The sequence below is a fragment of the Brevundimonas sp. FG8 genome (genome assembly GCF_057808845.1).
Map to the genome: position 1 here is coordinate 110,129 of NZ_JBMDIU010000003.1, position 114,205 is coordinate 224,333.

General features: G+C 67.3%; 103 protein-coding genes (2 of these 103 cut by a window edge). 33 read left to right on the forward strand and 70 right to left on the reverse strand.

Annotation, left to right across the window (positions count from 1 at the left end):
* Positions 1–385: the 3' end of an NAD(P)-dependent oxidoreductase gene (locus tag ACODRV_RS06830; protein ID WP_488907824.1), read on the forward strand. It extends 485 nt beyond the left edge of the window; the window shows 385 of its 870 coding nt (coding positions 486–870); its start codon lies beyond the left edge, outside the window; the stop codon is at positions 383–385.
* A 236-nt stretch (positions 386–621) separates the two neighbouring features.
* Entirely contained in the window at positions 622–804 is a 183-nt protein-coding gene (locus ACODRV_RS06835) for a DUF3606 domain-containing protein (RefSeq protein WP_141626607.1), read from the forward strand.
* Between the two features lie 19 nt (positions 805–823).
* On the opposite strand, the gene lpdA is transcribed toward ACODRV_RS06835, so the two are convergent.
* The 15 genes from lpdA to lipA all read right to left on the reverse strand — a co-directional run bounded on the left by lpdA (position 824) and on the right by lipA (position 13,303).
* On the reverse strand, positions 824–2,230 hold the full coding sequence (gene lpdA / locus ACODRV_RS06840) for a dihydrolipoyl dehydrogenase (RefSeq protein WP_488907825.1): 1,407 nt from the start codon (positions 2,228–2,230) through the stop codon (positions 824–826).
* A 2-nt stretch (positions 2,231–2,232) separates the two neighbouring features.
* Complete coding sequence (locus ACODRV_RS06845) at positions 2,233–2,712, reverse strand: glutathione peroxidase (RefSeq protein ID WP_488907826.1); 480 nt, start codon at positions 2,710–2,712, stop codon at positions 2,233–2,235.
* 14 nt (positions 2,713–2,726) lie between these two features.
* Positions 2,727–4,001, reverse strand: coding sequence for a pyruvate dehydrogenase complex dihydrolipoamide acetyltransferase (locus ACODRV_RS06850; RefSeq protein ID WP_141626604.1), 1,275 nt, complete (start codon positions 3,999–4,001; stop codon positions 2,727–2,729).
* Complete coding sequence (locus ACODRV_RS06855; protein ID WP_141626603.1) at positions 3,998–4,315, reverse strand: DUF5076 domain-containing protein; 318 nt, start codon at positions 4,313–4,315, stop codon at positions 3,998–4,000. The genes ACODRV_RS06850 and ACODRV_RS06855 overlap by 4 nt, the downstream gene beginning before the upstream one ends.
* On the reverse strand, positions 4,312–5,703 hold the full coding sequence (locus tag ACODRV_RS06860; protein ID WP_141626602.1) for a pyruvate dehydrogenase complex E1 component subunit beta: 1,392 nt from the start codon (positions 5,701–5,703) through the stop codon (positions 4,312–4,314). The genes ACODRV_RS06855 and ACODRV_RS06860 overlap by 4 nt, the downstream gene beginning before the upstream one ends.
* Positions 5,704–5,706: 3 nt before the next feature.
* Positions 5,707–6,726 carry a pyruvate dehydrogenase (acetyl-transferring) E1 component subunit alpha gene (pdhA, locus tag ACODRV_RS06865; RefSeq protein WP_141626601.1) on the reverse strand — a complete coding sequence of 340 codons (1,020 nt, stop codon included), beginning with the start codon at positions 6,724–6,726 and terminating at the stop codon, positions 5,707–5,709.
* A 114-nt stretch (positions 6,727–6,840) separates the two neighbouring features.
* Complete coding sequence (locus ACODRV_RS06870) at positions 6,841–7,158, reverse strand: FtsB family cell division protein (protein ID WP_141628281.1); 318 nt, start codon at positions 7,156–7,158, stop codon at positions 6,841–6,843.
* Positions 7,159–7,283: 125 nt separating this feature from the next.
* Positions 7,284–8,561 (reverse strand): phosphopyruvate hydratase, encoded by a 1,278-nt coding sequence (gene eno / locus ACODRV_RS06875; RefSeq protein WP_488907827.1) that lies wholly within the window; start codon positions 8,559–8,561, stop codon positions 7,284–7,286.
* A 91-nt stretch (positions 8,562–8,652) separates the two neighbouring features.
* On the reverse strand, positions 8,653–9,267 hold the full coding sequence (locus tag ACODRV_RS06880; protein ID WP_488907828.1) for a hypothetical protein: 615 nt from the start codon (positions 9,265–9,267) through the stop codon (positions 8,653–8,655).
* A 108-nt stretch (positions 9,268–9,375) separates the two neighbouring features.
* Positions 9,376–9,558 carry a 50S ribosomal protein L32 gene (rpmF, locus tag ACODRV_RS06885; protein WP_141626598.1) on the reverse strand — a complete coding sequence of 61 codons (183 nt, stop codon included), beginning with the start codon at positions 9,556–9,558 and terminating at the stop codon, positions 9,376–9,378.
* Positions 9,559–9,682: 124 nt separating this feature from the next.
* Positions 9,683–10,201 (reverse strand): GNAT family N-acetyltransferase, encoded by a 519-nt coding sequence (locus ACODRV_RS06890; RefSeq protein WP_141626597.1) that lies wholly within the window; start codon positions 10,199–10,201, stop codon positions 9,683–9,685.
* Between the two features lie 41 nt (positions 10,202–10,242).
* Positions 10,243–10,776, reverse strand: a complete 534-nt coding sequence (locus tag ACODRV_RS06895) for a GNAT family N-acetyltransferase (protein WP_488907829.1) — start codon at positions 10,774–10,776, stop codon at positions 10,243–10,245.
* The gene (locus tag ACODRV_RS06900; RefSeq protein ID WP_488907830.1) at positions 10,769–11,881 is read right to left on the reverse strand and encodes an NAD(P)/FAD-dependent oxidoreductase; all 1,113 of its coding nucleotides are present in this window, start codon (positions 11,879–11,881) and stop codon (positions 10,769–10,771) included. The genes ACODRV_RS06895 and ACODRV_RS06900 overlap by 8 nt, the downstream gene beginning before the upstream one ends.
* Entirely contained in the window at positions 11,878–12,333 is a 456-nt protein-coding gene (locus ACODRV_RS06905; protein WP_488907831.1) for a type II toxin-antitoxin system RatA family toxin, read from the reverse strand. The genes ACODRV_RS06900 and ACODRV_RS06905 overlap by 4 nt, the downstream gene beginning before the upstream one ends.
* Before the next feature lie 7 nt (positions 12,334–12,340).
* Positions 12,341–13,303: a lipoyl synthase gene (gene lipA, locus ACODRV_RS06910; RefSeq protein ID WP_488907832.1), complete on the reverse strand. Its 963-nt coding sequence runs from the start codon at positions 13,301–13,303 to the stop codon at positions 12,341–12,343.
* Positions 13,304–13,479: 176 nt separating this feature from the next.
* On the opposite strand from lipA, the gene ACODRV_RS06915 reads away from it, so the two are divergent.
* Positions 13,480–15,033, forward strand: coding sequence for an AMP-binding protein (locus ACODRV_RS06915; protein WP_488907833.1), 1,554 nt, complete (start codon positions 13,480–13,482; stop codon positions 15,031–15,033).
* Positions 15,034–15,111: 78 nt separating this feature from the next.
* On the forward strand, positions 15,112–15,507 hold the full coding sequence (locus ACODRV_RS06920; protein ID WP_488907834.1) for a DoxX family protein: 396 nt from the start codon (positions 15,112–15,114) through the stop codon (positions 15,505–15,507).
* On the opposite strand, the gene ygiD is transcribed toward ACODRV_RS06920, so the two are convergent.
* From ygiD to ACODRV_RS06940, 4 genes are all read right to left on the reverse strand, one after another.
* On the reverse strand, positions 15,508–16,263 hold the full coding sequence (gene ygiD, locus ACODRV_RS06925; protein WP_141626591.1) for a 4,5-DOPA-extradiol-dioxygenase: 756 nt from the start codon (positions 16,261–16,263) through the stop codon (positions 15,508–15,510).
* A 4-nt stretch (positions 16,264–16,267) separates the two neighbouring features.
* Entirely contained in the window at positions 16,268–16,870 is a 603-nt protein-coding gene (gene wrbA, locus ACODRV_RS06930; RefSeq protein WP_488907835.1) for an NAD(P)H:quinone oxidoreductase, read from the reverse strand.
* 84 nt (positions 16,871–16,954) lie between these two features.
* Positions 16,955–17,410 (reverse strand): hypothetical protein, encoded by a 456-nt coding sequence (locus ACODRV_RS06935; protein ID WP_488907836.1) that lies wholly within the window; start codon positions 17,408–17,410, stop codon positions 16,955–16,957.
* Positions 17,410–18,309, reverse strand: coding sequence for a D-alanyl-D-alanine carboxypeptidase family protein (locus ACODRV_RS06940; RefSeq protein WP_240811773.1), 900 nt, complete (start codon positions 18,307–18,309; stop codon positions 17,410–17,412). Before ACODRV_RS06940 ends, ACODRV_RS06935 begins: the two co-directional genes overlap by 1 nt.
* A 122-nt stretch (positions 18,310–18,431) precedes the next feature.
* On the opposite strand from ACODRV_RS06940, the gene ACODRV_RS06945 reads away from it, so the two are divergent.
* The 3 genes from ACODRV_RS06945 to ACODRV_RS06955 are packed head-to-tail and all read left to right on the forward strand — an operon-like array spanning position 18,432 to position 21,150.
* Complete coding sequence (locus ACODRV_RS06945) at positions 18,432–19,802, forward strand: MFS transporter (protein ID WP_141626588.1); 1,371 nt, start codon at positions 18,432–18,434, stop codon at positions 19,800–19,802.
* 14 nt (positions 19,803–19,816) lie between these two features.
* Positions 19,817–20,605 (forward strand): nucleoside triphosphate pyrophosphohydrolase, encoded by a 789-nt coding sequence (gene mazG, locus ACODRV_RS06950; RefSeq protein ID WP_488907837.1) that lies wholly within the window; start codon positions 19,817–19,819, stop codon positions 20,603–20,605.
* Positions 20,602–21,150 carry a DUF1643 domain-containing protein gene (locus tag ACODRV_RS06955; RefSeq protein WP_141626586.1) on the forward strand — a complete coding sequence of 183 codons (549 nt, stop codon included), beginning with the start codon at positions 20,602–20,604 and terminating at the stop codon, positions 21,148–21,150. Before mazG ends, ACODRV_RS06955 begins: the two co-directional genes overlap by 4 nt.
* Here the strand turns inward: ACODRV_RS06955 and ACODRV_RS06960 are convergent.
* The 7 genes from ACODRV_RS06960 to dusB all read right to left on the reverse strand — a co-directional run bounded on the left by ACODRV_RS06960 (position 21,147) and on the right by dusB (position 30,483).
* Positions 21,147–22,784 (reverse strand): Na+/H+ antiporter, encoded by a 1,638-nt coding sequence (locus ACODRV_RS06960; RefSeq protein ID WP_141626585.1) that lies wholly within the window; start codon positions 22,782–22,784, stop codon positions 21,147–21,149. The genes ACODRV_RS06955 and ACODRV_RS06960 overlap by 4 nt on opposite strands.
* Positions 22,785–22,952: 168 nt before the next feature.
* The gene (gene hflX / locus ACODRV_RS06965) at positions 22,953–24,254 is read right to left on the reverse strand and encodes a GTPase HflX (protein WP_141626584.1); all 1,302 of its coding nucleotides are present in this window, start codon (positions 24,252–24,254) and stop codon (positions 22,953–22,955) included.
* Positions 24,255–24,393: 139 nt separating this feature from the next.
* Positions 24,394–24,639 (reverse strand): RNA chaperone Hfq, encoded by a 246-nt coding sequence (gene hfq / locus ACODRV_RS06970; RefSeq protein ID WP_131249128.1) that lies wholly within the window; start codon positions 24,637–24,639, stop codon positions 24,394–24,396.
* Positions 24,640–24,865: 226 nt separating this feature from the next.
* Positions 24,866–25,729, reverse strand: a complete 864-nt coding sequence (locus ACODRV_RS06975; protein ID WP_488907838.1) for a D-amino-acid transaminase — start codon at positions 25,727–25,729, stop codon at positions 24,866–24,868.
* The gene (gene ntrX, locus ACODRV_RS06980; protein WP_141626582.1) at positions 25,726–27,141 is read right to left on the reverse strand and encodes a nitrogen assimilation response regulator NtrX; all 1,416 of its coding nucleotides are present in this window, start codon (positions 27,139–27,141) and stop codon (positions 25,726–25,728) included. Before ntrX ends, ACODRV_RS06975 begins: the two co-directional genes overlap by 4 nt.
* A gap of 10 nt (positions 27,142–27,151) precedes the next feature.
* Positions 27,152–29,434, reverse strand: a complete 2,283-nt coding sequence (locus ACODRV_RS06985) for a sensor histidine kinase NtrY-like (RefSeq protein WP_488907839.1) — start codon at positions 29,432–29,434, stop codon at positions 27,152–27,154.
* The gene (dusB, locus tag ACODRV_RS06990; protein ID WP_488908067.1) at positions 29,431–30,483 is read right to left on the reverse strand and encodes a tRNA dihydrouridine synthase DusB; all 1,053 of its coding nucleotides are present in this window, start codon (positions 30,481–30,483) and stop codon (positions 29,431–29,433) included. The genes ACODRV_RS06985 and dusB overlap by 4 nt, the downstream gene beginning before the upstream one ends.
* A 64-nt stretch (positions 30,484–30,547) precedes the next feature.
* Between dusB and ACODRV_RS06995 the strand changes: the two genes are divergently transcribed.
* Complete coding sequence (locus ACODRV_RS06995) at positions 30,548–31,705, forward strand: bifunctional 2-C-methyl-D-erythritol 4-phosphate cytidylyltransferase/2-C-methyl-D-erythritol 2,4-cyclodiphosphate synthase (RefSeq protein ID WP_488907840.1); 1,158 nt, start codon at positions 30,548–30,550, stop codon at positions 31,703–31,705.
* On the opposite strand, the gene ACODRV_RS07000 is transcribed toward ACODRV_RS06995, so the two are convergent.
* A complete protein-coding gene (locus ACODRV_RS07000; protein ID WP_488907841.1) occupies positions 31,702–33,996 on the reverse strand; it encodes a spermidine synthase in 2,295 nt (764 codons plus the stop codon). The two genes, ACODRV_RS06995 and ACODRV_RS07000, sit on opposite strands and share 4 nt — an antisense overlap.
* Positions 33,997–34,076: 80 nt before the next feature.
* Between ACODRV_RS07000 and ACODRV_RS07005 the strand changes: the two genes are divergently transcribed.
* Positions 34,077–34,568, forward strand: coding sequence for a CinA family protein (locus ACODRV_RS07005; RefSeq protein WP_488907842.1), 492 nt, complete (start codon positions 34,077–34,079; stop codon positions 34,566–34,568).
* A complete protein-coding gene (locus ACODRV_RS07010) occupies positions 34,565–34,798 on the forward strand; it encodes a sulfurtransferase TusA family protein (RefSeq protein ID WP_488907843.1) in 234 nt (77 codons plus the stop codon). The genes ACODRV_RS07005 and ACODRV_RS07010 overlap by 4 nt, the downstream gene beginning before the upstream one ends.
* Here ACODRV_RS07010 and ACODRV_RS07015 read toward each other — a convergent pair.
* Positions 34,761–35,675, reverse strand: coding sequence for a YihY/virulence factor BrkB family protein (locus tag ACODRV_RS07015; protein WP_370451057.1), 915 nt, complete (start codon positions 35,673–35,675; stop codon positions 34,761–34,763). The two genes, ACODRV_RS07010 and ACODRV_RS07015, sit on opposite strands and share 38 nt — an antisense overlap.
* 221 nt (positions 35,676–35,896) lie before the next feature.
* On the opposite strand from ACODRV_RS07015, the gene ACODRV_RS07020 reads away from it, so the two are divergent.
* On the forward strand, positions 35,897–37,216 hold the full coding sequence (locus ACODRV_RS07020; protein ID WP_488908068.1) for a diguanylate cyclase domain-containing protein: 1,320 nt from the start codon (positions 35,897–35,899) through the stop codon (positions 37,214–37,216).
* A gap of 110 nt (positions 37,217–37,326) precedes the next feature.
* Here ACODRV_RS07020 and ACODRV_RS07025 read toward each other — a convergent pair whose 3' ends face one another.
* The 4 genes from ACODRV_RS07025 to ACODRV_RS07040 all read right to left on the reverse strand — a co-directional run bounded on the left by ACODRV_RS07025 (position 37,327) and on the right by ACODRV_RS07040 (position 42,940).
* Positions 37,327–37,782, reverse strand: a complete 456-nt coding sequence (locus tag ACODRV_RS07025) for a hypothetical protein (RefSeq protein WP_488907844.1) — start codon at positions 37,780–37,782, stop codon at positions 37,327–37,329.
* 584 nt (positions 37,783–38,366) lie between these two features.
* On the reverse strand, positions 38,367–41,822 hold the full coding sequence (gene mfd, locus ACODRV_RS07030; RefSeq protein WP_488907845.1) for a transcription-repair coupling factor: 3,456 nt from the start codon (positions 41,820–41,822) through the stop codon (positions 38,367–38,369).
* An 8-nt stretch (positions 41,823–41,830) separates the two neighbouring features.
* Positions 41,831–42,148, reverse strand: coding sequence for an FAD assembly factor SdhE (locus ACODRV_RS07035; protein WP_488907846.1), 318 nt, complete (start codon positions 42,146–42,148; stop codon positions 41,831–41,833).
* A gap of 99 nt (positions 42,149–42,247) precedes the next feature.
* Positions 42,248–42,940: a hypothetical protein gene (locus ACODRV_RS07040; protein ID WP_488907847.1), complete on the reverse strand. Its 693-nt coding sequence runs from the start codon at positions 42,938–42,940 to the stop codon at positions 42,248–42,250.
* Between the two features lie 97 nt (positions 42,941–43,037).
* On the opposite strand from ACODRV_RS07040, the gene recG reads away from it, so the two are divergent.
* Positions 43,038–45,125, forward strand: coding sequence for an ATP-dependent DNA helicase RecG (gene recG / locus ACODRV_RS07045; RefSeq protein ID WP_488907848.1), 2,088 nt, complete (start codon positions 43,038–43,040; stop codon positions 45,123–45,125).
* Positions 45,126–45,128: 3 nt separating this feature from the next.
* Here recG and ACODRV_RS07050 read toward each other — a convergent pair whose 3' ends face one another.
* The 9 genes from ACODRV_RS07050 to ACODRV_RS07090 all read right to left on the reverse strand — a co-directional run bounded on the left by ACODRV_RS07050 (position 45,129) and on the right by ACODRV_RS07090 (position 52,765).
* On the reverse strand, positions 45,129–45,368 hold the full coding sequence (locus tag ACODRV_RS07050; protein ID WP_240811770.1) for a DUF2798 domain-containing protein: 240 nt from the start codon (positions 45,366–45,368) through the stop codon (positions 45,129–45,131).
* Positions 45,369–45,382: 14 nt separating this feature from the next.
* Entirely contained in the window at positions 45,383–46,828 is a 1,446-nt protein-coding gene (locus ACODRV_RS07055) for an alginate export family protein (protein WP_488907849.1), read from the reverse strand.
* Between the two features lie 57 nt (positions 46,829–46,885).
* Entirely contained in the window at positions 46,886–47,515 is a 630-nt protein-coding gene (maiA, locus tag ACODRV_RS07060; RefSeq protein WP_488907850.1) for a maleylacetoacetate isomerase, read from the reverse strand.
* A gap of 5 nt (positions 47,516–47,520) precedes the next feature.
* A complete protein-coding gene (locus tag ACODRV_RS07065) occupies positions 47,521–48,861 on the reverse strand; it encodes an MFS transporter (protein WP_488907851.1) in 1,341 nt (446 codons plus the stop codon).
* A gap of 78 nt (positions 48,862–48,939) precedes the next feature.
* The gene (locus tag ACODRV_RS07070; RefSeq protein ID WP_488907852.1) at positions 48,940–49,638 is read right to left on the reverse strand and encodes a fumarylacetoacetate hydrolase family protein; all 699 of its coding nucleotides are present in this window, start codon (positions 49,636–49,638) and stop codon (positions 48,940–48,942) included.
* Complete coding sequence (gtdA, locus tag ACODRV_RS07075; RefSeq protein ID WP_488907853.1) at positions 49,635–50,696, reverse strand: gentisate 1,2-dioxygenase; 1,062 nt, start codon at positions 50,694–50,696, stop codon at positions 49,635–49,637. The genes ACODRV_RS07070 and gtdA overlap by 4 nt, the downstream gene beginning before the upstream one ends.
* A 1-nt stretch (position 50,697) precedes the next feature.
* Entirely contained in the window at positions 50,698–51,021 is a 324-nt protein-coding gene (locus ACODRV_RS07080; protein WP_488907854.1) for a non-heme iron oxygenase ferredoxin subunit, read from the reverse strand.
* Positions 51,018–51,527, reverse strand: coding sequence for an aromatic-ring-hydroxylating dioxygenase subunit beta (locus ACODRV_RS07085; RefSeq protein ID WP_141626565.1), 510 nt, complete (start codon positions 51,525–51,527; stop codon positions 51,018–51,020). The genes ACODRV_RS07080 and ACODRV_RS07085 overlap by 4 nt, the downstream gene beginning before the upstream one ends.
* Positions 51,524–52,765, reverse strand: a complete 1,242-nt coding sequence (locus ACODRV_RS07090; RefSeq protein WP_168196809.1) for an aromatic ring-hydroxylating dioxygenase subunit alpha — start codon at positions 52,763–52,765, stop codon at positions 51,524–51,526. Before ACODRV_RS07090 ends, ACODRV_RS07085 begins: the two co-directional genes overlap by 4 nt.
* A 128-nt stretch (positions 52,766–52,893) precedes the next feature.
* Between ACODRV_RS07090 and ACODRV_RS07095 the strand changes: the two genes are divergently transcribed.
* Entirely contained in the window at positions 52,894–54,084 is a 1,191-nt protein-coding gene (locus tag ACODRV_RS07095; RefSeq protein WP_488907855.1) for an NAD(P)/FAD-dependent oxidoreductase, read from the forward strand.
* Here ACODRV_RS07095 and ACODRV_RS07100 read toward each other — a convergent pair.
* Positions 54,081–54,857 (reverse strand): IclR family transcriptional regulator, encoded by a 777-nt coding sequence (locus ACODRV_RS07100; RefSeq protein WP_141626563.1) that lies wholly within the window; start codon positions 54,855–54,857, stop codon positions 54,081–54,083. The two genes, ACODRV_RS07095 and ACODRV_RS07100, sit on opposite strands and share 4 nt — an antisense overlap.
* 192 nt (positions 54,858–55,049) lie before the next feature.
* Between ACODRV_RS07100 and ACODRV_RS07105 the strand changes: the two genes are divergently transcribed.
* The 3 genes from ACODRV_RS07105 to ACODRV_RS07115 all read left to right on the forward strand — a co-directional run bounded on the left by ACODRV_RS07105 (position 55,050) and on the right by ACODRV_RS07115 (position 58,811).
* Positions 55,050–55,724, forward strand: a complete 675-nt coding sequence (locus tag ACODRV_RS07105; protein WP_141626562.1) for a DUF305 domain-containing protein — start codon at positions 55,050–55,052, stop codon at positions 55,722–55,724.
* A 25-nt stretch (positions 55,725–55,749) separates the two neighbouring features.
* The gene (locus ACODRV_RS07110) at positions 55,750–57,597 is read left to right on the forward strand and encodes an LVIVD repeat-containing protein (protein ID WP_141626561.1); all 1,848 of its coding nucleotides are present in this window, start codon (positions 55,750–55,752) and stop codon (positions 57,595–57,597) included.
* Between the two features lie 110 nt (positions 57,598–57,707).
* Positions 57,708–58,811, forward strand: coding sequence for a DUF2855 family protein (locus ACODRV_RS07115; RefSeq protein WP_488907856.1), 1,104 nt, complete (start codon positions 57,708–57,710; stop codon positions 58,809–58,811).
* A 3-nt stretch (positions 58,812–58,814) separates the two neighbouring features.
* Here ACODRV_RS07115 and ACODRV_RS07120 read toward each other — a convergent pair whose 3' ends face one another.
* Genes ACODRV_RS07120 through ACODRV_RS07130 form a run of 3 tightly spaced genes read right to left on the reverse strand, consistent with a single transcriptional unit; the run spans position 58,815 to position 60,808 of the window.
* Positions 58,815–59,618, reverse strand: coding sequence for a DUF1295 domain-containing protein (locus ACODRV_RS07120; protein WP_488907857.1), 804 nt, complete (start codon positions 59,616–59,618; stop codon positions 58,815–58,817).
* On the reverse strand, positions 59,619–60,257 hold the full coding sequence (gene chrR, locus ACODRV_RS07125; protein WP_488907858.1) for a cadmium/peroxide/UV radiation responsive anti-sigma factor ChrR: 639 nt from the start codon (positions 60,255–60,257) through the stop codon (positions 59,619–59,621).
* Complete coding sequence (locus ACODRV_RS07130) at positions 60,254–60,808, reverse strand: sigma-70 family RNA polymerase sigma factor (protein WP_488907859.1); 555 nt, start codon at positions 60,806–60,808, stop codon at positions 60,254–60,256. Before ACODRV_RS07130 ends, chrR begins: the two co-directional genes overlap by 4 nt.
* A 161-nt stretch (positions 60,809–60,969) precedes the next feature.
* Here ACODRV_RS07130 and ACODRV_RS07135 point away from each other — a divergent pair, with 161 nt between their 5' ends.
* Positions 60,970–62,307, forward strand: coding sequence for an NAD(P)/FAD-dependent oxidoreductase (locus ACODRV_RS07135; protein WP_141626556.1), 1,338 nt, complete (start codon positions 60,970–60,972; stop codon positions 62,305–62,307).
* Positions 62,304–63,077: a DUF1365 domain-containing protein gene (locus ACODRV_RS07140; RefSeq protein WP_488907860.1), complete on the forward strand. Its 774-nt coding sequence runs from the start codon at positions 62,304–62,306 to the stop codon at positions 63,075–63,077. The genes ACODRV_RS07135 and ACODRV_RS07140 overlap by 4 nt, the downstream gene beginning before the upstream one ends.
* Here the strand turns inward: ACODRV_RS07140 and ACODRV_RS07145 are convergent.
* The 13 genes from ACODRV_RS07145 to ACODRV_RS07205 all read right to left on the reverse strand — a co-directional run bounded on the left by ACODRV_RS07145 (position 63,042) and on the right by ACODRV_RS07205 (position 77,581).
* Positions 63,042–63,539 (reverse strand): type II secretion system protein M, encoded by a 498-nt coding sequence (locus ACODRV_RS07145; protein ID WP_488907861.1) that lies wholly within the window; start codon positions 63,537–63,539, stop codon positions 63,042–63,044. The two genes, ACODRV_RS07140 and ACODRV_RS07145, sit on opposite strands and share 36 nt — an antisense overlap.
* Positions 63,536–64,639 carry a type II secretion system protein GspL gene (gene gspL, locus ACODRV_RS07150; RefSeq protein ID WP_488907862.1) on the reverse strand — a complete coding sequence of 368 codons (1,104 nt, stop codon included), beginning with the start codon at positions 64,637–64,639 and terminating at the stop codon, positions 63,536–63,538. Before gspL ends, ACODRV_RS07145 begins: the two co-directional genes overlap by 4 nt.
* Complete coding sequence (gene gspK, locus ACODRV_RS07155) at positions 64,636–65,619, reverse strand: type II secretion system minor pseudopilin GspK (RefSeq protein WP_141626552.1); 984 nt, start codon at positions 65,617–65,619, stop codon at positions 64,636–64,638. The genes gspL and gspK overlap by 4 nt, the downstream gene beginning before the upstream one ends.
* Positions 65,616–66,203 carry a type II secretion system minor pseudopilin GspJ gene (gene gspJ, locus ACODRV_RS07160; RefSeq protein WP_141626551.1) on the reverse strand — a complete coding sequence of 196 codons (588 nt, stop codon included), beginning with the start codon at positions 66,201–66,203 and terminating at the stop codon, positions 65,616–65,618. Before gspJ ends, gspK begins: the two co-directional genes overlap by 4 nt.
* A complete protein-coding gene (gene gspI / locus ACODRV_RS07165) occupies positions 66,200–66,556 on the reverse strand; it encodes a type II secretion system minor pseudopilin GspI (protein ID WP_488907863.1) in 357 nt (118 codons plus the stop codon). The genes gspJ and gspI overlap by 4 nt, the downstream gene beginning before the upstream one ends.
* Entirely contained in the window at positions 66,549–67,010 is a 462-nt protein-coding gene (locus ACODRV_RS07170; RefSeq protein ID WP_141626549.1) for a GspH/FimT family pseudopilin, read from the reverse strand. Before ACODRV_RS07170 ends, gspI begins: the two co-directional genes overlap by 8 nt.
* Positions 66,982–67,485 (reverse strand): type II secretion system major pseudopilin GspG, encoded by a 504-nt coding sequence (gene gspG, locus ACODRV_RS07175; protein WP_168196808.1) that lies wholly within the window; start codon positions 67,483–67,485, stop codon positions 66,982–66,984. Before gspG ends, ACODRV_RS07170 begins: the two co-directional genes overlap by 29 nt.
* 2 nt (positions 67,486–67,487) lie before the next feature.
* Positions 67,488–68,702 carry a type II secretion system inner membrane protein GspF gene (gspF, locus tag ACODRV_RS07180; protein WP_488907864.1) on the reverse strand — a complete coding sequence of 405 codons (1,215 nt, stop codon included), beginning with the start codon at positions 68,700–68,702 and terminating at the stop codon, positions 67,488–67,490.
* Complete coding sequence (gspE, locus tag ACODRV_RS07185; RefSeq protein WP_488907865.1) at positions 68,702–70,213, reverse strand: type II secretion system ATPase GspE; 1,512 nt, start codon at positions 70,211–70,213, stop codon at positions 68,702–68,704. Before gspE ends, gspF begins: the two co-directional genes overlap by 1 nt.
* Before the next feature lie 4 nt (positions 70,214–70,217).
* Positions 70,218–72,242, reverse strand: coding sequence for a type II secretion system secretin GspD (gspD, locus tag ACODRV_RS07190; RefSeq protein WP_141628273.1), 2,025 nt, complete (start codon positions 72,240–72,242; stop codon positions 70,218–70,220).
* 44 nt (positions 72,243–72,286) lie between these two features.
* The gene (locus ACODRV_RS07195) at positions 72,287–73,153 is read right to left on the reverse strand and encodes a type II secretion system protein N (protein ID WP_488907866.1); all 867 of its coding nucleotides are present in this window, start codon (positions 73,151–73,153) and stop codon (positions 72,287–72,289) included.
* Between the two features lie 193 nt (positions 73,154–73,346).
* The gene (locus ACODRV_RS07200) at positions 73,347–76,061 is read right to left on the reverse strand and encodes a TonB-dependent receptor domain-containing protein (protein ID WP_488907867.1); all 2,715 of its coding nucleotides are present in this window, start codon (positions 76,059–76,061) and stop codon (positions 73,347–73,349) included.
* Complete coding sequence (locus ACODRV_RS07205) at positions 76,061–77,581, reverse strand: hypothetical protein (protein ID WP_141626544.1); 1,521 nt, start codon at positions 77,579–77,581, stop codon at positions 76,061–76,063. Before ACODRV_RS07205 ends, ACODRV_RS07200 begins: the two co-directional genes overlap by 1 nt.
* Before the next feature lie 294 nt (positions 77,582–77,875).
* Between ACODRV_RS07205 and ACODRV_RS07210 the strand changes: the two genes are divergently transcribed.
* From ACODRV_RS07210 to ACODRV_RS07230, 5 genes are read left to right on the forward strand one after another with little or no spacing between them, the layout of a single operon-like run.
* The gene (locus ACODRV_RS07210) at positions 77,876–78,526 is read left to right on the forward strand and encodes a prepilin peptidase (protein ID WP_240811767.1); all 651 of its coding nucleotides are present in this window, start codon (positions 77,876–77,878) and stop codon (positions 78,524–78,526) included.
* A 17-nt stretch (positions 78,527–78,543) separates the two neighbouring features.
* Positions 78,544–82,176 carry a hydantoinase B/oxoprolinase family protein gene (locus ACODRV_RS07215; RefSeq protein ID WP_488907868.1) on the forward strand — a complete coding sequence of 1,211 codons (3,633 nt, stop codon included), beginning with the start codon at positions 78,544–78,546 and terminating at the stop codon, positions 82,174–82,176.
* 59 nt (positions 82,177–82,235) lie between these two features.
* The gene (locus ACODRV_RS07220) at positions 82,236–82,964 is read left to right on the forward strand and encodes a DUF969 domain-containing protein (RefSeq protein ID WP_488907869.1); all 729 of its coding nucleotides are present in this window, start codon (positions 82,236–82,238) and stop codon (positions 82,962–82,964) included.
* On the forward strand, positions 82,961–83,926 hold the full coding sequence (locus ACODRV_RS07225; protein ID WP_488907870.1) for a DUF979 domain-containing protein: 966 nt from the start codon (positions 82,961–82,963) through the stop codon (positions 83,924–83,926). The genes ACODRV_RS07220 and ACODRV_RS07225 overlap by 4 nt, the downstream gene beginning before the upstream one ends.
* A 9-nt stretch (positions 83,927–83,935) precedes the next feature.
* Entirely contained in the window at positions 83,936–84,958 is a 1,023-nt protein-coding gene (locus ACODRV_RS07230) for a DUF2891 domain-containing protein (RefSeq protein WP_488907871.1), read from the forward strand.
* Here the strand turns inward: ACODRV_RS07230 and ACODRV_RS07235 are convergent.
* The 4 genes from ACODRV_RS07235 to tpiA all read right to left on the reverse strand — a co-directional run bounded on the left by ACODRV_RS07235 (position 84,955) and on the right by tpiA (position 96,012).
* Positions 84,955–92,532: a cadherin-like domain-containing protein gene (locus tag ACODRV_RS07235; RefSeq protein WP_488907872.1), complete on the reverse strand. Its 7,578-nt coding sequence runs from the start codon at positions 92,530–92,532 to the stop codon at positions 84,955–84,957. The genes ACODRV_RS07230 and ACODRV_RS07235 overlap by 4 nt on opposite strands.
* A 481-nt stretch (positions 92,533–93,013) precedes the next feature.
* The gene (gene pyrG, locus ACODRV_RS07240) at positions 93,014–94,666 is read right to left on the reverse strand and encodes a CTP synthase (protein ID WP_141626540.1); all 1,653 of its coding nucleotides are present in this window, start codon (positions 94,664–94,666) and stop codon (positions 93,014–93,016) included.
* Between the two features lie 89 nt (positions 94,667–94,755).
* Positions 94,756–95,175, reverse strand: coding sequence for a preprotein translocase subunit SecG (secG, locus tag ACODRV_RS07245; RefSeq protein WP_141626539.1), 420 nt, complete (start codon positions 95,173–95,175; stop codon positions 94,756–94,758).
* Positions 95,176–95,262: 87 nt separating this feature from the next.
* Positions 95,263–96,012, reverse strand: a complete 750-nt coding sequence (gene tpiA, locus ACODRV_RS07250) for a triose-phosphate isomerase (protein WP_488907873.1) — start codon at positions 96,010–96,012, stop codon at positions 95,263–95,265.
* Between the two features lie 137 nt (positions 96,013–96,149).
* Here tpiA and ACODRV_RS07255 point away from each other — a divergent pair, with 137 nt between their 5' ends.
* Complete coding sequence (locus ACODRV_RS07255; RefSeq protein ID WP_488907874.1) at positions 96,150–98,078, forward strand: peptidylprolyl isomerase; 1,929 nt, start codon at positions 96,150–96,152, stop codon at positions 98,076–98,078.
* Entirely contained in the window at positions 98,075–99,595 is a 1,521-nt protein-coding gene (trpE, locus tag ACODRV_RS07260) for an anthranilate synthase component I (protein WP_488907875.1), read from the forward strand. The genes ACODRV_RS07255 and trpE overlap by 4 nt, the downstream gene beginning before the upstream one ends.
* On the opposite strand, the gene ACODRV_RS07265 is transcribed toward trpE, so the two are convergent.
* Positions 99,571–99,765 (reverse strand): peptidoglycan-binding protein, encoded by a 195-nt coding sequence (locus tag ACODRV_RS07265; protein WP_141626535.1) that lies wholly within the window; start codon positions 99,763–99,765, stop codon positions 99,571–99,573. The genes trpE and ACODRV_RS07265 overlap by 25 nt on opposite strands.
* 108 nt (positions 99,766–99,873) lie before the next feature.
* Between ACODRV_RS07265 and ACODRV_RS07270 the strand changes: the two genes are divergently transcribed.
* The 5 genes from ACODRV_RS07270 (at position 99,874) to lexA (ending at position 103,507) form a co-directional block, all read left to right on the forward strand.
* On the forward strand, positions 99,874–100,464 hold the full coding sequence (locus ACODRV_RS07270; protein WP_141626534.1) for an anthranilate synthase component II: 591 nt from the start codon (positions 99,874–99,876) through the stop codon (positions 100,462–100,464).
* Position 100,465: 1 nt separating this feature from the next.
* Positions 100,466–101,500 (forward strand): anthranilate phosphoribosyltransferase, encoded by a 1,035-nt coding sequence (gene trpD / locus ACODRV_RS07275; protein ID WP_488907876.1) that lies wholly within the window; start codon positions 100,466–100,468, stop codon positions 101,498–101,500.
* On the forward strand, positions 101,497–102,288 hold the full coding sequence (trpC, locus tag ACODRV_RS07280) for an indole-3-glycerol phosphate synthase TrpC (RefSeq protein ID WP_488907877.1): 792 nt from the start codon (positions 101,497–101,499) through the stop codon (positions 102,286–102,288). The genes trpD and trpC overlap by 4 nt, the downstream gene beginning before the upstream one ends.
* Positions 102,289–102,323: 35 nt before the next feature.
* The gene (locus ACODRV_RS07285; protein WP_488907878.1) at positions 102,324–102,689 is read left to right on the forward strand and encodes a hypothetical protein; all 366 of its coding nucleotides are present in this window, start codon (positions 102,324–102,326) and stop codon (positions 102,687–102,689) included.
* Positions 102,690–102,814: 125 nt separating this feature from the next.
* Positions 102,815–103,507: a transcriptional repressor LexA gene (lexA, locus tag ACODRV_RS07290; RefSeq protein WP_141626530.1), complete on the forward strand. Its 693-nt coding sequence runs from the start codon at positions 102,815–102,817 to the stop codon at positions 103,505–103,507.
* Here lexA and ACODRV_RS07295 read toward each other — a convergent pair.
* The gene (locus ACODRV_RS07295; protein ID WP_488907879.1) at positions 103,501–105,627 is read right to left on the reverse strand and encodes a ComEC/Rec2 family competence protein; all 2,127 of its coding nucleotides are present in this window, start codon (positions 105,625–105,627) and stop codon (positions 103,501–103,503) included. The two genes, lexA and ACODRV_RS07295, sit on opposite strands and share 7 nt — an antisense overlap.
* A gap of 154 nt (positions 105,628–105,781) precedes the next feature.
* Between ACODRV_RS07295 and gltX the strand changes: the two genes are divergently transcribed.
* From gltX to lepB, 3 genes are all read left to right on the forward strand, one after another.
* Positions 105,782–107,188, forward strand: a complete 1,407-nt coding sequence (gene gltX / locus ACODRV_RS07300) for a glutamate--tRNA ligase (RefSeq protein WP_141626529.1) — start codon at positions 105,782–105,784, stop codon at positions 107,186–107,188.
* A 64-nt stretch (positions 107,189–107,252) separates the two neighbouring features.
* Positions 107,253–108,554, forward strand: a complete 1,302-nt coding sequence (gene gltA / locus ACODRV_RS07305) for a citrate synthase (RefSeq protein ID WP_141626528.1) — start codon at positions 107,253–107,255, stop codon at positions 108,552–108,554.
* A gap of 132 nt (positions 108,555–108,686) precedes the next feature.
* Positions 108,687–109,442 carry a signal peptidase I gene (gene lepB / locus ACODRV_RS07310; RefSeq protein ID WP_488907880.1) on the forward strand — a complete coding sequence of 252 codons (756 nt, stop codon included), beginning with the start codon at positions 108,687–108,689 and terminating at the stop codon, positions 109,440–109,442.
* Positions 109,443–109,450: 8 nt separating this feature from the next.
* Here lepB and ACODRV_RS07315 read toward each other — a convergent pair whose 3' ends face one another.
* The 6 genes from ACODRV_RS07315 to fabZ form a co-directional block, all read right to left on the reverse strand.
* Complete coding sequence (locus tag ACODRV_RS07315; protein WP_488907881.1) at positions 109,451–109,795, reverse strand: EF-hand domain-containing protein; 345 nt, start codon at positions 109,793–109,795, stop codon at positions 109,451–109,453.
* 70 nt (positions 109,796–109,865) lie between these two features.
* On the reverse strand, positions 109,866–110,858 hold the full coding sequence (locus ACODRV_RS07320) for an FUSC family protein (protein WP_488907882.1): 993 nt from the start codon (positions 110,856–110,858) through the stop codon (positions 109,866–109,868).
* Positions 110,859–110,965: 107 nt separating this feature from the next.
* Complete coding sequence (lpxB, locus tag ACODRV_RS07325) at positions 110,966–112,135, reverse strand: lipid-A-disaccharide synthase (RefSeq protein ID WP_488907883.1); 1,170 nt, start codon at positions 112,133–112,135, stop codon at positions 110,966–110,968.
* Positions 112,132–112,965, reverse strand: a complete 834-nt coding sequence (gene lpxI, locus ACODRV_RS07330; protein WP_488907884.1) for a UDP-2,3-diacylglucosamine diphosphatase — start codon at positions 112,963–112,965, stop codon at positions 112,132–112,134. The genes lpxB and lpxI overlap by 4 nt, the downstream gene beginning before the upstream one ends.
* Positions 112,962–113,747: an acyl-ACP--UDP-N-acetylglucosamine O-acyltransferase gene (gene lpxA / locus ACODRV_RS07335; RefSeq protein ID WP_488907885.1), complete on the reverse strand. Its 786-nt coding sequence runs from the start codon at positions 113,745–113,747 to the stop codon at positions 112,962–112,964. Before lpxA ends, lpxI begins: the two co-directional genes overlap by 4 nt.
* Positions 113,747–114,205: the 3' portion of a 3-hydroxyacyl-ACP dehydratase FabZ gene (gene fabZ / locus ACODRV_RS07340; protein WP_141626521.1), read on the reverse strand. The gene runs 6 nt beyond the window's last position; only the last 459 of its 465 coding nucleotides appear in the window; the start codon falls outside the window, past its right edge — the gene reads right to left on this strand; its stop codon occupies positions 113,747–113,749. The genes lpxA and fabZ overlap by 1 nt, the downstream gene beginning before the upstream one ends.

The following is a 114,205-nucleotide window of genomic DNA, read 5'->3' on the forward strand; positions in this document are numbered from 1 at the left end:
CGCCGGCCAGTTAACCAAGATGGCCAACCAGATCTGTATCGCCGGTGTCGTTCAGGGGCTGGCCGAGGCCGTGCATTTCGCCCAGTCGGCTGATCTGGACACCGACGCCGTGCTGGACGCCATCTCCAAGGGTGCGGCCCAGTCGTGGCAGATGGAAAACCGCTGGAAGACCATGGCCAGGGGCGAGTTCGATTTCGGCTTCGCCGTCGACTGGATGCGCAAGGATCTGGGCCTGGTGCTGGACGAAGCCCGCGCCAACGGCAGCCATCTGGCCCTGACGGCGCTGGTCGATCAGTTCTATTCCGAGGTCCAGGCCATGGGCGGCGCCCGCTGGGACACCTCAAGCCTCGCAGCGCGTCTGCAGGATCGCAAGCCGAAGGGCTGAACGCATCCTCTCTGCTCGAGAGAGAAAATCGCGACAAATCACTGAAAAGTCGTCTCAGTCTGCGTCACGACACAAAAGCAGACGCATATTATTTCGCATAATATATCTTAGGCGATAAACGGACTGCAGTTTGAGACAGCCCTGTTTCTCCGGCCGACGTCCTCCCCGGGTCGCGTGAGAAACTTCACTGAGGCTCAGCATCAGCGTAAGCCTGTCCGTCCAACAGAGGTGCGAACATGGCGGGTCTGAAAGACAAGCGCGGCTTCATCGACAAGGACCGGATCGACCTGTCCGAGCGACAGTCCGTCGAATACTGGATGAAGCGCTGGGGCGTCACTCGTGACCAGATCACCACGGCCCACCGCAAGGTCGGCCGGATGACCAGGGACATCGCGGCGGAGCTGGGGAAGAAGCGCTGACGCCCTGCCCCGTCTCGCCTCACATGTGCAGCATGCGGCCGTAGGCGTCGAGCTGGGCCTCGTGCATGGCTTCCGACATGGTCGGGTGCGGATAGACGATGCCGTGCATGTCCTCTTCCGTCGCCTCCATGGTGATGGCGGTGACGTAGCCCTGGATCATCTCGGTGACTTCGTGACCGATCATGTGGGCGCCGATCAGGGCACCGGTCTTCGCATCGAAGATGGTCTTCACGAAGCCCTCGGTCTCGCCGGCGGCCACGGCCTTGCCGTTCACCTTGAACGGGAAGCGGCCGACCTTGACCTCCCGCTTCTCGGCGCGGGCAGCCTGCTCGGTCACGCCGACAGAGGCGACCTGCGGCTGGGTGTAGGTGCAGCCCGCGATCGGCGAGACGACGTTCGGAGTCTTGAAACCGGCGATGTATTCGGCGGCGTGGATGCCCTCGTGCGAGGCCTTGTGCGCCAGCCAGGGCGCGCCGGCGCAGTCGCCGATGGCGAAAACGCCCTTCACATTGGTCTGGCAGTGGCTGTCGATCTTGATGTGGCCGCGGTCCAGTTCGACGCCCAGGGCCTCCAGACCGATGCCGTCCGTATTGGCGGTGATGCCCACAGCCGAGATGCAGACCTCGGCTTCAAGCGCCTCGGCCTTGCCGCCGATCTCGACATCGACCTTCACACCCGAGGCGGCTTTGGAAACCTTGGTCACCTTGGCGCCGACGCGGAATTTGATACCGCGCTTCTCCAGCGCCCGTTGGGCGGCCTTGGAGATCTCCTCGTCCTCGACCGGCATGATGCGGTCAACCGCTTCCACAACCGTAACTTCCGAGCCCAAGGCACGGTAGAAGCTGGCGAATTCCAGACCAATGGCGCCCGAGCCGATGACCACGAAGGTCTTGGGCAGTTTCTTCGGCGCCAGGGCGTCGCGATAGGTCCAGATCTTGTCGCCGTCAGCTTCCAGACCGATCTGCGGCAAGGCGCGGGCGCGGGCGCCGACGGCCAGCATGACGTTCTTCGCCTCGACGGTGCGCGAACCGCCGGCCTTCAGGGCCACGACGACCTTCGGCGTTCCGGCGGCCTTCTCCAGCTTGGCCGTGCCCTCGATCACCTCGACCTTGTGCTTCTTCATCAGGAAGGCGACGCCCTTGTTCATCGTCGCCGCGACACCGCGCGAGCGCTGGATGATGGCGTCGAAGTCGAACGACGCACCGGTCGCCGACAGGCCGTATTCCTTCAGGTGCGACAGGCTCTCGTACTTCTCACCGGACTTCAGCAGGGCCTTGGTCGGGATACAGCCCCAGTTCAGGCAGATGCCGCCCAGCGACTCGCGCTCGACGATGGCGACCTTCTGGCCCAGTTGCGAGGCGCGGATGGCGGCGACGTAGCCGCCCGGGCCCGAACCGATGATGACGAGATCGAATTCAGCAGCCATGGTCAGATCAACTTCTCAATGTCGGCCTTGATGGCCCGGGGTTCGACCTGGGGCGCGTAGCGGGCGACCACCCTGCCCTCCCGGTCGGTCAGGAATTTGGTGAAGTTCCACTTCACATTACGCGAGCCCAGCAGGCCCTTCTTCTGGCTGGTCAACCAGTCGAAGAGCGGGTGCCGGTTCGGACCGTTGACCTCGATCTTGTCGAACATCGGAAAATCGACGCCGTAGGTCGTGGAACAGAAGCTGGCGATTTCATCCGCCCTCCCCGGCTCCTGCGCCCCGAACTGGTTGCAGGGAAACCCCAGCACCGCGAAGGGCCGGCCGGCCAGTTCGCGGGACAAGGCCTCGAGCCCGGCGTATTGCGGGGTGTAGCCGCAGCGCGAGGCGACGTTGACGATCAGCAGGGCCTTCCCCGCGAACCGGGACAACGGAACCTCGGTCCCGTCGATCCCGGTGGCGGTGAAGTCATAGACCGAGGTCATGCCCTGCCCTCGCTCTACGCCAGCATCGTTACGGGATCTTCGATCAACGGCTTGAACGCCTGCAGGAAGCGGGCGCCCGTCGCGCCGTCGACGACGCGGTGATCGCAGGTCATCGTCACCGTCATGACAGTAGCGACGGCCAGTTGGCCGTTCTTGACGACCGGACGTTGCTCGCCCGCGCCGACGCTCATGATCGCGCCTTGCGGCTCGTTGATGATCGACGAGAACTGCTTGATGCCGAACATGCCCAGATTGGACACCGAGAAGGTGCCGCCCTGGAACTCTTCCGGCTTCAGCTTGCGGTCGCGGGCGCGCTTGGCCAGGTCCTTGGACTCGGTGGCGATCTGCGACAGCGACTTCAGCTCGGCCTTGCGGATGATCGGGGTGATCAGGCCGCCGTCGATCGCCACAGCCATCGCCACATCGGCGTTGTGGTGCATGGCGATGCCTTCCGGCGTGTAGCTGGCGTTGGCTTCCGGCACCGCCTTCAGGGCCATGGCGGCGGCCTTGATGACGAAGTCGTTGACCGAGACCTTCACGCCGTCCTTCTCGAGCAGCGCATTGATCTTCGCGCGGGCCGCCAGCAGGGCGTCCAGCTCGACATCGATGAACAGCGGGAAGTGCGGCACCTGCTGGATCGATTCGACCATGCGCCGGGCGATGGCCTTCTTCATGCCGTCCAGCGGGATCAGGTCATAGCTGCCGTCCGGAATGCCCATCTGGGCCAGCGACTGGACGGGACGCGAAGCGATGCCCGAAGCGGCAGTCGTCGCCGGAGCGGACTTGGCGCCGCCCTTGCCTGCAGACTCGACGTCACGCTTGACGATACGGCCATGCGGGCCGGTGCCCTTGACCGACGACAGGTCCAAACCCGCCTGGGCCGCCAGACGGCGAGCCAGCGGCGAGGCGAACAGACGTCCGCCGTCAGCAGCCTTGGCGGCCGGAGCCGGAGCCGCGGCGGCCTTCGGAGCCTCGGCCTTGGCGGCTTCAGCCTTCGGCGTCTCAGCAGCCTTCGGTGCGTCAGCCTTGGGCGCAGGCGCGGCAGCGCCGCCCTCGTCCTTCAGGCGGGCGATCGGCGTGTTGACCTTCACGCCCTCGGTCCCTTCGGCCACGAGGATGTCGGTGATCTCGCCCTCGTCCACGGCCTCGACTTCCATCGTGGCCTTGTCGGTTTCGATCTCGGCGATGACATCACCGGCCTTGACCACATCCCCGGCCTTCACGTGCCACTTGGAGAGAACGCCCTCCTCCATGGTCGGAGACAGGGCGGGCATCAGGATGTCGGTCATTGCACACCTCGCGACGGCGCAACCGACTCGGTGACGGTCTGTACGTTGTTGGCCTTGATGGTGTCGCTCAGCCCCTGAAGGATGCGGTTGTACGCCTCCTTCTCATTGTGGCCGTGACGCACGGCATAGCCGTGGGCCATGTGCCGGGCTGCGATGGCCAGCAGTTGGCCGAACTGGGCCGGATCGTTGAAGGCGGGCTTCACCGACATGACCGGCTCCCCCTTGGACCACCACATGCGGATGATCTCGACGGCTTCCGCGTCCTCGGCAACGCTGTCCGGGGTGCTCAGCGCGAATTCGTTGGGTTCGCTCATGCCATCACCTGCTTCACGGCCTTGATGATCTTGTCCACGCCCGGCAGCGAGAGGGCTTCCAGATTGGCGGCATAGGGCAGCGGCACGTCTTCCTGGTGCACGCGCAGCGGCGGCGCGTCGAGGTAGTCGAACGCATGCTCGATCACCCGGGCCACGACCTCGGCGCCGACGCCCATCGGACCCCAGCCCTCTTCGGCCGAGACCAGACGGTTGGTCTTCTTGACGCTGTTGACGATGGTCTCGTGGTCCAGCGGACGCAGGGTGCGCAGGTCGACGACCTCGACCGAGATACCTTCGCCCGCCAGTTGCTCGGCGGCCTGAAGGGCGAAACCGACCATGCGGCTGTGCGCCGTGATGGTGACGTCCGTGCCCTCGCGGCGGACCTTGGCCTTGCCGATGGGCAGGACATAGTCCTCGACTTCCGGCACGTCGAACTCAAGGCCGTACATCATCTCGTGCTCGAGGAAGACGACCGGGTTCGGGTCGCGGATGGCCGCCTTCAGCAGCCCCTTGGCGTCAGCGGCGTCGTACGGCGCGATGACCTTCAGGCCCGGGACCTGCGCGTACCAGGCCGAATAGTCCTGACTGTGCTGGGCCGCCACGCGCGACGCGGCGCCGTTCGGGCCGCGGAAGACGATCGGCGCCTTGATCTGACCGCCCGACATATACAGCGTCTTGGCGGCCGAGTTGATGATGTGGTCGATCGCCTGCATCGCGAAGTTGAACGTCATGAACTCGACGATCGGCTTCAGCCCCGCCATGGCGGCGCCGACGCCGAGGCCGGCGAAGCCGTGCTCGGTGATCGGGGTATCGACGACGCGCTGGTCACCGAACTCCTGCAACAGCTCGCGGCTGACCTTGTAGGCGCCCTGGTACTGGGCGACTTCCTCGCCGATCAGGAAGACCTTGTCGTCCCGGCGCATTTCCTCGGCCATCGCGTCGCGCAGGGCGTCGCGGATGGTGGTCTTGACCACCTTGGCGTCGGCCGGGATTTCCGGATCCTTCAGCTCGACCGTCGGAACGGCAGTGACGGGGGCGGCCTTCTTCTCCGGCTCGCCGGAGGCGTCGGAGGCCGTATCCCGTTTATCCGTCGTCGCACTTTCCGTAGCCGAATTCGCAGTCGAATCCGTCTTCGAAATCGTCGGCGCGTCCTCGCCCGCCAGACGGGCGATCGGGGTGTTGACCTTCACGTTCTCGGAGCCTTCGGCGACGAGGATTTCGAGCACTTCGCCCTCGTCCACCGCCTCGACTTCCATCGTGGCCTTGTCGGTTTCGATCTCGGCGATCACCTGACCTGCGGAAACGACGTCTCCGGCCTTGATGTGCCATTTGGTCAGCGTGCCCTCTTCCATCGTGGGGGACAGCGCCGGCATCAGAATGTCGGTCACGGATCAGGCCTCCACGTAGACGTCAGTATAGAGCTCGGACGGATCGGGCTCCGGGCTCTCTTGGGCGAATTGAACAGCTTCGGCGACGATCGCCTTGATCTCGTTGTCGATGGCCTTCAGCTCATCTTCGGTCGCCTTGGCCTGCTCGAGCAGCATCTTGACGTGATCGATCGGGTCGCGGGTCTTCTTGACCTCATCAACCTCTTCCTTGGTGCGGTACTTGGCCGGGTCCGACATCGAGTGCCCCCGGTAGCGATAGGTCTTCACCTCAAGGATGAACGGGCCGCCGCCCTCGCGGGCACGCTTTACCGCGCGGGCCACCGCGTCGCGGACCGCGAGCACATCCATGCCGTCAACCTGCTCACCCGGGATGCCGAAGCTGGCCCCGCGGTTATACAGCTCGGTCGTGGACGAGGAGCGCTCGATGCTCGTGCCCATGGCGTACTGGTTGTTCTCGATGATGTAGATGGCCGGCAGCTTCCACAGCTGGGCCATGTTGAAGCTCTCGTACACCTGACCCTGGTTCGAGGCGCCATCGCCGAAATAGACAAAGGCCACAGAGTCGTCGCCGCGGTACTTGCCGGCAAAGGCCAGGCCCGTGCCGAGCGCCACCTGGGCGCCGACGATGCCGTGGCCGCCATAGAAGCCGGTCGGCACGTCGAACATGTGCATCGAGCCGCCCTTGCCCTTGGACGAGCCGCCGATACGGCCGGTCAGTTCGGCCATGACTTCCTTCGGGTCCATGCCGGCGGCCAGCATGTGGCCGTGGTCACGGTATCCGGTGATGATCTTGTCGTGGCCCGGCTTGACGCTCTCCTGAACGCCCACCGCCACCGCCTCCTGGCCGATGTACAGGTGGCAGAAGCCGCCGATCAGACCCATGCCGTAGAGTTGCCCCGCACGCTCCTCGAAACGGCGGATCAGGACCATCTCGCGGTAGAACCGCAGGAGGTCCTCTTTCGAGGCCGTCGGGGTGTTGGGAAGTTTCCTTGATTCAGCCTTCGCGGCGGGGGCTTTCGCCATCCGTGATCTCCCGGTGGGACCCCGCTAGGCAGGGACGCTTGTCGTTACGGAAAGGGGCTTTAGCAGCCTTCGATCCAGAAACGCAAAGCGACCCTGTGAAGCTGTAACCAAAGTTCACGAGTTATGCGGCTTGACGTTCCGGGCAGCCGGAGCCGTCACGCGGATCACGTAGTCGCGAGGGTCGGCAAAGCCCAGAACCGCCCGGGCGCGCTCTTCGAGCAGGTCACGCGAAAGACTGCCGTTCCGCAGATAGCGAACGCGCACTTCCAGATCCTGCTTTTGCTCAAGAATATCGGCCAGTTGGGCCTCACGGCGCACCAGCAGATCATCGCGCTCGCCGCCACTCAGCAAACCCCGCTCGCCCGTCAGGGCCTGAACGCCCAGATAGGCGATCAGCAAAAGCAGGACACATGAGGGGACGTAGGGCTTCATCCGTTCAGGCACTCGACCGCTCCTTCTGAGCGCAAACTCGCAGTCAACGAGTTATGACCGAAAAGCCCTAACGAACCGTAGCTTGGCCGTAAAATCTACGGCCGTCGCCACGCCATCCGCGACCTCTATTTCAGCAACATGCCGCCACCGAAATAGTCGGCCTGATCGCCCAGCATCTCCTCGATTCGCAGAAGCTGGTTGTACTTGGCCGTCCGGTCCGAGCGCGCCAGCGAGCCGGTCTTGATCTGACCGCAGTTGGTGGCGACCGCCAGGTCGGCGATAGTCGAATCCTCCGTCTCGCCCGAGCGGTGGCTCATGACGGCGGTGTAGCCGGCGCGATGAGCCATATCGACCGCATCCAGTGTCTCCGAAAGCGTGCCGACCTGATTGACCTTGATCAGGATCGAGTTGGCGAGACCCTCGCCGATACCGGCGGCCAGACGGGCCGGATTGGTCACGAACAGGTCGTCGCCGACGATCTGCACGCGGTCGCCCAGACGATCGGTCAAAATCTTCCAGCCGTCGAAATCATCCTCGGCGCAACCATCCTCGATCGAAACGATGGGGAAGCGCTCGCACAGGTCAGCCAGGTAACCAACCATGCCGTCGGCATCGAAGGTCTTCCCCTCGCCCGCCATGACATACTTGCCGTCCTTGAAGAACTCGGTCGCCGCGACGTCGAGGCCGAGATGGAAGTCCTCGCCGGCCAGATAGCCCGCCGATTGACCGGCCTTGGTGATGAATTCCAGCGCGGCTTCGGCCGACAGCAGGTTCGGCGCGAAACCACCCTCATCGCCGACGTTGGTGTTATGCCCCGCATCCTTCAGGGCCTTCTTCAGCGCGTGGAAGATTTCGGCGCCCATGCGCAGGGCTTCCGAGAAGTCCTCAGCGCCGGTCGGCAGGATCATGAATTCCTGGATGTCGATCGGGTTGTCGGCGTGCGCGCCGCCGTTGATGATGTTCATCATCGGGGTCGGCAGAACGCGGGCCGAGACGCCGCCCAGATAGCGGTAAAGCGGCAGGTTCGAGGAAATGGCGCTGGCCTTGGCGCAGGCCAGCGAGACGCCCAGAATGGCGTTGGCGCCGAGGCGCGCCTTGTTCTGCGTGCCGTCCAGACCGATCAGGGTCTCGTCGATGCGGCGCTGGTCTTCCGCATCCATGCCTGACAGGGCGTCGAAGATTTCGCCGTTCACGGCGTCTACGGCCTTTTGGACACCCTTGCCGCCCCAGAAGTCCTTGTCGCCGTCACGCAGTTCCACGGCCTCGTGGGCGCCGGTCGATGCGCCGGACGGCACCGCGGCACGGCCGAAGCTGCCATCCTCCAGCACCACATCCACTTCCACCGTCGGATTGCCCCGGCTGTCGAGGATCTGGCGGGCGACGATTTCAGCGATGTCGGTCATGGCGGGCTCTGCTTGCAGGAGGTCTGTCTCTCTCCGCGTTTAGCCCGCCCGAGGGCGACGGGGCAAGGAAAGAGCCCTGCCCCGCTCCCGGTCAGGCACAGCCCTCAACGTACTGGATGGACGGACCACCGGCGGCGATCGAGGCGACCTTGCCGTCCTTGCCGATCTCGAACACCATACCGCGCGCCGCAGGGTCCTCGACATAGGTGTTCAGCAGGCGGCCATTTCCGGGCCAGGTCGTCAGATAGCCGGCCGGCGCTTCGACGTATTTGTGAGGACTGAAGGCGGCGGCGCTGCCGTAGTTCGCCTTCAGCCGCTCCGCGTCGTCACCGATGCCGTAGCCTTCCTGCGTTTTCACGGGCGAACCGCGAACCAGCCAGATGCTCGTCAGCATGCCGCGCTCCAGCATGACCTGCAGCCCTTCCGGCGCCCGGGCGGGATGGAAGATGTCGCAAGCGTCCGGATCTGCGCCACCAACGGCATTCGGGTTGGCGTCCGGCCCAAGAGCCGCTTCGACCTCGGCGCGGGTCATGCCGATCCGCAGCGGACCGAAGCCATTCGCGGTGAGCACATCAGCGCCGACGGGCGGGGTCGGCGTCTGCGGCGCGGGAGCCGGAGCGGGTTCAGGCGCGGCGGCGGGCTCCTGCGGCGCATTACAGGCGGCGACAGTCAGAGCAGCGGCGGTCAGCAGAAGTCGGCGGATCATGAAGGCCTCCAGAGGTTTCCTGGAGCCATAAACGCACGAAAACGGCGCGCGATGACCTCGCGCGCCGTTAAAATCTTTCGTCCGACCGAAGCCGGCGACGTCAGAAGACTAGTCTTCCTTCGGCGTCAGAACCTGGCGGCCGCGGTAGGTGCCGGTCTTCAGGTCAATGTGGTGCGGGCGCTTCAGCTCGCCGGTGTCCTTGTCCTCGACGTAGGAGTTGGTCCCCAGGGCGTCGTGGGCGCGGCGCATGTTGCGACGCGAGGGCGATACTTTGCGCTTCGGAACGGCCATGTCCGTCTCAATCTTCTGGTCGGGCGCCGATGAGGGCGCGAAAACAATAGCGGCGGCCCCATGTCCCTGAAAAAGGGGGAGCCGCCTTGCGAGCGCGGGCTTATGCATGAACCCGCTGGCGATTTCAAGTCTCGGAACGACGAGCCCAGTCCGTTCGCGAAAGCGACAGATAAACACTATCCTTCCACACCCCGCCCACATTCACCGTCGCGGCCTCGAAGCCTGTCCGCCGGAAGCCCAGCTTTTCCAGCAAACGCAGGGACGGCGCATTCTCCGGGTCGACGTCCGCAACGGCCTCATCGAATTCCGTCAACGCGAACATGCGATCAAGCACCGCCGTGATCGCTTCGGTCGCCAATCCCTGTCCCCAGTGATCCGGATGCAGAATGTAGCCGATTTCCGGCGGGCGCCAGAACCCTGCCTTGCCGATCACCACGCCATCTCGCTCGATCAGCAGGTCCAGACCCGAATCATTTCCCGCGATCATGCTATCCAGCCAGACGGCGGTCGTTTCAGGCGACTCGTGGGGTGGCGTGGACCACCACCGGGTCGCCTCCGGCTGCGACAACACCGCGTGAACCGCCGCAAGATCTTCGGAACGGGCCGGGCGGAGCCTCAGTCGGGGCGTGACGATATCCATCATCCGCGAATTCAGGCTCGCCCTTCGTGCTGTCAATCCCGTCGTCAGACGCTGAGGTGTCGTTCCATCACGATAAAGCTCAGGTCATCCCGCTTCGGCAGGCCAAACCGTGTGTCTCCATAGGGGAAAGGCAAGGTCTCACCGGTCGCCGTGTAGCCCAGCCTCTGGTACCAGGCGATCAGGGCGACCCTTTGCGGGATGACCGAGATGCGGACACGTTGCGCGGCGAACCTCTCGGCCATGGTGTGCTCAGCGGTCGCGATCAGGCGTCGCCCCAGCCCGGCGTTCTGAAGCTTCGGCCTGACCGAAAGCATGCCGAAATAGCCGACCCCTGCCTCGCGTCGCGCAATCAGGATACAGCCCACAAGGGTATCGCCGTCCCATGCCGTCAGCAGACCTTGGTCCGGATCGGAGAGAATGGAGGCCAGGTCCTCGGCGTCGGTGCGTTGGCCGTCCAGCAGGTCCGCCTCGGTCGTCCAGCCCGCGCGCGAAGCCTCACCGCGATAGGCGCTCTCGATCAGGGCATGGAGGGCGGGAATATCCGAAGCGACCGCATCCCGGATCATCAGTTCAGTCACGCGCCACCCTGTCCGCCACGGCCTCGCCGATCGCCAGCGAACTGGTCAGGCCCGGGCTCTCGATGCCGAACAGAGCCACCAGACCGTCGATGCCATGGTCCTCACGGTCGCGCAGCTGGAAGTCCGGCTGCGGCTCGCCCCTGCCATGCAGCTTGGGCCGGATGCCGGCGTAGTCGGGGGTCAGCCCGCCCTCCGGCAGACCGGGCCAGAACCGCCGGATGTAGTGTTCGAACTCCGACGCCTTGGACGGATCGACCGAATAGTCCTCGGTCTCGACATAGACGAGGTCCGGTCCAAACACCGCCTGTCCGCCCAGATCCTTGCGGTAGTGGGTGCCCAGCGCGCCGGGAACGGGCGGCGGATAGACCAGTCGTTCAAACGGCGCCTTGCCGGTCAGGCGGAAATAGACTCCCTTGCCGAAATGCCCCTTGGGGATGCGGTCCGCCGGATAGCCTTCGATGCGGGCCGCCACAGCCTGTGCGCCCAGACCCGGCGCGGTCACAAGCAGGCCTGTGGTCAGGGCCGCCCCGCCCTCCCCGCCCGCGACGATCCGGAAGCCGCCGCCCGGCAGAGGCTCGGCACGCTCGAACGGAGTGGACAACACCACCGATCCACCGGCGTCCTCGATCTCGCCTTGCAAGGCCAGCATATAGTCATGACTGGCGAACAGGCCGCTCTCCGGCGACAGGATGGCCGCATGGGCGTTCAGTCCCGGCTCCATGGCCCGCGCCTGCGCCCCGGTCAGGTGCTCCAGTCCCTCGACGCCATTGGCGGTGGCCTGCTGGAAGATGGTCTCGATCCGCTCGACCTCGGCCTCTTCGGTCGCCACGACCAGCTTGCCGCATTTGCGATAGTCGACCTTGTGGCTGTCCAGAAAGGCGTAAAGCGCTCGCCGCCCCTCGACACAGAACCGCGCCTTGAGCGAGCCCGTAGGATAATAGAGCCCGCCGTGGATGACCTCGCTGTTGCGCGAAGAGACGCCCTGACCGATGTGCGGTTCCTTCTCGAGCACAAGAACCGACAGCCCCCGCTTCGCCAGCGCGCGGCCGCACGCCAGACCGACCGCGCCGGCCCCCACTACCGTCGCGTCGAAGTCAAAGCTCATGCCTGCTGCCCGTACCTGCGCGCCGCCTCGGCCTCAAAGCTGCTCATCAGGGCCGAGACCGCGCGGTCGAAGTTCGCCTGCAGCATGCCGTTGAGGAGCGGATTGGCAAAGGCGAAGTCGATCATGAACTCGACCCGCGTCCCCTTTTCGTCAGGGAAGAACTGCCAGCGGTTCCTCAGGTGCCGGAACGGCCCCCGCAACAGGCCGACCTCAACCATAGGTGCATTGCGGTCGTGCCGAACCCAGGTCGAGAAACGCTCGGTCAGGAAGGAGAAACCGACGGAGGCCTCCGCATCCACCACGGTCACGCCGGGTCGCTCCTCACGCGGGTTCCACACCCGCATGCCGGTCACCCACTTCACGAAGGCCGGATAGGCCTTCACATCCGCCACCAGCTCCGCGAGCTGATCCGGCTGATAAGGCAGGATTTTCGTAACGCGGTGAACGGCCAAGCGGGGCTCAGCGCCCAGTCTGAGCCAGACGCGCCGCCTTCAGCCGGGCGAAGTCGTCGCCCGCATGGTGGGAGCTGCGGGTCAGCGGGCTGGCGGACACCATCAGGAAGCCCTTGGCGCGTGCGATCGCCTCATAGGCCTTGAACTCTTCCGGAGTGACAAACCGTTCGATGGCCGCATGCTTGCGGGTCGGCTGCAGGTACTGGCCAATGGTGATGAAGTCGACGCCGGCGGACCGCATATCGTCCATCACCTGCATGACCTCTTCCTTGGTCTCGCCCAAGCCGACCATAATGCCGGACTTGGTGAACTGGTTGGGGTCGCGCTCCTTGACCATCTGCAGCAGACGCAGCGAGTGGAAGTAGCGGGCGCCCGGCCTGATCTTCAGATACAGGCGCGGAACGGTCTCGAGGTTGTGATTGAAGACGTCAGGCTTGGCGTCGATCATCACCGCCGCCGCCCCGTCCTTGCGCAGGAAGTCGGGCGTCAGAATCTCGATGGTGGTGTTCGGAGCCTGAATGCGGATCTGGCGCACCACTTCAGCGAAGTGGGCCGCGCCACCGTCGGACACGTCGTCCCGATCCACCGAAGTGATGACGACGTGGTTCAGGCCCATCTGCGACACGGCAAGACCGACCTTGCCCGGCTCTTCCGGGTCCAACGGCTGTGGCAGCCCGGTCTTCACATTGCAGAAGGCGCAGGCGCGGGTGCAGGTGTCGCCCATGATCATGAGCGTGGCGTGCTTCTGGCTCCAGCACTCGCCGATGTTAGGGCAGGCGGCCTCTTCGCAAACCGTCACCAGCCCCTTGGAGCGAACAATATCCTTGGTCGCATTGTACTGGCCCGACCCGGGCGCTTTCACCCGAAGCCAATCCGGCTTTTTCAGAACAGCCGTTTCCGGGCGGTTCTGCTTTTCCGGGTGACGCAGTTCGGACGGCGTCTTCTTCAACGTGTCGATCAGGGTGACCAAGGCGGGCTCGGGCTCCGGAGGCGTGAAGGCGGTATGTCGTATTTCCGCGCGGCGAAGGCAAGGCGCGAGGGAACCTCACGCAAGGTAACGCATCTTTTCATTGGAAGCGCCCCGCACTAGTTTCCCCGGTTCAAAAGCACGGGCGCGGGCACAACGCGTCGACGGAGGACTGAGTTTTGCGCGTACCGCTTGAAGCCACGATCGGCGAAGAAGGCATTTTCGACGCCCTGATCGCCGCGCGCGAGACCTTTGGCGACAAGGAAATCCTGGAGGACCAGGACCGCAAGCCCCTCACCTACACCGGCCTGATCCGCGCCGCCTTCGTGCTCGGCCGCAAGATCGCGGCGATGACAGCGCCGGAAGAGCGTGTCGGCATCCTGTTGCCGTCGAGCATGGGCGTGGTGGTCACCTTCTACGGCCTGCACGCGCACGGCCGGGTGCCGGTGATGATCAACTTCACGGCGGGTGAGCGGAACATCAAGGCGGCGCTGGCCGCCGCAGGCGTAAAGAAGGTCCTGACGGCCCGCCGTTTCATCCAGCAGGCCAAGCTGGAAGAGCTGATCGCCGACATCGAGACTGCCGCCCAGATCGTCTGGCTGGACGACGTGCGCGCCACCATCGGCCTGCAGGACAAGCTGTACGGCCTCGCGGCTGGAATGATGCCCAGGCGCTTCCGCGTGAAGACCGATCCGTCGGGTCCGGGCGTGGTGCTGTTCACCTCCGGCAGCTTCGGCGCGCCGAAAGGCGTGGTGCTGAGCCAGTCCAATCTGGTCGCCAACTGCCGTCAGGTGGCCCAGCACATCAACCTGAAGCCGGAGTGGGTGATGTTCAACCCGCTGCCGACCTTCCACTGCTTCGGCCTGACCGGCGGCGTCCTGTTGCCCCTGCTGCAGGGGATGAAGGCCTTCCAGTATCCCTCCCCGCTGCACGCCAAGCAGATCGTCGAATTGATCCCGCAGGTGAAGGCCTCGATCCTGTTCGCGACGGACACCTTCCTGAACCAGTACGCCCGCGTGGCGGGACCCGACGACTTCGACAGCCTGCAGTTCGTCGTCGCCGGGGCCGAACGGGTGCGCGATGAAACCCACCACCTGTTCAACACCCGCTTCCACGGTCTGAAACTGCTGGAAGGCTATGGCGCAACCGAAGCGGCGCCGGTGGTGGCCGTGAATCATCCGGACCGCAACCGTCCCGGCTCGGTCGGCCAGATCCTGCCCGGCATGGAATGGCGGCTGGACGAGGTCCCGGGCATCGCCGAAGGCGGTCGTCTCTACCTGCGCGGTCCGAACGTGATGGAAGGCTATCTGTCGCCTGAAGACCCGCGCAAGATCGAGCCGCTGGAGAACGGCTGGCACGACACGGGCGACATCGTCGCCATTGATGACGAAGGCTACATCGAGATCCTCGGCCGGGTGAAGCGCTTCGCCAAGATCGGTGGCGAGATGGTCTCCCTGACCGCCGTCGAGGGGCTGGCCAGCGCGGTCTGGCCCGACGCCCGTCACGCCGTCGTCTCGATCCCCGATAGCCGCAAGGGCGAGAAGCTGGTGTTGGTCACCGACCGCAAGGACGCCGATGTCGCCAGCATGACCGAATGGGCGCGCGAGCACGGCGCGCCTGAGCTGGCCGTGCCGAAGAAGATCCTGCGCGTCGATGACGTGCCGGTGCTGGGAACAGGCAAGACTGACTATGTCGCCATTCAGCAGATGGCCGAACTCGACAAGGCCGCCTGACCCCGGCCACGCAGAACATTGTGCGACGGGCCGACTCCGGCCCACAGTGCCCACCTCTGACAAGAGAGGGAGGGTTTCATGTTCAACAAACTGTCTGCGTACCAACCGCAGTTGCTCAGCGTTCTGCGTATCGCGGCGGGGCTGATGTTCCTCTGCCACGGCACCGCCAAGGTGCTGGGCTTCCCGGCCGTGCCGGACGTACCCGCGCCGGGCCTCAGCCTCGCCGGCCTCTCGGGCCCATTGGAACTGGCCTTCGGCGCCCTGCTGGTGCTGGGCCTGTTCACCCGTCCCGTCGCCTTCCTGGCGTCCGGTTTCTGCGCCGTCGGCTATTGGCTTGTCCACGCCAAGAGCGGCGCGTTCCCGATCCTGAACGGTGGCGAGACCATCGCCCTGTATTGCTTCGTCTGGCTGTTCTTCGCCGCGGCGGGCGCCGGCCCGTGGTCGGTCGACGCCGCCATGCAGAAGAAGGGCTGATCAGCCGATACGCACGCCCGTCATCGAGATTGATCCACCCTCGATGACGTCGTTGAAGAAGCTCACATCGTCGCCCGGCGCGCGCTGGGCGGCGATGTAGAGCAGCGGGAGATAGTGCTCATCCGTCGGCACGCTCAGCTGGGCGTCCTCGGCCAGATTGACCCAGTCGATCAGGGCGTCGTCATCTCCGCGCATGAAGGCGGCCTTCACCGCCTCATTGAAGTGACCGGCCCACCCGTAGGGCTCGCCGCCAGCACGCTTCCAGGTCCGCAGGTTGTGCACGAAATCACCGGACCCGGCGATGATGACACCCTCGTCCCGCAACGGCGCCAGCCGCTTGGCGAGATCATAGTGTTCCCGCGGGGTCAGCCGACGGTTCAGCGAAAGCTGCACGACCGGTACATCGGCCTCGGGCCACACGTGGGCCAGAACGGACCATGTACCGTGATCCAGCCCCCATTGATCGGTCTGGACGGCCCCGGTCAGCTCCGACACCCGCGCGGCGAGGTCCGGCGATCCCGGCGCCGGATACTGCATCGCATGCAGTTCAGCAGGGAAGCCGCCGAAATCATGGATGGTTTCCGGTTTGGCCTGCGCCGTCACGCCCAGCCCGCCGGTTTCCCAGTGAGCCGAGATCATGACCACGCCCTTCGGCTTGCCCACAGCCTCGCCCAGAGCACGCCAGGCGTCCGCATAGGGACCGCCCAGAGCATTCATCGGAGAGCCGTGCCCGAAGAAGATCGCCGGCTGGCGCATTGTCTTACCCGTGCAGCTTCTTCGCCAGTTCGGCGATGTGCTTGCCCTGGAACCGGGCGCCGCCCAGTTCAATCTCGCTCGGCTGACGCGAACCGTCGCCGGCGGTGATCGTGGTGGCGCCGTAGGGAGCCCCGCCCTCGACCGAGTCCAGCGTCATCATGGCCTGATAGGAATAGGGCAGACCCACCACCGGCATGCCATGGTGCATGAAGAAGTTGTGCAGGCCCTGGAAGGTCGTTTCCTGACCGCCGTGCTGGGTGGCGCTGGCGGTGAACGCGCCGCCCACCTTCCCGATCAGCGCGCCGGTGAACCAGAGCCCGCCGGCCTGATCCAGAAAGGCCCGCATCTGCGACGCGGCCGAACCGAAACGGGTGCCGGCGCCGATGATGATTGCGTCATAGTCCTTCAGGTCGTCGATCCTGGCGATCGGAGCCTTCTGGTCGAGCTTGTAGTGCGAGGCCTTGGCCAGTTCTTCCGGCACGGTTTCCGGCACGCGCTTGATATCGACAGTCACGCCTTCGACCGAGCCCGCGCCTTCGGCGACGGCTTCAGCCATGGTTTCGATATGGCCATAGGTCGAATGATAGAGAACCAGAACGCGGGCCATCGGCCATCTCCTGAAAGACATAAGCAACAGTTGCAGTGCTTATTTCGAATGATGCGGGCGCCCGCGCAAGAGGCTGAAGCAAATTCAGTGGTGATGAATGGGACAAACCCGGTCGTAGAAGGCCTTGTCCGCGGGCGCGCCCAACCCATGCGACAGACGGAACCGGTGCTCGATCACCATGGCCTGCTGTTCGATGTTGAGATGGTCCCAGTCACAGTCGTCGGCAAGGGGATAGGCATAGCTGGCGGCGCTGTCGCCCGCCCGCAGCTTGCCGGTCAGCAGGTTCACGCCTCGCTGGGCCTGCCAAACATGAGCGAGCTCATGGATGAAGGTCGACTGAAGCTTCAGCGGCGCTGTCGACAGATCGGCCACCAAGGTCGCCTTGGGCCAGACGATCCAGTCCCGCCCGAACCAGCGACCCGGCACGAAGGCGCGATCAAAAGGCCAGGGCGACGGCAGGAAGCGGATCGGCGGATAGTCCAGCGTCTCCCCGAACGCCTCGCGGGCCAGTTCGATCTCGCCGGGCGTCAACGGGCGCATCAGGTCGGTGGAGGCGGCCCGACATAGCCGCCGGTCGGACTGACCCACTCCCAGTGCCAGGGCTCGTAAACATAGGGTACGAAGCCGAAACGCCCGGCGTTCTTCACCAGCCACCGGTAGGTCTCGGTCCGCGTCATATGCAGGCGGCTGACCGCCGAGGTGTTGTCGACGCCCAGCCCCTCGATCTGGCCGACGTAGAGGTCTACCGCAGTACCGGTGCGATGCGGGGAACAGGCGGCGCGACGCAGGCCGTCGCAATTGCCCTGCTGGGCGCAGCGGGCGGCGTCGGCCTCGGGGTCGCGGAAGCCGGAGAATATCTGCAGCAACTCGGGATTGGCGGCCACCTCGGGCACTTCCGCGCGAGCGGCGGCGACCAACTCGCGATAGGCCTCCAGCACATCACGACGCAGCAGGCGGGTCAGTCGGTCGGCGTGTTCCTCAGACTCAACGAGGTAGCCCAGCTGGTACAGCGGTGGCGGATCCGGACACGGCTGCTGATTGACCCGTGCCATGATGAAAGGCCGCCGTTCCTGCCAGACACCCCGGAAGACCTGGAACGTCGCCACGTCGAACCAGCCGGTGGCGGGCAGGCCGTGACTGTACTGGAACTCGGCCAGCACGCGGGCGAAGCGCGGCGAGGTCGGCGCGCAGTCGGTGGCGAGCTCCTTCTGGATCAGCGGCAGATAGGTCTCCCATCCGAACTCCCGCGCGCTGAACGGGGCCCATTCCATTCGCTGGAAGGATATGCCGTTGGCGAAGGCCGGCGCGGCCCAGTCAACCGCATCCACGTCACAGGCTTCGCCGCCACGGGTCTGCGCGGACGCGGCTTCAGCCATGCCGAGCCCCGTCGCGAGCGCGACGCAGGCCATCAGCTTCGACAGGAATACGCCCCGGATCATGAGGCGATGGTGGCCCGGAGACTGTGTTCGCCGCAAGGCCTGTCGGAGCGCTCGCGCGCGGGCGGCAAAGGCGGCATGGTGGGCGAGACGGTCGACTCGGGACCGTTGCTCCGGACCCGTCCATGACCGTCGCCGCCCAAACCACCACGCCGCAGCGGCGCTCCAATGCCGTGCTGGCCGCCTTCTCGACCGTCTGCCTGCCGCTGGCGGCGTTCGGCGTGGCCCTGCCCGTCACCCTGCCGGAGTTCTATGCGACCTTCGTCAAGCTGGAGCTGGGCGTGGTCGCGACGATGTTCATGGCCGTGCGCCTGATCGACATCACCTTCGACCCCTTCATCGGCTGGGCGATGGACCGGACGAAGACCCGGTTCGGCCGCTATCGTCCGTGGATGGTCGCCTCGACGCCGATCCTGATGCTGGCCGCCCTGATGATGTTCGTGATGGTCCAGCCGGGCGCGGGTGCGGGCTATCTCTTCGGCTGGCTGTTGGTGCTGTACCTCGGCTTCTCGATCGCCACCCTCGGACAGCTCGGCTGGGCCTCGGTGCTGGCGCCGGAGTACGACCAGCGCAGCCGGGTCTACGGCTGGTGGCAGGTGTTCAACATCATCGGGGTGATCGCCATCCTGATTCTGCCCACGGTGGTGATCCAGCTCAGGATCGGCGATTACGCCGACGGCGTGCGGATCATGGGCTGGGCGATCCTGATCTTCCTGCCGGTCACCATGGGGCTGGCGCTTCTGGTGGTGCCCGAGCCGGTCAATACGGGAGCCGCGCCGCATGGAGGACCGGGCGCCTACCTGAGCCTGTTCAAACGCAAGGCGGTCCGCAAGCTGCTGTTCGCCGACGTCCTGCTTGGTGTCGCACCGGGCATCACCGGCTCGCTGCTGTTCTTCTTCTTCGGCCAGATCAAGGGCTACGGGCACACCGAGGCCTCGCTGTTCATGCTGCTGTACTTCGTCGCCGGACTGGTCGGCGCGCCGTTCTGGGCATGGCTGGCGACGCGGGTCGGCAAGGACAAGGCGCTGGCCATCGCCAGCCTGGCCTTCGCGGCCCTCTATATCGGCGCGACGCTTGTGCCCGGCGGCAATTTCGCTCTGACGGCGGTCGTGATGTTCCTCGCGGGCCTGCCCTATGCGGCGGGGCTGTTCCTGCTGCGCGCCATGATGGCGGACGTGGGCGACGAGGTGCGGCTGGAGACCGGCGTGGACCGAACCGGCCTGATGTTCTCGATCCTGTCCGCCACCACCAAGATCGGCCATGTGGTCGCCCTCATCCCCTACCTGATCCTGCAATGGGTGGGCTTCAAGGCCATCCCGCCGACGGGGGGCAATAGCGAGTTCTCGCTGATCGCCCTGCAGGTGCTCTTCATCCTGCTGCCCGGGCTGCTGCTGGCGGCGGCGGCGCTGGTGCTGAAGAACTATCCCCTCACCCCCGCCCGCCATGACGAGATCCGCAAGGCGCTCGAGGCCCGTGACGCCAACCCGACGACCTGAGCAAGCCTGAACTGATGACCACCCCTATCGACCGCCTGAACGCCATCATGGCCCGCCTGCGCGCCCCCGTGGGCGGCTGCCCGTGGGACCTCGAGCAGACCTTCGAGACCATCGCCCCCTACACGCTCGAGGAGGCCTATGAGGTCGCCGACGCCATCGAGCGCAAGGACTGGACCGAGTTGAAGTCCGAGCTGGGCGACCTGCTGTTCCAGGTGGTTTTTCACGCCCGCATGGCCGAAGAGCAGGGGCTGTTCGTCTTCGACGACGTGGCCAACGCCATCGCCGACAAGCTGGAGCGCCGCCATCCGCATGTCTTCGGCGATGAGGCGGCCAAGGCGGACGGCGTGGCCCAGAAGGCCCGCTGGGAGGACATCAAGGCCGCCGAGCGAAAGGCCAAGGCCCAGCACGGGGTGCTGGACGACGTACCCGTCGGCCTGCCCGCCCTCGCCCGCGCCGCCAAGCTGACCCGGCGCGCCGCCCGCGTCGGCTTCGACTGGCCCTCGACCGATGAGGTCTTCGACAAGCTCCATGAGGAAGTCGCCGAACTGCGGGCCGAGATCGCCGCGGGCGATCTGGACAAGGCGAAGGGCGAGATCGGCGACCTGCTGTTCGTTGTCGCCAACCTGGCCCGCAAGCTGGGGGTCGAGCCCGAGGACGCCTTGCGGGGGTCGAACGCCAAGTTCGTGCGCCGCTTTGGCTTCATCGAGGCGGAGCTGGCCAAGGCGGGCAAAACGCCTGAGCAATCGGACCTCGCCGAGATGGACGGCCTGTGGGACGCGGCCAAGGTCGCGGAGCGGGCATGACCGCGGACAAGCACGACCCGGGCGGCAAGGTCCGGCTGGCCCTGATGCCCGGCGTCAACGGCGACGCGATCTTCAGCGCCGACGGGCGGTATCGCCAGCTGATGCGACGCTGGCTGGGGCCGGTGTTCCCGGATCGCTACATCCTGTTCATCGGCATGAACCCCTCGACGGCGGACGCCACGGTCAACGATCCGACCTGTGCGCGCGAATGGACGTTCGCCCAGCGCGAGGGCTTCGACGCCATGGTCAAGGCCAACGTCGGCGACTACCGGGCGACCGACCCCAAGATGCTGCTGGCCCCGGGGGTCGAGGCCTCCTCGCCCGACAACCTGCCCGCCATCCGCAAGGCGGCGGCGGGGGCCGGGCTGGTGGTCCTGTGCCACGGCAAGCTGAACAAGGCGCTGGCCCCGGCGGGCAAGGCCCTGATCGAGGCCCTGCGCGAGGACGGCATTCCCCTATGGTGCCTCGGGACCAATGGCGACGGCAGCCCTAAGCACCCGCTCTACCTGCGGGCTGATACGCCCCTGAGGCCCTTCGAAGCTTAGCTATATCTTAGCTCCTGCAGGTCGATCTCGCGGATCAGTTTCCTGGCCGTGACCTCGTCGATCTCGCGGCTGCGGGCGAGTCGGCGGAGTTCTTCCCGTTCGGCGTTCAGGCCGACGATGCGCAGGCGCCGCTCCACCTCGTCGCCGAGGCGGGCCAGTTCGACGTCGTCGTCGTCGGTGCGGGTCCGGCTCTCGATGCGGTGACGGTAGAACTCCATCAGACGGCTGGCGACATCGCTGTAGAGATCGGGATTGGACTTGCCTTCGGCCATGTCGTGGGAGGCGTCTTCAATGGCGATCAGGGCCGCCTGCGCAGCGGTGACCCGGCCATGGTCCTCCTCGCGCTGGTGTGAAGGCTCGGGCGGCAGTTCGACGCCCTTCAGCAGCTTCGGCAGGGCGATGGTCGCGACGACCAGCGAGACGATGATGACCGAGGCGGCCAGGAAGATCGCCAGGGTGCGGGCCGGCATGGGCGTGCCGTCGTCCAGCGCGAAGGGGACGGTCAGGATACCGGCCAGCGTGATCGCCCCGCGCACACCGGCCAGCGACATGACGGCGGTCAGGCGCAGGCCGACCTTGGGCGGCGGCCCCGACCGGCGTCTGCGGAACAGGGTCAGGCGCAGGGAGGTCCACACCCAGATGAAGCGGAGCGCCGCCAGCGCCGCGAAGGTGGCGGCGACATAGACCGCCAGCCACCAGACCTCGGGGCGGCTGGTCCCGGCCACGATCTCGGCCGAGCGGGACAGGATCGACGGCATCTGTTCGCCGAGGATGACGAAGATCATGCCGTTGGCGACGAACTGGACCGTATCCCAGACCACGGCGCGGCGGATGCGGGTCATGGCCAGCGACTGGCCCCGCGCCCCGCCCCGCTCGGTGAAGCTCATGGTCACGCCCGCCGCGACGGCGGCGAGGATGCCGGAGGCGTGGAGTTCCTCGGCCACCAGATAGGCTGCGAAGGGGATCAGCAGGCTGATGAGGATCTGGGCGCCGACGTCTTCACCCCAGCGACGGCTGATCCAGCCCTTGACGGTGCTGATGACCAGGGTGACGCCGACGCCTGCCGCGACCCCGGCCAGGGCCAGCCACATGAAGCTGCCGATCGCCTGCGTCAGGACGAAGGTCCCGGTCGAGGCGGCGACGATGGCCAGCCGCATGGCGGTCAGGCCGGTGGCGTCGTTAAGCAGGGACTCGCCTTCGAGGATGTGCATCAGCCGCTTGGGGATCGGCGCGCGGGCGGCGATGGCCTGCACCGCGATGGGATCGGTCGGCGACAGGATGGCGGCCAGGGCGAAAGCCACCGCCAACGGCATCTCGGGGATCATCCACCAGAGCAGGAAGCCCAGACCGACAACGGTGAAGATCACCAGCCCCAGCGCCAGTTCGAGAATGACGGCCCGGTCGCGGACCAGCGCCTCCTTGGGGATGCGCCAGCCGTCGAGGAACAGCAGTGGCGGCAGGAAGAGCAGGAAGAAAATGTCCGGCTCGAGGTCCACCGTCTGGCCGGTGACCAGAACGATGCCGGCCCCCAGCCCGATCTGGACCAGCGGCAGGGCGATGCGGGTGATGCGGGCGATAGACCCCGACACCACCACGGCCAGAAGCAGCAGAAGTGTGGTTTCGATCAGATGCACCGCACCGCCTCAAGCACGCGCGAAAAAACCGGGTGTGAAGAGTGTAATTCGTGCAGGCTTGTCCCTGTTATTTCAAAGACTTGCGATTGCACTGTTCGTTCTGCTTCCCTGCCGGAATCATTCTGTGTCGCAGTATGGCACGGCGATGCGGCAAAAACGGACGTATCGTCAGCTGAACTGCCGCTCGTACCGTCCCAGCGCCGCCGGGTGCAGGCGGACGGTGACGTGGGTGCGCCCCTCGTCGTCCGTTTCGCGGCCCGTGACCCGGCCGTTGGCATAGAGCCAGGCCAGCGCCTCGCCCTGATGCGGTTCGAGGGTGAAGTCGCTTTCGGGATCGTCGTCGATCAGACCGGCGATCGTCTCGCGCAGGAGATCGATCCCCTCCCCGGTCCAGGCCGAGACCGCCACGGCCTTGCCCTGCCCCCGCAGGCGTTCGGCGTGGCCGAGGGTGGCCTCGCGGGCGTCTTCATCCAGCAGGTCGATCTTGTTCCAGACCTCGAGAATCTTGCGGGTCTTGCCTTCGATGGCCGGGATCTGGTCCAGCACCGTCTCGACGTCCCCGGCCTGCGCCTCGGTGTCGGGGCTGGCGATGTCGCGGACGTGCAGGATCAGGTCGGCCTCGCCCACCTCTTCCAGCGTGGCGCGGAAGCTCTCGACCAGTTCGTGCGGCAGGTCGGAGATGAAGCCGACCGTATCGGCCACGATCGCCGGGCGACCCTGCGGCAGACGGATGGTGCGCTGGGTCGTGTCCAGCGTCGCGAACAGCAGGTCCTTGGCGAAGACCTCCGAGCCCGTCAGCCGGTTAAACAGGGTCGACTTGCCCGCGTTGGTGTAGCCGACCAGAGCGACGGTCGGGAACGGGACCTTCTGGCGGGCCTTGCGGTGCAGGCCGCGCGTGCGGCGCACCTCCTCCAGCTCGGCCTTCAGGCGGACGATGCGGTCGGCGATCAGGCGGCGGTCGATTTCGATCTGGGTTTCACCCGGACCGCCGGTCGAGCCGGTGCCGCCCCGTTGGCGTTCAAGGTGGGTCCAGGTGCGGACCAGACGCGAGCGCTCATAGTCGAGCCGCGCCAGTTCCACCTGCAGACGGCCTTCCTTGGTGCGGGCGCGACGACCGAAGATTTCGAGGATCAGGCCGGTGCGGTCGATGACCTTGCACTCCCACGCCTTCTCCAGATTGCGTTGCTGGACGGGGGTCAGCTGGTCGTCGACGACGACAGCCTCCGCCTCGGCGGCGCGCACGAGGGCGGCCAGTTCCTCGACCTTGCCCGAGCCGAACAGGGTGGCGGGCGTGGTCTTGCGCACGCGCACGATTTCCTCGGCGCGCACGTCGAGGTCCAGCGCGGCGGCCAGACCCACGGCTTCCTGCAAACGCTCCTCCGCCAGCCGGGGGCTGTCGGAACGTCCGTCAGGATGGATGACGACCGCACGGATGAGCGGCACGGAATGGTCGATGAGTTTGGTGGTCAGATCGGGTCTCGGAGTGGTGAGTGGTGAGTGACGAGTGGCGAGTTCAGGCCTGCTCTCACACTATGTAGTGACGAGCGTCATAAGGCGCATCCCTTCGGAAACGCGCTCGCCACTCGTCACTCGCCACTAAAAGCCGAAATCAGTCCTCGTCGGCGTCCGGCTCGTACAGCTGGACCGGGGCCGAGGGCATGATGGTCGAGATGGCGTGCTTGTAGACCAGCTGGGACTGGCCATCGCGGCGCAGCAGCACACAGAAGTTGTCGAACCAGGTGACGATGCCCTGCAGCTTGACCCCGTTGACCAGGAAGATGGTCAGCGGCGTCTTGGTCTTGCGAACCGAGTTGAGGAAGGTGTCCTGAAGGTTTTGACGCTTGTCTTGCGACATGGCGGGTAGTTCCCGTTCTTGATTGTTCTCCGGCCGGAGGAGCGGCGCGGGACCGGTCGGCGCCGGTTCGCCCACCTTAACGGCCCGGACGAGGGTCGCAACCGTGAATGCCCCATCGTCGCCTATTGATTGTTCGCAGAGCGGGCCACAGTCATCCCGAACAGCGCCGGACCGGACAAGCCGATGGAGCGCGGACCTCCCGGTCCGCGCTTCAGAAGCGTCGCGGCTACACCGCGTCGCGCGTGCCGCGTTCGATGTAGAGTTGACGCAAACGCGTCGCGACCGGGCCTGGCTTGCCGTCGCCGATCTTCACGCCGTCGATGGAGATCGCGGGCATGACGAAGGCGCCGGCGGCGGTGAAGAAGGCTTCCTTCGCACGCTGGGCTTCCTCGACGGTGAAGGCGCGCTCCTCCAGCTCGATGCCCTCTTCCTTGAGGATGTCGAGCAGGGTCGTGCGGGTGCAGCCGCGCAGGATGTTGGCCTGGGTGTCGCGGGTCCGCAGCTTGCCGTGTTCGTCAATGATCCAGGCGTTGGTCGAGGAGCCCTCGGTCACCAGCCCCATGTCGTCGACCATCCACGCCTCATAGGCGCCGCGGTCCTTCGCGTGCTGCTTGGCGAGGACGTTGGCCAGCAGGCCGACCGTCTTGATGTCGCAACGGCCCCAGCGGATGTCCGGCGTCGTGACCACGGCCACGCCATTGGCGGCGGTGGCGTCGGTCTTCATCGGATTGATCGACCTGGAGGTGATGACCACGCTGGGCGGGGTGCCCTCGGGCGGGAACGGGTGGTCGCGGCGCGACGTGCCGCGCGTGACCTGCAGATAGACGATGCCGTTACGGACCCGGTTGCGCCGGATGGTCTCCTTGAGCACGGCGGTCAGGGCTTCGCGCGACATGGGAATGTCGATACGCAGTTCGCCGAGGCTGCGATGAAGACGGGTCATGTGTCCGTCGAAATCGGCCATGCGGCCATCGAAGACCGACCAGACCTCATAGACCCCGTCGGCGAACTGGAAGCCCCGGTCCTCGATGTGGACGCTGGCCTGTCCGTGGGGGACGTACTGGCCGTTGACGTAGGCGACGCGGCTCATTCCTCGACGGGTCCTTCTTCCTCTTCCTCGCCACCACGCGACGGCGAGACCCCCAGCGACTTCAGTTTGCGGTGGAGCGCCGAACGCTCCATGCCGATGAAGGCGGCGGTGCGCGAGATGTTTCCACCGAACCGCATGATCTGGGCGGCCAGATATTCGCGCTCGAACACCTCGCGCGCCTCGCGCAGCGGCAGGGCGATGATGCGTTCGGCGCCGAGAGCGGTGTTCGACCCGGCGTGGGTCGCCTCCTGCGGCAGGGCGTCGGCGCCGATTGGATCGTTCACGTCTCCGGTGGCGAGGATCAGCAGCCGCTCGACGTTGTTGCGCAGCTGGCGGACGTTGCCGGGCCAGGGATGGACCTGCAGCACGGCGATGGCGTCATCGCCCAAACGGCGACGCGGCAGGCCCTGCGACGACGACAGGCTTTCGATGAAGTAGTCGACCAGTTCCTGGATGTCCTCACGGCGCTCGGACAGGGCCGGGACGCGGATCGGCACGACATTCAGGCGATGGAACAGGTCCTCGCGGAAGCGGCCCTCGGCGATCTCCTGCTTGAGGTCGCGCGAGGTGGAAGTGATGACGCGGACATCGACCTGCACGTCCTGCTCGCCGCCGACGCGACGGAAGCGCTGTTCGACCAGCACACGCAGGATGCGGCTCTGGCTTTCGCGCGGCATGTCGCCGACGTCGTCCAGATACAGGGTGCCGCCGTGGGCGCGCTCGAACACGCCGATCTTGCGCGGGCGACCATCGACGCCCTCTTCACCGAACAGTTCGACGTCGAGGCGTTCGGGGGTCATGCCGGCGGCGGCGATGGCGACGAACTCGCCGCGCGCGCGGGCGCTGGCGTCATGGATCTGGCGGGCCACAAGCTCCTTGCCCGAGCCGGGCGGGCCCGAGATCAGGACGCGGCTGTTGGCCGGGGCGACCTTGGCGATGGTGCTGCGCAGGGTCTGGGCGGCGGCGGACTTGCCGATCAGGCCCGTCGGCACCGCCACCTGGGCGCGCAGGCGGCGGTTCTCGCGCATCAGGGCCGAGGCCTCGAGCGCGCGCTGAACCACGACCACCAGCCTATCCGACTTGAACGGCTTTTCGATGAAGTCATAGGCGCCGCGCTGAAGCGCGCTGACGGCGGTTTCGATATTGCCGTGGCCCGAGATCATGACCACCGGCAGGTCGGGGTCGAGTTCCTTGATGACGTCCAGCAGCTCCAGCCCGTCGAGGCCCCCGCCCTGCATCCAGATATCGAGCAGGGCCAGCGAAGGACGGCGCGCGCGGATGGCGGCCATGGCCTCGTCCGAATTGGAGGCGACGCGGACGGCGTGCCCCTCATCCTCGAGCAGGCCCGAGACAAGCTCACGGATGTCCGCCTCGTCGTCGACGACCAGAATGTCAGCTCCGGTGGAACGCATATCGCCTCGCTTATTCGGCCACCGGGATCACGCCGCCGGACGCTTTCGCGTCCTTCGGCCCCGGAGCCTTCACTGGGGATTTCAGGGGAAAGATCAGACACACACGGGCGCCGGACAGCGTCTCGGCATCGGCCAGCTTCAGCTCGCCGCCGTGCTCCTCGCAGATGCGCTTGACGATGGCCAGGCCGAGGCCCGTACCCTTCTCGCGCGTGGTCACATAGGGTTCGGTAAGGCGGTCCCGGTCCCTGGCCGGCAGACCCGGACCGTCATCCTCGATGACGAAGGTGACAATGGCGTCCTCGACCGACAGGCGGGCCGAGATGCCGACGCCTTCATCGCTCTTCGGGTTGGCCTCGCGCCGGGCCGCCACGGCCTCGCCCGCGTTCTTGAGAATGTTGGTCAGGGCCTGACCGACCATCTGGCGGTCGGCGTGGATGGTGACCCTGGGCAGGGGCTCGACCAGATCAATATCGATGTCCGGCGCGGCCACCCGCTGGGCGAAGACCGCCTCGCGCAGCAGCTCCGCCGGGTTGGCGGCGGTGAAGCGGGGGGCGGGCATGCGGGCGAAGGACGAGAACTCGTCCACCATCCGGCCGATGTCGCCGACCTGACGGATGATGGTCTCGGTGCAGCGGTCGAAGACCTCAACATCCTCCTCGACCATCTTGCGATAACGGCGGCGCAGACGCTCGGCCGAAAGCTGGATGGGGGTGAGAGGGTTCTTGATCTCGTGGGCGATGCGGCGGGCCACGTCGCGCCAGGCGGCGTTGCGCTGGGCGGTGACCAGACGGGTGATGTCGTCGAAGGTCAGGACCATCTCACCGCCGACGCCGCCCTCGATCCGGACGCGCAGGCGGCGGGTCTCCCCGTCGGTGCTGACGTCGATCTCTTCCTCGATATGGGCCTCGGCGCGGCGGGCCAGTTCGCTCAGCTCGGGCGAGACTTCGCCCAGAAGACGCCCGATGACGCCCTCTCCGGAAATGCCGAGAAGGTCGACGGCGCTGTCGTTGATGGCCGAGACGCGCCGCTGGCGATCCACGCCTATGACGCCGGCCGAGACGCCGGACAGCACGGTCTCGATGAAGCGGGAGCGGCCGGTGGCCTCCTCGCTGGCGGCGCGCAGGGCGGCCTGCTGGGCCTCAAGGTCGCCGGTCATGCGGTTGAAGGCGTCGGACAGGGTGCGGATCTCGCCCGGGCCGTCTCCCGCATCAACCCGCGCGGCCAGATCGCCGCCCGCGACACGATCCGCCGCCACGACGAGACGCCCGATCGGCGCCGAAATGGAGTTGGCCGCCGACATACCCAGCCAGACGGCGCCGACCAGCACCAGAAGCGCGGTCTCCAGATAGCTGAGGGTGAACACGGCCTGGATGCGGGCGCGGCTGTCCTGCGCCTCCTTGTAGGCGACGATGGACTCGCGAGCCGAGGCCACCTGACCGATCAGACCGGGCTGCAGGGGACGGACCAGATAGAGGTAGGCGTCGCCATAGGCCGGGAAGGCGCGCAGGCCGCGAATGGCGTCCGGCCCCTCGGTCAGTTGCTGGACCGAAGGCGCTTCCTGACCCTGGGCCTCTTCCAGCGCGTCCCGGGAGGGGGCGACATAGGGCGGGGCGTTTGGCCCTTCCCCGCTGGCCAGCACCTCGCCGTTCTCATCGAGGATGTAGACGGCGGGGTAGCCGAACAGCTGGCCGACCTGACTGAGGGCGTCGGAGAACTGGATGCGATTGCCGAACAGGGGGCGGATGCCCTCCAGCTGTTCGGAGATCACGGAGATGTCGGCGTCGATCTCCTGCGAGACGTCGCTGGTATAGGCCAGGCCGATGGCCGCGCCATTGTCGACCGCCGCCTGCACATTGTCGCTGAACCACTGGTCCACGCCCCGATTGACCAGCACGCCGAACACCAGGGCGATCAGGATGGCGGGAACCAGGGCCACGGACGAGAACAGAACCACGAAGCGCAGGTGCAGACGCGCGCCGGCATCACCACGTCTGCGCCGGACCAGACTGAAGGCGCGTCGACCGACCACCGCCGCCAGACCGCCGATCAGGACCAGATTGGCGATCAGGATCAGCAACATCAGCTGGCTGACAGAGGCGCGCGCGCCCTCCCCGCCCACGTCCGGCGCGACGGCGACCAGCCAGATCGCGCCGATGTTGGTGATCAGGGCCAGGGCGAAGGCGATGAGGAAGACGTTGCGACGGCGTGTTTCCGACCAGCCTGCGAACCAGCGCGCCGGACCGCGCGGGGCGGTCGGTTCGGGTTCGACGTCGGCGGCGGGTGTGTCCGTCATGCCGCGTCAGAGTTGACCAGCTGTGGCTCGATATCAACAGCAGAGTTGCAGGAATGCGTCACGACTGACCACAGCTCCGTGAGCGCGGCCTCCACCTCCTCCGGACTGTCCAGCCGACAGAGGCGGCTCTTGGCGGCCCGACGGTCCAGCGGATCGGCCGGCCAGGGCGCCTGTTCGACGTACCAGCCGAGATGTTTGCGAAACATCTTCAGCCCCAGCGGCAGGCCGTAGAAGGCGACCGACCCACGCAGGTGTTCGATCACGATGGCCAGCCGTTCCTCACGATCCGGCTCCTGCAGCACGGTCCCGTCGGCCAGCGCCCGCTCCAGATGGGCCGCCAGCCACGGGCGGCCGTAGACGCCGCGCCCGAGCATCAGGGCGTCAGCGCCTGACTGGCGCAAAGCCTCGCGGGCGTCGTCCGCGGTCAGGATGTCGCCGTTCACGACGACGGGGATTGAAACAGCGGCCTTCACCTCCGCCACGGCGGTCCAGTCGGCCTTGCCCGTATAGAACTGCTGGCGCGTGCGGCCATGGACGGTGACGGCCTTCACGCCAATTTCCTCGGCGCGACGGGCGATCAGGGGCGCATTGCGGCTGGCGTCGTCCCAGCCGAGACGCATCTTCACCGTCACAGGCCGGGACGTGGCGTTCACCGCGGCCTCGATCAGACGACAGGCTAGATCGGGCGTCCGCATCAGAGCCGAGCCGCAGGCGGCGCCGGTCACTTCCTTGGCGGGACAGCCGAAGTTCAGATCAACGATGTCGGCGCCGGCCTTTTCGGCCATGCGCGCGCCTTCGCCCATCGCTTCCGGATCGCGACCGACGAGCTGGATCACCGTCAGCGGCAGGCCTTCGCCGACGGCGGCGCGGCGCACGACGTCCGGACGGGCACGGGCCAGTTCGGCGGCGGCGACCATCTCGGTCGCGACATAGGCCGCGCCCAGCCGCGAGGCGAGCAGACGGAACGGGAGATCGGTGATCCCGGTCATGGGCGCGGTCAGCACCCGTCCGGGCACCCACACGTCACCAATCTGAAGGCCTGCGCTCATCGGCTCCTTGAGGCGGTTCGAACCGCTCTCGTCAAGCATGACGGCGGCGATTAGAAGGCCGGACATGACCTCTTCCCTCCCCTCCGTCGCCGCCGTCGTCGTCGCAGCAGGCTCCGGAACCCGCTCGGGCGGCGCCAAGCAATGGCGTCTGCTGGGCGGCAAGCCGGTGATCCGCTGGTCTGTCGAAGCCCTGCTGAAGGCGGGCGCACAGGACGTCGTCGTGGTGATTTCCACCGGCGCGGAAGCCGAAGCGGCAGCCGCATTGAGCGGCCTGACCGGCTGGCGGACCGTCACCGGAGGGGCCGCGCGCGCCGACTCGGTGAAGGCCGGGCTGGCCGCGCTGGGCGGCCCCGAGGATCGCCCCGTGCTGGTGCACGATGCGGCGCGCCCCTTCCTGTCTCCCGCCGTGATCGCGCGTTGTATCGAGGCCCTTAAAGAGGCGGACGGCGTCCTGCCCGCCCTGCCGGTCGCCGACAGCCTGCGCCGCGCCGTGGACGGGATCGTCGCCGGTTCGGTGGAGCGCGAGGCCCTGTGGCGGGCCCAGACCCCACAGACCTTCCGCCTGAAGACCCTGACCGACGCCTGGGCCGCATGGCCTTCGGACGAAGCCGCCACCGATGAGGCGACCGTTGTGGAACGCGCGGGCGGGCGTGTGAAGATCGTCGAGGGCGACGCCCGCCTGATGAAGCTGACCTATCCCGAGGATTTCGCCATGGCCGAGGCCCTGATCCCCCGCACCGTCCGCATCGGTCAGGGCTATGACGTGCATCGCTGGGGCCCGGGCCAGTCGGTGTGGCTGTGCGGACTGGAAATCCCGCACGACCAGACCCTGATCGGCCACTCCGACGCCGACGCCGGACTGCACGCCCTGACCGACGCCATTCTGGGCGCGATCGGCGAAGGCGACATCGGCGATCACTTCCCGCCCAACGACGACACCTGGAAGGGCGCGCCGTCGGACCTGTTTCTGAAACACGCGGTCGGTCTGGTCACCGCGCGCGGCGGTCGCATCTCGAATGTGGACGTGACCCTGATCTGCGAGCGGCCCAAGGTGAAGCCGCACCGTCAGGCGATGCGCGAACGGCTGGCCGCAATCCTCGACATCCCGCTGGACGCCGTCAGCGTGAAGGCCACGACCTCCGAAGGACTGGGGTTCACCGGTCGAGGCGAAGGTCTGGCGGCCCAGGCCGTGGCGACGGTGGAGCTGCCGGCCGCGCTCTAGTACGGGCGCTCCGGCGGCGGGAAGCGGCTGCGCCAGATCGCCCCGAGCAGGTTCACATAGTCGTCAGTCCAGGCGCGAACAGAGGTCTCGGCGGGCTGCTTCCAGCGCGCGTCCCGTCGGAAGTCAGCCAGCCCCGCTTCGGTCGGCGAGATGATCAGGGCCTCGGTCGAGGCCTCGGCCATCGTCGGCATGTCCCCGCTTTCGATGTAGAGCTGGTGCAGGGCCGGAACGCCGAGATCCTGCGCCGCCGCGACAGTCGGCAGGGTGATCTCAAGGTTCCGGTTCGACAGGTGCAGCAGCACCACCCCGTTCGGCTTGAGCAGTCGCAGATACCCGCGGATCGCCTCGACCGTCAGCAGGTGGGTCGGGACGGCGTCCGACGAGAAGGCGTCGATGATCAGCAGATCATAGCTGCTCGCCGGTTGGTGATTGAGCGTCAGGCGTGCGTCGCCCAGCACGGTCTTCACCGGCCCCTCCGCGCAGGCCGAGATGTAGCTGAACCAGCGTGGATCGCGCGACAGCCGGTCCACCATCGGATCGATCTCGAAGAAGGTCAGGGTGTCCTGCGGACGTTTGTAGGTCGCCATGGCGCCGGAGCCCTGACCGACGACGCCGATGTTCATCGGCCCGCGCCCGCGCAACATCAGCGCGGACTGACCGATGGGGGTGTTGACGTTGTAGTACAGGGTCGGGGCGCAGACATTCTGGCCCTGTTGAGCCTGCGCGCCATGCAGGGTCGTGCCGTGCATCAACACATGGACGTCGCCGCCCATGCCCTGATCGGGCACATTCGCCACCCGCATCACGCCGAAGAAGCTGCGCTCCGAATAACTCCAGTCATAGCCGCGGGTGATCCACTGGGACGACAGGGCGATCATCACCAGGATGGCGGTGAAGACGACCGCCCGATCCCGCGCCAGAAAGGCGCAGACCACCGCCGGCACAAGGATCACCATCGTCAGTTGCGACATGTTGAGCGGGAAGGTGTCGTAGAAGAACCCGCGCGCCGCATCGTTTGAGTTCAGCCAGACAGAGAGCAGCACCGGGATCAGCGCCACGACGGCGGCGCCGACCATGGCGCCGACATACTGGCCGTCGATCCGCCCCCGTCCCCACGGCCGCAGAAGGCCGACCAGCACCAGCACCAGCGGGTACTCCCACACCATGTCGAAGATCACCGGCGCCACAAGAGCCGTGAACGCGCCCCCGACCACGCCGCCGAACGACATCAGCAGATAGAACTCGGTCAGCCGGTCCGGCGCGGGTCGACGCGCAGCCAGCAGCTGGTGACACATCAGGGTCGCGAAGAAGAAGGCGACCAGATTTATCGCGAAAGCCAGCCCCCAGTCCCCCGACCGGAAGGCGACCAGCAGCACGCCGACCGCTCCTGCACCCGCCTGGATGACCAGGGTGATCGGCAGCGGTATCCACGGCCTGTTCTGGAAGGCGATGACGAAGGTCAGCAGGTAGAGCGCCAACGGGATCACCCACAGGAAGGGCGCCGAGGCGACGTCGGTGGACAGGTGGGTGGTCACCCCCAGCATAAGGCTGGACGGCGCGGCGGCGAGCAGGACCAGCAGGCCCTTTTCCTTCCAGGGGATCGGGGCGCTCTTTTCCAGAGGCGCGGGCTCGGCGGCGCGATCCAGACGGCGACTCCAGACCACCAGCGCCAGCGCCGCCACCAGCAGGACGAAGACGCCGTAGCCGCCGGTCCAGCTCCAGCGCTGGCCGGACAGGGTCGAGAGCGGCTCGATCAGGATGGGATAGGACAGCAGGGCCAGAAAGCTGCCGAGGTTCGAGGCGGCGTAAAGGACGTAGGGGTTCTTGCCGTCCGCATGACCGGCCCGGACGCGGGCGTACCAGGCCTGAAGCAGGGGGGCGGTGGCGGACAGGATGGCGAACGGCGCCCCGACCGAAAACGTCAGGGTCGCCAGCAGCCAGCCGATCGGCGCGGACGGGTTCGGGTCTCCCAACCAGCCGTTGATGTGCAGGGGGAGGAACAGGGCCGCGGCCAGCAAAAGGGTCAGATGGATCGCCACCTGGAGCCTGATCGAGCCGATCCGCTGCAGGCCGTGAGCATAGCCATATCCGGCGAGCAGCGCGGTCTGGAAGAAGACCATCGAAGTGTTCCACACCGACGGCGATCCGCCGAGCATGGGCAGAACCAGCTTGGTCACCATCGGCTGGACCACGAAGACCAGCGAGGCCGAAACGAAGATGGCCACGGCGAACAGGATCGGGGTCAACCGGTCGGCCGGCCGCGTCACCGTGTCCATGCTGGTCTCGCTCATGCCCGCGCCGTCCCGTATGCTGGCGCCCGAACAGCGCACGGTCAGACTAGACCGACTCGTCGCCCCATCGGAAAGCCCGGATGTTCCCGACAGATATCAGAGCCCTCGCTCAACAGATCATTACGGAGGCCTCGGCGCGCGGACTGATGGCGGCCACGGCGGAAAGCTGCACCGGCGGGCTGGTGGCCGGCGCCCTGACCGAGATCGCCGGATCGTCCGCGGTGGTGGACCGGGGCTTCGTCACCTACAGCAACGCCGCCAAGACCGCGCTGGTGGGTGTTCCGGCCGATCTGATCGCCGCGCACGGCGCGGTGTCGGAACCCGTGGCGCGAGCGATGGCGGAAGGCGCGGTCGCCCGCTCCGACGCGACCGTTTCGGTGGCCATAACGGGCATCGCCGGACCGGGCGGCGGGTCGCCTGAAAAGCCGGTGGGACTGGTTCACTTCGCCGCAGCCGGACCGGCGGGCGTGGTCCATGCCGAGCATCGCTTCGGCGACATCGGACGCGAGGCCGTTCGGCTCGAGAGCGTGCGCGTGGCGCTGAACCTGCTGCTGGACCGAATCCGCGCATGACGGTGATCGACGCACGGGGGCACCGCTGCCCGACCCCCAGCCTGAAACTCCAGAAGGCGTATAACGCCGCCGCGCCCGGCCAGCGCCTGACCCTGCTGGCGACCGATCCGATGGCGCGGATCGACGTACCCTTCCTGATGCGGGATCTGGGCGGCGAGGTGGTGTCGATCGAGGAGGCCGACGGCGTCCTGGCTATCGTGGTCGCGACGCCCGACGCTCCGACAGGCTGACCACCGTCTTTTCACCGGTATCCGCGCTTGCGTCCGGCGCGGGCGCGTCCATCTCGCGAGCGGCAATCTCCATCTCGGTGGTGAAGGCGCCGCCGTAGAAGATGGCGTTGACGTTCCACGACAGCCAGATCAGCAGTACGACGACGGCGCCGACCGAGCCGTAGGTGGCGCCCAGCGGAGCGATCTGCTCGACGTAGATGGCGCACAGCCAGGACGAGACCGTGGACATCACCGTGGCCACCAGACCCCCGACGATGGACGGCGCCCAGGCGACCGGCGCGGTGTGGGACATGGCGTAGCGGTAGAGCATGGTCAGCCCGATCGCGAGACCGATGGCGGGCCACAAACCGTCCAGTGAAAAGCCGTTGGCGGAAGCGACGGAGCCAGGGCCGGTATGCTCCATCAGCCGTGAGGTGACGACGGCGCCCGACACCACGGTGAACAGGGCGAAGGCGAACAGGGCGACGAAGAAGGCCAGCAGATTGAACTTGAAGAAGCCGTGGGGCTCGGTCTCGTCATGGATCAGGTTCAGTCCCGCCAGCAGGGCCTTGAAGCCCCGGTGGGCGGCATACCCGCCGATCACGAGGGCGAAGAAGCTCTGGGCCGACACGGTGCGGGCCGAGGCGTTGGCCAGCCGCTCGATCTCCTGCTGAAAGATGGCGCGGGCGGCATGCGGCATGACATCGGCCAGCGCCGCGGCCTGCTCACTGACCTGACCGATCGACAGAACGACCTTGTAGAAGCCGATCAGGATGGCGATGGCGGGGAAGACGGCCAGCAGGGCGAAGAAGGAGACGCCGCCCGTATAGAGCATGACGTCGCGACCCCAGCTGCGGGTGAAAGCCCTGACCGCAAGACGGCCCCAGAGCCTGGGCATGGCCCAGCGCACCGCCGCATCAATGTCCGTGTTCGCCTGCAAACCTGTACTCGCGCCACCCAAGGCGAGACGTTTACCGCAATTCGGCCCCATTGGAACCAGCCTCGCCACCGCTGCGGAAAAACCGTTGATTGGCCCGTTGCTTCCGGACAGGGGTCATCGCTATGGTCCCCCTTCATGAGGGCGCCGCCGGGGCGGGGGCGATCCGGAGATTCCGTCCTTTGGTCCTTGATCCGCGTATTCTGGTCGTCGCGCCCGATGACGACCTGATCGGCCCCCTGTGTCAGGGTCTGGATGCGCTCGGCTGGCGCACGGTGACGGCGCGGTCGCTGGCCGGAGCGGTGCAGGTTCTGATCGACTGGCCGCTGGAGGCGGTGGTCCTCGACGCCCGGCTCGAAAACGCCGACGACGGGGTGCGCGCCATGCGCCAGACCGTCTCCCCTCGCCGCCTGCCGGTTCTGGCCATCGGCGAGATGACCCCGGCCTGGGAGCCGGGACTGGCCGACATCGCCATGACCCAGACCCCGCACGCGGCGCAGGCCGCGCTGCGGCTGGAGCATATGGTCCGCACGGCCATCGCGGAAGAGGAAGTGACCCTGCGGGAGGCCACCTTCACCGCGCGGGGCGAGCCGCTGGCCACGCCGGAGGTCGAGACCGCGCCGCTGCGGGTGCTGGCGGCGGGCAAGCCGGACCGGCATTTCCTGGCCCTGTCCAACGCCCTGACCGCGCTGGATTGCGAGGTCGTGGCCGCGCCGACGCCCTATACCGCCTTCGACTATCTGCATGAACGCCCGTTCGACGCCGCCGTCCTGTGGGGCGCCGAGGATCACGCACCGGCCCTGTCCATCGCCTCGGGCATGAAGCGGAACACCCGGCTCTATCACGTGCCGGCGATCCTCTATCTGCGCGGCGCGGGCGAGATCAATCTGGCCGAACTGTACAATCGCGGCTTCGCGGACGTGGCTGCCGCCGACACGCCGGAAGAGGAAACGGCCCAGCGGATCGTGGCGCTGGCGCGGGCGCACCGTCGCCATGTGGCCATCCGCAGGGCGCTGGAGAGCGCACGCGGATCGGGCCTGACCGATCCCTCGACCGGCCTGTTCACGCCCGAGCTTTTCGCCAGCCATCTGGCCCGCGTGGCCGAGGGCGCGCGCCTGCGCCGTCGGCCGCTCTCAGTGGCCGTGCTGCGGGTGTCGGAAACGGAGGCGGTGGCCGCCGCGCGCGAGGGAGGCTGGCTGGATCGCGCCCTGCCCCAGATCGGCGCGATGGTCTCGCGCCTGATCCGCACCGAGGACACCGCGGCCCGCCTGTCCGCCGACGTCTTCGCCCTGGCCCTGCCCGCCACCAAGGGCCCGGCCGCCCGGATCGCCGCCGACCGCATCGCCGCCGTCATCAGCTGCACCGCCTTCGACGCCGGCCCCGACCGCGCGCCCTTCGTGGTCGAGTTCGAGGTCGGCGTGGCGGAGGTCATGCCGGGCGAATCCCCGGCCGTGGTTCTGGAACGCGCCTCGGCGGACGTGGGCGCGTCGGAGAAGCGCTGATAGCGCTTCTGGCGAGCCTGCTGGCGGTGCTGATGCAGGAAGAGCCGAAGCTGAGAACCGCGAAAATAGCTATGGCTGTGACGGATAATTCTACAGTCGTCGCCGCTCACTCAACGACCCGCCGCAGCGTTTAGAATACCGCGCTCCAAGTTCCCCAGACTTACACACTCCGCGACGCCAACGTTGCCGCCTATGCTGGCTCTGGTCTGACGGAATCGGGCATTGACCGTCGCATTGACCCCAGACGGTGTCTCGCGGACGAACACGTTCAGATCGACCGCTCCGCCGACCGGAGCCATGAAGGTTGCTCCTCCGCAGTCGGCGAACTCGCGAAGATCATTCACGCTGGAGAACATCCGCTCGGCATAGATGATGCCGCTGTCCTTCTCGATGGTCTTGATCGCGATGTTGCTGGTGGCGAAGTGTTCAACGAGGTTGCTCCAGACCTCATCTTTGGAGAGCGGGATCGCCCGACTGGTTTCAATCGGAATCAGCGCTGGCGCCGTGGCGCAGCTGGCCAGGCCAAGGCAAACGACGGCGACTGCCGTTCCGAGCTTGATCGTCATGGATGTATCGGCTCCCCGGTTGCGAGCGCACCACGCTGCTCTTGCGCAAGCCTGCGAATATCGACGTTGGAGGGGCATGAAAACTCCACCTCCCACGACCCCAACGTCAGTTCCTTGACGTTACCAACGGTGCACCCGAGCGGCCGAACAAACGTCTCGGCGACTATCCGGTTGATCTCAGCGCCATCCCGACTCGCTGATTGAGAAATTCGGCGCTGAATGAGGAAGGTGTCGTCCTTCGGGTGGATGTATAGCGAGAATGCAGCCGGTCCCAGACGCACCTGTGCGTCGGAGAGGTCGCCTCCATAAGTGAAAAGCCTAGCAGAGCATCCCGTCGCCATGAGCCCGGCTAACGATACTACGAGAAACCTCTTCATTCGCCCCCGCCTTGTGCTCGCAGAGCAAGCCGGACCACGCCCCCCCGCGACCGCCACAAGCTCAGCGTGCACATGCTACTAACTAAGGATGCTGTTTCGCAATATCACATCGCCGCAACCGACGCCGCGCCCGGCTCCTTCCGGATACGGTTCAGCAGGTCTAGATGAGCCAGCAGCGACTGATGGCTGACCAAGCGTCTGCGACCGTCACGCCGCTCCCGCCACCCGCGCCAGATCGGCGGTGATGCGTTCGGCGACCTTCAGGCGGTCCTCCGGCGTATCCCAGTCGCCCTTCACGACGATCTTCTGATCGGGGCGGATCTTCCAGAAGGCGTGGTTCTTCTGGATCAGGCCGACAAGCCCCATCGGGTTCGGGAAGGTATTGTCGCGCAGGGTCAGCACCGCGCCCTTGGGTCCGACGTCAATGCGTTCGACGTGAGCCGTCTTGCAGTTGGCCTTGATGCCGACGATGCGCAGAAGCTGTTTCGCTTCATCGGGCAGAGGACCGAAGCGGTCGATCAGTTCGGCAGCCAGAGCCTCGCGACTTTCGGTGTTCTCGGCGTCCGACAGGCGGCGGTACAGGCTCAGACGAACGTTCAGGTCCGGGACATAATCCTCTGGAATCAAAACAGCTGCGCCGACATTGATGGCCGGGGACCAGCCGCGATCAACCACCCCGCCCTCGCCCGCCTGGCGCAGCTCGGCCACCGCGTCCTCGAGCATCTGCTGATACAGTTCGACGCCCACCTCGCGGATGTGGCCGGACTGTTCGTCGCCCAGCAGATTGCCGCCGCCGCGCTGGTCCAAGTCGTGGCTGGCCAGCTGGAAGCCGGCGCCGAGGTTGTCCAGCGACTGAAGCACCTGCAGACGGCGCTCGGACGACAGCGACAGGGGTTTGGTCGCGTCCGTGGTCAGATAGGCGAAGGCGCGCGCCTTGGCCCGACCGATGCGGCCTCTGATCTGGTGCAGTTGCGCCAGACCGAACATGTCCGCCCTATGCACAATCAGGGTGTTAGCCGTCGGAACATCAAGTCCGGACTCAACAATGGTCGTGGACAGCAACAGGTCGTAGCTGCCGTCGTAGAAGGCGCTCATCACGTCTTCCAGCTGGGTCGGCGTCATCTGGCCGTGACCGACCACGAACTTGATCTCGGGCACCTGCTCGCGCAGGAATTTCTCGATGTCCGGCAGGTCGTTGAGGCGCGGCACCACGTAATAGGCCTGCCCGCCGCGATACTTCTCGCGCAGCAGGGCTTCGCGAACCAGCACCGGGTCCCACGGGGTGACGTAGGTGCGGACGGCCAGACGATCCACGGGCGGCGTGGCGATGATCGACATCTCGCGGATGCCCGACAGGGCCATCTGGAGCGTGCGCGGGATCGGGGTCGCGGTCAGGGTCAGCAGGTGCACGTCGGCGCGAAGCGACTTGAGCTTCTCCTTGTGCTTGACCCCGAAGTGCTGCTCCTCGTCGACGATGACGAGGCCCAGGTCCTTGAAGCCGACCTGCTCGCTCAGCACCGCATGGGTGCCGACGACGATCTCGAACGAGCCGTCCTTCAAACCCGCGCGCGTCTCGGCCGCGTCCTTGGCCGTGACCATGCGCGACAGGTGGCGGACCTTGATCGGCCAGCCCGCGAACCGCTCTGAGAAGGTCTTGAAGTGCTGGCGCGCCAGCAGGGTCGTGGGGCAGACCACGGCCACCTGCTGCCCGCTCATGGCCACGACAAAGGCGGCGCGCAGGGCCACCTCGGTCTTGCCGAAGCCGACATCGCCGCAGATCAGGCGATCCATCGGCGTGCCCTTGCCCAGATCCTCCAGCACGTCGCCGATGGCGTTGAGCTGGTCGTCCGTCTCCTCATACGGGAAGCGGGCGCAGAACTCATCGAACAGCCCCTGCGGCGGGGTGATGGCGTCCGAGGTGCGCAGCGAGCGCTTGGCGGCCAACGCGATCAGGCCCTCGGCCATGTCGCGCAGACGCTGTTTGGCCTTGGCCTTGCGCGCCTGCCAGCCCGCGCCGCCCAGCCGATCCAGTTGCGCCCCGTCAGTATCGGAGCCGTAGCGGGTCAGCAGGTCGATGTTCTCGACCGGCAGGTAGAGCTTGCTCTCGCCCGCGTACATCAGCTCCAGACAGTCGTGCGGGGCATCCTGGATTTCGAGCGTCTTCAGCCCGTCATAACGGCCGATGCCGTGATCCAGGTGGACGACCAGATCGCCTGCGGTCAGGGCGGACGCCTCGGCGAGGAAGTTCGACGCCCGGCGCTTCTTGCGCGGTCGCGCCAGACGGTCGCCGAGGATGTCGGTCTCGGAGATGACCGCCAGAGCCTCGGTCTCGAAGCCATGCTCGACCGGCAGAACGCCGCGCAGGAACAGGCCGTCGGGCGCCTTCTGAACATCGGCCCAGTCGCGCACGGCGACCACATGCTCCAGCCCGTGATCGGACAGCATGGCCGCCAGACGTTCGGAAGAACCCTCGGTCCATGAGGCGAACAGGACGCGCTTGCCCGCCGCCTTCAGGCTCTGGGCGTGTCTGGCCACAGCCTCGAACAGATTGACGCTGTCCTGCGACCGCTCGGCGGTGAAGGCGCGGCCCAGACGACCGCCCGCATCCTCGCCACCAACCTGGTCGTTGGCCGCGAAGGGCGACAGCCGACGCACGGCGCGGCCCGCAAGCGCCGAGTTCCAGTCCGCTTCCGGCAGATAGAGTCGTTCGGGCGGCAGGGCGCGGTTGGCGGCCCCGGCCTTGGTCCGGGAGGCATCGCGACGGGCTTCGTAAGCGTCGGCGGTCAGGGTCCAGCGCTCGGCGCGCGCGGCCTCCGCCTGATTGTCGAGGAAGACCGGCGCCTGATCCGGCAGATAGTCGAACAGGGTCTCCAGCCGGTCGTAGAGCAGCGGCAGCCAGTGCTCCATGCCCTGACGGCGCGCGCCCTCGCTGACGGCGGCGTACAGCGGATCATCGCCGCCGGCGCCGAACAGGTTCAGATAGCCGGTCCGGAAACGGGAAATACCCTCGGGCGTCAGCAGCGCCTCGGACACCGGGGCCAGCGAAATGGAGCGCATCTGGCCGGTGGAGCGCTGGGTCGCGGGATCGAAGGTGCGGATCGTCTCCAGCTCGGACCCGAACATGTCCAGACGCACCGGCTCCTCGAAGCCCGGCGGGAAGACGTCGATGACGCCGCCGCGCACGGCGAACTCGCCCCGCTCCGACACGGTCGAGGCCCGCACATAGCCGTTCGCCCCGAAATAGCGTTCCAGCGCCGTCGTATCGAGGTCAAGGCCGACCGTGGTTTCGAAGCCGGCGGCCGTGGTCACCTCACGCGGGGGCGTGCGCTGGGTGGCGGCGGCGACCGTCGTGACGACCAGCAGAGGGTGACTGTCATCCACGGCGCGCCCGGCCAGTCTGGTCAGGGCCGCCATCCGCTCGGCCGACACCGAGGCGGTGGGGCTCAGGCGGTCATAGGGCAGACAATCCCAGGCCGGAAACTCAAGAACTTCAATATCGTTCGCGAAGAACCGGAACGCCTGGGCGAACTCACCCATGCGGGCGTAGTCGCGGGCGACAAAGACGCCAATGCCGCCGACAGCGCGCAGGCGGTCCGCCACAGTCAGGGCGTCGAGACCTTCCGGGGCGCCGCCCAGTTCCAGATCGCCGCGCGTCGGGGTCATCACATCCATCAACCGGCGCCCTTCGCGACTTCAGCGGCGACATGCGCGGCCATGAAGGCGCGGATCTTCGTTATCAGGCTGCCGTCGTATTTCTCGGGGGTCGGCGCGGTCTGGATGATCCAGGCGTAAAGGGCGTGATCGTCGTCCTCCAGCAGCAGGTCTTCGAACAGATCCAGCTCCTCGGGCGTCAGTGTCGGCGCGACCTGATCAGCGAACGGCCCGAGCACCAGATCGGCTTCGCGGAAGCCACGACGCCATGCGCGGAAGGCGATCCGGCCCAGCCGTTGTTCACGGGTTTCAGTCGGACGCGCGTTCGTATCGGCCACAAGAATCCTTGCCCGGTCAGCTGGGTGAAAACAGTCGGGGTGCAGATAGCGTTCCTGCCCCCCGACCGCCAGCGGATCAGCTCAGATTGCTGCCAAAAGTCAGGCGGGCCAGATGGCCTTGAGCTTGTCAGTCAGGGCGATGCGTTCCGCCAGTCCATTGCTTCCGCCGTTGATCAGCTTCGTCACGGCCTTCACGTCATCCTTCGAGGCCGGGACATTGATCTTGCGGCTTTTCCAGAACTCGATCGCCGCCCGCATCGACCCTGCCGGCGTCAGCAGGAGGTCGGGATTAAGCTCGTAGGCCGCGCCGAGCGCCGCGTAATTGGCCCGCCCCGTCAGCTGGATCATTCCACGACCGCGATATTTGTAGCCGTCGCCGGGCTCCACATTGCCCAGGTTCTTCTTGCCCCATTCACCGCCGTAGACCGTGTTGCCGATGGCCTCCTTGTCGGCCCGCTGCGTGCCCGTTCGGCCGATCTTCCGGGCCTGCGCCGCGGTGATCCGCCCGGGGAAGGTCTTCACCAGCCCCTCGACCGAATAGTTCAGGTTCTCCTCGCGCGGTCGAAACCCGCTTTCATGCGAAATCTGGGCGAAGAAGTGGATGAAGTGCAGGCGGTCCACCAGCACGCCTCGGGCATCGAGCGCGATCAGACCGCCCGTTCCGTCAGGCGCGACGCCGCCGGAGACATACTCCGCCAGCCCCTGAAAAGTCCGCGCCCCAAGCTTGCCGTCCACGATGCCGACATCGTAGCCCCTGTCCGTGAGATTCTGCTGTAGCTTCGCTATCGACATGGATGCCCCCATTCCTGCTGAACGCCCTCAATCTCAACTCTGAATAACATCGTCCGCAACTCTTGCGCGTCACAAAGAATGACCTCCGACTGAATTCATGCGGCCGCCGATCCTCTTTCCCCTGTTCGCCGACGTCTCGACCCTGAAGGGTGTCGGACCGAAGGCGCTGCCGCTGGTGCAGAAGCTGGCGGGGCCGCTGGTGCGGGACGTGCTGTTCCTGTCGCCGTCTGGCGTGGTCGTGCGTCGCCCGATGACGGCCGTGAACGCGGTCGAGGGACAGGTCGGTATTTTCGAGGTGATGATCGACCGGCTGATCCTGCCCGGAAAGCCCGGCGTGCCGATCAAGGTGCGGGCTTCGGACCAGACCGGGTTTGTGCACCTCATCTGGTTCGGTGGTTCGGGCCAGCACATCGATCGCCTGCTGCCGCGCGGCGAGACGCGGCTTGTCTCGGGCAAGGTCGAGCGGTTCAACAATGAAGTTCAGATCGTCCACCCGGATGTGTTCAAGCCGACTGAAGCCGATGAGATCGCGGCGGTGGAGCCTGTCTATCCGGCGACCCAGGGCCTGACCTCGCGCACCATTCGCAAGCTGGCGCAGCAGGCGCTGGCTCTCGCGCCGGAGCTCCCGGAGTGGCAGGACCCGGCTTGGCTGGCGAAGCAGCAGTGGGCCAGCTGGCGCGAGGCCATCGCCGCCTTGCATACCCCGACCGGCGAGCGCGATCTGGAGCCGGACGCGCCCGCGCGCGAGCGGCTGGCCTATGACGAACTGTTCGCCCACCAACTGGCGCTGGCCCGGCGGCGACGGGCGCGGCTGATCACGCCCGCCCCGGTGATCCGTCCGGGCGAGGCATCGGATCGCCTGCTGACCGCCCTGCCCTTCACCCTGACCGGCGCGCAGCAGAGGGCCGTCGAGGACATCCGCCATGACCTCGCGTCGGGCGAGCAGATGGGCCGACTGCTCCAGGGCGACGTCGGCTCGGGCAAGACGGCGGTTGCGGCGCTGGCGCTGGCCGATGCGGCGGCCTCAGGTTTCCAGGCGGCCCTGATGGCCCCGACTGAAATCCTGGCGCGACAGCACTATCAACGGCTGGCCCCGATGCTAGAGGCGGCGGGGGTCCCGACGGTGCTGCTGACCGGCCGGGACAGTCAGGCCGAGCGGCGGCCGAAACTGGCGGCGCTGGCGGATGGTCAGGCCAGGGTGGCCATCGGCACCCATGCCCTGTTCCAGGACGCGGTCCGCTTTGACCGGTTGGGGCTGGCGGTGATCGACGAGCAGCACCGGTTCGGGGTGAACGAGCGCGCGCGACTGCAGGCCAAGGGCGACCCGCGCACGGGCGGAGTTCACCTGCTGACCATGTCGGCGACGCCGATCCCGCGCACGCTGGAGCTGACCCAGTATGGCGAACTGGACGTGTCGCGCCTGACGGAGAAACCGCCGGGCCGGACGCCCGTGACGACGGCCGTGCTGCCGCTGGCGCGCATCGGCGAGGTGGCCCGGCGGCTGAAGGCGGCGCTGGACGACGGGGCGCAGGCCTACTGGATCTGCCCGCTGGTCGCCGAGAGCGAGGCCAGCGATCTCGCCGCCGCCGAGGCACGGGCGGCGGACCTGCGCCGCATCCTGCAGGTCGAGGTCGGATTGGCGCACGGCCAGATGCCCGGGCCGGAACGCGAGGCCGTCATGGCCGACTTCGCGGACGGTCGCACGCCCCTGCTGGTCGCCACCACGGTGGTCGAGGTCGGGGTCGATGTGCCCAACGCCTCGATCATGGTCATCGAGCACGCGGACCGTTTCGGCCTGGCGCAGTTGCACCAGCTTCGCGGACGGGTCGGACGTGGCGCCAAGGCCTCGACCTGCCTGCTGCTCTATGGCGGCGGAGATGACGGGTTGGGCGAGACGGCGAAGACCCGGCTGGAGACCCTGCGGCGCACCGAGGACGGGTTCGAGATCGCCGAGGAAGACTTCCGCCTGCGCGGCGGCGGCGATCCGCTGGGGCTGAAGCAGAGCGGTTTCCCCGCCTATCGTTTCGCCGACCCGATCCGCCACAAGGGACTGATGCTGGCGGCGGCGGATGATGCGCGGCTGGTTCTGGGTCGCGATCCGGACCTGCTGTCGCCGCGGGGCGAGGCGGTCAAGGTGCTGGAGGCGCTGTTCGACTGGCGCAACGAAAGGTTTGCGCTGGACTAGGGTCTATCCCGAACAGAGGCGGGTGGTGAGCCGACGCACGAACGGCAGGATCAGCAGAAGCGTCGGGAAGGCCGCCAGCCAGGACAGCCCCCAGGCGGACAGCCAGACCCGCAGGAAGGCGTCGGTCAGGCCGACACCCCTGAGCGTAGAGACGCCGGACACCACCATCGTCATGACGATGGACAGCAGCAGCGCCATCACCAGAGGAGCGAAGCGGGCCGGCAAACGGGGAGGCGTGCTCACCGGCCCGCTCCGGATCAGAACTTAACGCCCACGATCAGGCCCGCGTAGGACTGATCATCAGCGCCGCTCTGCTTCAGAAAGTCACCGGCCTTGGTGTAGTTGACCACGCCGGTCACGGTGACGAACGGATTCACGACGTAGCTGGTGAACGCCGCATAGCGCCAGCCGACGTAGGCGGAGTCGCCCTCGGCCCCGCTGCGCAGCAGTTGGCCCGACAGCAGATAGACGCCGTCCTCCTTGCTCTGACGCCACAGACCGGCGGTCAGCAGGCCCACGGTGGTCTTCGGTAGCGGCTGGAACGTCAACTGCGGCTGGATCGACACAAGGTTTGACACGCCCAGATCGGTGCGCAGCGAGATCGGCGGCACATAGAGCTGGTTGTAGGTGCCGAGCTTGCCGTCCGTCCGGTCGTCGTCGCCCGAGGCTGCGTCGAAGCGAACAGCGACGCGCGGTTTCCACGCGTGATCGAAGCTGTGACCGACGGTGGCCGAGACATACCAGGCCTCGATATCCAGACCGCGGAAGTCACCGGTCTGCAGTACGCCCTCAACGTCGTAGTCCCACGGCGCGACGCGACCGTTCAGACGGACCGAGAAGGTGTCCCGGTCATCGCGACCGGCCAGACCGGTATCGAAAGCCACGCCGATCCGGTCGGTGTTGGCGTAGAGGAACTCCAGCCGCGACGCGGTCGGGCCGGTCCCGAGAGCGCGGGCGGCGGTGGCCCCGTAGAGGCGGTAGTCATAGTTGGTGGCGTCGTCGAACGTGGCCTTGCTCTCGCGGATCGCGTAGCCGGCGAAGACGCCGCCGGACCAGCCATTCGGGTTGTCGTAGATCACGCGAGCCATGTCGAAGGCGGTGCGGGCGTTTGCGCCCTCGCGCGGCTCGAAGATGCGGAAGGCGCCGACGCCGAACTCCTGACGTCCGACGCGAACGCGCAGGGCGCCCTGCCCCAGCGAATGCTTCGCCTCGAGGAAGGCCTGATGGACGTCCGCGCGGCTTTCCTCGGTGAAGGGTTCGCCGCTGTCGAGGCCGTGGCTGCGGGCGTCCTGGATATCGACAAAAGCGCGCAGATTCGGCGTCAGGCGCCAGTCGGCCCACAGGCGCAGACGTTGTTGCAGATCGCCGTCGTCGTCCTGGAGACCCCGACCGAAACGTTCATTGCCACGATACTCGGCGCGCCAGCGGGCTTCACCGCCGAGGCTGAGCCAGGTCGAACCGACCGGAATGGCCTTCATCTGCGCCCAGTTGGAGGCGTCTTCTCCGAGGTTCCGGTAGGCGGTCCAGTCCTCGTCGTGATTGATCGGGCGGAACGCCGGCGCCGGGCGCGCGGCCGGAGCCGCGGCGGGAGCAGCCTGCACCGCAGCCGGGGCGGTGACGATCGGCGCATCGGCGGCAGGAGCGGCCTCAGGCGATGAGGCGGCAAGGATCATGGCGGCGGCGGCCGCAGTGTTGAGCAGCATAGGTTTCCCCTCTGGAGCTGGCCCGGTTGGCTCCGGGCGCGTTGCCTTGATGGATGGTTATTCGGCGTCGGGCTGGGCGCCCGGCGCAGCGGATCTGAAGGCGTCGAGTTCAAGGCAGGCGGCCTCGATCTCGAGCAGGCGCGGCCAGCGCAGGTCCACATTGAACCGGCGGGCGTTGCCCAGTTGAGGCACGATGACGATGTCGGCGAGCGTCGGAGCGGAGCCGAAGGCGAAGGGGCCCGGGCTGTCGACCAGAAGGCGGTCGACGGCGTCCAGCCCCTGCTCGATCACCGCTGCGGCCCAGGATTGGACCGCCTCCTCCGCCAGACCCAGATCGCGAAGGTTCTGAAGGACCTTCAGGTTCTGGACCGGATGGATGTCGCAGGCGATCACCTGGGCCACGGCGCGGACGCGGGCCCGCTCCAGCGGATCGGCGGGCAGCAGGGCGGTCTCCGGGTGAAGCTCGTCCAGATACTCGCAGATCGCCAGCGACTGCGTCAGGACCGCGCCGTCGTCGGTGATCAGGGCCGGAACCAGCCCCTGGGGGTTGATCGCCAGATACTCCGGCGCCCGTTGCTCGCCCTTGCGCAGGTGGTGGAAGACCTGCTCCGCGACGAGCCCCTTGAGGTTCAGGGCGATCCGCACGCGCCACGACGCAGTGGAACGGAAGTAGCCGTGCAGGATCATGGACGTCAGGCTCCGGGCGCGTTGCGGCGCACGGCGCCGAGGGTGAAGACCGCGATCGAAGCGATCACAGCGGGTACGACAGCCAGCAGGATCAGCGACTGCGGCGACCACTCGCGGGCCAGCAGCATGCCGCCCACCAGCGGGCCGACGATGGCGCCGATGCGGCCGACGCCCAGCGCCCAGCCCACGCCCGTGGCGCGGATGGCGGTCGGATAGACCGAGGCGGTCAGGGCGTTGCAGCCGATCTGCGCGCCGACGACGCCGAAGCCGGACAGGGCCGCGCCGACCAGCAGGACGGTCAGGTTGGTTCCGCCGAAGGCCAGCAGGGCGATGAAAGCGGCCGAGGCGGCGTAGGCTGTGCCCAGCACCAGATAGGGGCTGATCTTGTCGATCATCCGGCCCAGGGCGACGGCGCCGACGACGCCGCCGAGGTTCAGGGTAGCGGTCGACAGGATGGCCAGCGACAGCGGCAGACCGGCGCCCTTCAGCAGGGTCGGCAGCCAGTTCACCAGGAAGTACATGACCAGCAGGTTCATGAAGAAGGCGACCCACAGCAGCAGGGTCGTGGGCGTGCGGCCTTCACGGAACAGCTGGAAGACCGAGAAGCCCTTGGCGGCCGACGACTGTTCGTCCTTCAGGCCGGCGATGAACTCGCTGACCGAGGCGTTGGCGTCGATCTTGGCCACGATGGGGGCGATCTTCGATTCCGGCGCGCCTTTGGCGACGAGGAAGCGAACGGACTCCGGCAGCATGAACCACAGGACCGGCAGCAGCAGCAGCGGAAGGACGCCGCCGACGACGAAGACCGAGTGCCAGTCGAACTCGGCGATCAGCCAGGTCGAGACCAGGCCGCCGATGGTGGAGCCCAGCGGGAAGCCGCAGAACATGACGGTGACGAGCGTGGCGCGCAGCCGGGCCGGGCCGTACTCGCTGGTCAGGGCGATGATGTTCGGCATGGCCGCGCCCAGACCGATCCCCGTGATGAAACGGTAGATCAGCAGTTCGTGCATGGAGGTCGAGAAGGCCGTCAGCAGGGCGAACAGACCGAATATGGCGGTCGAGATCAGGATGACGGTCTTGCGGCCGAACCGGTCAGCCGCGGGGCTGAGGGTGAAGGCGCCGACCGTAAGGCCCAGCAGGCCGATGGCGAAGATCGGACCAAACTCGGAAGGCTTCAGCCCCCAGTCCTCGGCGATCTTGGGCGCGACAAAGGCGATCGACTGGGTGTCGAAGCCGTCGAGCATCGCGATGATGAAGCACAGCGCCGTGACGCCGAACTGGAGCGGGCCGAATTTCGCCCGGTCGATGACGGCGTTGCCGCCGCCGGTTCCGGAAATGGTAGCCATTGTTGTTCCTCCCCTGCGGGACGCGCGGATCTTCCCTGCCCGCTTCATCCCCGATGATGATGTTGATGGTGGTCCCGATCAGGCCGCTTTCGGCCCAACCTTGATTTCAAGCGGCGTCAGTCCGTCGATGGTGACGACGATGTCGTCGCCTTCGACCACGGCGCCCACGCCCGCGGGGGTGCCGGTGTAGATCAGGTCGCCGGGTTCCAGCTTCCACAGACGCGAAGCGAAGGCGACGATGTCATCGACCGGCCAGATCAGCTCGGCCAGATCGGCGTCCTGTCTGGTCTCGCCGTTGACGGTCAGCTTGATCGCGCCCTTGGCCGGATCGAAATCGCCCTCGCCCGCCTTGTGGATCAGGCCCAGGGGCGACGACTGCTCGACGTTCTTGCCGGTGTCCCAAGGACGGCCCTGCGCGCGAGCGTCGAGTTGCAGGTCACGACGGGTCATGTCGAGACCGGTGGCGTAGCCCCAAACGTGGTCCTTCGCGTTCTCGACGGCGATGTTCCGACCGCCCTTGCCGATGGCGACGACCAGCTCGGCCTCGTAGTGGAAATTCCCGGTCTCGGTCGGATAGGCGATCACCGTACCCGACGGCACGACGGTTTCGGCCCAGGCTGTGAAGAAGAACGGCGGTTCACGGTCCGGGTCGCGGCCCATCTCGCGGGCATGGGCGGCGTAGTTGCGACCGACGCAGATCACGCGACGAACCGGGAAATCGTCACCGGTCGTGGTCGCGGCCAGCACGGGGGCCGGGGTCTCGAACAGCAGGCTCATGCGTTTTCTTCTCTGTAGAGGTTCAGTTTTTCCTGACAGGCCTTGTCCGAGTAACCGAACAGAACCAGCTGCTCGGTCGCCTTGAAGACGACCTGTTTCCACGAGGGGACGACCAGGATTTCGCGGGGGTTGAGGGCGATGGTCTCGCCCTCGATAACGGCTTCGCCGGTTCCCTCCACGACAACGAAGATAGTGCCGTCAGTGGAGCGGCGCGGCCGGGTCTCGAAGCCCGCCGGCATCAGGCGGACGTGGGCCGAGATGGTGGCCATGATCGAGCCGCCGTTGACCGGATTCAGGAACTCCAGCGCGTGGCCCAGATGCGGGTCGATGTCGGCCCCGCTGCCAGCAAGACCGTCCAGCGCCGGACGCCAGTCGGTGTAGGGATAGTGGAACAGGGGCTGGTCGGCCGGACGGCGATCCGCCGTATGCCCCTTCAGCGGACGCATGTTGCGGCCGTAGCGATTGATGCTGTCGCCGGGCGGGACCTGTTCAGGGAACTGGTCCTCGGGATAGCCCTCGGCGAAGCTGGCGTCGAAGTGGCGCACGGTCGGGATGTCGAGACCGTCCAGCCAGATCATCGGCTTGTCCGTAGGATTGCCGTGATCGTGCCACTGGCCGCCCGGGGTCAGCACCAGATCGAACGGACGCATCACGGCCTTTTCGCCATCGACCGAGGTGTAGGCGTTCTCACCCTCGATGACGAAGCGAAGGGCGCACTGGGTGTGTTTGTGCGCCGGAGCCACCTCGCCCGGCAGGATCAATTGCAGGCCAGCGTACAGGCTGGGCGTGATGCCCGAGTGGCCCGGCAGGCCCGGGTTCTCGAGGATCAGCACCCGGCGCTCGGCCTGTCTGGCGCTGATCAGGTCGCCGGCGCGCATCAGGTATTCGCGGGCGTTGTCATACGACCATTTGTGCACCTTGGCCGGGCTGTCCGGCTTGGGCAGCACGAGGGCAGCCAGCTTCTCCCACAGCGGATAGAGGCCTTCCGGCTCCATCTGCTCGTAAAGGGCGTTCAGTTGGGCTTGCTGGTCGTTCTTCAGCGGTTCGGCATTGTGCATGTCAGCTCTCCACGCCGACGTGAAGCAGGCCGTCTTCCAGCTTCACCGGGAAGGTCTTCACAGCGATGCTGCAAGGCGCGCCGACAGCCGCGCCGGTCTTCACGTTGAACGTGCCCTGATGCAGCGGGCATTCGATCAGGTCGCCGTCCAGATAGCCGTCGGCCAGGCTGGCGGCGCCGTGGGTGCACAGGTCGGCGGTGGCGTAATATTCGCCGTCCACCGCATAGAGCGCGATCTTCAGGCCGCCGACGACGGCCTGGGCCACGCCGTATTGCTCAAGATCCGAAGGGGGCAGCGTCGGCTGCCAGGTCAGGGTGGCGGTCATGCGGGGTACACGAGACTGTTGGGGATCATTTCGGAATCGAAGACCACGATCCGCTCGACGAACCGGAGGCGGCCCTCATCCACCACCACCTTGTCGTGGCAGACGGCGGACAGGACGATGTCGGAGGTCTTGTCGATCAGGGTCTGGACCAGCAGCAGATTGTGCCGGACCTGAACGTAAGGCTTCGCATCGGGGCCCTCCCCTTCAGCCACGATGCGCGGCGCGGTCGGGAAGCGGCGGTAGTAGCGCGGGGCGTACATCTGGGTCCGCGTCAGGCCGGTGACCCGGTCCTTCAGCATCCCCCGGCTCTCGGCCTGCATGGTGCACAGCGTGTAGCCCGCCTCATAATTCTCGCGCGGGATCACCCGATAGAGGCAGTCCTCGGTGAAGAAGTCCGGCCAATCGTGCAGGCGGACGTCATCCAGGGTGGCGTAATAGTCGTCGAACAGGTCGCGGATCGCATCACGCGTGATCGCGGCGGGACGGGTCAGGGTCTCGGCGCTCACAGGCCCATCACCTTGCGCCAGTAGCGATACATGCCGCGCACGGCGGTTTCGGTGACCTGGTGATCGGTCGGCGCGATCTCGCGGCCGCCCATCTGCAGGATGAAGTGCTCGTCCGGCGAACCGCAGGCGCCCTGCTGGGTCATCTCGAGAACCTCGCCGTCATCGGCCGAGACGAAGCCGGCGGGGCCGAACAGATTGGCCTGACGCGTGCGGCGCAGGCGCATCTCCGGCGTGTCGTCGGCGTAGCACCAGTGGGTCCAGTGGAAGTCGAATCCGCCGACGCCCTTGGGGACGATCTGACGGGTGGTCAGGCTGTTCACCTGCTGCTGCAGTATCACGCTGGGGAAGATGGTGATCATCCCGACGGTCTCTTCCCCGGGGAACTCCTGCACCACGTCCATGACGCGCGGGTCTTCCAGCACCAGATCACCCTGGAAGTTGCGGATATCGGCCATGGCCTCGGTTTTTTCCTGCTCGCCCTTGCGCGAGATCAGGATGCCGTGACGGCCCTCGTCATCGATATCGACGGCGGACTTCTGGTCGGCGCGGAACAGGCCAAAGGTGGCGAAGAACACGTGCAGCAGGCCCGCGTGATACGGGTCCTTGATGTTCTCCTGCATCTGCTTCCAGTTGGCCGGAATGTGCTGACGGTTGTAGCCCAGCACCTCCAGCTTCCGGCCGTCATAGACGCGGGTGTAATGCTTCCAGAACTTCTCGCCGAGGTACTCCCGGAAGGCCGGGGTTTCGTCCGAGAAGGTCGCCCAGACAACGCCGTTGACCTCTTCGACGCGCAGCCTGTTCAGCCCATTCTGCGACAGGTCGAAGTCGGCGGGCATGCCGCCCTGACGCTTCACGCCACGACGGAACGGCACGCCCTGCAGGTCGCCGTTCAGGGCGTAGGACCACTGGTGATACGGGCAGATCAGTTCCTGCGAATGGCCGAAGCGGGCCTGGCAGAACTTCACGCCCTTGTGGGCGCAGCGGTTCTCGACGACCGAGATCTCGCCCTCGGCTGACCGGACCATGACCACCGGCTTTTCGCCCAGCGTGGTCGTCTTCCAGTCGCCGACGTTCGGCAGCTCGCACTCCAGACCCACGTACAGCCAGTGTGGCCCGTACCAGATCTTCCGGAGCTCCTCGGCGTAGGTTTCGGGGTCCGTATAGACCCAGTAGGGCACCGCGGCGTCGGCGTCGGCCGGCCACACCCTGCCCTCAGGCGGACGAACGGAAATGTTCAAGATCACGGCTCCCGGCGCAGCAATTCCATCGACGATCTGAAGTCGCCGTTGACCGCACTGATGTCGTGGTTTTTGATCTATGTCAAACGCGTTGCATATTGTGCGTCGCACACAGGGATTGAAACGACATGGACGAACGCATCGTCATTCTGGGCGCCGGACACGCGGGCGGGTCCGCAGCCATCGCTTTGCGTGATCTTGGATTTTCCGGCGAAATCAGTCTGATCGGAGAAGAAACCGATGCACCTTATGAGCGCCCTACCCTGTCGAAGGCGTTCCTCTCAGGCGCGGACCCGGAGCCGGTCTGGTTGGCGGATGATGCGCGATGGCGCGATCTCAATGTGCAATTGACGCTCGGCGTCAGCGGGATCGCCATCGACCTGGAAAGCCGCTCCGTCACCCTATCGAACGGCTCATCAGCTCCCTATGACCGGCTCATCCTCGCGACCGGCGGGCGAGTGCGTCGTCTGGACACGCCGGACCATCCGCGCATCCACTATCTGCGCACCGCCGACGACGCCCGCGCGTTGGCGAAGGCCGCGAAACCGGGCGCACGCGCCGTCATCGTCGGCGGTGGCGTCATCGGCCTGGAAACCGCGTCGACCCTGGTTGATCTGGGCCTGACGGCGATGGTTCTGGAGGCCGGGGATCGTTTGCTGGGCCGCAACATTCCGGGAGAAGCCGCCGGCTGGCTGGCGTCGGCTCACGCCAGAATCGGTGTGGATGTGCGTCTGGGCCGCTCGGTGCGCGCCATCGAGCACCGCGCGAACGGCCTCAAGATTCAGCTGGACGGCGGCGAGACGCTGGAGGCCGACCTGATGGTGGTCGGCATCGGCATCATTCCCTGTGCGGAGCTGGCCGAGGCGTCGGGCCTGCCGACCGCGGGTGGCGTGCTGGTCGATTCGAGATATCGCTCGCTCGGCGATGAACGGGTGTTCGCCATCGGCGATCTGGCGGCGCGCACCTGGGGAGACGAGCCGAACCCGCGACGGATGGAGACCTGGGCCCACGCCCAGACTTCGGCGCGCGCAGCGGCTCTGGCCATCCTCGGCCTGCCCGCCGAGCCCGAGCCGGCGCCGTGGTTCTGGACCGCCCAGTGTGGCCACATGCTGCAGATCGTCGGCGATCCGGGCGCGGGCGACACCGTCATCGCGCGCGGCGACGGCGTCCGGCTGTATGTGCGCGATGACGTGCTGGTCGGCGCCGTCTGTCTGGACCAACCCCGCGACTTCGGCGCCGCCAAGCGGCTGATCGGCAAGGCGCTGGTCGCGGACCGGGCGAGCGATCCGGCGACCGATCTGCGCAAGGCCGCCGCCTAGACGACCGGGCGGCGACCGCCGATGGCGGCCGTGATCTCATCACAGACGGCGATCAGGCGCTCACGCACCTGATCGTCGCGGTCGGGCCGGAAAGCGTCGGTGGCGAGCACCGTCGCGGTCAGCGTGACCTCCGCCTGCAGGTCGAAGATCGGTACAGCTGTCGCGCGCAGGCCCGGGATCAGGGTGCCGCTGACGCCGGAATAGCCGTCGGCCCGCACCCGCTCGCGGATGGCCTCGACATCCACGGGGGTCAGCCCCCGGTCCTCGGCGGTCTCCCGTTCGATCATGTGCCGCGTATGGCTGTCGGGGCGGAACGCAAGGTACAGGTGCCCCGTCGCCGAACGTAAAAGCGGCAGGGGCGACCCGACCATCAGCGAGGTCGAGATCGGCGGTGAGCCCATCACCCAGCGCACGACGATCGGACCGCTGGGACCCAGCGACGCCATCTGCACTGTGCGACCGGTCTCGTGGACGAAGTCGGTGATGCGCTGGTTCGCCTCCTGAAAGGCGTCGATGCGGCTGAGCGCGCCGAGTCCCAGACGCAAGGCCGCCGGGCCGAGATCGTAACGCCCGCTGCCCGCGTCCTGACGCGCCATTCCGGCCGCGCACAGGCTGGCCAGATAGCGGTGCGCCTGCGACGGCGACAGATCAGAGGCGGCGGCGATGGTCCCGAGCGCCTGTGGTTCCTCATAGGAGGCCAGAGCATCGAGCACGCGCAGGCCGATGCCGACCGACTGGATGCCCGCGCGGCGCTTGGTCGTCTCGCTGGTCATGTCGGGCCTCCCGATGACACGCCGGGCGCCGGCGCTGATTCAACTCGCGGCAACCTAGCACCAGAGCATCGCGCGGGTGAAAGTCCGGAACGTTCGATCAGCCTTGCTTCCTTTTAATACTCGCGCGCTTGCGTCGATCCGAAAACGCCCCCTAGTCTGGACGCCTTCGATGTCGCGGCTGGGGAGTAGCGTTTGTCGTATCTGGCCGGACTGATTGCGACCGCGGCGCTTCTGGCGCCGCAGAGCGCCCCTCCGATCTTTCAGCCGGGGGCGCCCGGACAGCCGTCGCGCGTCATCACCGCCGATCAGGCCCTGGCTCTGGCCCGGACCAGCTACACCGCCGAAGACGTGCAGTTCATGCAGCATATGATCGTCCATCACGCCCAGGCGGTGGAGATGGTCGCGCTGCTGGAGACCCAGGGCGAAAACAGCCGGGTCAAGCTGCTGGGCCGCCGGATCGCCCTGTCGCAGGAGGCCGAGATGGAGCTGATGCGCAGTTGGCTGATCGCGCGCGATCAATCGACCGAAATGCAGACGGACCACTCCGGTCACGGGATGGGCCATGGAAGCATGGATCACTCGGCACACGCCGGTCACGCCATGGCGCCGTCCGAAACTCCCCTGATGCCGGGCATGCTGTCCCCCGCCCAGATGGCGCGGCTGGCGGCGGCGCGGGGCAACGCGTTCGACCGGCTGTTCCTGACCGGCATGATCCAGCACCACCAAGGGGCCATCGACATGGTCGCCGACCTGCTGGAACACCCCGACGCGGGTCGCGACACCCTGCTGTCGGACTTCACCAATTCCGTGGTGGCGGACCAGTCCACCGAAATCCTGCGCATGCAGTCCCTGCTTTCCGATCTCTGATCTCCTTTCACCTGAAAGACCGGCCATGACCATCCGCAAGACCCTGCTGTCCTCAGTCGCCGTTCTCGGCATGCTTCTGGGCGCCAGCGCCGCGGCCGCCCAGCAGTCCTCCGGCCCCGGCGACGCCCAGAGGATCACGGCCGACGCCCGCAGCGCCCTGTCGGCCGGCCTGAACGACGCCGGTATCGCGACATCGGGAATGGTGCTGGAGCACACGCTCGGCAAACCGGAGGGCTTCGTCGATCCCGAGATCGGCTTCTCGCCCCCGACCAGCCAGGCCGAAGGTCAGGCGCTGATGACCCGCGCGCGCGGCAATCCGAACTTCAGCGTTCTGGGCATGGCGAACACCGACATGGCCCTGTCGAACGGCAAGCTGTTCGTCGGCAACTTCAACGGCTTCAACGCCTATGACATCAGCAGCGGCGGTGCACCGCAACTGGTCATGTCCGTGGTCTGTCCAGGCGGTCAGGGCGACGTGTCCGTGCACGGCAACCTGCTGTTCATGTCGGTCGAGGAAGGCCGCGGCCAGCTGGACTGCAGCACCGCGACCTCCAGTGAAGAGGTCAATCCCACCCGCTTCCGCGGCGTTCGCATCTTCGACATCAGCAATCTGAACGCTCCGCGTCAGATCGCGGCGATCCAGACCTGCCGTGGCTCGCACACCCACACGCTGGTCCCGCATCCGACCGACTCCAACATCCTGTATGTCTACGGTCAGGGCACCTCGAGCGTCCGCAAGACCGACGAGCTGTCGATCTGCACGGACGGGCAGCCGGACTCGAACCCCGAGACCGCCCTGTTCTCCATCGACGTGATCAAGGTCGACCTGACGCACCCGCAGGACGCCGCCATCGTCAACCGTCCGCGCATCTTCGCCGACGCCACCACGGGCCGGGTCGCGGGCCTGTGGCGCGGGGGCCGGGCCGGGGTCGCCAGCCAGAATACCGCCCAGACCAACCAGTGCCACGACATCACCGTCTATCCGGCCATCGGACTGGCCGGCGGCGCGTGCAGCGGCAACGGCATCCTGCTGGACATCTCGGACCCCGAACATCCGGCGCGCGTGTCGGACATCTTCGATCCGGACATGGCCTACTGGCACTCGGCCACCTTCAACAACGCCGGCACCTCGGTCGTCTTCACCGATGAATGGGGCGGCGGCATCGGCGCGCGGTGCCGGGCCGAAGACCCGGCCACCTGGGGCGCCAACATGGTCGCCACGATCGAGAACCGCACCCTGACGGGCCGCAGCTTCCACAAGCTGCCTTCGGCCCAAGGCGCGACCGAGAACTGCGTGGCTCACAACGGCAACATCATCCCGGTCCCGGGCCGCGACCTGATGGTTCAGTCCTGGTATCAGGGCGGCGTGTCGGTCATGGACTTCTCGGACCCGACCAAGCCGACCGAAATCGCCTATTTCGACCGTGGCCCGATCAGCGCCGAGCGCCTGTACGTCGGCGGATCGTGGTCAGCCTACTGGCTGAACGGCCGGATCTACTCCAGCGAGATCGCGCGTGGTCTGGACGTCCTGCGTCTGGTTCCGAACGAGAACCTGTCGGCGGCCGAGATCGCGGCGGCCGAGGCCATCATGGCCGAGGAGATCAACCCGCAACTGCAAACCCGCATCAGCTGGTCGGACACCCCGGACGTGGCCCAGTCCTATCTGGATCAATTGGCCCGCGGGAACGCGCTGGAAGCTGATGTCGCGACCCAAGCCGGCGCGGTGGTGACCGGCTGGCGCGGCGGACGCGTGGACAAGCGCTCGGCCAGCCGTCTGGCCGCCACCCTGCGCGCGGCCGCCGAAAAGGCCCAGCCGGTTCAGCGCGGCCGTATGAACGCACTGGCCGACCTGTTCGGCCGCATCTCGGCCTGATGTCAGGATGGGGCGGTTCGCACCGGCGGCCGCCCCGATCCTTCTCCTGCGTCAACCGCCGTTCCTGTTAGTCTGACGCGAAACAGACCAGACAAACGGGACGAGCCGCCATGACCGATGCGAACCACCGCCTGATGACGCGCAAGGCGGATATCGGCGACACGCTGAACACGGCGATCCCGGATCAGGGCGAACTGGTCGAGGGCGAGGTCCTGCTGGCGCTGGACCGCTTCTCCCTGACCACCAACAACATCACCTACGCGGCCTATGGCGACGCCATCGGCTACTGGAAGGTCTTTCCGACAGGACGCGACGACTATGGCCTGATGCCCGTCTGGGGTTTCGCCGATGTCGCCGCCTCTCGCGCTGAGGGCGTCGAGGTCGGGGCGCGGGTCTTCGGGTACTTCCCGATGGCGGACACCCTGCTGGTCCAGGCCGAAAAGGTGTCGCGCGGCGGCTTCGCCGACGCCTCGCCGTGGCGCAAGGCGGTGCCGGACATCTACAATCGCTATGTCCTGTGCGCCGCCGACCGCCACTATGATCCGGCTCTGGAGAACAGCGAGGCGATCTTCCGCCCCCTGTTTGTGACCTCCTACACCGCCGTCGACTTCCTGCGGGACGCCCGCTTCTTCGGCGCGAAGCGGATCGTGGTGTCCAGCGCCTCATCCAAGACCGCCTACGGCGCCGCCTGGTGTCTGGAGCAGGACGACATCGAGGTGGTGGCCATGACCGGAGCGCGGAACCACGCCTTCGTTGAAAGCCTCGGCGCCTATGACGCCGTACACGAGTATGATGCGTTGGAGAGCCTGAGCGCCGATGTCCCGACCCTCTATCTCGATCTGGCGGGAGACCCGGCGTTGCGGCGGCGAGTGCATGCCCATTTCGGCCGACACCTGACCTATGACTGTCTGGTCGGCTCGACCCGGAGCGACGGCTTCACCCTCGACGATCCCGAACTGGTCGGACCCAAGCCGGTCTTCTTCTTCGCCGCCACCTGTCTGGATCAGCATCGCGAGCGCGGGACGCTACATGCGTTCTACGAGCGCTTCCTGGCGGATCAGAAGACCTTCTTCGCGCGCGTTATCGAGCCGACTTCGCCATGGATCAGCATTGTTGAGCATCAGGGTCTGGAGGCCGCCGCCAAGGTCGTGCGGGCGCTGGCCGACGGCGTGTCGGACCCGGCTGAAGGCGCTGTCGTGCGGATTAACCGCTGACCGTCAGTCCTTCTTCGGCGGACGCGGGAAGAAAATGCTGGTCCGGGCGGCATAGACGGCGAAGGCCTCTGGCCGGGTCTTCTTCATGTGCGCCTCCAGTGGGGGCACACCGGAAACGCGGGTCAGCAGCCAGTAGATGTAGACCGGCCCGGTCAGGGCCAGCCAGCCCCATGGCCACTGGCCGCCGAAGCTGATCGCCATCACCGGCCAGGCGCACCAGCCCAGCCACTCGAAGAAATAGTTCGGGTGGCGCGACCACGCCCAAAGGCCGGTGTCGCAAATCTTGCCCCTGTTGGCGGGGTTGGCCTTGAAGACGGCCAACTGGCGGTCCGCTGCGGCCTCGCCCCACAGGGCGCCCAGCATGATGGCGACGCCCAGCAGGTCCATGACCGTCGGTCCCGGCGTCGGATTTCGCGCGGCAACGAGCAGGCTGACGACCAGAAACGCGCCCGCCCCCGCCTGCAGCATCAGGAAGCCGAACAACAGCGGCTGGGCCTTCTTGCCCCACTGGCGCTTCAGCCCCTCATAGCGTTCGTCCGGCGCCCCCTTAAGCGCCCGCTCGACCAGATGGCCGCCCAGACGCAGGCTCCACAGGGCGATCAGCCCCGCCACCGCGCCTTGTCGGAAATGAAGTTCACCGGCGCTGAGCGGCCACAGGGCGACCAGAAGGCCGGCCAGGCCAACCCCGAACGTCCAGACCGCATCGACCCACGCCCCCTGCCCCGTCCGCCACTGGACCAGCCAAGCGACGGACATCAACACCACAAGCAGAAGCGCCGACGCGCCCCAGAGCAAAATTTCCGGCATCTACAATCGTACAAAAGGCTGGATGAGACGACCGAACCAGCCGTCCAGGATGATCTGGCCGTCAAGGGCCGCTACGCAGAGGCAAGGCTCATCCGAGATCACACGCGGCTGATGGAGGGTTTCTCCATCAGCTTCCTCGAAGTCACCGGCGAAATAAGACTGATTCTCGGTCGCATACGCCCCTGAAATAACGCAGGTCAGTTCAACCCCGCCGTGCGTATGCTTCGGCGTAGCCTGACCAGGGGCGATCCGCAGCAGGATGACGCGCGTATCGCCGTCGCGTGGCGCGTGCACGTCCCGAACCTCGACGCCGCCACCCAACCTGCGCCAGCGCCCCAACGGATAGCGGCGCAGAGGCTCCGGCAGCTCCGGCATGTCGTTCAGCGGCGGCTCGGCCACCACCTCGCCGGTGTCGGAGCCGACTCGGGCGAGCGCCCGGCTCAGGGCGTCGGGCTGCATCGCTGTCGGCTCAAGGTCTTCCAGAATGGCGCCGCCGACGCCCTGCAACTGACGCACCCAGGCGTCGGCGTCCGGCCGCATGGCCAGACAGGTGGAGACGACCACCGCCTCGGGCGGGCTGAGCGTGCCCGCGGCATAGGCCAGCAGGCGCTCTTCAGACGGAGACGGACGCGCGTTCATCGACCGCCCTCCTGTTCCAGCATGACGCGTAGTTTCAGCATGGCCTTTCGGATTCTGGATTTTACGGTCCCCAGCGGCAGACACAGCCGCTCGGCGATCGCGGAATGAGGTTCATCGAGGAAAAAGGACAGGTGCAGCACCTGCGCCTGTTCAGGGTTCAGGGACGCTATCGCCTGCCGGATACGCGCCGCATCCTGCCGCTCTTCCAGCAGGTCATCCGGGCGCTCTGGATCGAGCGGCGGCGGGGCCAGGTCGATAAGCGGAGCTCTCGCATCCTTTCGCAGGGCGTCCAGCCGGCGATTACGGGCGATAGTGAAAATCCAGGTCGAGGCGCGCGCCATGCGCGGATCGAACAGGTCCGCCTTGCGCCAGACGGTCAGCATGGCTTCCTGCGCGAACTCTTCCGCCGCCGCCTCGGCCGCCCCGCCACGAATCAGCCAGGCTTTCAGGCGCGGAGCGAAATGCTGGAATAGCTGAGCGAAGGCATCACGGTCCCGCGTCTGCGCCACCGCCACGATCAACCGGTCAAAATCTTCCACGGCGTCAGCCACGCGCGCCGCGCGGACGGTTTGAGGGCCGGAGATCGTCACGGAGCCATGCATGCAACATCATACGTGTTGTGCCCTCGTCTGGATCACGCGTCATCCGGAATGCGTTGAACGACGTAACAAGGACACCGGGCCCACGGGCCGTCCTGCCTGAGACCACGTCCTTGACCCTCGTACATCCCGCTTCCAGCAACCGTCGCCTGCGCATCGCCGTGGTGGGGTCCGGCGTGTCGGCCCTGTCCTGCGCCTGGCTGCTGAAAAGCCGGCATGAAGTGACGCTTTATGAGCGCGAACCACGGCTGGGCGGTCATTCCAACACGGTCACGGCGCGGATGCCCGACGGCGAGGTCGCGGTCGATACCGGCTTCATCGTCTTCAACGGCGCGACCTATCCCAACCTCTGCGCCCTGCTGGATCATCTGAAGGTCGAGACCCGGGAGACGGATATGTCGTTCGCGGTCTCGCTGGATGACGGCGACTTCGAGTACGCCGCCCCCGCCCTGTTCGCCCAGCGCCGCAATGTTTTCCGTCCGCGCTTCTGGAAGATGCTGAGCGAACTGGTTCGCTTCTATCGCCGGGCGCCGGGCGACATCGCCGCCATGGCGGACCCGAACATCAGCCTGGGGGATTATCTGAAGTCGCAGAAGTTCGGCGCGGCGTTCCGTGACGATCACCTGCTGCCGATGGCCGCCGCCATCTGGTCGTCCCCCGCCCAGACCATCAACGACTATCCCGCCGAAGCCTTCGTCCGCTTCTGCAGCAACCACGGCCTGCTGCAATTCCTGAACCGCCCGATGTGGCGGACCATCATCGGCGGCAGCCGCGTCTATGTGGAGAAGCTGGCGCAGGCGCTGGGCGACTCTGTCCGTCTGAGCCGTGAAGTGACCTCGATCCGACGCGTCGCCGACGGCGTGGTCGTGCGGGACGCGCGCGGCGACGAGCAGACCTTCGACCATGTCGTCATCGGTGCCCATGCCGATCAGGCGCTGGCCATGTTGGCCGAGCCGACGCCGGAGGAGCAGCGCCTGCTGGGAGCCTTCCGCTACAGCCGCAACCTGACCATCCTGCATTCCGACCCGGAGCTGATGCCCAAGCGTCGGCGCGCCTGGGCCAGCTGGAACTACATGGGCACGGACAACGGCCTGTGCGTCAGCTACTGGATGAACAAGCTGCAGGGCCTGCCCGGAACGGATCTGTTCGTGACCCTGAACCCGCCCCGCCCTCCCCGACCTGAAACCCTGCTTCGGACCGAGGTGTACGAACACCCGATCTTCGACAACGCCGCCGTCGCGGCCCAGAAAGAGCTGTGGAGCCTGCAGGGTCAGGGCGGCGTCTGGTTCTGCGGCGCCCATTTCGGCGCGGGCTTCCATGAGGACGGCCTGCAGTCCGGGCTGGCGGTGGCGGAGCAACTGGGCGGTGTTCGCCGTCCGTGGGAGGTCGAGGACGAGAGCGGCCGCATCCATCTGGCGCCCGCGTCCGAACCGGAACGGCTGAGCGCATGATCGACGCCGGCAGCCTGTATCGCGGCGAAGTGATGCACCGGCGCGTTCGTCCGCGCGTGCATGCCTTCCGCTACAGGCTGTTCTGGATTCTGCTCGACATTGACCGTCTGGAGGAGGCCGCCGCGAAGACCCGGCTGTTCTCCATCGGACGGTTCAACCTGCTGTCCTTCCAGCCCCGGGACCATGGCGACGGCGCATCAGGCGAGCTGCGCGAGCAGGCGCTGGCGAGACTCGACGCCGCCGGGATCACCGATGTGGACGGACCGATCCGCCTGCTGACCCTGCCGCGCGTGCTGGGCTTCGTCTTCAATCCGATCAGTGTCTATTACGCGCACCGGGCCGACGGCGGATTGGTCGGCGTCATCTACGAAGTCACAAGCACCTTCGGCGAGCGCCGGTCCTATGTTCTGCGCGCCGATGGCGGCGAGCTGTTCCGACACGGCTGCGAGAAGACACTGCACGTCTCGCCCTTCATGAAGATGGACATGGCCTATGCCTTCAAGGGCAAGACGCCGGGCGACCTCATGCACCTCACCATCGACGGCCGCGATCCGGAGGGTCTGGTCATCGCCACGGCCATGCAGGGCGAGCAGCGGGCGCTGACCGACCGGGAAATCCTCAAGGCGACCCTGGCCCTGCCCTTCGAGACGCTGAAGGTCGTCGCGGCCATCCACTGGGAGGCGCTTCGGCTGTGGCTCAAGGGCGTGCCGCTGGCGCCGGACCCGAAAAAGACCTCAGCCGACAGTGGAACAACCGTTCCGGCCGAGTGAGCCGTCGATGTTGAGGGTGGCGTCGGTGTTCTCCATGACACCCAGAGCGCAGACCTTCACCCCGTGATCCGCTTCAAGCGACGCCAGCCAGGCGAAGGTCTCGCGACCGGGGGCCTGCGACATCTGGACGCCCAGCCCCCCGCCGGGGGCCATGGTGGTGACAACCGTCAGGCCCGCTGTCTCCGCCGTGCGACGCACCAAGGGCTCCAGACCTTCCGTATCGGCGGACGCAGGCGTCGACGACGGCGCGACCACGCGCAGGCCGGAACGGACCTCGGCCAGCACCGTCTCCGCTTCGGCCCGGCGATCCGCCGCCGCGACCCGCCAGGCCTGCACCGGTCGCACCACGACCAGCCAGATCAGCACGCCGGCGATCAGCAGCAACATCACCGCCAGCATCCGGCGCTCGCGCACGGTGCGGCCGTCCCACCAACCGTGGGCGCGGGAGAAAAGGGCGCTCATCGGGCGGCTCCGATCGTGATGTCGCTGACCACGCGTCCGGCGTTGTCCTCGGTTCCGGTCTCCGTGACCGTCAGGCCCGAGGCGCGCATGGCCGCGTCGATGGTCTGGATGTCGCTGTAGTCGGCATGGGTGACCGCCGCCTTCATCCCATCCTCGGGATCGACGACAAGCATATCCATCTCGGCCTCCGGCACGCCCTCAACCGCCGCGAACAGGGCGGCGGTCGCGGCCATGACGCCCCCGGGCGGCGGCGCGGCGCGCACCCGCCCACGCAGGGCGGCGACGGGGTCTGAGGTCCGGGCCAGTTCGGGATCGACGCGAGCGATCTCGGACAGCGCCTGTTCATCGGCACGGGCGGCGGCCATGTCATCGCGCGCGGCGCCGGCGATCATCAGCACCAGCGGCGAAAGCACGACGGCGGCGGCCAGAGCGGCGGCCCGCCCCCAGCCCCGACGGCTTTCGGCCGCCTCCCGCAGGCGGGTGGGCGTCAGATCGACCAGCGGCGCCAATGCCGCCTGCACCAGGGCGCGCTCGATCAAGGCGGTGTCATCCACCGGCTCCACTGTGCGGCCGTGGGCGACCAGATCGACCAGATCCGGCTGAATCGAGGCGGCGAACCGCCGCCCCCGCAGGGCGATGGCGTCGCCGAACGCCACGGCGGTCAGACTGTCGTCCAGCGGTTCGGTCAGGGTCAGAACATCCGGGACCAGCACATCCGCCCGCACGCCCAGTCCCGACAGATAGTCGGTCCACGCATCCACCAGCGACAGGCTGACGACCGTGACCAGACGCGGCTCGCCCGACGCCGGAACCGGACCCAGCGCGACCGACAGGCGGTCCGGGGCGGCCGCCAGATCGTCCTTGAGCGCCCAAAGGGCCGCGGCCCGCTGCTGTGCGGCGCTGGCGGGTGGCAGGTCCAGCCAACGGATCAGGACGTCCGCGCCGGGCGCGACAGCGACGGTGCGCATCGGCTCCGGCTGCTCGACGGCCTCCATCGACAGGACGCCCCGCTCAAGCACATAGCCGCCGGTTCCGATCACCAGATACGGCGCCGGGTCACCCGCCAGGGCGGGAATGAGGATCAGACGTGTGGGCTTCATTCTTCGGGTGTCCAACGCTGGATGACTGTGCGGACGGCGCCGTCGGGGCGGGCCTCCAGCAGGGCGGTGCGGACGGCGCGCGCGCCGCCATATTCCACGTCCACCCGGAGGCGGAAAAAGCGCGTCAGGACAACGGCCTGCGCACGGGTACCTTCGTCGGGCGTGAAGTTCGAAAGGGCCGGCTGGCTCCAGAAGGCCTCGCTGTTCGCCCAGCCGTCGCGCGGGCGACGGGCGATCACGGCTCGGGCCTGCTGCGGCGTGACCTGGCCCAGGGTCAGCATGGAGATCAGAGGGGCCTGATCAGCGCTGAGGGTGTTCACGTTCAACGGCGACAACTGGCTGGTCGGCAGGGCGCAGACGTAGGGCCGCAGGCGACGGTAGGCGTCCTCATCCACACCCTTCACGGCGCGCAGCTCACTGGTCTCGGCCATCATCACCCCTGCCGTGCGGTAGGGCGTGGACAAGCCCGCATAGGCTCCGTCCTCGGCGCCCAGCGGCAAGGCGACATTGTCAGCGTCCAGCCAGTCGGTCAGGGCGTCGGTGATCGCACGCATCCGGCTGTCAGGCACGCCGACCGCGCGGCCCAGCGCCCGGAACTGCGCCGCCCCTTCCGGCCGGGCGATCAGGTCCTCGCCCACGCCCAGCACCACGCTGTTCAGATTGAAGCAGGCCTGACCGTCGGAGACCGTGGCGCTGATCGCGCCGTTGTCGATGGGAAAGTCCAGACGACGACCGTTCCAATCGGGCTCAAGCGGCGTGCGGGTCGGATCCATCAGCATCAGCCGCCTGATGCGGTCGCGCGCCATCAGTTCAGCGCCTGAAGCCAGCCACTGGGCCTGTCCGCCCGTCTCGGCGTTGGTCGCACGGCGCACCGAAAAACGAACGTCGTCCAGCAGGGCCACGGCGACGACCGACATGACCGCAACCAGAAGCAGGACGGTCAGAAGGGCCATGCCCTCACGGTCGGGTCGGCGCTTCATCGGCCGCCCCCGACCAGAAACAGTTGCTCGACCGGACCGTACCCGTCGAGGGTCATGGTCAGGCGCACGGCGTCGGGCAGCGGCCTGTCCGTGGTCGAGGTGAAGGCCGGAGCCGCTTCCCCGTCCCGGATGAAGGCGACGGTCACATCGCGGACGCCGCGATAGAGCACCTGCGGCGGCCCCGGCCGCGCGCCGTCCAGCTGCTCCGCCACACGTCGCTCCAGCCGACCATCGACGAGGCTGTATTCGACCCGCTGCAATGACGGTCGTGCGCGGTCCCCCGGATTGCTCCAGCCCGCGCGGGTCAGGGTCAGCAGCGGATCGGTCGAACTCATCGGGCCGATCATCGCCTGCGGCGCGGGGCGTCCCGTCACACCCCTCGCCCGACGTCCTGTCGCCTGACCGATGTCCGCGCGCAGCAGGGCGCGCATCCTTTGCAGATCGCCGACGCGGTCGCTCTGCGCCTTGACGGCGAAGCGATTGTCCACGGTCACGGCCAGAACCGCCGCCCCCGCCGCCGCCAGCATGGCGAAGATCATCAGGGAGATCAGCACCTCCACAAGAGTGAATCCCGCGCGGTTCACGGGTTGCGCCTGCGGAACAGGGTGCGCTCGGCCGCCTGCCCTTCCTCATCGCGCACCCGGACGTCGATTCGCAGCAGGTCGGCGTCGGAGGTCGGCAGAACGGCGCGGGTCCAGACCCAGCGACGCCCGCCCAGATCGGACTGGCCAGACGTCTCACCCTCGCCCAGAGACGGTGCGACGGCGGCCTCGACCGCGACATTCTCGGCCACCATGCCGCCGAGGGTGCGGGTCTCAACGCGCTGGGCCGAACGGGTGCTTTCGCCTGACAGGTTCAGCAGGGCCATGGCGGCCAGACTGAATACCGCCAGCGCCACCAGCATCTCGACCAGGGTGAAACCGCCGCGTTCAGCCATCGACGCGCACCTCGCCGGCGCCGTCGACCGAGATCGTGCGGCTGCGGCCTTCACGAGCGAGGGTCACCGTCGCGGGATCGGCCACGCCTGACGGATCGAACACGACACGCACGGCAAGTCCGGACGGGGACACGGTCGCCCCGTCGCTCCAGACCTCCGCGCGGAACGGTCCGTCCGCCAGCGGCGACCACTGCAAGCCGTCAAATGTCGAGAAGGCATAACCAGCCGCGCCCGCTTCAACAGCGACCGGACGGTTGGTCAGGATGGCTTCTTCACGCGCGCGAACCAGCCGCGAGGCAAACCGCTCGGCCTCAGCCGCCACAGCCGGTTTGGGGTCCGGCAGGGTCAGCACCACGGCCCCCGCAGCCAGCCCGATGATCGCCACGACCATCAGCAGCTCCACCAGGGTGAAGCCCTGACGGCTCTTACCGCCAGTTGCCGATGTCGGCGTCATTGCCTTCGCCCCCTTCACGACCGTCGGCGCCGAACGACCAGACATCGAACGCTCCGCCGTGACGGCTTTCGCGGTTGAACTGGTAGTCCGCGCCCCACGGGTCTTTCGGCAGGCGACGGATGTAGCCGCCCTGACGATAGCGTTCGGGATTGGCCAGACCGGTCGGCGCTGTCACCAGCGCTTCAAGGCTGTCCGGGAAGGTCAGATTGTCGAGGCGATAGGTCTCGATGGCCTGCTCCAGTGTGGCGATGTCCGCACGCGCCTTGCCGACCATGGCCTTGTCCTGACTGGGCAGGACGTTGATCACGACGACCGTGGCCAGCAGGCCGATGATGACGATCACCACCATCAGCTCGACAAGGGTGAAACCGGCTCTCTTTTGGCCACTACCGCGTCGCGCGCGGCGCGACGCTACTTGAGCGCGAGGGCGGCGCTGTTCGATTTTCTTTTCAACTTCAGTCATTACAGCACTCATCTTCAGCCCATGGCCAAGGTGTTGATCTGCAGGATGGGCAGCAGGATCGACAGGACGATCACCGCCACGACGCCGCCCATGACCACGATGATCGCCGGCTCGAGCAGGCTCAGCATCACGGCGGTGAAGGTCGAGAACTCGCGCTCCAGATAGTCGGCGGCGCGTTCCATCATCGGCTCCAGCCGCCCGCTGCTTTCGCCCGAGGCGGTCATGTAGACGAGGATCGGCGGGAAGACGTCGGCCCGGCGCATGGCGGCGGACAGGCCTCCCCCTTCCCGCACCGCGTCCGCCATTGTCTCGGTCGCCTGCCGCAGGCGGCGGTTCGAAACGGTGCGCGCGGTGATGGTCAGCCCCTCCAGCACCGGCAGGCCCGAGGTCAGCATTGTCGCCAGCGTCCGCGCCATCTTCGCCCCGTGCAGGTCGCGGGTCAGGCGACCGATCAACGGCAACTTCAGCAGCAAGGTGTCGGCCCTCAGCCGGACCGCCGGATTGCGCAGGGCGACGACGCCCAGCACGCCCGCCAGCACCCCCAGCAGGATCATCAGCCAGCCCCAATCGCGCATGGCGTTGGACACGCCGATCACCACCCGCGTCAGCAGGGGCAGGGTCTGGTTCATGCTGTCGAACTGATCGACCACCTTGGGCACGACGAAGGCCATCAGGGCGGTGATGACGCCCAGCGCCACCACGGCCAGCACGGCGGGATAGACGAGCGCTGTGATCACCTTGCCCTGGATCTGCCGGTCGCGCTCAAGACCGTCGGCCAGACGTTCCAGAATGGGTTGCAAGGCGCCCGACGTCTCGCCGGCGGACACCATGGCCCTGTAGAGCGGCGGGAAAGCCTGTCCCTGCGATCCCATGGCGTCCGACAGGCGGCGCCCCTCCAGCACGCCCGCATGCACGCCTTCCAGCACCCGGCGCACCGCGGGACGGTCAGCCTGCAGGGCGATGGTGCGAAGAGCCTCCTCCAGAGGACTGACAGAGACCAGCGTGGCCAGTTGACGGGTGGTCAGTGCAAGGGTGCGGGCGTCCAGCTTCGCGCCCTTCGCCGAGGGTGCAGCGGCACGGGCGGCTCCCGCACGGGCAGGCAGTATCTCGAGCGGCATGAGCCGGCGCCTGCCCAGCAGGGCCCGGGCGGCGATCTCGTCAGCAGCCGTCACGGCTCCGGACACCGTCCGCCCGCCGGCGTCCACCGCCACATAGTCGAAACTCGCCATCAGGCCGCGACCTCCGCCGCGACGGGCTCATGCGCCTCGCCGGTTTCCTGACGTGTAACGCGCACGGCCTCCTCGACCGAGGTGACGCCGGACAGGACCAGATCACGCGCCCTTTGGCTCAGCGTGCCGGAGGTCTCGAACGCCGCGGCGGCGATGGCGTCCTCGCCTGCTTCCGAGGCGATCAGGCGGCGCACGCGGTCATCGACACGGATGGTTTCGTACAGGCCGACGCGGCCGACGTAGCCGGTGTTCTGGCAGTGCGGGCAACCGTGGGGACGCCAGACGGTATCGCCCTTCTTCACCCCCGCCAGTTTCGCCGTCGCCTTGTCGGCAGGCTCAGGCGTGCGGCATTCCCCGCACAGACGGCGCACCAGCCGCTGGGCCACGATCAGACGCAGGGTGGAGGCCAGAAGGAAGGGCTCGATGCCCATGTCGCGCAGGCGGGTGATGGCCCCGACCGCGTCATTGGTATGCACGGTCGACAGCACCAGGTGGCCGGTCAGCGAGGCCTGAACGGCGATGCCCGCCGTTTCGACGTCGCGGATTTCGCCGACCATGACCACATCCGGGTCCTGACGCAGGATGGCGCGCAGCCCGGCGGCGAAGGTCATGCCGACCTTGGTGTTCACCTGCGTCTGGCCGATGCCGTCGATGGCGTATTCGACCGGGTCCTCGACCGTCAGGATATTCCGCGTGGCGTCATTCAGCAGGCTGAGACCGGCATACAGCGAGGTGGTCTTGCCCGAACCCGTCGGCCCGGTGACCAGAATGATGCCGTTCGGCTCCTTCAGCGCGATGCGGAAGACGTCCAGTGCATCGGGAGCCATGCCGAGCTGCTCCAGCGACAGACCGGCCTGATCCTTGTCGAGGATCCGCAGCACGACGCGCTCGCCCGCCCGCGACGGCAGGGTCGAAACCCGCACGTCCAGCGTCTTGCCGCCCAAAGTCAACGGGATACGGCCGTCCTGCGGCACCCGCTTCTCGGCGATATCCAGCCGCGCCATGACCTTGATGCGCGAGACCAGCAGCGGGATGATGCGCGGGCTCAGCGTCAGGGCCTCGCGCAGCACCCCGTCCACGCGCATCCGAACAATCAGGGCGCTCTCGAAGGGCTCGAGATGGATGTCCGAGGCTCCGGTGCGCACGGCCTCGGCGATGACGCCGTTGATCAGGCGGATGACCGGAGCGTCATCCGCTGTGTCCAGCAGGTCGGCGGCGGCCGGAATGTCGTCGATCAGACCGTCCAGCCCGCCGGGCATGGCCAGATCATCGCCGTCAGCGGCGTTCAGATGGTCGCCCGCATAGACTTCCGAAAGCTGTCGGTCGAAGGCCGCCTGCGACAGGGGCTCTATCCGTAGCGGACGGCCCAGCGCGCGGCGGGTCTCGATCAGGGCCGAGGGGTCCGCGCCCTCGCGCAGGCCGACGACCGCGATCTCGCCCGCGTCGAGCAGGATCACCCCGTGCCGCTTTGCGAAGCCGTAGGGCAGTGTCGGATTGACGAGGGTGATCACCGGATCACTCCTGCGGCGCGGTGACGGGCGGCAGGGGCGAGATCACCACCTCGCCCGGAACCAGCGTCGGCGCAGGCGCGACCGGCGGCTGGGTGCGCATGTAGTCGCGCAGCATCTCGTCCAGGCTCGGCTCGCGGGTCGGATCATTGGCCAGTTGCTGGTCGCGCATATATCCCCAGCGATCCGCGGCCAGCTGACGGGAATCCGCGCTCGAGCGCACGATGGTCGGGCGCAGGAAGACCATCAGATTGGTGCGGCCGCGCTGGTTGCTGGTCGAGCGGAACAGGGCGCCGATCACCGGCATGTCGCCCAGCCCCGGCACCTTGTCGACGGCCAGACGATCATTCTGGTCCAGCAAGCCGCCGGCCACGGCGATGTCGCCGTCATCGACGACCAGCGTCGTCTCCAGCTCGCGCTTGTTCAGCACCAGATCATTGCTCGACGCTGTCAGCACGCCGTTGATGCTCGACACTTCCTGACGCAGGTGCAGGGTGATGGAGCCGCCCGCGTTGATCTGGGGCCGGACCACCAGCTTTACCCCGACGTCCTGCCGCTGGGTGGTGCGGAAGGGGTTGGAGTTCCCGTCCAGCAGGGCCTCGCCGGTGGTGATCGGCACTTCCTGACCGACGAGGATCGTCGCCTCCTCGTTGTCGAGGGTCATCAACGACGGCGTCTGCAACAGGTTTGAGCCGTTGTCCGTCTTGGCGGCATTGATGATGAAACCGAACAGCCCGTTGCCGATGGTCCCGCCACCGCCGCCGACGAAGCCGTTGGCGCCCAGCAGGGAGTTGATGGCCAGATTCTGCAGTTGCTCGCGCAGCGGATCGTCTTCATCCAGTTGCGTCGCCGCGGCCCCGCCCGCGATGGGCAGAAGCGGCGTGGCGCTGTCGCTGTAGTTGGTCAGCCCGATAGGCGCGCCGTCCTCGCCGGCGAGAAGCCACTGGACGCCCAGTTCACGCACGGCGGTGTCGCTGAGCTCGACCACGATGGCCTCGATCAGCACCTGCTGACGGCGCTGGTCCAGCTGACGGATCACCTCGGCGAGCGTGCGCTGCGTCTCGGCCGAGGCCGAGATCACCAGCGCGTTGGCGCCGGGGAAACGGGCGATGGTCGCGCGCTGGCCGGGCGCGGCGGGCGCCACCGCAGCGGCGGTCGCGGGAGGCGCCGCACCTTCGGCGCCGGCGACCGGAGTGGCGTTGGCTTGCGCCGGAGAGATCGGCTGGCCGACGATCTGTTGCAACACGGGCAGAAGCTGCTCTGCGTTGGCGTGCTCAAGGAAGATCACCCTGATGTCGTCGGCGGAGCGGGCGCGACGATCCAGATCCTCGACCAGCGGGCGCACCCGGGCCACGGCGGCGGGATCGCCGCGCAGGACGACGGAGTTGGAGCTGTCGACCGGCGTAACCGAGACCATCCCCTGCCCCGGCTGTCCGCCCGGAGGGGTCAGAACGGATTGCAGGACGGCGGCGATCTCGCGCGCGGACGAGTTCTCCAGCGTGATCACGTCGAAACTGGCGCGATCCACATCGATGCGGGCGATCAGGGCCCGGATGCGGGTCAGGTTGTCGGCGAAGTCAGCGACCACGACACTGTTGCCGCCCGGATTGGCCAGCACCTGCCCCTGGGCGCCGACCAGCGGACGGATGGTCTCGGCAGCCGAAGCGGCGTCAATGTTGCGCAGCTGGAAGACCTCGGTCGTGAAGCGCTCTCCGCCCACCGTCGCCGGCCCTTGCGCGGCGCCCTGCGCCGGGCTGATGCGATAGGCGCCCGAGCCGGTCCGGGTCACCACCAGACCATTGGCTCGCAGGGTCGACAGGAAGACCTCGAACAGCTCTGCCCGCGACAGGGCGCGCTCACTGGTCACCGTCACCGTGCCGGTCACCGCCGGATCGACAATGAAGGTTCGGCCGGTCATCCGGGCCACATCCTGAATAAAGGCGCGGATGTCTGCGCCCTGCACGTTCAGGGTCTGGCGCTGGTTCGCCTGGGCCATAACCGGCGCGGCGGCCAGCGGTCCGTGGGCGATCATCAGTCCGGCCAGAACGGCGCAGACGGCATTGCGGCTGATGCGGGTCACCGGGCGGTCCTTATGGTGGTGGTGCGCGCCTGCCCGCCCCGCTCAAAGCGGATTTCGGCCGAAGGCGCGGTCGCGAGGTTGCGGCGCAGGTCGGCGATCCGCCCCGCGCTGTTCAGTTCGATGCCATTGACGGCGAGGATGACGTCCCCCGCCTGAAGCCCCGCCGCGCCCAGCGCGGGCGCTTCTCCCGAGGCGTTGACGGTGAAGCCGTTCACCGCCAGCCCGCGCATGCGCGGACGCAGCGAGGCCTGTGCCATCAACTGGGCCGGGTCCACCACGGCGGCTCCCGGCGCCGAGGTCGTCTGGGGCGTCGGCTGCGGGCTAGGCGGCGCGACGACCTGATCCCCGGCAGGGGGCGCAGGCGGAGCGGCGGCGCCGACGGGCGTTTCAGCGAAGATCAGACGGCTGAGCGCGCCATTGCGCGACAGGACCACATGGTCGGCGGCCACCGATTGCAGAACGAGGCCCGGTTCGACCTCCTCGCCCACGCCGACCGAAATCTGGCGGCCGTCCGCCAGTCCGATGATGGCCGAGCCGCCGCCCACGCCGTCGGCGCGAACGCCGAACAGCCGCATCTGGCTGCTGCCCGTGGCGGTGTCTTCAGCCATGCTCGACTGGCCGCCGGTGCGGAAGAAGGCGTCGAAGCGCTGGAAGATGGAGGTATCCGCGGGACGTGCAGCGGCGGGCGCATCCGCCGAGGCCGGAGCGGAAGGCTCCACGAACAGCCATACCATGCGGCCGGCCTGAACCAGCAGAACCGCGACCAGCACCCCCTCAACAAAGGGACGCAGCCGGACCGGGCGCGCCGCGACATCCTGCGCGAACGCGCGGGCGGACGAACTCCAGTTGCGAAGAACAGCCATCACGAGGGGACGCCCGACACGGGCCCCGACGGCCCGAAGCGGTCCTAGACCAATCGTCCGGGTTCGGGCTTCACCGCCAGATGAAGACCCGGCGAACCAAGCATGACAACTGCGCGGATCGCGGATCAATCGTCATGGATTTCACACAAAGAAAAGGGGCCGGCTCCTTTCGAAACCGGCCTTTCTCAAAGACTTAGAAGCGGGCGGTCAGGCTGATCGAGCCGCTTGTGCCCAGTTCGTACCCGTTGATGATCACCCGGTTGCCGAGCTCCTGATATTCGAGGAACTCCTCACCCAGCAGGTTCCGCAGTTCGAACGACACGCCATACTCGCGACCGGCGTAGTCGAAATCCTTGCGGAAGACGAAGTCGAGCTGGACGCCCGGCTCCTGGATCAGGTCCGGCTCGCCCGGACGGCCGCGCGCCGAGGTGCGCTCCGACACATAGTTGGCGATCAGGGTCGCCTGCGATCGGGCCGTGTCGTCCTCCCAGCCCAGCTGGACATTGACGACGTGTTCCGACTGGCCTTGCAGGCGGCTGCCGTCGACCACGTAGAACGAGGCCGGTTGGGCGACGCCCAGGCTGTTCTGGGTGATGACGGTGTCACCGGCGTCGACGTTCACCTCGGAGTCCGACCAGGTGTAGTTCGCCTGGGCCAGCCACCGCTTGTTGGCGATGAAGTCCATGCCCGAACCGAACTCGAAATACTTCTTCACTTCCAGCTCGGCGCCCATGATCGTGGCGTTCGGCGCGTTGAGGAAGGTCTGCGAGATCGACGAGCCCTGGTCGATGACGCTGGACTCGATGGGCTTGTCCAGGTCCTTGTAGAACAGACCGGCGGTCACATACTGCTGACGGGCGAAGTACCACTCCCAGCGCGCATCGACGTTGAGGATCTCCGTATCGACCAGATACGGGTTGCCGATGAAGGTCCGGTCGCTTTCGACATCCGTGTACTGCTGCGGCGCCAGTTCGCGGAACTGGGGACGACCGATCGTTTTCGACGCGCCGAGACGCAGCTGCATGTCCTCGGCGAAGTTCCAGGTGATGGTGCCCGCCGGCAGAACGTACTCTTCCTTGATCTCGGTCGGCAGGAAGCCGGTCGAACCCCCGAAGAGGTCACGCGGAGTGACGGTCTGTTCGCCCTGCTCGAAGCGCACGCCGAGGTTCAGGTTCAGCAGCGGCAGGAACTCCGCCGCCACCTGGGCATAGGCCGCCTTTACCGTCATCTGACCATCGAACGCCGCGGCGCCGTTTGTGCCGGTGATTTCCTCGATCTGGAGGTATGGCCCGATGTTGGCGTCCGAGAACAGGTAGTCGACGCGCGATTCCAGCTGGTCCTGCGTCAGACCGTTCGGGGCGATGAAGCGCAGGGTCCGCTGCTCGGACTCACGATTGTTGTCCGAATAGGCGACACCGAAGGAGAACACGGCTTCACGGGCGTCCGATAGCGGCAAGGTGTAGTGCACATCCGCGCCGCCCGAGATGATGTCGTCTTCCAGCTCGCTGAAGGAAATGGCGTTCGTTTCGATGTCGTGGATCCAGTCACCCGCCACGTTCTGGCCGTAGCCGAAGCGGCTCTCGTAGGGCGCGTCGCGCGACGTCAGGGCGTAGGCCGCCCGCCAGTCGAACTCCCATTCTCCCGCCGAACCGAAGGTGTGCTCACCGGCCAGTTGGGTCGAGAAAAGCTGACGCACAAACCATTCGGTGTGATCCGTCCGGCGCTGACCACCCGAAGCGTCGTCGAAGCCGGCCTCCGAACGGGCCTCCTTCGAGACATTGCGAACGAACAGGTTCGTCCATTTGAGGGTGTTGGTGTCGCTGGTCAGGCTGACCGCGCCCAGGAAGTTCAGGGTCAGGTCATTCTGATTCGACTCGAAGTCGAAGTCGTTGGCCGTCACCAGTTCGCCGGCGTCGATCCGGCCCGACTGACGATCACCGCGACGGCCCGTCCACTTGTTGTCGTATGAGGCGACGAAAATGCCGCCCAGGGTGCCCATGCCGGTTTCGCTCGAGGCGCCGCCCATGAAGCGAACGCCGAAGTTGGCCGGTGTGGTCTCGCGCTGCAGCAGGCGCAGCGGCGCGTTGACCAGCGACTGACCCATCAGCCGCAGTTCGTCGGCGCTGAAGTTGCCCGCCGAGATACGCTGACCGCTGTTGAAGCCGAGTTGCAGTTGGCCCGGAACGTCGCGGGTGCCGTCGTCGAAGCTCGTGAAATCAGTGCGCGATCCGTAGTAGATCAGCCCGTCCTTGTTCGAGGTCTCGGTGTTGCCGCTCAGCGAGGCCGACATGCTGAAGAAGGGATCGACCGGCGTGTCGATGGTCTGCAGATCGACGACGCCGCCGCCGAACTCACCGGGGAAGGCCGCCGAATAGGTCTTCTGGACGGTCAGACCCGAAAGCACTTCTGACGGGAACAGATCCAGCGGCACGACGCGTTGCAGGGGCTCCGGGCTGGGCAGCGGCGAGCCGTTCAGCAGGGCCGAGGAGTAACGCTCACCCAGACCCCGCACATAGATGAAGCGGCCTTCGACGATCGACAGGCCGGTGACGCGCGACAGGGCCTGGGCGGCGTCGGCGTCGCCGGTGCGCTCCAGATCCTCGGCGGTCAGGAAGGCCGCGACCTCGGGGCTTTCGCGGTTCGGCTGGGGAATATAGCGACCCAGAACAACGACTTCGCCCAGGTCGACGTCCTGTTCGACTTGCGGTTCGGCCTGTTGGGCGGCGGATTGGGCAGTGGGAGCGGTCTGGGCCAGGGCGACGCCCGGCGCGACCAGGGCGGTGGTGGCGAGCAGCAGCCCGCCGAGGGTCATTTTCACGGTCTTCATGGTCTGCGCCTCGAAGGAGTAACGGAAGGGTTCGGCGAGCCGGGCGGCGGCGCAGAAGCCGCCGCCCGTCCCATCCGTCATCAGCAGGTCGAGCCGGCCTGAAGGCCGCAGGTCCAGCCGAGGTACCAGGTGTCGGAGGCGTTACGCACGGCGCCGATGTAGGTCACGGTGGTGAACCAGCTGTAGATCGCCGGCGCGTTGGCCGGGGTCACGGCGGTTTCGTTGGCGCCGTTGATGAAGGCCAGGCTCTGGGCCGTCAGGGTGGCGCCGGCCGGAGCCGTCATGGTCGAGGTTCCCGCAGCGGTGTTGCCGATGTTGGTGGCGCTGATGAACACCGCCTCCGTCGCCGCGGCATTGATGTTCGAGTCGTTCTCGTAGGGACGCGAGCAGGCGAAGTAGACCGAGCGGAAGACCGGGTTGTTCGCAACCGTCTGCGCGTCGTCGATGTCGAGGCAGGCCGCGGCCGAGGTCGACGGGTTGGTGACGACCGAGTTGATGATGGTCGGCTGCGTGCCGGTGTTCAGCGTCAGCAGCGCGTCAGCGGCCACGGCGGCGTTGCGGCCGACGATGGTGAAGTTGGAGACCTTCGGCTGGGCGTAGAAGGCGGTGCCCGAAGGCGCCGCCGACCACTCGAAGCCGCGGCTGCCGTTGGTGACGGCGGTCGGACGCTGGGTCACGATGCCGAACTGGGCGCCACCGCGCCAGCCGGTATCGGTGTCCAGACCGTCGTCGTCGGCGCCGTTGATCACGATGCGGCTCAGGTTGACCGTTCCGCCAAAGATTTCGATGCCGTCGTCCGAGCTGTTGTAGGCCTGGACGTACTCAACCACGGTGCCGTTGCCGACGCCGGCCAGGGTCAGGGCCTGCAGTTCGTTGTTCGGCGAGATTTCGAAGCCCGAGTAACGGATCTGCACATAGCGGAGACGGCCAGAGTTATCCGAGACGGTGTTGCCGCCGTAGTTGGCGCTGGTGCCTTCGATCTGGCCCACGCAGGCGATGTTCGGCGCGGTCACGCCGACCGGGCAAACCGCCGTCGGCGCGCGGCCGGCGATCACGATGCCACCCCACTGGCCTTGCGAGTTCTCGGTGGTGGTGCCGTCGATGTTGGCGCGGCTGGTGAAGATGATCGGGTTGGTCGCGGTGCCTTCGGCGAAGATTTGCGAGCCGCGGTTGACCAGCAGGTAGTCCGACCCGCCCGAACCGTACAGACGCACGCCCGGCTCGATGGTCAGGATGCCCTGCTGCGAACCGGCGACCGGAGCGGCCGGATCGGCGCCGCGGTCGGTGCCGACTTCAGTCCGGCCCGAGATCGAATAGACAGTGCCGGCGCGCAGCGGAACGGTCAGATTGCCGGTGATCGTGGTCGGCAGCTGGCAGGCGCGCAGAGTGCCGCCGGCGACCACGCCGACGTTGGCGAAGCCGGTCGGGCAGTCCGCCGCCGGCGTGCCGGGGGGCGGGGTGGTCGGGCCAGTGCCGCCACCGCCGGTGCCGCCGCCGAAATCGCCTTCGCCCGGCGAAGCGACTTCAGCGGAGCCGCAGGCCGCCAGGGTCAGGGCGCTGGCCGACAGGGCCAGCAGCGTGGTCAGTTTGAAGCCGTTCATCGTTTTCACCGTGTCTGGTCCGAAGGAACTCACGGCAGGTGAGACCGCACGCCCATGCGTCCGATCCGACGAAGCATCGCCCCCGCCCTGCCCTGTCCGTGGTTAGGAGCCGGATATGACAGCGAGGCCGCCGAACCGTGACGGTTCCCGCGCGCTTCCGTGAAGTTGTCGTCGCGAGTTCATGAAACACCGTCATCACACGGCGTAACCGTCACAATGAACGCGGTCGGCCAGCCCTTGCCGGGACGGAACGAGCCGCCTATCGCAACGCTGGGGCAACGCCCGGGAGGGATCGTGATCGGCGTCACTGTCACAGTCTTTTTCGGAATGGCCGGTCTGGCGGTCGGCCCCGCGCTGGCCCGCATCAGCACCCGGCTCCCGGCCGCGGAGCCCGAACCCGCCGCCCGCGCATGGATCAGATACGTCGGCTTCGCCCTCGCCGGCGCCGGTCTGGGCGCATGGGCCGCGCTGTCGCAGGACCTGCTGTCCGCCGCCCTGCTGACAGCCGTGCTGGGCTGGTTACTGCTGTTGATCGCGACCGTGGACGCCGAGCATTTCTGGCTGCCCGACCAACTGACCCTGCCGCTCGGCGCGGCCGGACTGGGCGCGGCCATCCTTCCGAACGGGACAGGTCTGCTGAACGCCGCCATCGGCGCGGGCGCGGGCTTCGCGGCCCTGTGGCTGCTTGCCTTCGCCTATCGCAAGGTGCGGGGGCGCGACGGGCTGGGCGGCGGCGACCCCTTCCTGCTCGGCGCGGGCGGCGCCTGGGTCGGCTGGATGGGCCTGCCGTCGGTCCTGCTCTGGGCCGCGGTCGCGGGCCTGAGTCTGGTCCTCGCGCGCGCCGTCATGAAAAAGCCCCTCGCGGGCGATGACCGGCTGGCGTTCGGCGTCTTTCTCGCCGTCGGTATCTGGATGACCTGGATCTTGGGCCCAGTAGGGCTGTGACGCGGTAGGCTGGCTGAATGAATCGGAGCGAAGCGATGCATCAGGTGGACGGCTGGCGTTTCTGGATCGACCGGGGCGGCACCTTCACTGACGTGGTCGCCCGCGCGCCTGACGGCGTCCTGACCACCCGCAAGCTCCTGTCGGTCAACCCGGAACAGTACGCCGACGCCGCCGTCGAGGGCGTGCGCCGGGTGCTGGAGGCCGCGCCGGGACCTCTGCCCGCCGGTCTGGTGGAGGCGGTGCGCATGGGCACCACCGTCGCGACCAACGCGCTGCTGGAGCGCAAGGGCGAACCGACGGTGCTGGCGATCACGCGCGGGTTCGGAGACGCCCTGCGCATCGGATGGCAGAGCCGCCCCGATCTGTTCGCACGCCACATCCGGCTGAACGACCAGCTTTACGATCATGTCGTCGAGATCGACGAACGGGTCCGGGCCGACGGCTCTGTGGACAAGCCTGTGGGCATCGAGGGGACAAGACGGGCACTACAGGCCGCGCGCGACGCCGGTTTTCGCGCTGTCGCGATCGCCTTCGTGCACGGCTGGCGCTTCACCGACCATGAGCGGCAGGTGGCGCGGATCGCCCGAGATCTGGGGTTCGAACAGATATCGGTCAGCCACGAGGTCGGCGCGCTGATCAAGCTGGTCGGACGCGGCGATACGACGGTGGCGGACGCCTACCTGTCGCCCGTGCTGCGGGCCTATGTGGACAAGGTTGGGGGCGAACTGGGCGAGGCCACTCCGCTTCTGTTCATGCAGTCGAACGGCGGCCTGACCGCGGCGGGCGCCTTCCGGGGCAAGGACGCCATCCTGTCCGGTCCTGCGGGCGGCGTGGTCGGCATGGCCGAGACCGCCATGGCGGCGGGCTTCGACCGCGTCATCGGCTTCGACATGGGCGGCACCTCGACCGACGTGTCCCACTTCGCGGGCGAGTATGAGCGAACCTCCGATGCTGTTGTGGCCGGGGTGCGGCTGCGCGCGCCCATGCTGTCGATCCACACGGTGGCCGCAGGCGGCGGCTCGATCTGCCGCTTCGACGGCGCGCGCCTGCGGGTCGGGCCGGAGTCCGCCGGGGCCGTGCCCGGCCCACGTGCCTATCGCCGGGGTGGGCCGCTGACGGTGACCGACTGCAACGTTCTTCTGGGCAAGCTGAAGCCGGAGTTCTTCCCCGCCGTCTTCGGACCGAATGCGGACCAGCCGCTGGACGCCGACGCCGTGCGTACAGGCTTCGCCGAACTGGCCGCCGTGGTGGAAGCGGCGACCGGGCGCCCGACCACGCCGGAGGCGCTGGCGGAGGGCTTCGTCACCATCGCCGTCCAGAATATGGCCGAGGCGATCAAGTCGATCTCGATCCAGCGCGGCTATGACGTCACGCGCTATGTCCTGAACTGTTTCGGCGGCGCGGGCGGGCAGCATGCCTGTCTGGTCGCCGATGCGCTGGGCATGACGACGGTGATGCTGCATCCCTTCGCAGGCCTGCTGTCCGCCTACGGCATGGGGCTGGCCGAGGTGCGCGCGATCCGGCAGGCCACGGCCGCGATCCCGCTGGAAGCCGTGGCCGATGCCGACATGAACACACGGGTCGCTGAACTGTCGGCGCAGGCCCGTGCCGAACTGATTGCGCAGGGCTTCGCAGACGACCGCATCGCCGTGACGGCTCGAGCCGAGATCAAGTTTGCAGGTTCGGATACGCCGCTGACCGTGCCCTTCGGCCCGGCGGACGAGATGACCGCCGCCTTCGAGGCGCTGCACCGCCGTCGCTTCGGCTTCTTCGCCGAGGGCAAGGCGCTGGTGTTGGAAACGCTGGAAGCTGAGGCCGTCGGCCTGTCCGGCCAGACGGCCGAGGTCGGCGGCGACCTGTCGCCCCGCGCGCCCGGGATCGTCGCCCGCACGCCGGTCTGGATGGCCGGCGCCCAGTACGACACGCCCCTCTACCGCCGCGATGCCTTCGGCCCGGGCGCGGCTGTGGACGGTCCTGCTGTCATTCTGGAGGACACCGGCACCACCGTGGTCGAGCCCGGCTGGCGGGCCACCGCTGATGCGGGACTAAACCTGATCCTGACCCGCGTTGTCCCCCTGCCCGCCCGGACAGCGATCGGCACCCACGCCGACCCGATCCTGCTGGAGGTGTTCAACAGCCGCTTCATGGCCGCCGCCGAACAGATGGGCGAGGCTTTGCGGGCGACCGCCTATTCAGTGAACATCAAGGAGCGGCTGGACTTCTCCTGCGCCGTCTTCGACGCCACCGGCGCCCTGATCGCCAACGCCCCGCACATCCCGGTGCATCTGGGCTCGATGGGGGAAAGCATCCGCACGGTCATCGCCTCGCGCGGCAACGCTAGCGATGGGCGCGGCATGAGGCGTGGCGACGTCTACATGCTGAACGCCCCTTACAACGGCGGGACGCACCTGCCGGACATCACCGTCATCACCCCGGTGTTCCTTGACGCCGACGACAGCCCCGCCTTCTTCGTCGCCGCGCGCGGGCACCATGCCGACGTGGGCGGGATCACGCCCGGCTCAATGCCGCCGACCTCGAAGACGGTCGAGGATGAGGGCGTGCTGATCGACGACTTTCTGCTGGTCGACGCCGGGACGCTGCGGGACGCCGAGACCCGCGCCCTGTTCGCTTCGGGCCGGCATCCTTCGCGCAACGTCGATCAGAACATGGCCGACCTGAAGGCCCAGATCGCGTCGTGCGCCCGCGGCGCCGATGAACTGGTCCGTATGGTCGGCGAGTTCGGGCGTGACGTGGTCGGCGCCTACATGGGCCATATCCAGGACAATGCCGAAGAAGCCGTCCGCCGCGCCATCGCCGCCCTGAAACCCGGCTCGTTCGCGCTGGAAATGGACGACGGTGCCGTCATCCGTGTGCGCATCGACGTGGACACGGATGCGCGCACCGCAGTGGTGGACTTCACCGGGACCAGCGAGCAGCGGACCAACAACTTCAACGCCCCGCTGTCGATCACCCGCGCGGCGACCCTCTATGTCTTCCGTACGCTCGTGGACGATGCGATCCCTCTGAACGAGGGCTGCCTGAAGCCCGTCAGTCTGATCGTGCCCGAAGGCTCGATGCTGAACCCCCGCTATCCGGCCGCTGTGGTCGCCGGGAATGTCGAGACCAGTCAGGCGGTCGTGGACACCCTGTACGGCGCGCTGGGCGTGCTGGCGGCCAGCCAGGGGACGATGAACAACTTCACCTTCGGCGACGCCACTCGCCAATATTATGAAACCATCGCCGGCGGCTCGGGTGCCGGGCCGGACTTCGACGGAACGGCGGCGGTGCAGACCCACATGACCAACAGCCGCCTGACCGATCCGGAGGTGCTGGAGACCCGCTTCCCGGTGCTGTTGGAAGAGTTCTCGATCCGCCATGGCTCGGGCGGCGCGGGCGCGCATCGGGGCGGCGAAGGGGCTGTACGCCGGGTGCGCTTCCTGGAGCCCCTGACCGCCGCCATCCTGTCCAACCACCGCCGCACTCCGCCCTTCGGCGCCGCGGGCGGAGAGCCGGGCGCCGTCGGCGTGAACCGGATCGAGCGGGCGGACGGGACGGTCGAGCCGCTGGGCTCGACGGCGGAGGTCCAGATGGCGTCCGGCGACGTCTTCGTCATCGAGACACCGGGTGGCGGCGGGTTCGGGGCTCTGTAGGGCTTCCGCTGCCGCCCGAACCGCGCAACTGTCCGCACCGGGACGGAGGGCAGGATTCCATGCTGGTGCTTCTGGGGATCGCGGTCGTGGTCGCGGGTTTTGTGGCCCGGATCAATCCGCTGCTGGTCATATTGGTCGCCGCCGTCGTCACCGGCGTGCTGACGGTGGTCGGGCCGGGCGTGGACGTCGCCAGCCTGTTCGGCGCCGGCGTGGCGACGCTGACCCGGTTCGGCGACGCCTTCAACGACAACCGCTATTTCCACATCACCTGGCTGATCCTGCCGGTCATCGGGGTGCTGGAGCGGGCCGGCTTGCAGGAGCGGGCGCGTCAGATGATCGCCAGCGTCCGCGCCGCCACGGCCGGGCGGCTGTTGCTGGTCTATCTGTTCGTGCGGCAGGCCACCTCGGCGCTCGGCCTGACCTCGCTGGGCGGGCATCCGCAGATGGTGCGGCCGCTGGTGGCCCCCATGGCCGAAGGCGCGGCGGAGGCCGAGCACGGCCCCCTGCCTGACAAGGCCCGCTTCCGCATTCGCGGCATGAGCGCCGCCACCGACAACATCGGCCTGTTCTTCGGCGAGGACATCTTCATCGCCATCGGCTCCATCGTCCTGATGGTGGGCTTCCTCGAACAGGCAGGGATCAAGGTCGAGGCCCTGCACATCTCCCTGTGGGCCATCCCGACCGCCATCGCCGCCTTCATCGTGCACGGCGTTCGTCTGTGGCTGTTTGACCGGACCATAGAACGCGACCTCGCCGCGCCCGTCTCCGAACAGGAGGCGGCCCGATGATCACCCTGCAGCACGCCTACATCGTCACCGGCCTGATGTTCCTGGCCTTCGCCGTCTTCACGGCCATGGACCGGGCGCATCCGACCCGCATCCGCAGCACCCTGTTCTGGGGGCTGATCGCGACCTCCCTGCTGTTCGGGGATCTGCTGGGCGGGCTGGGCAACGGCCTGCTGGTCGTGGCGCTGGTCGTCATCGGGGCCATCGGCAAGATGGGCGTCGGACAGCCCACCACCACCTCCACCGACGAACGCCGCGACAGCGCCGCGCGTCGGGGCAACGCCCTGTTCATCCCCGCTCTGATCATCCCGCTGGTCGCCGTCGGCGGCACCCTTCTGGCCAAGCACACCGCCGTCGGCGCCTGGCTCATCTCGCCGACACAGACGACCCTGATCGCGCTGGGTCTCGGCTGCGTCATCGCCCTGTTCGCGGCGATGGCCTGGTTCCGCCCGCCCGCGCTGGCGCCGTTGCAGGAGGGCCGTCGTCTGATGGACTCCATCGGCTGGGCCAGCCTGCTGCCCCAGATGCTGGCGTCGCTGGGCGCGGTGTTTCTGGCGGCGGATGTCGGCGGCGTGGTCGGCCAACTGGTCAGCCAGACCGTGCCCCTGACCACGCCCCTGCTGGCGGTGGCCGCCTACTGCGTCGGCATGGCGCTGTTCACCGTCATCATGGGCAACGCCTTCGCCGCCTTCCCGGTGATGACCGCCGCCATCGGCCTGCCCATCGTGGTGCATCAGTTCGACGGCAACCCGGCCATCGTCTGCGCCATCGGCATGCTGGCGGGCTTCTGCGGAACGCTGATGACGCCCATGGCGGCGAACTTCAACGTGGTGCCGGCCAACCTGCTGGAACTGCCCGACCGCAACGCCGCCCTGAACGGGGTGATCCGAGCCCAGACCCCGACCGCCCTGATCATGCTGGTGGTCAATATCGGCCTGATGTACGCCCTCGCCTTCCGCTTCTGAGTTCGCCTGATGACGCACGCCCGGACTTTGGCCCTCGACGCCGCCACGGCCTCCCGCTTCGCCAGCGCCGCCCTCGGCCACGTCACGCGCGAGTATCCGAACAAGCTGGATCACGTGATGACCGGCAAGCGCGACGTGAAGGGTCCGCGCGACCTGCATCCGATCTTCTTCGGCAGCTTCGACTGGCACTCCTGCGTCCACGGCTGGTGGACCCTGTTCACCCTGCTGCGGCTGTATCCGGACAACCCCGAGGCGCCGCGCATCTGGGCGCTGGCCAACGAGCTGTTCACGGCGGAGAACGTCGCCGCCGAGGTCGCCTATCTGGAACAGCCGTCCAGCCGGGGGTTCGAGCGCCCCTACGGCTGGGGGTGGATGCTGATGCTGGCGGCCGAGATGGACCGCCACGACAGCGAGGACGGCCGCCGTCGCGCCGCCATCCTGCGCCCGCTGGCCCGCGCCTTCGCCGACCGCTTCCACGCCTTCCTGCCCCTCGCGGCCTATCCGGTGCGGGTCGGGACCCACTACAACACCGCCTTCGCCCTGCGGCTGACGTTGGACTGGGCCGAGGTCAACGACCCTGTGCTGGCCACCCTGTGCCGCGAGAGGGCCATGGCCTGGCACGCCCACGACCGCGACTGTCAGGCATGGGAGCCGTCGCAGGACGAGTTCCTGTCCCCCGCCCTGATGGAAGCCGCCCTGATGCGGCGCGTCCTGCACCCGCACGACTTCCAGGACTGGTTCAACGCCTTCCTGCCCAAGGTCGGGTCACAGAGGCCCGCCACCCTGTTCACCCCCGCCAGCGTCAGCGACCGGTCGGACGGCAAGATCGCCCATCTGGACGGCCTGAACCTCAGCCGGGCGTGGTGTTGGCGCGAGATCGCCTCCGCTCTGCCGGAGGGCGACATCCGCGCCGTCATCGCCCGCAAGGCCGCTGCCACCCATCTGGACGCGGCCCTGCCCTATGTCACCGGCGACTATATGGGCGAGCACTGGCTGGCCAGCTTCGCCCTTCTGGCTTTGCTGGCCGACTAGAACCAGTCCGGCGTCGGATCGACGTGAGCGACGTCATCCACCTGCAAGAGATGCGGGCCATGCGGACCGTGGATCACCAGCGGATCCGTCTGGTCAAACAGGTCATGTCCTCCGGCGACGACACGGGAGCCGTCAGTGCCGCTGACAATCTCGTCCGGCAGACCGGGCAGGACCAGCGGCCCGGCCCCCTCCTTCAGCAGAGGTACGAAATCGTCCGCCAGGCCCGGCTGCACCAGCGGCTCAATGATCGCAACCACCGGCGGCGACAGCGGCGAGGTCTCAAGCATCGACGCCCCCTTCTCGCCCGCCATCGTCGCCGCCCCCAGCCCAAGCTCTGACAGGATCACGGTCGTGCCGTCGCGGAACCGCACCTTCTCGACCCCGATCAGCAGATCGATGCCGTCATCGCCGTCGGCCGCGGCATCATTGTCTGTGATCCGGTATCCCTCTGCCGTAGCGACGATGGTGTAGGCCGAGCGCAGGCCGGAGAAGACGGCGATGTCGTCGCCCAGAGCGCCGTTGAGCGTGTCATTGCCCCCGCCGCCTCGCAGCAGATCATCGCCACCGCCGCCGGTGATGACGTTGGCCAGCGCATTGCCAGTCCCGGCAAAGGCCGTCGAGCCGGTGTTGATCAGGTTCTCGAGATTGGCGCCGAGGGTCCAGGCCGACAGTGCGGTCTCGACCGTATCGACGCCCTCATTGACCAGTTCGACCACCGAGTCCCCGGCGACGGAGACGACGTAGCGATCATCGCCGGTTCCGCCCTGCAGCGTATTGGCCGCGCCCTCCCCGCCAATCAGGACGTCATTCCCGGCCATGCCCAGCAGGATGTCGCGCCCCGCGCCGCCGATCAGGGTGTTGCCCTGCGCGTCACCGACCAGAAGATCGTCAAACGCCGTGCCGATGACCCGTTCGATGCCGGTCAGGACATCGACGCCGCCCTGCCCGTCGTTCTGGGTGATCGAGCCGTTCAGCTTGACCGTCACCGCGGCCCCGACGGCGCTGTAGTCCACCGTGTCGAATCCCGCACCGCCGTTGAAGGTGTCATTGCCCGACCCGGCGATGAAGGTGTCGGCCCCGATCCCGCCGGTGATGACGTTATCGGCCGCATTGCCTGCGCCGGTGAAGGCGCCGGTCCCGGTGTAGATCAGGTTCTCCAGCCCGTCCGCCAGCGTCCAACTGTTCAGGGTCGTCTCGACCGTGTCGATCCCCTGTCCCGCCAGTTCGATGATCTGATCACCGCCGCTGTCGACCACATAGCGGTCATCGCCCGCGCCCCCGATCAGCACATCGTTCCCGGCGCCGCCGTTCAGGATGTCATTGCCCGCTTCACCGTACAGTGTATCGGCGCCTGATCCGCCGATCAGGAGGTCATTGCCGCCACCGCCGCGCAGGGTGTCGTCCCCATCGCCGCCGTCCAGTCGGTCGCCTGAAGCCCCGCCGCTGATGACATTGGCCGTGACGTTTCCTGTCGCGTAGAAGGCGCCTGTGCCGGTGAAGATCAGGGTCTCCACATTGGCCGCCAGAACGAGGCTGTTCAGGGCGGTCTCGACCGTGTCGTTCCCCTCGCCCGCCAGTTCGACCACGGTGTCATAGGCTGTCAGGAGATAGCGGTCGTCGCCCGTGCCGCCCTGCAGGGTGTTGGCCGCGCCCGGACCGCCGATCAGGATATCGTTCCCACCCAGCCCGAGCAGCACATCAGCCCCTGCCCCGCCGCTGATGAGATTGGCCGCGTTGTCGCCAAAAATCACATCATCGAAGGCCGAGCCGATGACAGTCTCGAACCCGGAGAAGATATCCGTGGCGCCGTCGCCGTCCCGCGTCGTCCGGTTCAGATCCATGCGGATCACGGCGCCCGCCCCGGCCTGGCCGTAGTCCAGCGTATCCAGGCCCGCCCCGCCGTTCAGAATGTCCACTCCGGCGCCGCCCCGCAGGATGTCATCGCCGTCACCACCGTTCAGGGTGTCTGCGCCCGCCCCGCCGCTCAGCACATCGTTGGACGTGCCGCCGGTGATGACGTTGTCCGAGGCGTTGCCCGTGCCGGTGAAGGCGCCCGTCCCGGTGAAGATCAGGGTCTCCACATTGGCGGCCAGGGTCATCAGATTCAGCGTCGTTTCGACGGTGTCGATCCCTTCGCCCGCCAGTTCCACGATCGTGTCGCTGGCGGTGACGATGTAGCGGTCATCACCGGTTCCGCCCTGAAGTATGTTGGCCGCGCCTGAACCGCCGATGAGGATGTCGTTCCCGGCCATGCCCAGCAGGGTGTCCCGCCCCGATCCACCGCGCAGCACATTCGCGCCCGAGGAACCGATAAGCAGGTCATCGAAAGCGGAACCGTCGACATTCTCGATGGAGGACAGTGTGTCGCTGCCGCCCTCGCCGTCATTGGTGGTGCGGTTGAAGTCCAGACGCACCGTGACGGCCGCGCTCGCGCCCGAATAGTCGACCCGATCCACGCCGTCGCCGCCGGTCAGGGCGTCCAGCCCCGCGCCGCCGATCAGCACATCGTCGCCCGCGTCTCCATTCAGGGTGTCCGCGCCGGAGCCGCCGGTCAGGGCGTTGTCCGAAGCGTTGCCGGTTCCGGTGAAGGCGCCGGTCCCGACGAAGATCAGCGCCTCGACATTGGCACACAGCACATAGGTCGCGGCGGTTGCTCGGACGGTGTCATACCCCTGCCCCGCAGCCTCGATGATCACGTCCCCGGCGTCATCGACCAGATAGAGATCATCGCCGCGTCCGCCGGACAGGGTATCCGCGCCCGCCCCGCCGTCCAGAATGTCGTTGCCCGTACCGGAACTGGTCAGGACGTTGTTCAGCGCATTCCCGGTCAGGGCGAAGGCCAGGGTCGTATTGACCCGCAACTCCTCCAGATTGGCGCCCAGCGTCCAGGCGTTCAGCCCACCCGTGACCTCGATGACGTCGAACCCTTCCCCCAGCGCCTCCGTCACGACGTCATCCAGACCGTCGACCACATAGGTGTCGTCGCCCAACCCGCCCTCCAGCGTGTCGAGCCCCAGGCCGCCGTAGAGCCAGTCATTGCCGTCCCCGCCGACGATCAGATTGTCCAGATCGTTGCCGATCCCGACGAAGTCTCCGGCGCCGAGGAAGGCCAGCTGCTCCAGATGGTCGCCGAGGGTGAAGCTGCTCAGGACCGTGACGACCTGATCAACCCCCTCACCCTCCAGCTCGACGATCTGATCGGTCTCGTCCTCGATGAAGTAGGCGTCCTCGCCCGCCCCGCCGCGCAGAATGTCGGCGCCCCAGCCGCCGTACAGGGCGTCGTTGCCCGCCCCGCCGGTCAGATCATCGTCTCCGTCGCCGCCGACGATGATGTTGTCCTGCGCATTGCCGACACCGGTGAAGTTCGCCGACCCCATGTAGAACAGGGCCTCGACATGGGCGGCGAGGGTGTAGCTGGTCAGGATGGTCTGGATTCCGTCGAACCCGCCGTCCTCGTCTTCGATCACCTCGTCCCCGGCGTCATCGACCATGTAGAGGTCGTCGCCGTCGCCACCGGTCATCCGGTCCGTGCCGGCATCGCCGCTGATCAGGTCATCGCCCGCGCCGCCGTTCAGGATGTCGTCGCCCGCCCCACCGATCAGAAGGTCGTCGCCGTCCAGCCCCTCCAGCGTGTCATCGCCGTCCAGACCGAAGATCTCGTTGTTCGCGGCGTTGCCCGTGCCGGTGAAGTTCCCGACGCCCGAGTAGTACAGGTCCTCAAGATCGGCGCGCAGCGTGTAGGCGGACAGGACGGTGTCCACCGCGTCCCGTCCGCCCGCGTCGACGATCTGATCGCCGACATCGTCGATGAAATACAGATCGTCGCCCCAACCGCCGTCCAGCACGTCCGCGCCCGCGCCGCCGTCCAGCCAGTCATCGCCGTCGCCTCCGACAAGGACGTTATCCGCCGCATTGCCGACCCCGGAGAAGTCGCTGTGGCCGATAAAGACCAGCCCCTCCAGATCGTCGGCGAGGGTATGGCTGTCCAAGGTTGTCCGGACGGTGTCGAAGCCCTCGTCAGCCGCCTCCCGGATCACATCGAGCAGGTCGTCGATCACATAGACGTCGTCGCCGAGACCACCGACCAGCATGTCCGCGCCATAGCCGCCGTCCAGAACATCGTCGCCGTCTCCGCCGACGATCAGGTTGTCCAACGCATTGCCGACCCCCTCGACATTCCCGGTCCCGGTGAAGATCAGGGCCTCGATGTTCGGGAACAACGAGAGGAAGGACAGCTCGGTCCGGACGGTGTCGTATCCCTCGCCCTCTTCCTCATGGAGGAGGTCGTCGGCGCTGGTGACCACATAGGTGTCGTCGCCGTCCCCGCCGATCAGGAGGTTGGCGCCCGAGCCGCCCTGCAGGACGTCGGCGCCCGCATGGCCACGCAAGGTGTCGTCCCCGTCGCCCCCGGTGATGACGTTGTCCAGCCCGTTGCCCGTGCCGGCGAAATCGCCCGTCCCGGTGTAGGTCAGGTTCTCGACATGCGCCCGCAGGGTCAGGGCTGCGACATCCGTCAGGATCCCATCGGTCCCCTCGTCTGCGTTCTCGATGTAGCTGTCGCCCGCATTGGAGACGACATAGGTGTCATCGCCCGCGCCGCCGATCAGGGTGTTCGCCGCCCCCGCTCCGCCGATCAGGGTGTCGTTGCCCCCGTTGCCGATCAGCGTGTCCGCCCCGACACCGCCCCGGATGACGTTATCCAGCCCGTTGCCGCTGCCGATAAAGGCGCTCGAGCCGGTATAGGTCAGGTTCTCGACATTGTTGCGCTGGCTGAAAGCCGACAGGTCCGTCTCGACCGTATCGACGCCATCGTCCGGGTTTTCCACGATCGTGTCGCCGCCGCCAGAAACGACGTAGATGTCATCGCCCGCGCCGCCGAACAGCTCGTCCGGATCACCCGCGCCGCCGATCAGCCGGTCATCGCCGCCCAATCCCAGCAGGATGTCATGCCCGGGGCCGCCGGTGATCACGTCGTCAAAGGCCGTGCCCTGAAGGGTTCCATCCCCCTGGATCACCGTGCCCGACACGCCGTTGAGTGTCAGAAGCAGGGTCGCGGTGTCCGAAACCCCGTTCTGGTCGGTGATCGTATAGGTGAAGGACTCAGTCCGGGTCTGCCCCTGGGCCAGCGCCGCCGTGGAGGGATCGGCGACATAGGTGTAGCTGCCGTCCGCATGGATAGTGATGGCGCCGTAGGTTCCCGCGACCGCCTGCCCGACGGCGCCGCCCTGCCCGCCCACGGCGGTGACGGAGATCGCGTTTCCCGCGGCGGAGACGGCATCATTGGCCAGAAGCCCCTCGGCGGCTTCGACCGTCAGGGTCGCGGTCTCGTCCAGAGCAGCGGCGTCATCCACCGCATTGGTGACGGGCGCGAAGACGATCTCGAAGGTCCGTTCAGCGCTGTTCGCCTGACCATCGGACACGACATAGCGGAACGAGGCGGGGCCGTCGTAGTCGGCCTCAGGCGTGAAGGTCCATTCGCCGGTCGCCGGGTCGATGACCACCATGCCATGCTCGACCGAGTTCGGAACCAGCAGATAGGTCAGCGCATCGCCGTCCGCGTCCGTGGCCTGCGCCAGGGTTCCGGACAGCGGCGCGCCCGCATCGCCGGCGGCGGCGCGCTGGCTCCCCGCCATCGGCGCATCGTTGACGGGGGACGGCTGACCAATGGTCCAGTCCGCGATCAGGGCGTCCAGAGCGGCGACCTGCGCCGGCGTCAGCCCGGCCATGGTCACAGCCTGCTGCTGGTTGAAGATCAGCAGATTGTCGAACTGGTCGACCCCCGCCGGGAAGGTAGGCCCACCGTCGTACTTCAGCGCCACGCCCAGCCAGAAGTAGGCGTCCTGCGCCGAGAAGGCGACGCCCTCGCCCATCAGATAGCGACGGCCCAGCGTGTACATGGCGTCCGCGTCGCCCATCTTCGACGCCTCGAGATACCCCTCAACAGCGCGGGCGTGGTCCTGCGGCGCGCCGTAGCCGAGGTCGTCCAGGATCGCGAGATGGTAGACGGCTTTCGCACTGGACGGATGCAGGTCCAGCATCATCCGCGCCATCGCCGGATCGCGCGGCACGCCGTCTCCCGACAGATACATATCCGCCAGCTGCAGGGCCGCATCCGCCACCGTCGCGGCGGCGAGGGTCAGGTACTGGGCGGCCAGCGCTGTATCCTGCGCCACATGCAGACCGGTGTGGAGCCATGAGCCGTAGTGATAGGCCGCATTGGGATCACCGGCATCCGCCAGCAGGATGACATAGCGGTAGAAGCCCTGCGGATCGCCCGCCAGCAGATAGTCGTCGATCACCTGCTGGAAGGTCGGCAGGACCGGATCATCGCCCTCCGCGCGCACATTCAGGGTGATCGTCGCCGGCGCGCTGTCCAACTGGCCGTCGCTGACGACGTACTGGAAGCTGGCCGAGCCCGCATAGCCGGCCGTGGGCGTGAAGACGTAGCGGCCGCTGTCCGGGTCAATCGTCACCGTGCCGTTCTGCGCGGAGCCGTCCACGATCCGGTAGGTCAGATGCTCCTCGTCAACATCGTTTCCGCCGAAAACGGTGTAGCTGAAGGGCCGATCAAAGGTGACATCCATGGTCACATCGATAATGGAGGCGACCGGCGCGTCGTTGATCGGCCCCACAAAGACGATGACCGTCTTCTCGACCGAGGTGTTGGTCCCGTCCGTCACGGTGTAGCGGAAGGTCGCCGCGCCGACGAAGTCGGTCGGACCATAGAAGTCCGCGTTCGGAGTGAAGGCGAAGGCCCCGGTCGCCGGGTCAATGACCACCGTTCCGTTCCGGGCGGACCCCGCCACCAGGCTGAAGCTGGCCAGCGCCGGATCAACGCCGACGTCCCCCGCAAGCATGCCGGTCGCGTCCTGATCCTCCAGCCCATGGAAGATCTGGTGGCCCGCCGACGCGCCGTCGATCGGCACGGCCGGGGTCTGGGTCCGCACGGTGATGTTGGCGATATCAAGAAAACCGCTCGGCCCCTCATCCGCCTCGTCCGCCACCATGACCAGATGCAGGGTGGCGTTCACAGTCCCCAGCGTCCCGGCCAGATCGAAAGGCTGGTAGCGATCCGCCCAGTCGCCCTGTGTCGACACCGCATTTCCGGCATAGGTCCAGTCGGCGGGGTCATCACTGAGCTGGACCGTCAGCGTCTGCCACTCGTCCGTCAGCCGGGGCGCCAGGTCGTTGCCGGTGTTGGCCCAGTTGGTGACCTGGAGGCCGACATAGTAGTTCCGGAAGATGCCTTCCTCGGGGATGTAGCGGCAGACCCAGACCATCAGCTTGCCGCCGTTGGCCTCGAAGTCCGTGCCCTTGATGGTGATCTCGAACTCGGCGTCGGCCAGGTTCAGCACACCCGCCGATCCGGCCGTCGGGATCGACAGATGCGCCAGAAGGAACAGCGAGCCGATCCCGTCGATATGGTTGGGGTCCACATTGCCCGGTGCGTGAAACCGGGTGAAGGCGGCGACAGCCCCGCCGGGGTCATGAACCACGGACGGGGCGAACCAGGACGTCCAGGCGCCGGGGCCGGTCGAGAAGTCCCAGGAATACTCATATGTCGGCGCTGGCATGATGCTCTTCGGTCGACTTCAGTCCGGACCGCTCCCCTTGGGCGAACGCCGCGCGCCACCTCCGCTGTTAACGATTATGCACCGTTCAGAGGCTTTGGCGATCTGAGTTTTCGCAACAGGGGAAGAGAACAAACCCTAGAAATTCTTGTTTTTCTTGCGCAATCAAGTCGAAAAGAACATTGTTCCCCCACTATTGGGGGCCGTTAATGTTCAAGTCGCTTCGCTGCTACCGGAAGGGACACCTTTTCGTCGACAGTCGCAGTACGCCGGGCACACAGGTCTGCGTCCGGTGCAAACAGCGAGAACTCTTCGAGGGACTCACCGTACCTTTCGTCAGCCGTACAATCATGAGCTGTGAGTCCGTGTCCCGCTGGGGACAGGGCATGCGGGAATCCACGGATCACCGCTCGGCCTGAGACCGTGCGACACCATCAAATCCAGAGTTGAACGGTCAGCCGCGGTGAATGCCGTTCGGGACGCGTCAGACCAGTCGGCTTTGAACCAGCGCCGCGGCGATGAAGCCCGCGAACAGCGGGTGCGGCGCGAAGGGCCGGCTCTTCAGTTCCGGGTGGTACTGGACGCCGATGAACCACGGATGGTCCGCGCGTTCGACTGTTTCCGGCAGGACGCCGTCCGGTGACAGACCGGCGAAAATCAGCCCGCCTTTCTCCTCGACCGCCTCACGGTAGTTGATATTCACCTCATAGCGGTGGCGGTGACGTTCGCTGATGGTGGTCGAGCCATACATCTCCGCGATCTTCGATCCTGCCTTCAGCGTCGATTCATAGGCGCCCAGACGCATGGTGCCGCCCAGATCGCCCCCCTGCTGACGCAGGACACGCTGGTTGCCCTGGGTCCATTCGGTCATCAGACCCACGACCGGCTCATCGGTCGGGCCGAACTCGGTCGAGGAGGCCTTGGGATAACCCGCCAGGTTCCGCGCCGCCTCGATCACCGCCATCTGCATGCCGAAGCAGATGCCGAAGTACGGGATGCGGTTCTCACGAGCAAAGCGGGCTGCTTCGATCTTGCCTTCCGAACCCCGCTCGCCGAAGCCGCCGGGCACCAGAATGGCATGGGCGTCCTGAAGGCGCGCGTTGCAGGCCTCGCGGTCGCCCTCGAAGGTGCCGGCCTCGACCCAGTCGATATTGACCTTCACCCGATTGGCGACGCCGCCGTGGTGCAGGGCCTCAATCAGGGATTTATAGGCATCCTTCAGGACCGTGTACTTGCCGACCACGGCCACGGTGACCTCGCCGTCCGGGTTCAGACGGCGGTCAACGATATCGGTCCAGCGTGAGAGATCCGGTTCCGGCGCGTCGGTTATGCCGAAATGGGCCAGCACCTCCGTATCCAGCCCCTCGCGGTGATAGTCCAGCGGCACGGCGTAGATGTCGGCCGAGTCCATCGCCTGGATCACGCCGCTTTCGCGCACGTTGCAGAACAGGCCGATCTTGCGCTTCTCGTCCGCCGGAATGGGTTGCTCACAACGGCACAGCAGGATGTCCGGCTGGATCCCGATGGAGCGCAGTTCCTTGACCGAGTGCTGGGTCGGCTTGGTCTTCATCTCCCCCGCCGTCTTGATGAACGGCAGCAGCGTCAGATGGACGAAGCAGCTCTGGCCGCGTGGCAGGTCCTGCCCCAGCTGGCGAATGGCTTCGAAGAACGGCAGGCCCTCGATATCCCCGACGGTGCCGCCGATCTCCACCAGCACGAAGTCCACGTCCTCGCCGTCATCGGTCAGGGCCTGGCTCAGGCAGAAGGATTTGATCTGGTCGGTGACGTGAGGGATCACCTGCACAGTCGCCCCCAGATAGTCGCCACGACGCTCCTTCTCGAGGATCGTCGAATAGATGCGCCCGGTCGTGATGTTGTCCGACTTCGCCGCCGAGACGCCGGTGAAGCGCTCGTAGTGGCCCAGATCGAGGTCGGTCTCGGCCCCGTCGTCGGTCACGAAGACCTCGCCGTGCTGATACGGGCTCATCGTGCCCGGATCGACGTTCAGATAGGGGTCGAGCTTACGAAGGCGAACCTTGTAGCCGCGCGCTTGCAGAAGCGCGCCGAGAGCGGCGGAAGCGAGGCCTTTTCCCAATGAGGAAACCACGCCGCCAGTGATGAACACGTAACGGGCCATGGGGGGTCACCTTACCGCTGATTCGAGCGGTGAACTGCGAAGACTTTGAGGGCGGGAGAGGAAGGCGGGGATAAAGTCCCCGCCCATCCTTATTGAGCCGGAGCGGGCTGGGCCGGAGCCGGCGCGGGGGCCGACGTCAGGCTGGATTCCAGGTCCTGCAACGACGGGGCGGCCGGCTGCGCCGGGGCCGCGGGCTGATCGGCCGGAGCCTGCTGCTGGCCCGACGGCGGCGGGGTCGCCAGATCGCCGATGGCGTCAGCATCCACGATCGACTGGTTCGACCGCTCGACATTGCCCAGGATCGTCAGCGACAGGGCGCAGATGAAGAACATCGCGGCCAGGACCCAGGTGGTCTTGGTCAGCAGGTTGCCAGCGCCGCGCGCGGTCATGAAGCCCGAAGGGCCGCCGCCCATGCCCAGCGCGCCGCCTTCGGAGCGCTGAAGCAGCACCACCGCGGCGAGCGCGATCGAGACGAGGATCATGACGACGAGAAGAATGATCTGGAGCATGGCAGCCGATATGTGTGGCGCGGACCCGCGCCGATCAAGCGGCGGCGTCTAACATCAAGCAGGGAACTAGGGAATAGGCGTCGGGGATTACGCCGCCCGGATGATCTGCAGGAAGTCCGCCGCCTTCAGCGAGGCGCCGCCCACGAGAGCGCCGCCGACCTCCGGGGTGGACAGGATGTCACGGGCGTTATCCGGCTTGACCGAACCGCCATACAGGATCAGCTGCTCCGCACCGCCCAGACCCAGACGTTCTATCATCGCCGCGCGGACAGCCCGGTGGACCTCCTCGATCTGTTCCAGCGTCGGCGTAAGGCCTGTGCCGATGGCCCAGACCGGTTCATAGGCGACCGCGAAGGTCTGACCGGCGAGCGCCAGCGGCAGGGAGTGGATGACCTGCTCACGCACCACCTCGACGGCCTGTCCGGCCTCGCGCTGCGCCAGCGTTTCCCCCACGCAGATGATCGGCGAAAGACCCGCGGCTACCGCGGCCTCGGCCTTGGCAAGCACAAGCGCATTGGTCTCGCCATAGCCCTGACGGCGTTCGGAATGGCCGAGAATCACCAGCGTCGCGCCCGCGTCCTTCAGCATCGACGCCGCGATATCGCCGGTAAAGGCCCCCGAAGCTTCCGCGCGGCAATCCTGCCCGCCGACCTCAACCGGGCCGCCGGCGCAGATCGCGGCCATGCGCTCAACCAGCGTCGCGGGCGGACACAGGGCCACACGACAGGCCGAAGCCTCCTCGGCCAGCGCGGCCTTCAGGGTCTCCACCTCGCCCAGGCTTGCGCCGAGACCGTTCATTTTCCAGTTGCCGGCAACCAACTTCACGGATTGTTTCATGCGGCCTGTCTAGGCGGACCTGACGCACAAGCCAAGATGCCCCACACGCGAAGCGGCGCCATCGTCTTGCCGTGCTGGCCCCTCACGCCCTATAGGCCGATGCGGCCATTCTCGCCGCTCATCCGTCAGGACTGATCATGCTCACCGCGTTCCGCAACTTCGCCAAATCCAAATGGGCCATCGGTCTGTTCGTGGTGCTGGCTCTCGGCCTGCTGATCACCGGCGGTTCGCAGATGGGCGACGTCTTCGGCGGCTTCGGCGGCAAGCATGTGGTGTCGGCCGGCGAACGCAGCATCGACGCCCCCGCCTTCCGGGCTGATCTGGATCGCCGCCGCGATCAGGCCCAGCAGCAGGCCGGACGGGAGCTGAGCTACGAGGAACTGGTCGCCAACGGCGCCCTGACCGCCCACCTGGGCCAGGAAGCCCAGAAGCTCGGCTTCATGTCATGGGCGTGGAAGGCCGGCATCCGTCCCGGCAATGAGCTGGTGTTGCGTCAGATTCGCCAGATCCCCGCCTTCTTCGATTCGGTCACCGGCCGCTTTGACGAGGCGCAGTACGTCCAGGTCCTCCAGCAGAACAACACCACCCCGCAGCAGGTCGAGCAGGAGATGCGCGACAACATCGTGACCAGCCACTACGGCTCGGCCGTCGGCGCCGGTCTGCGCCTGCCGCGCATCTACGGGGCCGTCATGGCCAATCAGGCGACCCAGACCCGGGACGCCCGCTGGTTCACGGTCACCCAGGCGATGGCCGGAACGGCGTCGGCTCCGACCGACGCCCAACTGACCGCCTTCATCAACCAGAACGCAGCCGAACTGCGCCTGCCGGAATTCCGCCGCGCGACCGTCGTGCTGTTCAACGCGCCGAACGATGGTCAGGGCGAAGTCAGCGAAGCCCGAATTGAAGAGCGCTTCAACTTCCGTCGTGACGCCCTGTCGCAACCGGAGACCCGCTCGTTCGTGTCCCTGACCGCCCCGAACAAGGCGACGGCCGACCGCATCGCCGCCGCCCTGCGTTCGGGCCAGACCCCGGAAGCCGTCGCCCAAGCCAATAACCTGCAGCCGACCGTCTTCACCGACCGTCCGCGCAGCGCCGTCACCGATCCGGCGGTCGCCACCGTCGTCTTCGGCATGACCGAGAACCAGATTTCGGACCCGGTGCAGGCCCGCGTCGGCTTCGTCGTCGCCAAGCTGACCGGCATCAAGCCCGGCCGTCCGGCGACCCTGAACGACGTCCGCGCCCAGATCATCGACGAACTGCGCGCCGAAGACGTGCGCGCGGCCGTCTATGCCCGCGTCGAGGCCTACGACAAGGCCCGTCAGAACGGTAAAACCCTGGACGCCGCCGTGGCTGAAGTCGGCGCCCGCACCCTGGCCATCCCGGCCGTCACCCAGGACGGCCGCAGCCTCGAGCAACCGAACTTCCGCGCGCCGCCGCAACTGCTCGAAGCCATGTGGAAACTCGGCGTCCGTGGTGAAAGCGAGACCCTGCCCATCGGTGAAGGCGAATACGTCGTTGTCCGCGTCGATGCGATCATCCCGCCTGCCCTGCCGTCGCTGGACAACGCACAGTTCCGCAGCGGCCTGACCGCCAACTGGATCGCGCGTGAGAACGCCCGCCTGCTGACCACCCGGGCCAACGCCCTGGCCGCCCGCGTTCGCGGCGGCGAGGACATCGCCGCCGTCGCCCGCTCGGCCGGCGCGACCCTCGAAACCGGCGCCGGCATCAGCGCGCAGGACCAGAGCCGCGGTCGCGGTCTCGTCGGCGGCCTGTTCAGCACACCCGCCGGCCAGATCTTCTCGCAACAGCAGGACGCGGAGAGCTATGTCATCGGCCGCACGGACCGCATCAACACGCCGAACGCGACCCTCGCCGCCGGCGCCGCCGTCCAGTTCCGCGACCGTCTGTCGGGCGATCTGCTGAACGCCTTCGGCGAAACAGCCATCAAGGCCGCCGCAGCTCGCGAGAAGGCCACGTTCGACGAAGCGCTGGCACGTCAGGCCCTGGACCTTCCGCCGGTCGTTCCGACCGTTCCGGGGGCTCCGACGCCCGCTCCGGCGCAATGACGGCGGCGGAACCTTCCGCCGTCTTCTCCGCCTTCCAGGACGGCTGGTCCTCGGACCGGCCGCAGGTGGTCGTCCGCCGTCTGGTGGATGATCTGGAGACCCCGGTTTCGGCCTTCCTGAAGGTCGGTCGCGGCCGGGCCCACGCCTTCCTTCTGGAGTCCGTGGAGGGCGGCGCCGTCAACGGCCGCTACTCGATCATCACGCGCGAGCCGGACGTCGTCTGGCGTTGCCGGGATCGCAAGCCAGAGCTGGCGCGCGGGGAATCGGCCATCGCGGCCGACACCTACAGCCCGGACGGGGACGATCCGCTGGCGTCTCTGCGGGCGCTGATGGCCGCTTCGCGGTTCGACCTGCCCGAAGACCTGCCGCCCATGGCCGCGGGTCTATTCGGGGTGTTCGGCTATGACATGGTCCGGCTGCTCGAGCCGCTGGGCGAGCCCAACCCCGATCCGCTGAACCTGCCCGACGCGGTCCTGACCCGCCCCGCCATCGTCGGCATCTTCGATTCCGTGAAGCACGAGATCGTTCTGGTCTCGGCCGCCTATCCGGACAGCGGACTGGACGCCCGCGTGGCCTTCGACGCCGCCGTCGCCCGGCTGGACCGCTTCGAAGCCGACCTGCGCACGCCCCTGCCCGCCCTGCCCGTCCCGGTCGATGCGCCCGGCCCCGAGTTCGTCTCGCCCGTCGACGAAGCCGCCTTTGGCGAGATGGTGGCCCGCGCCAAGGACTACATCGGGGCCGGTGACATCTTCCAGGTCGTGCTCAGCCACCGCTTCTCGGCGGCCTGGGATGCGGACCCGCTGGCCTTCTACCGCGCCCTGCGCCGTCAGAACCCGTCGCCCTACCTGTTCTTCCTGGACTTCGGCGACTTCCAACTGGCGGGTTCGAGCCCGGAAATCCTCGTCCGCCTCAAGGACGGTCGGGTGACGATCCGGCCGCTCGCCGGGACCCGCCCCCGCGGCGAGACGCCGGAAGCCGACAAGGCGCTGGAGGCCGAACTGCTGGCCGATCCCAAGGAACGCGCGGAACATCTGATGCTGCTCGATCTGGGCCGCAATGACGTGGGCCGCGTCGCCGCGCCGGGCACCGTCGAGGTGACGGAGAGCTTCGTGGTCGAGCGCTACAGTTCGGTCATGCACATCGTCTCCGACGTGCAGGGCGTGGCCGATCCGAAGCTGGACGCGGTCGACACCCTGCTGGCCGCGCTTCCGGCGGGCACCCTGTCGGGCGCGCCCAAGGTGCGGGCCATGGAGATCATCGACGAGCTGGAACAGGTGAAGCGCGGCGTCGGCTACGGCGGCGGCGTCGGCTACATCTCGGCGGGCGGCGAGGCGGACATCTGCATCGTCCTGCGCACCGCCCTGTTCGCCGACGGCCAGATCCACGTTCAGGCCGGCGCCGGCGTCGTCTCGGACAGCGATCCGGCGGCGGAATATGCGGAGACCCGGGCCAAGGCCCGCGCGCCCGTGCGGGCCGCGGACGAGGCGTGGCGCTATCCGTTCGGCAACAGGTCCTGAGACACCGGCGGGGCGTCCTGGAAGCGGATGCCCGGCCCGAGGATCATCACCCCGGCCATCAGGACCGCCGCCGTCGCCGCCAGAGCCGCCGCGCCGAGCGCCGCCCAAGGGCTGTGAACCGTGATCGGAGCGATCAGCAGAGCCCGCGCCTTCTGGATGTCATCGGCCATTCGAGCCTCCCCCGTCGAAGAGTCCCAATTCGATCCAACAAGGTTAACGCCATCTTACCGCACCCTCGGTGCTTGGCCTTACGGCCTCCAGTCCCTAGAACCAGAGCCATGATCCTCGTCGTCGATAACTACGACAGTTTTACCTACAACCTCGTCCACTACCTCGCGGAGCTGGGCGCGGAGACCAAGGTCGTGCGCAATGACGACCTGACCGCCGCCGAGGCCTGGGCGCTGAAGCCCGAGGCCGTGCTGCTGTCGCCGGGTCCGTGCACCCCCAACGAGGCGGGCGTCTGCCTCGCCCTGCTGGACACCGCGCCGCTGGACATGCCGATCTTCGGCGTCTGTCTGGGCCATCAGGCGATGGGACAGGCCTTCGGCGGCGACGTGATCCGCGCCAAGGCCCTGATGCACGGCAAGACCTCGCCCATCCTGCACGAAGGCAAGAGCGTCTTCCGCGGCCTGCCCTCGCCGTTCACCGCGACCCGCTACCATTCGCTGGCCGTGAAGCGGGAAACCCTGCCGGACGTGCTGGAGGTCACCGCCTGGACCGCCGACGGCGAAATCATGGGGCTGGCCCACAAGACCCGCCCGATCCACGGCGTCCAATTCCACCCGGAATCGATCGCCACCGAGCACGGCCACGACCTGCTGGCCAACTTCCTCGATCTCGCGGGCGTCAAGCGTCGGGCGATGGTCTGACGTGGCTGACGTCAAGTCCCTGCTGGCCAAGCTGGTCGACGGTCAGGTGCTGTCGGACGCGGAGGCGCATGCCTTCTTCGCCGCCTGCCTGCGCGGCGAGCCGACGCCGGCCCAGGTCGCCGCCGCCGTCACCGCCCTGCGTATCCGGGGCGAGACTGTGGGCGAGATCGCGGCCTTCGCCACCGCCATGCGCGAGGCGGCCCTGACGCTCGACCATCCGTATGAGGTGATCGACACCTGCGGCACCGGCGGTGACGGCCAGCACACCTACAACATCTCCACCGCCGCGGCCCTCGTGCTTGCGGGCGCCGGACTGAAGGTCGCCAAGCACGGCAACCGGGCGCTCAGCTCCAAATCCGGCTCGTCCGACGTCCTGTCGGTGCTGGGCGTGAACCTTCAGGCCACCGAGGCCCAACAGCTCCGCGCGTTAGACAAGGCCGGCATCGCCTTCCTGTTCGCTCCCACCTACCACGGGGCCATGCGCCACGTCGGCCCGGTGCGGACCGAGATCGGCTTCCGCACCGTGTTCAACCTGCTGGGCCCCCTGTCCAATCCGGCGCAGGCGAAGCGGCAGGTCATGGGCGTCTATGATCCCCGCCTGCTGGAGCCGCTGGCCGAGGTGCTGGGCCGTCTGGGCGCGATCCGGGCCTGGACCGTCCACGGTCAGGGTCTCGATGAGTTGACCGTCACCGGCGAGACCGAGGTGGCGGAGTGGAAGGACGGCGCCGTGCGTCGTTTCACCGTCACCCCCGAGGACGCCGGTCTGGCCCGCCACGACATCAGCGCCATCCGTGGCGGTGACGCCGAGGAGAACGCCACGGCCCTGCGCGCCCTGCTGGACGGGGCGACCGGCGCCTATCGCGACGTCGTCCTGCTGAACGCCGCCGCCGCCCTGGTGGTGGCGGACAAGGCCGCCGATCTGGCCGAGGGCGCGGTTCAGGCCGCCGCCGTCATCGACGACGGCCGCGCGGCCAAGGCCCTGGCCGAACTGGTCGAGGCCACCAATACGCCCATTGAGGAAGAGGAGACGGCATGACCGACGTGCTGGAACGGATCGCCGCCTACAAGCGCGAGGACGTCACCGGTCGGAAAGCCGCCCTGTCGCAGGACGCCGTCGAGGCCCGCGCCGCCCTCGCCTCGGCCCCACGCGGCTTCCGCGCCGCTCTGGAATCCCGCGTCGAAGCCACCGGCCGCCCGGCCCTGATCGCCGAGATCAAGAAAGCCAGCCCGTCCAAGGGCCTGATCCGCGCCGACTTCAATCCGCCCGCGCTGGCGCAGGCCTACGAGCGCGGCGGCGCCTCCTGCCTGTCCGTCCTGACCGACGGGCCCAGCTTCCAGGGCGACGACAGCTATCTGTCCGCCGCCCGTGACGCGGTCTCGCTGCCCTGCCTGCGCAAGGACTTCCTGGTGGACCCGTGGCAGGTGGCCGAGAGCCGCGCCCTGGGCGCCGACTGCATCCTGATCATCCTGGCCATGATCGACGACACGCTGGCCGCCGAACTGCTGGCCGAGGCCGAGCGCTTCGGTATGGACGCCCTGATCGAGACCCACGACGAGGCCGAGATGGCCCGCGCCTGCAAGCTCGGCGGCGATCTGGTCGGCATCAACAACCGCTCCCTGCGGACCTTCGAGGTCGATCTGGAGACCACAGAACGCCTCGCGATGCTGAGCCCGGTGAGGGCGCTGCTGGTGGCCGAAAGCGGCATCTTCACCCCGGACGACGTCCAGCAAGTCTCCGACGCGCACGCCCAGGCCATCCTCGTCGGCGAAAGCCTGATGCGTCAGGACGACGTGGAAGCGGCGACGCGGGCGTTGCTCTCGTGAGGTGGACTGCCCGGCTCGCCTTGGCTTCGTTAGGCTTGGTTCCTCTCGGCGGAATAGCCCAAGCACAGGCGGTTGAACGCGAGACTTCGCGCTGCATCCAGACTGCGGAGTGTTGGGTTGGCAAGTTCGCTTTCATCAACTTCACAGGCCAGAGAGTAGAATTCCGCGTTGATGGTGTTCTCGTCCTCGACAACGCGCTCCAGACGGACGACTGGAGCACCGCGCTGTCACGCTATCTGGAGCATCCACTTCGCGCATCGAGCGCGATGGAACTGATCATCGATGGCGAGACGGTTTACGCCGGTCCTGTTTCTGACGCCGCCGTGCGAACGATCTATATCGATGCGCGCCGCACGCTGCCTGTGCACCAGACGAACCACCCCAGTCCTTTGCTGGACTGACGGCCTCAAGTCTCGAACGCCAACTCGGTAACCGGACCTTAACCGGAACACCACAGGAACAGTTGGTGGACGTTTGCGGTTTGTTCCGCTAGCGTTCCGGAAACCGGATTCGCCTCGAGGGCCGCATGCTCACGCGCAAACAGCACGAACTGCTCATGTTCATCCACGAACGGATTCAGGAGACTGGTGTGTCTCCGTCGTTCGACGAGATGAAGGAGGCGCTGGATCTGGCGTCCAAGTCGGGCATCCACCGGCTGATCACGGCGCTGGAGGAGCGCGGCTTCATCCGCCGCCTCGCCCACCGCGCCCGCGCGCTGGAAGTCACCAAACTGCCGGAACAGGCCACGGCGGGCGCGCCGCGCGGCCATGCCGGCTTCAAGCCCGGCGTGATCGAGGGCGGTGGTCGTCCCAAGGCCGCCGAGCCCGCCAACGACACCCGTGAACTGTCCCTGATGGGCAAGATCGCCGCGGGCACCCCCATCGACGCCATCGAGCACGAGACCGCCCGCTATCCGGTGCCGGAGGCCATGCTCGGCTCTGGCGAGCACTATCTGCTCGAGATCGAGGGCGACTCGATGATCGAGGCCGGCATCCTCAACGGCGACATGGTCATCATCAAATCGACCGAGAACTGCTCCTCGGGCGAGATCGTCGTCGCTCTGGTCGAGGGTGAACAGGCGACGCTGAAGCGCCTGCGCAAGAAGGGCGCCTCCATCGCCCTGGAGCCCGCCAACCGCAACTATGAGACCAAGATTTACGGCGCCGATCAGGTGGCCGTGCAGGGCAAGCTGGTCGGCCTGATCCGCCGCTATCACTGACCCTCGGCGGCGCCGTAGCGGCTCCACGGCCGCTCCCCGCGCACGTCGGACACCCACAGGGCTCGCCAGCGGTTCGCCGCAGCGGGCCCTTCGCGTTTCAGCTCCACCGCGCCGCCCCGGGCGTAGTCGAGACCGTCGAGAACCAGCCTTCTGCCGCAGGACGGCGGCAGTTCGCGTACGACCGTCCGTATACTGACGACCGGCGCGGATCGGCATAGTCCGTCCATCTGTTCCGCCGTCGGCGCGCGCCTGCCCCACCACAGCGCCACCGGTCCTGATGTCTCCGGCGCGCAGGAGAAGCGGCCGCAGGTCCAGCCCTCAGTCGGACGCTCCACCGCCTCCAGCCCCCGCCTGCGGGTCCAGACATCGACTGCGAACTGCCGCACGCCGGGTCGCGCCACCACGGCCTGCCGATCCTGCATCCACGCCGCCTGCAAGCCGCCGTCGCCGATCCAGAGGTCCGGCGTCGGCGTTCTGGGCCAGATCAGCACCGCACAGGCCAGCGGCAGGCCCAGCCACCGCAGCGGCCCGCGCCACAGGCAGCAGAACAGGATGCCGAGGAAAGCCAGCGGCAGGACGATCTCCGGCGCGCTGGCGATGGTCCGGACCGCGCCCGGCAGGCCCGCCGTCCACCCGCCGATGGCCAGCATCACCTCGATCCCCTTCGCCGCGAGCCACAGGAAGGGCGCGCCGAGACCGATAGGCTCCAGCAAGGCACCCAGCGCCAGCGCGGGCATGATCAGAAAGTCTGACAGCGGCGCTGTCGCGAGGTTCGCCGCCAGCCCGTACATGGCCGAGCGGTTGAAATGCTGCATGGCGAACGGTCCGGTCGCCGCGCCCGCCACCAGACTGGCCAGCACCGCCGCCCCGATCCACGCCCCCGTCCTCTGCACCGCGAGAATGGGCAGCGGGGCCGAAATCTCCTTCGGTCGCCGGGGCCAGGCCTCAACGAGCGCCACCAGCGCCGCCGTAGCCGCGAACGACATCTGGAACCCCGGCGTCACAATCGCCTCGGGCTGAAGCAGCAGCACCACAAAGGCCGCCACCGCCAGCGCGTGCATGGTGATCGCCTGCCGGTCCAGCAGAACGGCGAGGAAGGCGATGGCGGCGGTGATGGCCGCCCGCTCGGCCGGGGGCGGCGCGCCCGACACCACCAGATAGGTGCCCACCGCCAGCAATCCCGCCCAGGCCGCCACCTTCTTGCCCGACACCCGCAGCGCCAGCCACGGCCACAGGGCGACCAGCAGCCGCACCAGAAAGAAGGCGAACCCGCCGACCACCGCCATGTGCAGGCCCGAGATCGACAGGATGTGCGCCAGCCCCGAGTCCCGCATCACATCGACCTCCGCCGGGTCCAGCCAGGCCTCCTGCCCCGTGGTCATGGCCGCCGCCACGCCGCCCGCCCGCTCGCCCTGCCGCGCCACGATCCGCTTCGCCAGATCAAAGCGGAAGGCGTTGATCTTCATCACCAGCCGCAATCGCCAGGGCGCCTCGGGCAAGACCGTGGAGCGGGTCTCGCCCAGGCTGAAGGCCACCCCGCCGATCCGCTGGAAGAAGGCCGTGCGGCCGAAATCATAGGCCCCGGGGCTGGCCGGCGCGGGCGGCGGGTTCAGGATGGCGAACAGGCGGATCGGCTCCCCCGGGGCGGGCGGCAGCGCCTCTTTCACCGTGGCCCGGATGCGGACCGGCGTCTGCTCCGGCGCCAGCCCCCGGATGCGGACCGGGGCGACGATGACCCGCGCCCCCGCCGAACCGGGAATGTCGACATCGACCACCCAGCCCTCGATCACCGTCGGCTCTTCCAGCGCGGGCGCGATGGGCGCCGCCACCGCATCGGTCCTCAGCTTGGCGACCGCCAGTCCCAGCGCGAAACAGGCCAGCATCAGCAGGCACAGGCTCCACGCCCGCGCCAGATGCAGCCGCCGCCCGAGCAACCATCCTGCTGCGGCCGTCAGGGCGAACAGCAGCAGCGGCCATGACGGCGGCTCGCTCCTGAAGGCGAAATAGGTCGCGCATCCCCCGCCGAACGCCACCGGCGACCACAGACGCCAGCGCAGGCTCTGGGCCGCGACCTGCGCACCTAGCCACTCCGTCACCGTCTCCCGCGTGATCGCCGCCACCCGTCAAATCCCCCGACCCGCATGGCCGGAAAGAACCATGACGACAAAATCTCCATCTTCACAACCTATGGATAAAGACCTTCCCGGACGCGTCGGTAAACGCTCCCGCGCCGACAGGGCTAGGCTCAGGCTCGGGCGGCGCTATAACCCCGGCATGAGCCTCCCCGTCGTTACCCGCTTCGCCCCCTCGCCGACCGGTTTCCTGCACATCGGCGGCGCCCGCACCGCCCTGTTCAACTACCTGTTCGCCCGTCGCCACGGCGGCAAATTCCTTGTCCGGGTGGAGGACACCGACCGCGAGCGGTCGACCGAAGAGGCCGTGAAGGCCATTTTCGACGGCATGGCCTGGCTCGAGCTGTTCGCCGACGAGGAGCCGGTGTTCCAGTTCTCGCGCGCCGACCGCCACCGCGAGGTGGCGAACCAGTTGCTCGAGAGCGGCCACGCCTATCGCGACTTCCTGACCGCCGAAGAGACCGGCGCCCTGCGGGATCAGGCCAAGGCGGACGGCAAGACTTTCGAGTCGCCCTGGCGCGACCGTGAGCCAAGCGTGGATGACCTGCTGAAGCCGCACACCATCCGCTTCCGCCGCCCGGCCGACGCGCCCGTGGTCGTGGACGACGCCGTGCAGGGCACGGTGCGCTGGGAGTCGTCGGCGCTGGACGATCTGGTCATCGTGCGTTCGGACGGCGCCCCGACCTACAACCTCGCCGTGGTCGTCGATGACCACGACATGGGGGTCACCCACGTCATCCGTGGCGACGACCACCTGAACAACGCCGCCCGCCAGAGCCTGATCTATGACGCCCTGGGCTGGCCCCGCCCGACCTTCGCCCACATCCCCCTGATCCACGGTCCGGACGGCGCCAAGCTGTCCAAGCGGCATGGAGCGCAGGCGGTGCATGAGTACGCCGAGATGGGCTACCTGCCCGAGGCGATGCGCAACTATCTGGCCCGACTCGGCTGGGCCCACGGCGACGACGAGCTGTTCTCCGACGCGCAGGCGCAGGAGTGGTTCGATCTGGGCGGCATCGGCAAGGCGCCGTCGCGGCTGGACTTCGACAAGTTGGCCCACGTCAACAGCCACTGGATCCGGCTCGCGCAGGACGACCGGCTGGCCAAGCTGACCCTCGACGTTCACCTGTCGCGCGGCCATGCGCTGGCCCCTGACGACGAGACCCGCTTGCTGCGCGCCATGCCGTTCGTGAAGGACCGCGCCAAAACCACGCTGGAACTGGCAGACCAGACCGCCTTCGTCCTGAAGCCCCGTCCGCTTTCCATCGATGAAAAGGGACTTGGCCTGCTGTCCGGCGAGTCCGGCGAGCGCATCGGCCGCCTGCGGGATCGGCTGAAATTGTTCGGCAGCTGGGATGTTTTCGCCCTTGAAGCCGAGCTCAAGGCCTTCGCCGAAGAGGAAGGCGTGGGCTTCGGGAAAATCGGCCCGGCGACCCGCGCGGCCCTGACCGGAGGGGCCGCTTCGCCCGACATCGCGAAAACTTTGGCGGCTCTGGGGCGAGAAGAAAGCCTCGGGCGCTTGGATGATGCGCTGCAACAGACTAAGTGACGTTCACAAATGAAACGCGGTCCGTCGCCTCCCCGCGCGAGACCGTTCTGACAAAGGGGCTGAAATGACCGACCAAGCCAAACCCGCCGGTACGGCGACCCTCAACTACGCCGGAAAGTCGATTGACCTTCCGGTGCTGTCGGGTTCCACCGGCCCGGACGTCATCGACATCCGCAAGCTGTACGCGGGCACCGACGCCTTCACTTTCGACCCGGGATTCACCTCGACCGCCTCGTGCGAGTCCGGCCTGACCTTCATCGACGGCGACGCCGGTGTTCTGCTGCACCGCGGCTACCCGATCGACCAGCTGGCCTCGCAGTCGAACTTCATCGAGGTCTGCCACCTGCTGCTGCACGGCGAACTGCCGACCGCGGCGCAGTACGAAGAGTTCAAGAACAGCATCACCATGCATACGATGCTGCACAGCCAGTTCGACCGCTTCTTCGAGGGCTTCCGGCGCGACGCCCACCCGATGTCGATCATGGTCGGCACCGTCGGCGCCCTGTCGGCCTTCTATCACGACAGCCTGGACATCCATGATCCGGTCCAGCGCAACATCTCGGCCATCCGCCTGATCGCGAAGATGCCGACCATCGCGGCCCGCGCCTACAAATACCATATCGGCCAGCCCTTCGTTTCGCCGCGCAACGATCTGTCCTACGCTGAGAACTTCCTGCGCATGTGCTTCGCCGTTCCGGCCGAGGACTATCAGGTTGATCCGCGTCTGGTCCGCGCCATGGACCGCATCTTCACCCTGCACGCCGATCACGAGCAGAACGCCTCGACCTCGACCGTCCGTCTGGCCGGTTCGTCGGGCGCCAATCCGTTCGCCTGTATCGCCGCCGGCATCGCCTGCCTGTGGGGCCCGTCGCACGGCGGCGCCAACGAAGAGGCGCTGAACATGCTCAAGGAGATCGGCACCCCGGACAAGATCCCGGAGTTCATCCAGGGCGTGAAGGACCGCAAGTACAAGCTGATGGGCTTCGGCCACCGCGTGTACAAGAACTACGATCCGCGCGCGAAGGTCATGCAGCAGTCGGCCTACGAAGTGCTCGAAGCGACCGGCCGCCAGAACGACCCGCTGTTCCTGGTCGCCAAGGAGCTGGAGAAGGTCGCCCTGCAGGACGAGTACTTCACCTCGCGCAAGCTGTTCCCGAACGTCGACTTCTACTCGGGCATCACCCTGTCGGCGATGGGCTTCCCGACCAGCATGTTCACCGTGCTGTTCGCCCTGGCCCGCACCGTGGGCTGGATCGCCCAGTGGCAGGAAATGATGGCCGACCCGGGCCAGAAGATCGGCCGCCCGCGTCAGCTGTACACCGGCCCGACCGAGCGCGACTACGTGCCGATCGAGAAGCGCGGCTAAGCCTCGTTTCGAGGCAGGACCACAAGAACGCCGGGGCGAAAGCTCCGGCGTTTTTCATGTCCGGACACGTTTTTCGGGCGTCCGGACACCCCGGCGGTTGAAGCCGCCCGCCAGACCCTCTTTGCTGACCCCATGACCGAAGACGCCAAACCTTCTCCCGGCCCCGTCCACGAACTGCTCGAGACCGCCAAGGTCATCGGGATCGGCCTGCTGGCGGCCACCGCCATCCAGACCAGCCTGTTCCAGCCCTTCACCATCCCGTCGTCCTCGATGGAGCCCGGACTGGTGACCGGCGACTATGTGGTGGTGTCCAAATTCGCCTACGGCTGGAGCCGGGCGTCCCTGCCCTTCAACCCGCCCCTGCCCTCGGGCCGGCTGTTCGGAAAACAGGCCGAACGCGGCGACGTCGTGGTGTTCCGCCGCCCCAGCGCGCCGGACCAGACCTGGGTGAAGCGGATCATCGGCCTGCCGGGCGACCGGGTTCAGGTCATGGGAGGCACGGTCTTCATCAACGGTCGTCCGATCCGGCGGACCCCGCTCGATATCGTTCAGGACCATGACGCCCCCGAGCGTCAGGTGCTGCAGGTGCGCGAGACCAAACCCGACGGCACGCCCTACCTGACCTACGACGGCGGTTCGGGTCAGCAGGGCGATGACACGGGCGTCTATGTCGTGCCCGAGGGCCAGTATTTCATGATGGGCGACAACCGCGACAACTCGCTGGATAGTCGGTGGCCCGCCGACGTCGGCGTGGGCCTGCTGCCGGCCGAAAACATCGTCGGCAAGGCCGAGATCATCGTCGCCTCGTGGAAGCCCGGCGCGGGCCTGTTCAAGCCCTGGACCTGGTTCAATCTCCAGTCGGGCCGGTTCTTCAAGCCGATCGATTAGGCCGTCCTCTAGGGCCGGAACTCGTCATAGCTCAGAACGCCGTCGCGGTTGGCGTCCAGCCGATCAAAGGCCGCGCGTGAGCGATGCGGCTCCTGTTTGTGATCCTGTGTCTGGGCCAGCGAAGGCGCGGCCACGGCGCCCAAGGCCAGTCCCGCCGCCAGCGCCGCCGCCGCATACCACAGCCGGGGCCGCGCACGCGGCGCCCCTCCGACCTCGCGCTCCATGAAGGCCCGCACCGCCTCGCTGACGGTCACGCCGTTCTCACGGCAGCGCGTGGCGAAGGCGGTCTTGGCGCCGTAGGGCACGCGGACCTCGATGGTTTCGCTCTTTTTGGGCGCCTTGGGGCTGGTCATGGTCTGATCTCCGACGGATCACGGCACAGCCCGATCCGCGTACGAAGATGAAGCCGAGACGTCGCCGCGTCTAGATCAGGTGCAGATCGCGGAAGCGACCAATCAGGTCGTTCAGGTCCCGGTGCATGTGCGTCAGGCCGATAGCCGCCGCCCCGCGCGCCAGATCGCCGTCCGGTTCCGCGCCGCCCAACTTCAATGTGGCGTCGGGGTCATCCAGCGGCTCGACCGCGGCGCCACGCGACAGCGCCTCCATGCGGTCCACGGCGGTTGAACCCGCCAGCGCCCAGGGCTCCAGCCGCTCCAGCGCGCCGCTGACCTGAAATCCTCGCCCCAGAATGACGATGTCGCTGCGCACCCGCCAGAAGGTCCGCACCAGCGCCGCCCGGTCCGCCGTCTCCTTCTGCGCGCCGGGCAGGTCGATCACACTGGTCGCCGCCTGCCCCAGCCCGTCCAGACGCTTCTTCAGATCGGCATGCCTGCGCGCCAATTCCCCCTGATCCGCTTCTTCCCCCCTCATCACCAGTTCCAGCAGGGCCGCCGCCTTTCCGGCCGCCTCTCGCGCCTGCAGCTTGAAGGTCTGGCGAGCGTGATGCGGGAACAGCAGCAGGATGGCGACGACGCCCACGCCACTGCCGACGAGGATCTCCATCACCCGGTCCAGCGCCAGTTGCGCCGGCCCTTCCGGCCCCGCGGCGCCGGCGATGACGATGGCCGCCGTGACCGGCGCCACCTTAAGCCAGGGCCGGCCGGTTCCGAAGAAGGCCAGACCGGCCACGGACGCGGCGAGCCCCGCCATCATCCAGTTCACGCCCTCGGGTCGTGCGAAGGCGACCACGCCCCCCACGACCGCCCCGACCAGGGTTCCGATGCTGCGATCCCGCGCCACCGTCAGCACACTGCCGCCCACGCTGGTCTGGATTACGACGATGGCGGAGATCACGCTCCAGTAGGGATGCGGGAGCCGCAGGGCGGTCGCCAGATAGAAGGCCACGACCGCGCCCACCGCGATCTGCAGGGCCGCCCGCACCTCGGCCGCGCGGCGCGGGCTCAGCGCGCGCGCCATTTCAGAACCGCCCCGTCCGGCAGGCCGGCGCCCCGTCCCGGTTCCGCCACAGGTCCGCGTCGTTCAGAAGGCCGGGGATGAGGATCAACACCGGCGTGGTCACGATCTCAGACGCCCGCCTTCGCCGCGATGACCCGCAGCACCGCATCCGCCGCCAGACTGGACGGATCAGGCGCATTGCGGCCCATCAGGTCCAGCGCCGCCGTCTGACGTTCCGCCTGCGCGCGCCGGGCCTCCGGATCGGCCAGAAGACGGCCAACCTCGGCGGCGACGCTCTCGGGCGTGGCGTCCTTCTGGATCAGCTCACGCGCGATCTCTTCATCGGCGGCGTGGTTGAACAGGGTCGCGTACTTGCCCGTGAAGAAGGGCTTCATGATCGCATAGCTGAGCGGCTGGAAGCGGTAGCCGATCACGATCGGCGCCCCGGCCAACGCCAGTTCGGTCGAGACCGTACCGCTGGTCGCCAGCGCCACCGTCGCGGCCTTCATCGCATCATACTTCTCGGATTCAGAGACCAGATGCACGCGGAACGGCCAGGCCGCGATGCGACCGGCGACGTCTTCCGCAACCGTGCCTGCGGCGACCACAGCCACTTCCAGCGCCGGATTGTCCCGCTTCAGCTTCGCCACCGCGCCCTCATAGACGGGGGTCATCAGGCGGATTTCAGACGGGCGACTACCCGGCAGAACCAGCAACAGATCAGCGTCCGGCGCGATGCCCCGGCGGGCGCGGAAGGCGGCGGGGTCGGCCGCGCTCATGTCCACGTGCAGGGCCTGCGAGCCGACAACCGTGGTCTCCAGTCCCTCCCGCTCGAACCACGGCGCGTCGAAGGCGTAGAGGGCCAGCAGATGGTCCACCGACTGCGCCAACGTCTTCGCGCGGCCGGGACGCGAGGCCCAGACCTGCGGCCCGACATATTTGATCAGCGGCACGCCCGGCAGCGCCTCTTTAAGCGCCTTGGCGACCCGGATGGTGAAGCCCCAGCTGTCGATCAGCACGACCGCGTCCGGCTTTTCCGCCACCGCGTGGGCGACCGTATCGGCCACCCGCTGCTTGACCAGACCGTAGGCCTTCAGCCCCTCGATCCAGCCGAGAATGGACAGTTCGGCGATGTCGAACGGACTGACGACGCCTTCACCCGCCATCTTCGGTCCACCGACGCCGACGAAGATCACATCCGCCCCCAGCCGCTGTCGCAGGGCCTGCGCCAGACCGGCGCCCAGCGCATCGCCGGACGCTTCGGCCGCGACCAGCATGATCTTCAACTGTCGGCTCACTGATCCTCGCCCCAGACATAGAGGCCCAGCCGGTCGGCGGCCTCGATCAGCGACGGGCGGTCCATGACGATCAGCCTGCCCGTCACCCCGCCCACGCCCGCCAGACCGGCGGCGGCGGCCATTTCAATGGTGCGCGCGCCCATGACCGGCATGTCGACCCGCAAGTCCTGGATCGGCTTGGGCGCCTTGCCCAGCGCGCCCTTGCGGGCCGTCGCCGAGCCGCGCAGGTCGCCGGGCAGACCCGCGACCCGCATCAGCATGGCGTCGGTGCCCTCCTGGGCCTCCACGGCCAGCACCAGCCCGTCACAGACGACCGCGCCCTGCCCGATGTCGAGTTCGCCGGTCTTGCCCGCCACGAACAGCGCCTTGCGAAGGTCGGCCAGCTGTTCGTCGGTCGGCTGAACCTTGCCCAGCGCCCCGGACGGCAGGGTCTCGCCGCCCAGAATGTCGTCGGCGCCCTCGACCGCGTACCCCTCGGCCTCGAACAGCGACAGGATTTTGCGCAGCAGGGCGTCGTCGCCCTTGGTCGCCGCGGCGATAATGCCCGGCAGGACCATAGCGCCCTTCAGATCGGGCTTCAGAGTCTTGAAATCCGGGCGGTTGACCGTCCCGGCCAGACAGACCGCCTTGCAGTCCGCCTTCTTCATCGCCGACATGATCTTGCCGATCTCGGCCATGCCCGCGTCAATGCCCGGGTAGTGGGCCAGGTGCGGATCGGCGAACCCGGCCAGACGGATGACGAACACCGGACGCCCCTCGGCCTCGCAGCGCGCGGCGACGGACACGGGCAGGGCCCCGCCTCCGGCGATCAGGGCCAGCTTGCCGCTCATCGTTCCGGCAGCGCCACCGGACGCCGGGTGTCCTCGCGGATGAAGGCGATGATCTCCTGGATTTCCGGCAGGTCCGCATAGGTTTCAGCTGCGGCGGTCAGGCGGTCCGCGAACAGGCCATCGCCCTCGAAAATGTCGCGATAGGCGGCCAGCAGGCGACGCACCGCGTCCTTGTCGTACCCCTTCCGCTTCAGCCCGATCAGGTTCAGTCCATGCAGCTTCACATGGTTGCCCCAGGCCGAGCCGTAGGGGATCACATCGCGCGTCACCGCTGACAGGCCGCCGACGATGGCGCCCTGACCGATCCGGCCGAACTGGTGCACCGCCGCCAGACCGCCCAGGAAGACCCGGTCGCCGATCCGGGCGTGGCCGCCCAGGGTCGCGTTGTTGGCGAAGGTGACGTTGCTTCCAACCACACAGTCATGCCCGACGTGGGCGCCGGTCATGAACAGGCTGTTCGAACCGATCACCGTGACGCCGCTGCCCTGCGGCGTGCCGCGATTGAAGGTGCAGTGTTCACGGATGACGTTGTCCGCGCCGACCTCCAGCCGGACGGTCTCGCCCTTGTAGCCGGTGTGCTGGGGATCACCGCCGATGACGGCGAAGGGATGAATGATCGTCCGCTCGCCGACCGTCGTGTCCTGCTGGACAACTACATGGCTGACCAGACGCACGCCCTCGGACAGGACCACGCGCGGCCCGACCGTGCACCACGGTCCGATCTCGGCCCCGGCGGCGATCTCGGCCTTCGCGTCGATGACGGCTGTGGGATGGATCGCCATCAGGTCGCCGGCTGGTCCACCTTGACGACCATGGCCATGAACTCGGCCTCGGCCGCCAGTTTTCCGTCGATGAAGGTCTCGCCGCGGAACTTGTAGGCGTCGCCCCGGGCCTTGATCACCTTGACCTCCATGCGCAGCTGGTCGCCCGGCCGCGCCGGCTTGCGGAAGCGCACGCCGTCGATGGACATGAACATGATGACCTTGTCGGCCACCGCGACGTCCAGCGTCTTGGACATCAACAGGGCGCCCGTCTGGGCCATGGCCTCGACGATCAGCACGCCCGGCATGACCGGATCGATCGGGAAGTGGCCCGGGAAGAACGGCTCGTTGTGGGTGACGTTCTTGATGCCGGTGATCGAGGTCGCGGGCACGAAGGCTTCGGCCTTGTCGACCAGCAGGAAGGGGTAGCGGTGCGGCAGTCGCCGCATCACCTCGGCGTAATCAATATTGACGTCTTC

What these genes read in the sequence shown, in the direction of transcription:
- ACODRV_RS06835 (WP_141626607.1), top strand. Translation starts at nt 622, where the DNA reads ATGGCGGGTCTGAAAGACAAGCGCGGCTTCATCGACAAGGACCGGATC.
- lpdA (WP_488907825.1), bottom strand. Translation starts at nt 2,230, where the DNA reads ATGGCTGCTGAATTCGATCTCGTCATCATCGGTTCGGGCCCGGGCGGC.
- ACODRV_RS06845 (WP_488907826.1), bottom strand. Translation starts at nt 2,712, where the DNA reads ATGACCTCGGTCTATGACTTCACCGCCACCGGGATCGACGGGACCGAG.
- ACODRV_RS06850 (WP_141626604.1), bottom strand. Translation starts at nt 4,001, where the DNA reads ATGACCGACATCCTGATGCCCGCCCTGTCTCCGACCATGGAGGAGGGC.
- ACODRV_RS06855 (WP_141626603.1), bottom strand. Translation starts at nt 4,315, where the DNA reads ATGAGCGAACCCAACGAATTCGCGCTGAGCACCCCGGACAGCGTTGCC.
- pdhA (WP_141626601.1), bottom strand. Translation starts at nt 6,726, where the DNA reads ATGGCGAAAGCCCCCGCCGCGAAGGCTGAATCAAGGAAACTTCCCAAC.
- ACODRV_RS06870 (WP_141628281.1), bottom strand. Translation starts at nt 7,158, where the DNA reads ATGAAGCCCTACGTCCCCTCATGTGTCCTGCTTTTGCTGATCGCCTAT.
- eno (WP_488907827.1), bottom strand. Translation starts at nt 8,561, where the DNA reads ATGACCGACATCGCTGAAATCGTCGCCCGCCAGATCCTCGACAGCCGG.
- ACODRV_RS06880 (WP_488907828.1), bottom strand. Translation starts at nt 9,267, where the DNA reads ATGATCCGCCGACTTCTGCTGACCGCCGCTGCTCTGACTGTCGCCGCC.
- rpmF (WP_141626598.1), bottom strand. Translation starts at nt 9,558, where the DNA reads ATGGCCGTTCCGAAGCGCAAAGTATCGCCCTCGCGTCGCAACATGCGC.
- ACODRV_RS06890 (WP_141626597.1), bottom strand. Translation starts at nt 10,201, where the DNA reads ATGATGGATATCGTCACGCCCCGACTGAGGCTCCGCCCGGCCCGTTCC.
- ACODRV_RS06900 (WP_488907830.1), bottom strand. Translation starts at nt 11,881, where the DNA reads ATGAGCTTTGACTTCGACGCGACGGTAGTGGGGGCCGGCGCGGTCGGT.
- ACODRV_RS06920 (WP_488907834.1), top strand. Translation starts at nt 15,112, where the DNA reads ATGTTCAACAAACTGTCTGCGTACCAACCGCAGTTGCTCAGCGTTCTG.
- ygiD (WP_141626591.1), bottom strand. Translation starts at nt 16,263, where the DNA reads ATGCGCCAGCCGGCGATCTTCTTCGGGCACGGCTCTCCGATGAATGCT.
- wrbA (WP_488907835.1), bottom strand. Translation starts at nt 16,870, where the DNA reads ATGGCCCGCGTTCTGGTTCTCTATCATTCGACCTATGGCCATATCGAA.
- ACODRV_RS06935 (WP_488907836.1), bottom strand. Translation starts at nt 17,410, where the DNA reads ATGCGCCCGTTGACGCCCGGCGAGATCGAACTGGCCCGCGAGGCGTTC.
- ACODRV_RS06940 (WP_240811773.1), bottom strand. Translation starts at nt 18,309, where the DNA reads ATGATCCGGGGCGTATTCCTGTCGAAGCTGATGGCCTGCGTCGCGCTC.
- ACODRV_RS06945 (WP_141626588.1), top strand. Translation starts at nt 18,432, where the DNA reads ATGACCGTCGCCGCCCAAACCACCACGCCGCAGCGGCGCTCCAATGCC.
- mazG (WP_488907837.1), top strand. Translation starts at nt 19,817, where the DNA reads ATGACCACCCCTATCGACCGCCTGAACGCCATCATGGCCCGCCTGCGC.
- ACODRV_RS06955 (WP_141626586.1), top strand. Translation starts at nt 20,602, where the DNA reads ATGACCGCGGACAAGCACGACCCGGGCGGCAAGGTCCGGCTGGCCCTG.
- hfq (WP_131249128.1), bottom strand. Translation starts at nt 24,639, where the DNA reads ATGTCGCAAGACAAGCGTCAAAACCTTCAGGACACCTTCCTCAACTCG.
- ACODRV_RS06975 (WP_488907838.1), bottom strand. Translation starts at nt 25,729, where the DNA reads ATGAGCCGCGTCGCCTACGTCAACGGCCAGTACGTCCCCCACGGACAG.
- ntrX (WP_141626582.1), bottom strand. Translation starts at nt 27,141, where the DNA reads ATGCGTTCCACCGGAGCTGACATTCTGGTCGTCGACGACGAGGCGGAC.
- ACODRV_RS06985 (WP_488907839.1), bottom strand. Translation starts at nt 29,434, where the DNA reads ATGACGGACACACCCGCCGCCGACGTCGAACCCGAACCGACCGCCCCG.
- dusB (WP_488908067.1), bottom strand. Translation starts at nt 30,483, where the DNA reads ATGAGCGCAGGCCTTCAGATTGGTGACGTGTGGGTGCCCGGACGGGTG.
- ACODRV_RS06995 (WP_488907840.1), top strand. Translation starts at nt 30,548, where the DNA reads ATGACCTCTTCCCTCCCCTCCGTCGCCGCCGTCGTCGTCGCAGCAGGC.
- ACODRV_RS07000 (WP_488907841.1), bottom strand. Translation starts at nt 33,996, where the DNA reads ATGAGCGAGACCAGCATGGACACGGTGACGCGGCCGGCCGACCGGTTG.
- ACODRV_RS07005 (WP_488907842.1), top strand. Translation starts at nt 34,077, where the DNA reads ATGTTCCCGACAGATATCAGAGCCCTCGCTCAACAGATCATTACGGAG.
- ACODRV_RS07010 (WP_488907843.1), top strand. Translation starts at nt 34,565, where the DNA reads ATGACGGTGATCGACGCACGGGGGCACCGCTGCCCGACCCCCAGCCTG.
- ACODRV_RS07015 (WP_370451057.1), bottom strand. Translation starts at nt 35,675, where the DNA reads ATGCCCAGGCTCTGGGGCCGTCTTGCGGTCAGGGCTTTCACCCGCAGC.
- ACODRV_RS07025 (WP_488907844.1), bottom strand. Translation starts at nt 37,782, where the DNA reads ATGACGATCAAGCTCGGAACGGCAGTCGCCGTCGTTTGCCTTGGCCTG.
- mfd (WP_488907845.1), bottom strand. Translation starts at nt 41,822, where the DNA reads ATGACCCCGACGCGCGGCGATCTGGAACTGGGCGGCGCCCCGGAAGGT.
- ACODRV_RS07040 (WP_488907847.1), bottom strand. Translation starts at nt 42,940, where the DNA reads ATGTCGATAGCGAAGCTACAGCAGAATCTCACGGACAGGGGCTACGAT.
- recG (WP_488907848.1), top strand. Translation starts at nt 43,038, where the DNA reads ATGCGGCCGCCGATCCTCTTTCCCCTGTTCGCCGACGTCTCGACCCTG.
- ACODRV_RS07055 (WP_488907849.1), bottom strand. Translation starts at nt 46,828, where the DNA reads ATGCTGCTCAACACTGCGGCCGCCGCCGCCATGATCCTTGCCGCCTCA.
- maiA (WP_488907850.1), bottom strand. Translation starts at nt 47,515, where the DNA reads ATGATCCTGCACGGCTACTTCCGTTCCACTGCGTCGTGGCGCGTGCGG.
- ACODRV_RS07065 (WP_488907851.1), bottom strand. Translation starts at nt 48,861, where the DNA reads ATGGCTACCATTTCCGGAACCGGCGGCGGCAACGCCGTCATCGACCGG.
- ACODRV_RS07070 (WP_488907852.1), bottom strand. Translation starts at nt 49,638, where the DNA reads ATGAGCCTGCTGTTCGAGACCCCGGCCCCCGTGCTGGCCGCGACCACG.
- gtdA (WP_488907853.1), bottom strand. Translation starts at nt 50,696, where the DNA reads ATGCACAATGCCGAACCGCTGAAGAACGACCAGCAAGCCCAACTGAAC.
- ACODRV_RS07080 (WP_488907854.1), bottom strand. Translation starts at nt 51,021, where the DNA reads ATGACCGCCACCCTGACCTGGCAGCCGACGCTGCCCCCTTCGGATCTT.
- ACODRV_RS07095 (WP_488907855.1), top strand. Translation starts at nt 52,894, where the DNA reads ATGGACGAACGCATCGTCATTCTGGGCGCCGGACACGCGGGCGGGTCC.
- ACODRV_RS07100 (WP_141626563.1), bottom strand. Translation starts at nt 54,857, where the DNA reads ATGACCAGCGAGACGACCAAGCGCCGCGCGGGCATCCAGTCGGTCGGC.
- ACODRV_RS07110 (WP_141626561.1), top strand. Translation starts at nt 55,750, where the DNA reads ATGACCATCCGCAAGACCCTGCTGTCCTCAGTCGCCGTTCTCGGCATG.
- ACODRV_RS07115 (WP_488907856.1), top strand. Translation starts at nt 57,708, where the DNA reads ATGACCGATGCGAACCACCGCCTGATGACGCGCAAGGCGGATATCGGC.
- ACODRV_RS07120 (WP_488907857.1), bottom strand. Translation starts at nt 59,618, where the DNA reads ATGCCGGAAATTTTGCTCTGGGGCGCGTCGGCGCTTCTGCTTGTGGTG.
- chrR (WP_488907858.1), bottom strand. Translation starts at nt 60,257, where the DNA reads ATGAACGCGCGTCCGTCTCCGTCTGAAGAGCGCCTGCTGGCCTATGCC.
- ACODRV_RS07140 (WP_488907860.1), top strand. Translation starts at nt 62,304, where the DNA reads ATGATCGACGCCGGCAGCCTGTATCGCGGCGAAGTGATGCACCGGCGC.
- ACODRV_RS07145 (WP_488907861.1), bottom strand. Translation starts at nt 63,539, where the DNA reads ATGAGCGCCCTTTTCTCCCGCGCCCACGGTTGGTGGGACGGCCGCACC.
- gspL (WP_488907862.1), bottom strand. Translation starts at nt 64,639, where the DNA reads ATGAAGCCCACACGTCTGATCCTCATTCCCGCCCTGGCGGGTGACCCG.
- gspK (WP_141626552.1), bottom strand. Translation starts at nt 65,619, where the DNA reads ATGAAGCGCCGACCCGACCGTGAGGGCATGGCCCTTCTGACCGTCCTG.
- gspI (WP_488907863.1), bottom strand. Translation starts at nt 66,556, where the DNA reads ATGGCTGAACGCGGCGGTTTCACCCTGGTCGAGATGCTGGTGGCGCTG.
- ACODRV_RS07170 (WP_141626549.1), bottom strand. Translation starts at nt 67,010, where the DNA reads ATGACGCCGACATCGGCAACTGGCGGTAAGAGCCGTCAGGGCTTCACC.
- gspG (WP_168196808.1), bottom strand. Translation starts at nt 67,485, where the DNA reads ATGAGTGCTGTAATGACTGAAGTTGAAAAGAAAATCGAACAGCGCCGC.
- gspF (WP_488907864.1), bottom strand. Translation starts at nt 68,702, where the DNA reads ATGGCGAGTTTCGACTATGTGGCGGTGGACGCCGGCGGGCGGACGGTG.
- gspD (WP_141628273.1), bottom strand. Translation starts at nt 72,242, where the DNA reads ATGATCGCCCACGGACCGCTGGCCGCCGCGCCGGTTATGGCCCAGGCG.
- ACODRV_RS07195 (WP_488907866.1), bottom strand. Translation starts at nt 73,153, where the DNA reads ATGGCTGTTCTTCGCAACTGGAGTTCGTCCGCCCGCGCGTTCGCGCAG.
- ACODRV_RS07200 (WP_488907867.1), bottom strand. Translation starts at nt 76,061, where the DNA reads ATGACGGATGGGACGGGCGGCGGCTTCTGCGCCGCCGCCCGGCTCGCC.
- ACODRV_RS07205 (WP_141626544.1), bottom strand. Translation starts at nt 77,581, where the DNA reads ATGAACGGCTTCAAACTGACCACGCTGCTGGCCCTGTCGGCCAGCGCC.
- ACODRV_RS07215 (WP_488907868.1), top strand. Translation starts at nt 78,544, where the DNA reads ATGAATCGGAGCGAAGCGATGCATCAGGTGGACGGCTGGCGTTTCTGG.
- ACODRV_RS07220 (WP_488907869.1), top strand. Translation starts at nt 82,236, where the DNA reads ATGCTGGTGCTTCTGGGGATCGCGGTCGTGGTCGCGGGTTTTGTGGCC.
- ACODRV_RS07225 (WP_488907870.1), top strand. Translation starts at nt 82,961, where the DNA reads ATGATCACCCTGCAGCACGCCTACATCGTCACCGGCCTGATGTTCCTG.
- ACODRV_RS07230 (WP_488907871.1), top strand. Translation starts at nt 83,936, where the DNA reads ATGACGCACGCCCGGACTTTGGCCCTCGACGCCGCCACGGCCTCCCGC.
- ACODRV_RS07235 (WP_488907872.1), bottom strand. Translation starts at nt 92,532, where the DNA reads ATGCCAGCGCCGACATATGAGTATTCCTGGGACTTCTCGACCGGCCCC.
- pyrG (WP_141626540.1), bottom strand. Translation starts at nt 94,666, where the DNA reads ATGGCCCGTTACGTGTTCATCACTGGCGGCGTGGTTTCCTCATTGGGA.
- secG (WP_141626539.1), bottom strand. Translation starts at nt 95,175, where the DNA reads ATGCTCCAGATCATTCTTCTCGTCGTCATGATCCTCGTCTCGATCGCG.
- tpiA (WP_488907873.1), bottom strand. Translation starts at nt 96,012, where the DNA reads ATGAAACAATCCGTGAAGTTGGTTGCCGGCAACTGGAAAATGAACGGT.
- ACODRV_RS07255 (WP_488907874.1), top strand. Translation starts at nt 96,150, where the DNA reads ATGCTCACCGCGTTCCGCAACTTCGCCAAATCCAAATGGGCCATCGGT.
- trpE (WP_488907875.1), top strand. Translation starts at nt 98,075, where the DNA reads ATGACGGCGGCGGAACCTTCCGCCGTCTTCTCCGCCTTCCAGGACGGC.
- ACODRV_RS07265 (WP_141626535.1), bottom strand. Translation starts at nt 99,765, where the DNA reads ATGGCCGATGACATCCAGAAGGCGCGGGCTCTGCTGATCGCTCCGATC.
- ACODRV_RS07270 (WP_141626534.1), top strand. Translation starts at nt 99,874, where the DNA reads ATGATCCTCGTCGTCGATAACTACGACAGTTTTACCTACAACCTCGTC.
- trpC (WP_488907877.1), top strand. Translation starts at nt 101,497, where the DNA reads ATGACCGACGTGCTGGAACGGATCGCCGCCTACAAGCGCGAGGACGTC.
- lexA (WP_141626530.1), top strand. Translation starts at nt 102,815, where the DNA reads ATGCTCACGCGCAAACAGCACGAACTGCTCATGTTCATCCACGAACGG.
- gltX (WP_141626529.1), top strand. Translation starts at nt 105,782, where the DNA reads ATGAGCCTCCCCGTCGTTACCCGCTTCGCCCCCTCGCCGACCGGTTTC.
- gltA (WP_141626528.1), top strand. Translation starts at nt 107,253, where the DNA reads ATGACCGACCAAGCCAAACCCGCCGGTACGGCGACCCTCAACTACGCC.
- lepB (WP_488907880.1), top strand. Translation starts at nt 108,687, where the DNA reads ATGACCGAAGACGCCAAACCTTCTCCCGGCCCCGTCCACGAACTGCTC.
- ACODRV_RS07315 (WP_488907881.1), bottom strand. Translation starts at nt 109,795, where the DNA reads ATGACCAGCCCCAAGGCGCCCAAAAAGAGCGAAACCATCGAGGTCCGC.
- ACODRV_RS07320 (WP_488907882.1), bottom strand. Translation starts at nt 110,858, where the DNA reads ATGGCGCGCGCGCTGAGCCCGCGCCGCGCGGCCGAGGTGCGGGCGGCC.
- lpxI (WP_488907884.1), bottom strand. Translation starts at nt 112,965, where the DNA reads ATGAGCGGCAAGCTGGCCCTGATCGCCGGAGGCGGGGCCCTGCCCGTG.
- lpxA (WP_488907885.1), bottom strand. Translation starts at nt 113,747, where the DNA reads ATGGCGATCCATCCCACAGCCGTCATCGACGCGAAGGCCGAGATCGCC.